The sequence below is a fragment of the Streptomyces nogalater genome (assembly GCF_039532885.1).
Classification (GTDB): domain Bacteria; phylum Actinomycetota; class Actinomycetes; order Streptomycetales; family Streptomycetaceae; genus Streptomyces; species Streptomyces nogalater.
Genome location: NZ_BAAASM010000012.1, coordinates 1 through 102,501, shown reverse-complemented (window position 1 = coordinate 102,501; position 102,501 = coordinate 1). Strand labels below are relative to the sequence as shown.

At 70.2% G+C, this 102,501-nt stretch carries 104 protein-coding genes and 1 pseudogene; 30 read left to right on the top strand and 75 right to left on the bottom strand.

All coding sequences use genetic code 11. The annotated features are described in order from the left end of the window. Positions 1 to 536: 536 nt before the first annotated feature. The 4 genes from ABD350_RS11250 (at position 537) to ABD350_RS11235 (ending at position 5,182) form a co-directional block, all read left to right on the top strand. On the top strand, positions 537 to 2,951 hold the full coding sequence (locus ABD350_RS11250; protein WP_344347766.1) for a DEAD/DEAH box helicase: 2,415 nt from the start codon (positions 537 to 539) through the stop codon (positions 2,949 to 2,951). Then, positions 2,951 to 3,331: a hypothetical protein gene (locus tag ABD350_RS11245; protein ID WP_344347765.1), complete on the top strand. Its 381-nt coding sequence runs from the start codon at positions 2,951 to 2,953 to the stop codon at positions 3,329 to 3,331. Before ABD350_RS11250 ends, ABD350_RS11245 begins: the two co-directional genes overlap by 1 nt. Before the next feature lie 298 nt (positions 3,332 to 3,629). Next, entirely contained in the window at positions 3,630 to 4,541 is a 912-nt protein-coding gene (locus tag ABD350_RS11240; protein ID WP_344347764.1) for a nucleotidyltransferase domain-containing protein, read from the top strand. Positions 4,542 to 4,543: 2 nt separating this feature from the next. After that, positions 4,544 to 5,182 carry a Cap15 family cyclic dinucleotide receptor domain-containing protein gene (locus ABD350_RS11235; RefSeq protein ID WP_344347762.1) on the top strand — a complete coding sequence of 213 codons (639 nt, stop codon included), beginning with the start codon at positions 4,544 to 4,546 and terminating at the stop codon, positions 5,180 to 5,182. A gap of 295 nt (positions 5,183 to 5,477) precedes the next feature. Here the strand turns inward: ABD350_RS11235 and ABD350_RS11230 are convergent, their stop codons facing one another. The 4 genes from ABD350_RS11230 to ABD350_RS11215 form a co-directional block, all read right to left on the bottom strand. Continuing rightward, positions 5,478 to 6,317, bottom strand: a complete 840-nt coding sequence (locus ABD350_RS11230) for a hypothetical protein (RefSeq protein ID WP_344347761.1) — start codon at positions 6,315 to 6,317, stop codon at positions 5,478 to 5,480. 123 nt (positions 6,318 to 6,440) lie between these two features. Then, positions 6,441 to 6,932, bottom strand: a complete 492-nt coding sequence (locus ABD350_RS11225; RefSeq protein WP_344347760.1) for a hypothetical protein — start codon at positions 6,930 to 6,932, stop codon at positions 6,441 to 6,443. A gap of 851 nt (positions 6,933 to 7,783) precedes the next feature. Further along, entirely contained in the window at positions 7,784 to 11,608 is a 3,825-nt protein-coding gene (locus ABD350_RS11220) for a DUF4365 domain-containing protein (RefSeq protein ID WP_344347771.1), read from the bottom strand. 270 nt (positions 11,609 to 11,878) lie between these two features. Beyond that, the gene (locus ABD350_RS11215; RefSeq protein WP_344347759.1) at positions 11,879 to 12,304 is read right to left on the bottom strand and encodes a hypothetical protein; all 426 of its coding nucleotides are present in this window, start codon (positions 12,302 to 12,304) and stop codon (positions 11,879 to 11,881) included. A gap of 211 nt (positions 12,305 to 12,515) precedes the next feature. On the opposite strand from ABD350_RS11215, the gene ABD350_RS11210 reads away from it, so the two are divergent. Further along, positions 12,516 to 12,773, top strand: coding sequence for a hypothetical protein (locus ABD350_RS11210; RefSeq protein WP_344347758.1), 258 nt, complete (start codon positions 12,516 to 12,518; stop codon positions 12,771 to 12,773). 39 nt (positions 12,774 to 12,812) lie between these two features. Next, on the top strand, positions 12,813 to 13,367 hold the full coding sequence (locus ABD350_RS11205) for a DUF6233 domain-containing protein (RefSeq protein WP_382466960.1): 555 nt from the start codon (positions 12,813 to 12,815) through the stop codon (positions 13,365 to 13,367). Between the two features lie 90 nt (positions 13,368 to 13,457). Here the strand turns inward: ABD350_RS11205 and ABD350_RS11200 are convergent, their stop codons facing one another. From ABD350_RS11200 to ABD350_RS11190, 3 genes are all read right to left on the bottom strand, one after another. Beyond that, positions 13,458 to 14,048 carry a hypothetical protein gene (locus tag ABD350_RS11200; protein WP_344347757.1) on the bottom strand — a complete coding sequence of 197 codons (591 nt, stop codon included), beginning with the start codon at positions 14,046 to 14,048 and terminating at the stop codon, positions 13,458 to 13,460. A 142-nt stretch (positions 14,049 to 14,190) separates the two neighbouring features. Continuing rightward, a complete protein-coding gene (locus tag ABD350_RS11195) occupies positions 14,191 to 14,382 on the bottom strand; it encodes a hypothetical protein (RefSeq protein ID WP_344347756.1) in 192 nt (63 codons plus the stop codon). Between the two features lie 11 nt (positions 14,383 to 14,393). Beyond that, entirely contained in the window at positions 14,394 to 15,137 is a 744-nt protein-coding gene (locus ABD350_RS11190; RefSeq protein ID WP_344347755.1) for a hypothetical protein, read from the bottom strand. Between the two features lie 703 nt (positions 15,138 to 15,840). Here ABD350_RS11190 and ABD350_RS11185 point away from each other — a divergent pair. Next, positions 15,841 to 16,050 (top strand): DUF6207 family protein, encoded by a 210-nt coding sequence (locus tag ABD350_RS11185; protein WP_344347754.1) that lies wholly within the window; start codon positions 15,841 to 15,843, stop codon positions 16,048 to 16,050. 56 nt (positions 16,051 to 16,106) lie between these two features. Here ABD350_RS11185 and ABD350_RS11180 read toward each other — a convergent pair whose 3' ends face one another. Both ABD350_RS11180 and ABD350_RS11175 read right to left on the bottom strand, forming a co-directional pair. Beyond that, the gene (locus ABD350_RS11180) at positions 16,107 to 16,403 is read right to left on the bottom strand and encodes a hypothetical protein (RefSeq protein WP_344347753.1); all 297 of its coding nucleotides are present in this window, start codon (positions 16,401 to 16,403) and stop codon (positions 16,107 to 16,109) included. A gap of 79 nt (positions 16,404 to 16,482) precedes the next feature. Beyond that, positions 16,483 to 17,331: a replication-relaxation family protein gene (locus tag ABD350_RS11175; protein WP_344347752.1), complete on the bottom strand. Its 849-nt coding sequence runs from the start codon at positions 17,329 to 17,331 to the stop codon at positions 16,483 to 16,485. Between the two features lie 535 nt (positions 17,332 to 17,866). Here ABD350_RS11175 and ABD350_RS11170 point away from each other — a divergent pair. Continuing rightward, positions 17,867 to 18,292, top strand: coding sequence for a hypothetical protein (locus ABD350_RS11170; RefSeq protein ID WP_344347751.1), 426 nt, complete (start codon positions 17,867 to 17,869; stop codon positions 18,290 to 18,292). Positions 18,293 to 19,172: 880 nt separating this feature from the next. Here ABD350_RS11170 and ABD350_RS11165 read toward each other — a convergent pair. Together ABD350_RS11165 and mobF are read right to left on the bottom strand one after the other, a co-directional pair. After that, positions 19,173 to 19,370 (bottom strand): hypothetical protein, encoded by a 198-nt coding sequence (locus tag ABD350_RS11165; RefSeq protein ID WP_344347750.1) that lies wholly within the window; start codon positions 19,368 to 19,370, stop codon positions 19,173 to 19,175. Positions 19,371 to 19,495: 125 nt separating this feature from the next. Continuing rightward, positions 19,496 to 21,397 (bottom strand): MobF family relaxase, encoded by a 1,902-nt coding sequence (gene mobF / locus ABD350_RS11160; RefSeq protein ID WP_344347749.1) that lies wholly within the window; start codon positions 21,395 to 21,397, stop codon positions 19,496 to 19,498. Positions 21,398 to 21,721: 324 nt separating this feature from the next. Here mobF and ABD350_RS11155 point away from each other — a divergent pair, with 324 nt between their 5' ends. Beyond that, positions 21,722 to 22,027: a hypothetical protein gene (locus ABD350_RS11155; RefSeq protein ID WP_344347748.1), complete on the top strand. Its 306-nt coding sequence runs from the start codon at positions 21,722 to 21,724 to the stop codon at positions 22,025 to 22,027. A 176-nt stretch (positions 22,028 to 22,203) separates the two neighbouring features. Here ABD350_RS11155 and ABD350_RS11150 read toward each other — a convergent pair whose 3' ends face one another. The 4 genes from ABD350_RS11150 to ABD350_RS11135 all read right to left on the bottom strand — a co-directional run bounded on the left by ABD350_RS11150 (position 22,204) and on the right by ABD350_RS11135 (position 26,121). After that, the gene (locus ABD350_RS11150) at positions 22,204 to 23,469 is read right to left on the bottom strand and encodes an MFS transporter (protein ID WP_344347746.1); all 1,266 of its coding nucleotides are present in this window, start codon (positions 23,467 to 23,469) and stop codon (positions 22,204 to 22,206) included. 66 nt (positions 23,470 to 23,535) lie between these two features. Beyond that, on the bottom strand, positions 23,536 to 24,084 hold the full coding sequence (gene ssuE, locus ABD350_RS11145; RefSeq protein ID WP_344347745.1) for an NADPH-dependent FMN reductase: 549 nt from the start codon (positions 24,082 to 24,084) through the stop codon (positions 23,536 to 23,538). A 67-nt stretch (positions 24,085 to 24,151) separates the two neighbouring features. Further along, the gene (locus ABD350_RS11140) at positions 24,152 to 25,237 is read right to left on the bottom strand and encodes an LLM class flavin-dependent oxidoreductase (RefSeq protein WP_344347744.1); all 1,086 of its coding nucleotides are present in this window, start codon (positions 25,235 to 25,237) and stop codon (positions 24,152 to 24,154) included. 107 nt (positions 25,238 to 25,344) lie between these two features. Further along, positions 25,345 to 26,121 (bottom strand): MBL fold metallo-hydrolase, encoded by a 777-nt coding sequence (locus tag ABD350_RS11135; RefSeq protein ID WP_344347743.1) that lies wholly within the window; start codon positions 26,119 to 26,121, stop codon positions 25,345 to 25,347. An 86-nt stretch (positions 26,122 to 26,207) separates the two neighbouring features. On the opposite strand from ABD350_RS11135, the gene ABD350_RS11130 reads away from it, so the two are divergent. From ABD350_RS11130 to ABD350_RS11110, 5 genes are all read left to right on the top strand, one after another. Beyond that, the gene (locus ABD350_RS11130; protein WP_344347742.1) at positions 26,208 to 26,825 is read left to right on the top strand and encodes a CGNR zinc finger domain-containing protein; all 618 of its coding nucleotides are present in this window, start codon (positions 26,208 to 26,210) and stop codon (positions 26,823 to 26,825) included. A 143-nt stretch (positions 26,826 to 26,968) separates the two neighbouring features. Continuing rightward, entirely contained in the window at positions 26,969 to 27,574 is a 606-nt protein-coding gene (locus ABD350_RS11125; protein ID WP_344347741.1) for an MBL fold metallo-hydrolase, read from the top strand. Between the two features lie 15 nt (positions 27,575 to 27,589). After that, on the top strand, positions 27,590 to 28,306 hold the full coding sequence (locus tag ABD350_RS11120) for an LLM class flavin-dependent oxidoreductase (protein ID WP_344347740.1): 717 nt from the start codon (positions 27,590 to 27,592) through the stop codon (positions 28,304 to 28,306). Between the two features lie 50 nt (positions 28,307 to 28,356). Continuing rightward, complete coding sequence (locus ABD350_RS11115; protein ID WP_344347739.1) at positions 28,357 to 28,584, top strand: DNA ligase-like domain-containing protein; 228 nt, start codon at positions 28,357 to 28,359, stop codon at positions 28,582 to 28,584. A 256-nt stretch (positions 28,585 to 28,840) separates the two neighbouring features. Further along, positions 28,841 to 29,146 carry a hypothetical protein gene (locus ABD350_RS11110; protein WP_344347737.1) on the top strand — a complete coding sequence of 102 codons (306 nt, stop codon included), beginning with the start codon at positions 28,841 to 28,843 and terminating at the stop codon, positions 29,144 to 29,146. 16 nt (positions 29,147 to 29,162) lie between these two features. Here the strand turns inward: ABD350_RS11110 and ABD350_RS11105 are convergent. Continuing rightward, positions 29,163 to 29,477 (bottom strand): annotated as a pseudogene (locus ABD350_RS11105) (NF041680 family putative transposase); the annotation flags it as partial. A gap of 178 nt (positions 29,478 to 29,655) precedes the next feature. On the opposite strand from ABD350_RS11105, the gene ABD350_RS11100 reads away from it, so the two are divergent. Beyond that, positions 29,656 to 30,204: an NUDIX hydrolase gene (locus tag ABD350_RS11100; protein WP_344347736.1), complete on the top strand. Its 549-nt coding sequence runs from the start codon at positions 29,656 to 29,658 to the stop codon at positions 30,202 to 30,204. Positions 30,205 to 30,244: 40 nt separating this feature from the next. On the opposite strand, the gene ku is transcribed toward ABD350_RS11100, so the two are convergent. Together ku and ABD350_RS11090 are read right to left on the bottom strand one after the other, a co-directional pair. Further along, positions 30,245 to 31,150 (bottom strand): non-homologous end joining protein Ku, encoded by a 906-nt coding sequence (gene ku / locus ABD350_RS11095; RefSeq protein ID WP_344347735.1) that lies wholly within the window; start codon positions 31,148 to 31,150, stop codon positions 30,245 to 30,247. 88 nt (positions 31,151 to 31,238) lie between these two features. Further along, positions 31,239 to 31,910, bottom strand: a complete 672-nt coding sequence (locus ABD350_RS11090) for an HNH endonuclease family protein (protein ID WP_344347734.1) — start codon at positions 31,908 to 31,910, stop codon at positions 31,239 to 31,241. A 281-nt stretch (positions 31,911 to 32,191) separates the two neighbouring features. Between ABD350_RS11090 and ABD350_RS11085 the strand changes: the two genes are divergently transcribed. Continuing rightward, positions 32,192 to 32,446, top strand: a complete 255-nt coding sequence (locus ABD350_RS11085) for a hypothetical protein (RefSeq protein ID WP_344347733.1) — start codon at positions 32,192 to 32,194, stop codon at positions 32,444 to 32,446. A gap of 20 nt (positions 32,447 to 32,466) precedes the next feature. On the opposite strand, the gene ABD350_RS11080 is transcribed toward ABD350_RS11085, so the two are convergent. Then, positions 32,467 to 32,589 (bottom strand): hypothetical protein, encoded by a 123-nt coding sequence (locus ABD350_RS11080; RefSeq protein ID WP_344347732.1) that lies wholly within the window; start codon positions 32,587 to 32,589, stop codon positions 32,467 to 32,469. A gap of 340 nt (positions 32,590 to 32,929) precedes the next feature. On the opposite strand from ABD350_RS11080, the gene ABD350_RS11075 reads away from it, so the two are divergent. Continuing rightward, positions 32,930 to 33,688 carry a transposase gene (locus ABD350_RS11075; RefSeq protein ID WP_344347731.1) on the top strand — a complete coding sequence of 253 codons (759 nt, stop codon included), beginning with the start codon at positions 32,930 to 32,932 and terminating at the stop codon, positions 33,686 to 33,688. Between the two features lie 87 nt (positions 33,689 to 33,775). On the opposite strand, the gene ABD350_RS11070 is transcribed toward ABD350_RS11075, so the two are convergent. From ABD350_RS11070 to ABD350_RS11040, 7 genes are all read right to left on the bottom strand, one after another. Further along, positions 33,776 to 34,246, bottom strand: coding sequence for an SUKH-4 family immunity protein (locus tag ABD350_RS11070; RefSeq protein WP_344347730.1), 471 nt, complete (start codon positions 34,244 to 34,246; stop codon positions 33,776 to 33,778). Between the two features lie 73 nt (positions 34,247 to 34,319). Further along, positions 34,320 to 40,907 carry an RHS repeat-associated core domain-containing protein gene (locus ABD350_RS11065; RefSeq protein ID WP_344347729.1) on the bottom strand — a complete coding sequence of 2,196 codons (6,588 nt, stop codon included), beginning with the start codon at positions 40,905 to 40,907 and terminating at the stop codon, positions 34,320 to 34,322. Positions 40,908 to 41,073: 166 nt separating this feature from the next. Then, positions 41,074 to 43,803: a laminin G domain-containing protein gene (locus ABD350_RS11060; RefSeq protein ID WP_344347769.1), complete on the bottom strand. Its 2,730-nt coding sequence runs from the start codon at positions 43,801 to 43,803 to the stop codon at positions 41,074 to 41,076. A 1,216-nt stretch (positions 43,804 to 45,019) separates the two neighbouring features. Next, a complete protein-coding gene (locus tag ABD350_RS11055) occupies positions 45,020 to 45,691 on the bottom strand; it encodes an HNH endonuclease family protein (RefSeq protein ID WP_344347728.1) in 672 nt (223 codons plus the stop codon). Positions 45,692 to 46,000: 309 nt separating this feature from the next. Next, on the bottom strand, positions 46,001 to 46,636 hold the full coding sequence (locus ABD350_RS11050) for a hypothetical protein (RefSeq protein ID WP_344347727.1): 636 nt from the start codon (positions 46,634 to 46,636) through the stop codon (positions 46,001 to 46,003). A 2-nt stretch (positions 46,637 to 46,638) separates the two neighbouring features. Next, complete coding sequence (locus ABD350_RS11045) at positions 46,639 to 47,268, bottom strand: RNA polymerase sigma factor (RefSeq protein ID WP_344347725.1); 630 nt, start codon at positions 47,266 to 47,268, stop codon at positions 46,639 to 46,641. A 3-nt stretch (positions 47,269 to 47,271) separates the two neighbouring features. Further along, complete coding sequence (locus ABD350_RS11040; protein ID WP_344347724.1) at positions 47,272 to 47,472, bottom strand: hypothetical protein; 201 nt, start codon at positions 47,470 to 47,472, stop codon at positions 47,272 to 47,274. Between the two features lie 445 nt (positions 47,473 to 47,917). Here ABD350_RS11040 and ABD350_RS11035 point away from each other — a divergent pair, with 445 nt between their 5' ends. Further along, positions 47,918 to 48,172 (top strand): hypothetical protein, encoded by a 255-nt coding sequence (locus tag ABD350_RS11035; protein ID WP_344347723.1) that lies wholly within the window; start codon positions 47,918 to 47,920, stop codon positions 48,170 to 48,172. 19 nt (positions 48,173 to 48,191) lie between these two features. On the opposite strand, the gene ABD350_RS11030 is transcribed toward ABD350_RS11035, so the two are convergent. Continuing rightward, positions 48,192 to 48,368, bottom strand: a complete 177-nt coding sequence (locus ABD350_RS11030; protein ID WP_344347722.1) for a hypothetical protein — start codon at positions 48,366 to 48,368, stop codon at positions 48,192 to 48,194. Positions 48,369 to 48,875: 507 nt separating this feature from the next. Continuing rightward, on the bottom strand, positions 48,876 to 49,109 hold the full coding sequence (locus tag ABD350_RS11025; RefSeq protein WP_344347721.1) for a hypothetical protein: 234 nt from the start codon (positions 49,107 to 49,109) through the stop codon (positions 48,876 to 48,878). Positions 49,110 to 49,539: 430 nt separating this feature from the next. On the opposite strand from ABD350_RS11025, the gene ABD350_RS11020 reads away from it, so the two are divergent. Beyond that, entirely contained in the window at positions 49,540 to 49,911 is a 372-nt protein-coding gene (locus ABD350_RS11020; RefSeq protein ID WP_344347719.1) for a hypothetical protein, read from the top strand. A gap of 212 nt (positions 49,912 to 50,123) precedes the next feature. On the opposite strand, the gene ABD350_RS11015 is transcribed toward ABD350_RS11020, so the two are convergent. Continuing rightward, positions 50,124 to 51,332 (bottom strand): ParB/RepB/Spo0J family partition protein, encoded by a 1,209-nt coding sequence (locus ABD350_RS11015; protein WP_344347718.1) that lies wholly within the window; start codon positions 51,330 to 51,332, stop codon positions 50,124 to 50,126. After that, entirely contained in the window at positions 51,329 to 52,594 is a 1,266-nt protein-coding gene (locus ABD350_RS11010) for a ParA family protein (protein ID WP_344347716.1), read from the bottom strand. Before ABD350_RS11010 ends, ABD350_RS11015 begins: the two co-directional genes overlap by 4 nt. A gap of 1,337 nt (positions 52,595 to 53,931) precedes the next feature. Between ABD350_RS11010 and ABD350_RS11005 the strand changes: the two genes are divergently transcribed. After that, complete coding sequence (locus tag ABD350_RS11005) at positions 53,932 to 54,384, top strand: MarR family transcriptional regulator (RefSeq protein ID WP_344347715.1); 453 nt, start codon at positions 53,932 to 53,934, stop codon at positions 54,382 to 54,384. Further along, on the top strand, positions 54,384 to 54,695 hold the full coding sequence (locus tag ABD350_RS11000) for a replication initiation protein, RepL2 (protein WP_344347768.1): 312 nt from the start codon (positions 54,384 to 54,386) through the stop codon (positions 54,693 to 54,695). The genes ABD350_RS11005 and ABD350_RS11000 overlap by 1 nt, the downstream gene beginning before the upstream one ends. 69 nt (positions 54,696 to 54,764) lie before the next feature. On the opposite strand, the gene ABD350_RS10995 is transcribed toward ABD350_RS11000, so the two are convergent. From ABD350_RS10995 to ABD350_RS10945, 11 genes are all read right to left on the bottom strand, one after another. After that, positions 54,765 to 55,016: a hypothetical protein gene (locus ABD350_RS10995; protein ID WP_344347714.1), complete on the bottom strand. Its 252-nt coding sequence runs from the start codon at positions 55,014 to 55,016 to the stop codon at positions 54,765 to 54,767. A 186-nt stretch (positions 55,017 to 55,202) separates the two neighbouring features. Next, a complete protein-coding gene (locus tag ABD350_RS10990; protein ID WP_344347712.1) occupies positions 55,203 to 55,682 on the bottom strand; it encodes a hypothetical protein in 480 nt (159 codons plus the stop codon). A gap of 1 nt (position 55,683) precedes the next feature. Next, positions 55,684 to 55,893: a hypothetical protein gene (locus ABD350_RS10985; protein ID WP_344347711.1), complete on the bottom strand. Its 210-nt coding sequence runs from the start codon at positions 55,891 to 55,893 to the stop codon at positions 55,684 to 55,686. Next, a complete protein-coding gene (locus ABD350_RS10980; RefSeq protein WP_344347709.1) occupies positions 55,890 to 56,672 on the bottom strand; it encodes a RapZ C-terminal domain-containing protein in 783 nt (260 codons plus the stop codon). The genes ABD350_RS10985 and ABD350_RS10980 overlap by 4 nt, the downstream gene beginning before the upstream one ends. Before the next feature lie 75 nt (positions 56,673 to 56,747). Further along, positions 56,748 to 56,927, bottom strand: a complete 180-nt coding sequence (locus ABD350_RS10975; RefSeq protein ID WP_344347708.1) for a hypothetical protein — start codon at positions 56,925 to 56,927, stop codon at positions 56,748 to 56,750. After that, positions 56,927 to 57,412: a hypothetical protein gene (locus ABD350_RS10970; RefSeq protein WP_344347707.1), complete on the bottom strand. Its 486-nt coding sequence runs from the start codon at positions 57,410 to 57,412 to the stop codon at positions 56,927 to 56,929. The genes ABD350_RS10975 and ABD350_RS10970 overlap by 1 nt, the downstream gene beginning before the upstream one ends. Next, on the bottom strand, positions 57,412 to 58,227 hold the full coding sequence (locus ABD350_RS10965) for an Lsr2 family DNA-binding protein (protein ID WP_344347706.1): 816 nt from the start codon (positions 58,225 to 58,227) through the stop codon (positions 57,412 to 57,414). Before ABD350_RS10965 ends, ABD350_RS10970 begins: the two co-directional genes overlap by 1 nt. Further along, a complete protein-coding gene (locus ABD350_RS10960; RefSeq protein WP_344347705.1) occupies positions 58,212 to 58,409 on the bottom strand; it encodes a hypothetical protein in 198 nt (65 codons plus the stop codon). Before ABD350_RS10960 ends, ABD350_RS10965 begins: the two co-directional genes overlap by 16 nt. Before the next feature lie 23 nt (positions 58,410 to 58,432). Continuing rightward, positions 58,433 to 58,597 carry a hypothetical protein gene (locus ABD350_RS10955; protein WP_344347704.1) on the bottom strand — a complete coding sequence of 55 codons (165 nt, stop codon included), beginning with the start codon at positions 58,595 to 58,597 and terminating at the stop codon, positions 58,433 to 58,435. A gap of 113 nt (positions 58,598 to 58,710) precedes the next feature. Then, a complete protein-coding gene (locus ABD350_RS10950; RefSeq protein ID WP_344347703.1) occupies positions 58,711 to 59,151 on the bottom strand; it encodes an ASCH domain-containing protein in 441 nt (146 codons plus the stop codon). Positions 59,152 to 59,450: 299 nt separating this feature from the next. Beyond that, positions 59,451 to 59,723 (bottom strand): hypothetical protein, encoded by a 273-nt coding sequence (locus ABD350_RS10945; RefSeq protein ID WP_344347702.1) that lies wholly within the window; start codon positions 59,721 to 59,723, stop codon positions 59,451 to 59,453. Between ABD350_RS10945 and ABD350_RS10940 the strand changes: the two genes are divergently transcribed. Further along, positions 59,712 to 60,245 (top strand): GNAT family N-acetyltransferase, encoded by a 534-nt coding sequence (locus tag ABD350_RS10940; RefSeq protein ID WP_344347701.1) that lies wholly within the window; start codon positions 59,712 to 59,714, stop codon positions 60,243 to 60,245. The genes ABD350_RS10945 and ABD350_RS10940 overlap by 12 nt on opposite strands. A gap of 121 nt (positions 60,246 to 60,366) precedes the next feature. On the opposite strand, the gene ABD350_RS10935 is transcribed toward ABD350_RS10940, so the two are convergent. The 31 genes from ABD350_RS10935 to ABD350_RS10780 form a co-directional block, all read right to left on the bottom strand. Beyond that, complete coding sequence (locus ABD350_RS10935; protein ID WP_344347700.1) at positions 60,367 to 60,537, bottom strand: hypothetical protein; 171 nt, start codon at positions 60,535 to 60,537, stop codon at positions 60,367 to 60,369. Positions 60,538 to 60,540: 3 nt separating this feature from the next. Further along, on the bottom strand, positions 60,541 to 60,888 hold the full coding sequence (locus ABD350_RS10930; RefSeq protein ID WP_344347698.1) for a hypothetical protein: 348 nt from the start codon (positions 60,886 to 60,888) through the stop codon (positions 60,541 to 60,543). Between the two features lie 30 nt (positions 60,889 to 60,918). Continuing rightward, positions 60,919 to 61,125, bottom strand: a complete 207-nt coding sequence (locus ABD350_RS10925) for a hypothetical protein (RefSeq protein WP_344347697.1) — start codon at positions 61,123 to 61,125, stop codon at positions 60,919 to 60,921. Continuing rightward, a complete protein-coding gene (locus ABD350_RS10920) occupies positions 61,122 to 62,099 on the bottom strand; it encodes an AAA family ATPase (RefSeq protein ID WP_344347695.1) in 978 nt (325 codons plus the stop codon). Before ABD350_RS10920 ends, ABD350_RS10925 begins: the two co-directional genes overlap by 4 nt. Before the next feature lie 111 nt (positions 62,100 to 62,210). Next, entirely contained in the window at positions 62,211 to 62,624 is a 414-nt protein-coding gene (locus tag ABD350_RS10915) for a hypothetical protein (protein ID WP_344347694.1), read from the bottom strand. Positions 62,625 to 62,706: 82 nt separating this feature from the next. Next, on the bottom strand, positions 62,707 to 63,279 hold the full coding sequence (locus ABD350_RS10910; RefSeq protein ID WP_344347693.1) for a hypothetical protein: 573 nt from the start codon (positions 63,277 to 63,279) through the stop codon (positions 62,707 to 62,709). Positions 63,280 to 63,375: 96 nt separating this feature from the next. After that, a complete protein-coding gene (locus tag ABD350_RS10905; RefSeq protein WP_344347692.1) occupies positions 63,376 to 63,870 on the bottom strand; it encodes a Pycsar system effector family protein in 495 nt (164 codons plus the stop codon). A gap of 114 nt (positions 63,871 to 63,984) precedes the next feature. Further along, entirely contained in the window at positions 63,985 to 64,287 is a 303-nt protein-coding gene (locus tag ABD350_RS10900; protein ID WP_344347691.1) for a hypothetical protein, read from the bottom strand. Beyond that, entirely contained in the window at positions 64,284 to 64,529 is a 246-nt protein-coding gene (locus tag ABD350_RS10895; RefSeq protein WP_344347690.1) for a hypothetical protein, read from the bottom strand. The genes ABD350_RS10900 and ABD350_RS10895 overlap by 4 nt, the downstream gene beginning before the upstream one ends. Positions 64,530 to 64,548: 19 nt before the next feature. Continuing rightward, complete coding sequence (locus tag ABD350_RS10890; RefSeq protein ID WP_344347689.1) at positions 64,549 to 64,965, bottom strand: RRQRL motif-containing zinc-binding protein; 417 nt, start codon at positions 64,963 to 64,965, stop codon at positions 64,549 to 64,551. 270 nt (positions 64,966 to 65,235) lie between these two features. Further along, the gene (locus tag ABD350_RS10885) at positions 65,236 to 66,003 is read right to left on the bottom strand and encodes a hypothetical protein (RefSeq protein ID WP_344347688.1); all 768 of its coding nucleotides are present in this window, start codon (positions 66,001 to 66,003) and stop codon (positions 65,236 to 65,238) included. 105 nt (positions 66,004 to 66,108) lie between these two features. Beyond that, positions 66,109 to 66,870, bottom strand: a complete 762-nt coding sequence (locus ABD350_RS10880; RefSeq protein WP_344347687.1) for a hypothetical protein — start codon at positions 66,868 to 66,870, stop codon at positions 66,109 to 66,111. A gap of 124 nt (positions 66,871 to 66,994) precedes the next feature. Beyond that, positions 66,995 to 67,534, bottom strand: a complete 540-nt coding sequence (locus tag ABD350_RS10875; RefSeq protein ID WP_344347686.1) for a DUF6197 family protein — start codon at positions 67,532 to 67,534, stop codon at positions 66,995 to 66,997. A 69-nt stretch (positions 67,535 to 67,603) separates the two neighbouring features. Continuing rightward, positions 67,604 to 67,792: a hypothetical protein gene (locus ABD350_RS10870; protein ID WP_344347685.1), complete on the bottom strand. Its 189-nt coding sequence runs from the start codon at positions 67,790 to 67,792 to the stop codon at positions 67,604 to 67,606. A gap of 82 nt (positions 67,793 to 67,874) precedes the next feature. Further along, positions 67,875 to 69,992, bottom strand: a complete 2,118-nt coding sequence (locus tag ABD350_RS10865) for a chromosome segregation protein ParM (protein ID WP_344347684.1) — start codon at positions 69,990 to 69,992, stop codon at positions 67,875 to 67,877. A gap of 90 nt (positions 69,993 to 70,082) precedes the next feature. Beyond that, positions 70,083 to 70,496 (bottom strand): conjugal transfer protein TraB, encoded by a 414-nt coding sequence (locus ABD350_RS10860; RefSeq protein ID WP_344347683.1) that lies wholly within the window; start codon positions 70,494 to 70,496, stop codon positions 70,083 to 70,085. A 20-nt stretch (positions 70,497 to 70,516) separates the two neighbouring features. Further along, positions 70,517 to 72,856, bottom strand: coding sequence for an ATP/GTP-binding protein (locus ABD350_RS10855; RefSeq protein WP_344347682.1), 2,340 nt, complete (start codon positions 72,854 to 72,856; stop codon positions 70,517 to 70,519). A 152-nt stretch (positions 72,857 to 73,008) separates the two neighbouring features. After that, the gene (locus ABD350_RS10850; RefSeq protein ID WP_344347681.1) at positions 73,009 to 73,245 is read right to left on the bottom strand and encodes a GrpB family protein; all 237 of its coding nucleotides are present in this window, start codon (positions 73,243 to 73,245) and stop codon (positions 73,009 to 73,011) included. After that, positions 73,242 to 73,733 carry a hypothetical protein gene (locus ABD350_RS10845; protein ID WP_344347680.1) on the bottom strand — a complete coding sequence of 164 codons (492 nt, stop codon included), beginning with the start codon at positions 73,731 to 73,733 and terminating at the stop codon, positions 73,242 to 73,244. The genes ABD350_RS10850 and ABD350_RS10845 overlap by 4 nt, the downstream gene beginning before the upstream one ends. Positions 73,734 to 73,914: 181 nt before the next feature. After that, positions 73,915 to 76,356: a collagen-like domain-containing protein gene (locus tag ABD350_RS10840; RefSeq protein WP_344347679.1), complete on the bottom strand. Its 2,442-nt coding sequence runs from the start codon at positions 76,354 to 76,356 to the stop codon at positions 73,915 to 73,917. Between the two features lie 156 nt (positions 76,357 to 76,512). Further along, entirely contained in the window at positions 76,513 to 76,797 is a 285-nt protein-coding gene (locus tag ABD350_RS37945; protein ID WP_425584186.1) for a DUF6197 family protein, read from the bottom strand. Between the two features lie 390 nt (positions 76,798 to 77,187). After that, complete coding sequence (locus ABD350_RS10825) at positions 77,188 to 77,382, bottom strand: hypothetical protein (protein WP_189757313.1); 195 nt, start codon at positions 77,380 to 77,382, stop codon at positions 77,188 to 77,190. Positions 77,383 to 77,493: 111 nt separating this feature from the next. After that, the gene (locus tag ABD350_RS10820) at positions 77,494 to 77,685 is read right to left on the bottom strand and encodes a DUF5999 family protein (RefSeq protein ID WP_344347767.1); all 192 of its coding nucleotides are present in this window, start codon (positions 77,683 to 77,685) and stop codon (positions 77,494 to 77,496) included. Positions 77,686 to 77,883: 198 nt separating this feature from the next. Next, the gene (locus ABD350_RS10815) at positions 77,884 to 78,408 is read right to left on the bottom strand and encodes a DUF6197 family protein (protein ID WP_344347676.1); all 525 of its coding nucleotides are present in this window, start codon (positions 78,406 to 78,408) and stop codon (positions 77,884 to 77,886) included. Positions 78,409 to 78,420: 12 nt separating this feature from the next. Then, entirely contained in the window at positions 78,421 to 78,594 is a 174-nt protein-coding gene (locus ABD350_RS10810) for a hypothetical protein (protein ID WP_344347675.1), read from the bottom strand. Then, entirely contained in the window at positions 78,587 to 78,793 is a 207-nt protein-coding gene (locus ABD350_RS10805; RefSeq protein WP_344347674.1) for a hypothetical protein, read from the bottom strand. The genes ABD350_RS10810 and ABD350_RS10805 overlap by 8 nt, the downstream gene beginning before the upstream one ends. A 94-nt stretch (positions 78,794 to 78,887) precedes the next feature. Beyond that, on the bottom strand, positions 78,888 to 79,238 hold the full coding sequence (locus tag ABD350_RS10800) for a hypothetical protein (RefSeq protein WP_344347672.1): 351 nt from the start codon (positions 79,236 to 79,238) through the stop codon (positions 78,888 to 78,890). 156 nt (positions 79,239 to 79,394) lie between these two features. Further along, positions 79,395 to 79,676, bottom strand: coding sequence for a WhiB family transcriptional regulator (locus ABD350_RS10795; protein WP_344347670.1), 282 nt, complete (start codon positions 79,674 to 79,676; stop codon positions 79,395 to 79,397). A 5-nt stretch (positions 79,677 to 79,681) separates the two neighbouring features. Further along, entirely contained in the window at positions 79,682 to 79,903 is a 222-nt protein-coding gene (locus ABD350_RS10790; RefSeq protein WP_344347669.1) for a hypothetical protein, read from the bottom strand. Between the two features lie 156 nt (positions 79,904 to 80,059). Continuing rightward, a complete protein-coding gene (locus ABD350_RS10785) occupies positions 80,060 to 80,401 on the bottom strand; it encodes a hypothetical protein (protein WP_344347668.1) in 342 nt (113 codons plus the stop codon). Between the two features lie 179 nt (positions 80,402 to 80,580). Further along, positions 80,581 to 81,441, bottom strand: a complete 861-nt coding sequence (locus tag ABD350_RS10780) for a hypothetical protein (protein ID WP_344347667.1) — start codon at positions 81,439 to 81,441, stop codon at positions 80,581 to 80,583. Positions 81,442 to 81,815: 374 nt separating this feature from the next. On the opposite strand from ABD350_RS10780, the gene ABD350_RS10775 reads away from it, so the two are divergent. From ABD350_RS10775 to ABD350_RS10755, 5 genes are all read left to right on the top strand, one after another. Next, positions 81,816 to 82,730 (top strand): sigma-70 family RNA polymerase sigma factor, encoded by a 915-nt coding sequence (locus ABD350_RS10775; RefSeq protein ID WP_344347666.1) that lies wholly within the window; start codon positions 81,816 to 81,818, stop codon positions 82,728 to 82,730. A gap of 1 nt (position 82,731) precedes the next feature. Beyond that, positions 82,732 to 84,075 carry a UTRA domain-containing protein gene (locus tag ABD350_RS10770; RefSeq protein ID WP_344347665.1) on the top strand — a complete coding sequence of 448 codons (1,344 nt, stop codon included), beginning with the start codon at positions 82,732 to 82,734 and terminating at the stop codon, positions 84,073 to 84,075. Beyond that, positions 84,069 to 84,662 (top strand): P-loop nucleotide/nucleoside kinase family protein, encoded by a 594-nt coding sequence (locus ABD350_RS10765; protein ID WP_344347664.1) that lies wholly within the window; start codon positions 84,069 to 84,071, stop codon positions 84,660 to 84,662. The genes ABD350_RS10770 and ABD350_RS10765 overlap by 7 nt, the downstream gene beginning before the upstream one ends. 210 nt (positions 84,663 to 84,872) lie before the next feature. Further along, positions 84,873 to 85,142: a helix-turn-helix transcriptional regulator gene (locus ABD350_RS10760; protein WP_344347663.1), complete on the top strand. Its 270-nt coding sequence runs from the start codon at positions 84,873 to 84,875 to the stop codon at positions 85,140 to 85,142. Between the two features lie 764 nt (positions 85,143 to 85,906). Beyond that, the gene (locus ABD350_RS10755; protein ID WP_344347662.1) at positions 85,907 to 88,345 is read left to right on the top strand and encodes a hypothetical protein; all 2,439 of its coding nucleotides are present in this window, start codon (positions 85,907 to 85,909) and stop codon (positions 88,343 to 88,345) included. 1,081 nt (positions 88,346 to 89,426) lie between these two features. On the opposite strand, the gene ABD350_RS10750 is transcribed toward ABD350_RS10755, so the two are convergent. The 3 genes from ABD350_RS10750 to ABD350_RS10735 all read right to left on the bottom strand — a co-directional run bounded on the left by ABD350_RS10750 (position 89,427) and on the right by ABD350_RS10735 (position 97,747). After that, positions 89,427 to 89,867, bottom strand: coding sequence for a dienelactone hydrolase family protein (locus ABD350_RS10750; protein WP_382466910.1), 441 nt, complete (start codon positions 89,865 to 89,867; stop codon positions 89,427 to 89,429). 6,052 nt (positions 89,868 to 95,919) lie between these two features. Further along, positions 95,920 to 97,263 (bottom strand): NsdA family TPR-like regulatory protein, encoded by a 1,344-nt coding sequence (locus tag ABD350_RS10740; protein ID WP_344347660.1) that lies wholly within the window; start codon positions 97,261 to 97,263, stop codon positions 95,920 to 95,922. Positions 97,264 to 97,288: 25 nt separating this feature from the next. Beyond that, a complete protein-coding gene (locus tag ABD350_RS10735) occupies positions 97,289 to 97,747 on the bottom strand; it encodes a hypothetical protein (protein ID WP_344347658.1) in 459 nt (152 codons plus the stop codon). Positions 97,748 to 98,223: 476 nt separating this feature from the next. Here ABD350_RS10735 and ABD350_RS10730 point away from each other — a divergent pair, with 476 nt between their 5' ends. Genes ABD350_RS10730 through ABD350_RS10720 form a run of 3 tightly spaced genes read left to right on the top strand, consistent with a single transcriptional unit; the run spans position 98,224 to position 101,491 of the window. Further along, entirely contained in the window at positions 98,224 to 99,438 is a 1,215-nt protein-coding gene (locus tag ABD350_RS10730) for a hypothetical protein (RefSeq protein WP_344347657.1), read from the top strand. Further along, a complete protein-coding gene (locus ABD350_RS10725; protein ID WP_344347655.1) occupies positions 99,435 to 100,361 on the top strand; it encodes a lactate/malate family dehydrogenase in 927 nt (308 codons plus the stop codon). Before ABD350_RS10730 ends, ABD350_RS10725 begins: the two co-directional genes overlap by 4 nt. Continuing rightward, positions 100,358 to 101,491, top strand: coding sequence for a phosphoenolpyruvate carboxykinase (ATP) (locus tag ABD350_RS10720; RefSeq protein ID WP_344347654.1), 1,134 nt, complete (start codon positions 100,358 to 100,360; stop codon positions 101,489 to 101,491). The genes ABD350_RS10725 and ABD350_RS10720 overlap by 4 nt, the downstream gene beginning before the upstream one ends. Positions 101,492 to 102,501: the final 1,010 nt, after the last annotated feature.

Below are 102,501 nucleotides of genomic sequence, written 5' to 3'. Positions count from 1 at the left end.
ATAGAGTACGAATTGCGCAAGCGCAATTCGGATTCCGGCGCAAGCGCCGGAATAGAATTCCGCAAGCGGAATTCAAAAGACAGGGCAATTCGCGCAAGCGCGAATTGTGGGCACCCGCGCAAGCGCGGTTGCCTTGGCTGGCTACGAGGGAAGGTGCATCACGTGCGGGCCTGTGTAGGGTTTGGGGTTCCTGGCCACCACCGCAGCAACGAGGGTGACGGGCCGTCGGCCTGACGGAGTGCCGGCCTCACTGCAGTGAGGGGCTCCGCTGCGCTCCACCCGAACCCCTCCCCCACCCTCGAAACCGGCCGCTCGCGTTCACCAATACCCCGCCAGCATACCCTATGAACCGTGCGTGCGAGGCAAGATTCAGTCAAGCATCAGCCTACAGGGGGAAGCTGTCGCAGGGGTGATGCATCACCCGCACTCACTGTGTAGAGTCTGGGACCAGACACCACCACCCCCGGCCCGCCACTCACCGCGCCGGATCCTCATTCCTATTACGTGCCGCACTCCAGGAAAAGGAGAACACGGGAATGGCCGTGAAACTGCGTGAACACCAGATTGAGGCCGTAGACGCCATCGTGCGCGGCCTCGATATCCCGCCGGGCGGCATTCCCTGGAATGGTCTGCGCGGGCAGGTGCACGCCGCGTGCGGAACCGGAAAGACCATCATCGCTGCAGCCTCCGCAAAGCGGATTGTGCCCAAGGGCCGCATTCTCGTGGTGGTGCCGACCCTGGATCTCCTGGCACAGACCGTGAAGGCGTGGAGCGAGGCCGGGCACAAGGGGCCGGCGGTCATGGTGTGCTCGCCGCTGGACGACCCGGAGCTGTGGCACCTGGGGGTGCGGTCCACCACCAACCCCGTGCAGCTGGCGCTGTGGCACTCCACGGGGCCGGTGACCATCTACGCCACCTACGCGTCGCTGGGCGTGCTCACGGAGGCGTTCGAGGGCGCCTACGGGCAGAGGCTCGCACCGGTGGACCTGGCGGTGGTCGATGAAGCGCACCGGACCAGTGGGTCGATGGGTAAGGCGTGGGCGGACATCCACGACCAGGAGAAGATCCCGGCGCACCGTCGGCTGTATCTGACGGCGACGCCGCGGATCTGGGAGGAGCGGCTGAACCGTGAGGTCGCCGAGGGGGTGCGTGATCCGCTGCCGCGTGAGATGGCGGCCTCGATGGACGATGAGAAGGTCTTCGGGCCGGTCCTGTACAAGCTCAGCTTGGCGTCGGCTGTGTCGCGCGGGTTGCTGGCGCGGTACCAGATCATCGTGCTGGAGCTCCAGGACCCGGTGGTGACGCCGGAGCGGCTGATGGGTGAGGAGCGGCACACGGAGGAGGTCCGCGGGCAGCGCCTGGGGGCGCTGCAGGCCGCGCTCCTGCACACGATGGCGCAGCACAACCTCCAGACCTGCATCACCTTCCACCACCGGACCATAGAGGCCGCGGCGTACGCGGAGGGCCTGGAGCGCGTGGCCAAGCGGCTGCACGCCGACCAGCCCGAGAAGTACCCGGCGGAGATCTGGGCGGACTGGCTGTGCGGCGAGCACGTCCCGGAGCGCCGGCGGGAGGTGCTGGGCAAGTTCGGCTCCACCGCCCGGCGGGCCGTGCTCTCCAACTGCCGTGTTCTGGGGGAGGGCGTGGACATCCGGGCCGTGGACTCCGTGGCCCTGCTGGACCCGAAGGGCGCGCCGCACGACATCGTGCAGGCGATCGGCCGCGCGCTGCGTCAGAAGCCCGGAGAAGGCAAGCTCGCCTCTTTGATCGTGCCGGTATTCCTCCAGCCCGATGAAAGCCCGGAGGATATGTTCACCTCGGGTTCGTACCGGCCTTTGGTGAAGGTATTGGAGGGTTTGCGGGCTCACGATGAGGAGGCCGTGGAGTTGCTGGCGATCCCGCAGGAGCCTCAGAAGGACGTCGTGCAGCCCTCCGAGTACATTGGTGCCGCACCGGGTGATAACGAGGAAGAAACCCGGTTGCTGCTCCGTTTTGCGGCTCCGCGTGATCCGGTGATGGTCGCGAACTGGGTGTCCTTCAACGTGATCGACACGGAGCGGCAGGACTGGGCGCGGGGCTGGGCGAAGCTCAAGGAGTTCACGGAGCGTGAGGGTCACGCTCGGGTTCCGTACGAGCACAAGGAGGGCGCGTTCCCGCTCGGGCAGTGGGTTGCGGAGCAGCGACGGGCGTACGGGGCCGGGCAGATGAGCGGCCGGCGCGCCGCGCGGCTGGAGAAGCTGGGCATGGCCTGGACGGCGGCCGACGCGCGGTTCCAGGAGAACCTGGCGGCGGCCCGGGCGTACTACGCGAAGCACTGGACGCTGTGCGCGCCCCGGTCGGCGGCCGCGCTGGACAAGCCGATCGGGCAGTGGCTGTCCAACCTGCGCCGTCCCGGTGCGCTGGCTGAACACCCGGAGTGGGAGGCCGCGTTGAAGGAGATCGACGAGGACTGGAACCCGTCGTGGTCCCCCGAGTGGCAGCGGCACTACGCCGCGCTGCGCGAGCTGGTGCGTGACGAGGAAGGCCCGGTTCAGGTTCTGCCCGGTTTCACCGTGCACGGCATGGACGTCGGCAAGTGGCTGGCCCGGCAGCGCAAGCCCGAGGTGTGGGCGGCCCTGGCGGAGGGGCAGCGCGAGCGCCTGGAGGCCGTCGGCGTCACCCCGCTCGCCGCCACTCCGACCCCGGTGGAGGCGGAGGTGCCCGCGGAGCCGTCCACGGCGCCCGTGAGCGCCTTCGACAGGGGCGTTGCGGCCCTGGCGCAGTACAAGGCCCGCACGGGCTCTGTGAAGGTCCCCAGGGCCCACGTAGAGGTGTTGCCGGACGGAACGGAGGTCAAGCTCGGGGTGTTCCTCAGCAACAGCAAGAGCCGCCGGACCAAGCTGACCGCCGACAGGCTCGCCGCGCTCGCCGGCCTCGGGCTGGAGTGGGCGGCCACGGAAGGAGCGGCGTGATGACCGAGGAGGAGCGGCGCGTGCAGGAAGCCGTGCGGCGGCACTCCCGCACCAGGGCCTTCGCGGAGGCGGAGGACGTCATCTCGGCTGTGCTGTCCGATCCTGGGGTGCAGGAGGCGCGGGCCCGGGTGGAGGCGGAGACGGAGCTCGGCATGGAGCTGTGCGCCCGCCTCCAGCCGTTTCAGGACCGCTACGACCAGGCCGTGGCGGCTGGCGACGCGGCCCGGCTCATCGAGGCTTGCGCGGGCAAGCACGTCCGCTGGGGACGGATCTGCGTCCTGCCCGACGGGCACGAGACCTCGATGGAGAAGCCGCACTGGGGCCGCAACAGCGAGGGCCGGCCGATCGCGTGGGTGGGCAGCGCACCCGACGACTGGTGAGCGGCGGCGGTGAGAACGGCGGCAGGCCCCGGGGCGCACGAGCGGCCCGGGGCCTGCCGCTGTCCGGGGACAGCGGCACTACTTCCAGTCCCTACACGCACTGGGGTGCGATGCCTGGGGGGTTCTGAGCTGCGGCATCGCACTGGGGTGCGTGTAGGACCTGGGATGTCGAGCTGCTCCCCTGGCGCGGCGGGGCAAGCTCCCCGCCTGGTCGCGGGCGGATTTATCGGTGTGTCGCTGTCAGTGCCCGCTCGTAGGCTGTTGGCTGGCGCAGGCGCGCCGAAGCATGGAGGCGTTCATGACACGGCAGCTGACGTATGAACAGCGGATCGCTCTGATCAACAAATGGAAGAACCCCCCGGGTGCTTCCGAACAGCTCCGGCTGGAGCGCGCCGAGCGCATGGTGAAACAGGCGGTGCTTCGACACGAGCCGTTCCAGGGGCTCGACATCACAGTGGCGTCGAAGGGCTCGTACCCCAACAACACCAACGTCCGCGGTGACAGCGACGTCGACATCATGGTGAAGCTCAACCACCCCGTCCATACGGAGGGGCCGGCGGCTTGGTGGTTTGGGCAGCCGGCCCGTTACACGGGGCCGTGGACCCGGCAGAAGCTCCGCCAGGAGGTGGAGGACGCGCTCACCAACCACTTTGGCTGGGTGGACACGGACCACAACCTCGCCTTGTACGTTCCGGAGGTTGTGGGCAGCCGTCCCAGCATCGACGTGGTGCCGTGCTTCAAGTGGGTGGCCTACGACACCACGGCTCCCGGCGGGGAGTACGTGGGGAGTGTCGTCTACGGGCGCAACGGCAAGCGTGTCATCAACTGGCCCGAGCTCCAGCTGGCCAACGGCCGCACGAAGAACACCAACACCAAGTACCGGTACAAGTTCGTGGTGCGGGTGCTGAAGAACGTCGAGAACGACCTCGCCTCCGAGGGTGTGATCAAGGCCCTTCCGTCGTATTTCTCCGAGTGCCTGATCTACAACGTCCCGGACGACGTCTTTCTCCGCGAGGGCAGCCTGGACGCTGTGGTCCGCGAGAGCCTGCGGGAGGTCTACCGGCAGCTCACGGGAGTCTGGTTCGGCTATCAACGCATGGTGGAGCCGAACGGGATCAAGAAGGTGTTCGGCGAGGGTCAGAAGTGGACGGAGAAGGACGCGCGCGAGCTGATCGAGCGCGCGTGGTATTACCTCAACTACGAGAGCTGACGATGAACACCGCGACCACCATTCGCGCCGGCGCCACCATCGCCGCCACCCTCTACACAGTCGTCTTGGTCGTCCTGGGCTTGTACCCGTCCGAGTTCCGGTACCTGTTCGCGTACATCCCGGCTCTCGTGGGATACGGCACCGTCGTGTTCGACAAGTGGGCCTGGCACTGGCCCGTCATCCACCGTTTCACCGGCCGCTCCTGGGTCACGGGCACCTGGCGGGTAGTGCTTGTCCCGAGCCCGGAGAGCCACATCCCGGAGGGAGGGAACCGGGGTCCGATCACCACGTACATGACGATTGAGCAGACCTTCTGGAGCCTGCACGCCACGCTCCGCACGAAGGAGAGCACCTCGCGGTCGAGCAACGCCACCATCAGCGCCCCCGAGAACTCGGGAACTGCCGAGATCGGCTTCCTGTACGACAACACGCCCCGCGTGGAGCACCAGCATCGAAGCCCGCGGCACGAAGGGGCCTGCCGAATCGCGGTCACCGGCCTCCGGCCCAAGGCCGCGACCGGGCACTACTACACCAGCCGGTTCACCGCCGGCGACATGGACTTCACCCTGCTCGACCGATCCACCGACTACGGCACCTTCGCTGAAGCTCAGGCCGCCGACCCGGCGCACACCAGCAACTGAAGAGCAGCAAGGAGCGGGCCCCGGGAGACTGGTCCCCCGGGGCCCTGGCATGTCCGTCCCAGGGGTCAGCATTCGGAGTCCGTGGGAACGGTTCCCCAGCGAGCTACGTGACGACCGGGGCAGGTTCGGTGAGGCGGTCCAGCCGGTCGTAGAGGGCCTGTGCGAGCCAAGCGCGATTTTGGCGGGAGCGCACCCCAGCCCTCCTGTCCCGTCTCACCCCGACGTCCGGCATCGGATCGTCGCCGCCGAGTGGTACACCCACCTGGGCGTCACGCCTGGCTCGGTCTTCGGTTCATCAGAGGACGCGGGTCACCGCGCCGGAGGTGAACCACTGCACAAGAGTGGCTGCGGCATGAACACCGGCACGAGCAGCTTCCAAGGTCTCCGGCACAGTGCCGCCCTGACCACCGTGTCGGGACGTCTGGCCTTCCCACAAGGCCCGCATCATCACCTCGACCGGCATAGTCGATCCTGTTCCCAGCGAGGTGGTGAACCTGTGCGATGCGTCGCGGAGCACACGCAGCATCGTGCCTAGCGTTGCTTTGCTGTTGTTTGGTTCGACGACGGCGTGGGCAGCGGACTCGACCGCCTTGATCGCCTCGCTGTACGCCCGTACCGGGTCTGGGCGCAGCCCGTAGGCCGCCTGCCAGGAGAGCGCCAGGTGGTCGGCTGCTGATCCTTTGTCCGTGGCGGTCGATGCATCGTCGATGGTCTGACTCACCGCGTCGCGAACGATGGGGACGACACGCTCTTCGAGCCCGTTGCCAGCGTCATTTACTCGGTAGGCCGATCCTGCGGCGTTCAGGATTCGGGCTAGCCTTCCCTCGAAATCCCCTCCGAGTCCTATGGGCTCGCCGTCATCCGGCTGCTCCCATCCGAGAATGAGGTCCACGATGTCGAGCAGGTCCATGCCGTCGGCACCGACCAACGCGTCGTAGGGGCTCAGCCCTGGGAGCGGTGTCATTCGTAGCCGCAGGCAAGCCTCCACCGCGTAGTCGTCGCCCGGCGAGAAGTGCTGTGCTACCCACGCCTGCAGCGCTCCGACGAGGTGGCGAGGTACGCCGTCGTAAGGGGCGTAGTCGAAAGGCTCGTTGTGGCCTGTCCGGACAGAGAAGGGCGGCCGTGCCAGGGTCATGGTCCGTGAGCGTACTGGTGCGTCAGGCCGACCGAGAAGGCAATTTCGGCTCACGGTTTCCGCTGGGCTCGCAAGACCATGCCAGGATTGGCCTGACCGCGTGGACGCGGTTTCGGGGCTCCGTCAGCACTGGCCTTCGAAGATTGCAGTGACCTGATCGCTGAAGAACTGGATCCAGTCGTCCTGGTCGTCACCGAGCAGAGGGTGGTGCACCCGAGGTATGCCCTGTCGGCAGAGATCGCGCAAGTCGACCATGGTGACGTCGTCGCCGTACTGGATCCAGTCGTCCACGGTCGCCCATCGGGGGTTGTCGAAGACGGACTCACCCATGCTCTCGACGTATCCCCGGCCACTGGAGGTCAGTGTCCAGGCGAGGGGCCGGAAGTAGACCTCGGAGAAGATGTCGTAGTGTCGTCGGCTCTTCAGGACCCTGACCGCGTTGAACATGCTGGCCAGACGCGTTCCTCTGAAGGGATACAGGGCCAGGCGCAGAGTGGCTCCGTCTGGCATCGTGATGTGATCGCGCCGCTCGCGCAGGTCTGCGGCGAGTCCGGGGAACATCACCCGCAGATGAGGGGTGGTGGCGAACATGCCGATCAGGATTGACCGTGCCACGCGGCCCGGTGCGAGACGAACGGGCGGAGCAGGGTCCGGCCGGGGGAGGCAGAGAAGCGGCATTGCCCGGGCATAGGTACGCAACGCCGCCACGAAGTCGCCGTAGGCCGCGTCGTAGTGCAATCCCGCGAGACTGTTGCAATCGCCGCACAGGCCCCGTAGCCACATCCCTCCAGCCGCAGGCCGGCCGTTACTGCGCACCTGATTGTGGACACGAACAGTCGCACATGTCACTTTGTCTCGATTGCCCGCCACTTGGGGCGGTACATGAGCTTTTGTCATCTCACGTACCTCGCCACACAGTCCACAAGTACGCAGTCCTGGCTTACGCAGGTCAACACCCAGAGTGCCCGGCGGGCGCTTGTCAGCCATCTGCGGATGGTAATGGACCAACACGTCCACGCTCTGACTTTTTCCGGTCTCATCCCGGCATGATCGACCGATCACCACATGGCGGGGAGAGGGCCTCACCCCCGTCCCGGTTCAGACCTGCGTCAGCGGCGTCCGAGCAGGCTCCAGGAAGTCAGCGGCCACCGGCCGAGGCGCCGAGCCCTGGCCCAGGGTGCAACGCCCGAACCGCGGCTCCGGCCCCGGTGGGACCGGGCGCGTCCGCAGAGCCGTCCACGGCGCCTGTGAGCGCCTTCGACAGGGGGCTGCGGCCCAGACGTAGAGAGCTCGCACGAGGCTCTGTGACGGTCCCCACGGGCACGTAGAGGCGTTGCCGGACGGTCGGAGGTGAAACTCGGGGTGTCCCTGTCCAACAGCGAGAGGCCGCCGGGCCAAGCTGACCATCGAAAAGCTCGTCGCGCTCGCCGACGTCGGGCTGAAATGGGGGCAGTGGTCCTCTGCGGTCATGTCTCCAGCGGTACGGCTTCATCGACGATGGCGGTCGCCAGAGCAGCCGAGAAGCGGCGTACGGTCAACGCCCGTCGCAGTCCCGCGCGCAGAAGTCCTCGGAATTCCTGGTCGGTGGGGTTGGGGAGGACGGGGACCGGCTGCTCGGTCACCTCGTGAATTCGTTGCACGGCCCGGACGGCAGTGCCCAGCGCGTCGAGCGCGGCGCGTTCTACCTCGTGCGCCGACTCCGGACCGATGCCGACAGCGAGAAGGGTTTCGATGCTCAGGAGGAGGACGGCGGGGAGCAGGTGGGCGGGTTGAGCTCGTACCGTCGCCCCGTGGGCCGCGACGCGGACCCAGCCACCGATTTCGCCGGGGGCGTGGGTCCACACCTGCTCGGCGACCGCGGTCCAGAGGGGAAGGCCTCCGGCGGTCTCCCACAGGTGGGGACGGCTGAAGGGGGCGGCGGCGGGACCCGCCTTCCAGCCGTCGGCGGCGGCGATCTCGGCGAGGAGGGCCGGGGTGACGGGCAGATCGACCACCTGGGACGTCAGCAGGACTTGGAGGTCCTCGTCCAGGCGGTCGGCGGTGAACTCGGGGTAGTCGTCGTGCTCGGTGAGGACGTGCAGCAGAGCGAGCGATCCGAACGTGGGGATGCCCTCTGCGATCAGCTGGCTCCGTAGGAACGCGTCATCGCACCACAGTGGTGCGCCTGTGTCCAAGGCGAGCTGGGCGGCGGAGAGCCAGGCGTTATCCGAGTCGTCGGTCGGGCCTGAGATGCTCAACCTGCGGCGGACCTCGGTGAGGTCGGGCACTTCGACCGGCTGGAGGCCGGGGACGGCCGGGAAGAGAGCGGTGGCGAGGCGCCGGATCTCCTGCCGGTCCGGGTCGGTGTACTCGGCGATGAAGGGCCGGCCGTCCCGTACGCCGAGCACGCCGGCCGACCGTTCCGTCTCGCGCAGGCTGTAGCAGGTGTTGAGTACGTCGCCACACACCGCGGTGGGGGACGGTGTGGATGCGAAGGCCGCCCTCATCTCGCCGAGGCGTCCGGGCAGGAAGGCGGTCAGTGCCAAAGCCGTGACGTCGATGACGGTGGTCCGGCCGAGCGCTTCGTGCACGGCCTTCCGCTCGGCTGCGGTGTGCACGGGGTCGGTACTCCCTGCGGGGAAAACGCCAGCCGCGCGCTGGAGAAGGGTGAGGGTGACGGGCTGTTGCGCCACTGCGGCAAGCATGCCGACAGGGAGTTGTCCGGCGCGTACCCCGCTGGCCGTCGCCTCCAGGAGCACTTCGCGGCGCCCCAGGGTCTGTTCGAGGTGTCGTGCCAGTCCGTGCGCGCCGCCTGTGACAGGGGTCAGCACCGCGCTCGGAGGCAGCTCGGTCAGGAGGCGTGTCAGGCGTTCGCGCAGCGGCTCGGGCAGCTCGAGTGCGTGCCGCGTCTCCCCCTCCAGGGCGGAGGCGGATCCGTTGATGTCGCCAACGGGCTGCGGCGGCTCGCCGGTCGCGGCGAGGACTGCCGCGGTGAGGAGCGCGGAGAGTTCGGTGTCCGCCGGCTGGAAGTGTTCGGCCAGGCCGAGTGCTGTTTCGGCGAGCGCCGGGGTCCAACCCGACCAACGGGTCAGCGTGAGCCAGGCCCGCGCGTCCTGTTCGTTGCGGACCTGGGGCGCGAACCGGGTCAGGGTGTCGCGCGCGGTCTCGAGGCTGCTGTTCCTCACCTGGGCGTGGATGGCCGCCCACGCGAAGTCCATAGCCGGGGACGGCAGCGCGCGGCCGACTCCTTCGGCGGCCATCACGTGGTCGATGCCCGCCTCCTCGGCCAGCCCGGCCAGTGCATGGTCCTCCATGTCGCCCCAGTCCGCGCGCTCCCCGGCCCACTGGACGAGGGCGCGCCGCAGACGGCCGCGCATTCGGTCGGGCAGAAGGGGACGGGACAGCAGGGTCAGCGCGGCGATCCGGGCCCGTTCCCGGTCGCCAGCCCGTTCCCACAGGTCGACGGCAAGGGCCCGGAGCGAGGTGTCGCCGAAGCGCCGCCCCGCCCGCTCGGCGGCCTCCGCCGCCAGGGCGTGCTCGCCCTGCTTGTCGTACTGGACGACCAGCCCCGCCGCTGCCACGACACTTCGGGACTCCCAGTGGCGAAGGCGCCGGACGGCAGCTGCGTCGTCACCGCGCGCGGCGTCGGCCGTCGCCCAACGGGTCTGGTAGAGCGCTTCGGCGAGGGTGCCTTCAGCGTGCAGGCGCTCCAGATGGGGAACGGGCCACACCCCGAGACCGGCCAGGGCGTAGGCGGCCATGGCGCGCTGGTCTTCGCTGCCTGCGCCGGCAGCCGCGGCTTCCCAGGCGGCGATGCGCGCCTCCCGGCTGCTGCCCACCGCGGCATCGCACATGTGGGCCAGCAGCTGCAGCCGGTCGCCCTCGCCGGCCACGTTCTCGGCGAGGGCGGCAGCTTGTTCCTCCTGACCGGCCTGGCTGGCCACCCGGACCGCCTCGACCAGAAGTTCCTGGCTGGAGGTCTCCGGATCCTGCGCGTCCCCCTCAGGTTCGGCCAACGCTGTCCCGATGGCGGCGGTGATGTCGCCGGCCATGACACGGGCATTAAGCAGGACGCGTGCCGCCCGGATACTCGGGCCCCGCCAGCGCCGGTACTCGGCGCGCGCGGCCGACGCCAGACGCATGGCCCGGCCGATGTCGAGGAAGGCCTGCCGGGGAGCCCCGACCACGTTGCGGTACAGGAGGCACCGTGCAAGTTCGGCCTGGATGTCAGGATCGCCGGGCGTGAGGCGCAGCGCCCTTTCGAGCACGGCCTCGCCTTCGTCGTGGCGGCCCGCGGTGAGGTGGCAGTGGGCCGTGAATCGCAGGACGTTGGCGTCGGCGGTGGCGGCCGGGTCTCCGGCGGCCAGGGCCTGCTGCACGACGTCGGGTACGTGTTCGGGCATCTGTTGCGGGGAGTCGATCACAGCCCGGACGACAGCGAGGAGAAGGGTGTCGCCTTCTTCCCCGGCCTGGTCGGCCAGTGACGCCGCCTGAGGACTTCCCTGGTAGGCGGCCGCGAGTGCAGCCAGAGTGAGGAGGTGGCCCCGGCTGTCGGCGGATACGGTGGCGGCCCGCTCCAGCGCGCTCACCGTCGGCATGCCCAGTTCGTGGCTGGTGGCGTAAGAGGCGGTGATCCTCCAAACGTCCTCCAGATGCGCGGTGTCGGCTTCCGTCAGCCAGGGAGGGGGTGAGGTGAGCAGTACGCGGACGGCGTGGGCGGGATCGGAGTCGGCGAGGAGCAAGGCCAGCGGCGCCGCGTGAGCCCGCCCGGCACGGTGGGCCTTGAGGAGCCGGAGACGGGTTTCCGCCGGCAGACGATCGGCGGCCTCGGTGACGGGGTCGGCGCCCTGTTTAGAGCGGGCCGGAGCGGCCAGCGCGTCGGCGTTGACCGTATCGAGCTGCTGGGCCGCAGGGACGAAGATCTTGAAGTTCTTGCCCGTGGACACCAACGTCGTGCGATTGACGTGCTGCCAGTAGACGCTGTGGGTTCCCGTGTCGACCAGCATGACGACGACCGGCAGCGAGTGGCTCGTCCAGTACTCGACGTGCGCGGCGTCGCAGGGATACCACCAACCGCCGTCGGCCGCGCCGGCGAACTGGCTAGGCCCGGACTTGATCTGCACGGCCAACAGTCGGCCAGTCGACTTCCCGGAGGTACCCGGGCTCATGCTCGCGCCGAGCACGACCTCCAGATGCGCGTCGATTCCGACGTCGCTGGTCTCCTGCTCGCGAAACAGCCATCCCAGTTCTGACACCACCTGGAGGCTGACCAAGCTAACGCCGACCCGTTCCGTGAGATGCGTGGGGCGCACCGTCGTCAAGTCCCTGTCCCTTCCCCCACGCTGCCTGATGCTGCAGCCATAGCTTGAAGCCTACGGGCCCCCACCGACGTCGAATTCCTCCTACGCCGACCGGTCCAGGATCCCCAGGTCCAGCCCGCCGACCGCAGCGGGCGGTGCCCTTCAGCGGGATGGTGCTGCTGGACGCGGGGGCACCGTGGCCGTCGCTCTTGGGCACGGCGCGGCGCGGGTCCGTCAGCTCCGACATGCCCAGCGGCACGGCCAGCGCCTCGTGCAGAGGGGTCACCCACTCGCGCATGAACTCCCGGCGCTTGCGCGTCGCCAGCCCGTACACGGCGCCGCCCACGGCTGCGGCGGAGACCAGGCCGATGCCACCGGTCTGCGCGGCGGCGATGGCGGGTCCGGGTTCGCCCAGACGTCTCGGACCGTCTGCGCGGTGGTGTCCGGGTGGCTGCCGACCAGGTAGGCGCCGCCACCGGCTGCCCCGAGCCAGCTGAGGCGGAAGACCAGGCACTGCCACCCGGCCCGGTAGGAGGAACGGGACACCTTTCCTTCGACCTTGGGCAGGACGCGGGTGCCCGTACGCCAGAACGTCGCGTCGGTCTTCCGCTCCCCGTCCATGGGGCGCCCGGCCAGGAACCGGCCGATCCCGAACACGAGGGACTCGGCGGACTCCTCCACCTGCTTGTCGAACTTCGTCTGCGCCATCGGCCGTGCCCTTTCGCTGTGCTCCGGGGCACCTCACACCCAGAAGCGGACACCCCCTGTCTAGGCGGATTGGCCTGTGGACAGAGCGCGGCGAAAGGTGGGCCCGGACCGCGATCTGTGGACAACTTTCCGGCCCGAAAACCCGTAGGCGGCCCGCGTGCGCGGCGGGGTCGGTACAACGGTGCGAAGAGATCAACCGGGGAGGGGCTGCATGACCCAGCACGACGACGCGACCGAGTACGAGAGCGCGGTGGAGCGCGCCAGGCGGTACGAGGGAATGGCCGCCAGGTACGTCAAGAAGGCGATGGCGGGCGAGGCAGGCGCGGCACAGCTGGCGCAGACGTTCGCGTCGCTGGCGGCCGCGGCCCGGATGGAACGCATGGACTGGCGCATGCGAGTGCTCGGTAACCAGCTCGAAGACGTGAAGAAGTCGATGGACCTTCTTCGCCGCAAGCTGCCCGAGCGGTGACATCCATCAGCTGGCAGCGAAGGTGCTTACCGTGGGGTTGTGACCACATCCTCCGATGACGCGGCCAGGCCGGTGCCGGTGCGGGTCGTGCTGCCCGCCGACCCGCTGCTCGGGCAGCCGGAGCAGGAGGTCGTCGCCAGGCTGTGGAGGCGGCGGCAGACCGGGACGGGCTGGGTGTACCTGGTGGGGCTGCCGTCGTACCGGGTTCTCGAAAACGGCGGGGTGGAGGCGGCGGAGTACCGGGTGTGGGTCCGGGCTCCCGACCATGTGCGGCCGGTCGACGGCGTCGACTACGACCAGGTCCCCACCGAGCCTCTTCCGCCCGCGCCGCCGACGTCGGTGGTCCGCGAGATCCTCGGGGAGCGCCGGCCTTCGGGCTGGGTGCTGGCGAAGGTGCGCGAGGGTCGGGGCCCGGCCCGGGGGGTGCTGCACGCGCCGGACTGCGAGGAAGCACCGCCGGGCGCGCCGCTGCTCGATCTGGAGCGCGCGCTGAACGTCGCCGAGAACCCGGGAACGCGGCTGTGCACCGTGTGCGGGTGTGCTCAGGAGCTGACGCCGATGCTGAGTGGCTTCGACCGCATCACGGGCTCCTGATCTGCCGGGGTACGGAACGTCGGGCATCTCCGGTGGCCCGGGGGCGCCCCGGCAGGCCCATCGGTGCTCGCGGTGGCAGAGGGCGGCTGGTCAGCGGACGCCGGCTGCGGCCCACCCGGCTCGTACCTGCACCACCGCCTCGTGCACGGCAGCGGCGTCGGGCGGAGGACCGGGGTTGCCGGACGGCAGCCCGAGAGAGTGGAGAGCCGCGGCGGCCAACGTGGGCACGGCCGGGATGTCCAGCATCAGCATGGCCGCGACACGCTGCAGATCCTCGGTGATCTGCTCAACGGTGCGGCCCTGGCCCTCTCCGATACCGTCCAGCAGCTCGCGCAGGTCGGCGGCCTCGGGCTCACCGGCCTGCGCGCGGCGGAATGCGGCCAGGACCTGCCAGAGGTAGTCCAGTTCCCATCCGGGCAGGAACAGCACCCTGATGCCCTCGCGCTCGCTGTCGGCCGGCTCGTCCATCTCGGCGGCCAGGCGGCCGATGACGGAGGCCGCTCCCTCCAGCACGCCGACGGACAGCACGTACCGGGCGGCGTCGAACCGGAAGGCGGCGGCGTTGGCGGCTGCGGCGACGACGCGGAGTACTTTTTCCTCAAGGTACCGAACCTCGTGCAGCCACGACGGGTCACCGGGCAGGACACACGGCCGGTCCGGGTCACGCAGCCGCGACGTCACCACAAGGCCCTCCCCACTTCAGACGTTGTCAGCGCCAGCATTCCGTATCACCCCCGCCCCCAGCACCCGAACCCGGAAATCCGCCACGTTCCACCGCCGCGGTGACGGCGCCGGAGCGTGGCGGCCCTCCAGAGGTCCTGGCTCACGGGGCGGTGCGGTTCAGGAGCTGCGTCATGTCGTCGGCGGCCGCCAGCAGCAGACCGGCCTGCCGGGGGTCGGTGGCCACCTCCCGTCCGGCGGCGAAGCCAAGCAGGGAGATGGCGCGCTGGAGCGCGGCGCGCAGGTCGGTGATGTGCTGGTCGCGGGTGTCGATGGGGGCGGGCGGGGTGTTCATCGGCGGTCTCCTCAGCAGGTGATGCGGGCGACGAGGACGGACGCGTTGTCCGCGTATGGGTCGCTCAGTTCGTGCGCGCGCCGGACGGCGTCGTCGACCAGGCGCTCGGCGGCGGCGTGCGGGTCGCCGGTCAGGTAGCCGGCCAGATCGTGGCCGGCGTCCTCGTGGGGTTCGTAGGCGCCGTCGGAGGCGAGCAGGAGCCAGCCCGGCCGGGCCGGGCCGCGCAGGTACTCGATGGCCGGATGGCCCCAGATCTGTTCGGTCTCCTCGTCGCTGCGGGCTTCCCCGAGGCAGGCGGTGATCAGGTTGCGGTCCCCGTCACACGCTCGGCGGGCGTTGTGGTCCTCGGTCAGCAGGCGCAGGTGGCCGTCGAGGAGGAGGTAGGCGCGGGCGTCGCCGGACCAGGCCACCGAGAACAGGCCGCCGGGGACATGGGCGGCGACGACGGCCGCCGCGCAGGGCAGGCCGTGGCCGGCGGTGCGGGCGGGATCGGCGACGTAGTGGTCGTACTCGGCGCGCAGGCCAGCCTCCGCGTCCGCGTGTTCGGCGGCCGCGCGGGCCAGGCGGCGGGCTGCGGTACGGGTCCAGGAGCGGACGGCCGGGGTGTCGCCGACGCCGTCGAGCAGGACGTAGGCGCGGGTGCCGTCCGGGGTCGTGTATACGGCGGTCGCGTCACACTGGAAGGCCCGGTCACCGGGCCGCTGTGCGGTGGCGTACGACGTCACGGCCAGGTCCTCGTCCACGTCCTCGCGCATGCGGAAAGCCTCCCAGAACGCGGCCTCCGACCGGGGGGCTTCGCGGGAGGACCCGTGCCCGGACGAGTGAATCAGTCGGTCGCGGTCCGCTCCGGCACCAGCCGGGCCGGGGCCGTCGGCGTCGCCCTCTAACCACCGCCTCCGTCGACGCGTTGGTCCCCGACCATCCCGAGGCCAACGGGGAGGAGCTGCGCACGGTGGAGAAAGGCCGGCGCTCCCCGCTCGCCGCGCTGGCGAAGGGGGGTAACCCTGGCCTGGCCCGGCCCGTTGTCCGGTGACGCCGCCTCTCCCCGGTGTGGTGGGTGGGGCGGTGTCACCGTGCCGGAGTCACCCGCGCGGCGAATCGAACAGTCGTGCTGGTTGGTCGATACCCTGTGGGTGAGGTGACAGGAAGGTCACCCGGCCCGGAACAGGAACCACGATGACCACTGCCCCGCCGCCGATCTCGGAGCCCGACCCCTCCGCGCTGACCTGCCCCGGTGAGCGTGTCGGACGGTGCGCCAGCTGCCAGCGCAAGACCCACAAGTACGGCAGTGGCGGATGCCCCCTGTGCCAGTGGTGCATGGCCCCGGTGAGGGAGCGATGGGGCCCGGGCGTGCGCTACGTCAGCACGCGCGTCTAGCCGCGCTTCGCTCGTGTACTCGGCCGGGTGAAGCCGCCCCGGCGGGAGAACCTGCCCGGGCGACGGCGCGTCGTGTGTGGCATGAGGGAGATCAACGAAGCTCATGTGGCGGTGCCAGGCCTGGCCGTGGTGGAGGTCGCGGCCGCCGATGACGAGACCGCCTTCGCGGTCCAGGAGCTGCTCGCCGCGCGGTGCGCGATCGCGCCGGCGGACCGAACGATGCGGGAACCCGGCGAGCCCGGAGTACGGCTGCGTTTCTTCCTGGACCTGCACCAGGAGCCCGGCTCGTAGCACTGCGGGGCGGCGGCCCCGCCCCGCTCGAGGCAACGGCGGCCGCCAGGTGGCCGTCAGGGTGTGTCGCCGGAGTAGTAGAAGCGGCAGCTGACGCCGGGACGGGACGTGCGGGGCTCACCGGGACGTGGGTCGTACAGCGCCCGGCCGCCTGGCCACCGGGAGAGCTCGGTGGCCAGGGCGACACCGTCGTCGACTTCCTCAGCCCGCCAGCCGTGGATGTCCAGCAGCAGACCGTCCAGCGGCCCGCCGACCAGCTCGGCGTAGGTCCGGTGCGGGAGCGGGCCGGGGTGAGGGTCGTCATGATCCGCGCCGTAGACGCGCCGGTTCAGCAGCTGCTCGTCTCCGTTCATGCGATCAGTTTTCCAGCCGCCACCGACAGCCGATCAGAGCCGGCGGGCCCGGCCCGAGTGGAGGCCGGGCCCACTGTGCTCATCGCGGGCTGGGCGCTGCGGTCAGCACCCGCCGGTCCTCACCGTGACCGACGATCCGCCACACCGGCCGGTTGGCCCCGTCACGGATGAGCTGGTGCAGGGTCGTCGTCGCCACGGTGATCCGCCAGTTCGGCCGGGCGCGGTCGTGGAAGGCGGCCTCCCTCGTTTCCGGGGCCGCGCGGCGCTTGGCCGGGGCGAAGACGAACAGCAGCAGCGGGAAGGGCCGCTCCAGCGACGGCCCGGCGTAGGTCTCCTGCCAGTGGTTGCGCGGGGGGCGGGCGGCGTTGCCGTGCCCGGACGCCGGTGCGTTGCGGTAGGCGTCGTAGCGCTCCAGCTTGGCAAGCAGGCCGGCATAGGACGTGGTGCGGTCGATCTCCACAAACGCGCTGGAGCCATCGGCCAGGAGCACCACGCCATCGGGCACCAGGTTCCCGGCCGGGGTGGGGTGGGCGACTTCCACCTGCCAGTCGGCGTGATCGGCCACCTCCGCCTGGTGGAAGGCGATGACGGTGTCGACCAGGGCGAGACCGTGCTCCCGAAGGCCCGTCTTGCTGGCCGCGATGCGCTTACCCGTCGTCCGGCCGACAGGCGACGCGAGCTCACCGGAGGCGGCGGCTTCGGCGAGGCCTGCGGAGGTGCAGTACCAGTAGCTCTGCTGGGCACGGTGGGTCCGTCCGACCAGGGCCGGGGATTCGGCGAGCAGGTTGCGCAGCGCGCGGCGGACGTGGTCGGTGTCCTGCTGATGCGGCAGCAGCAGTGCCTTCAGCTGGCGGGGTGTGGCCAAGCGCAGCCGGGCGAGGGTGAGCAGGACCTCGCCACAGAGGTCCGCGCCGGCCTTCGTCGCCACGGCCTTCCGGGGCCGGGACGCTTCTCCAGGTACATCAGTACCTGGAGAAGAGGAGTTGCAGCCGGCCGGGGCAGGCGAATCGGGGGTCTGATCAGCAACAACCGTCAGACGGCGGCTGGAGGCTGCGGGGCTGGGAGCGGGGCTTGTCGCGGGGCTCGCCGTAGGGCCCACCGTCGCAGCGTTATCCGCCGGGGCCGGCCGGGTGTGCGGGTCGGGTGCGGTGGTCATCGCGTCCTCGGGTTTCTCCGGCCGTACGCGGCCGGGTCGGCAGTCGTCCGGCCCGCGCGCGGATCTGCGCGCGGCCCGGAGCCACCGTGTGAAGCCACCCCTTGACCGCGGTCTGACGGCCACCGACAACAAGCGCCCGATTCCTCCTTGGCCGCCCCTTGCAGTCCAGTTTTGTCCGTGACCGGAGTCACGCCCACACCGCGTCCCGGAGCGCGGCCTTTGTCCACAGGGCCGGGCGCGCACCGTAGGGCAACCGGCCGGGCGCAGCAGGCATCCGGCCAGCGAACAGCAAGGAGCCGTTATGGAGATGACGTCGCCGAAGGTGCCCCAGCTCGCCCCGGAGCGGATCCTGCGGGCCGCCGACTACGTGGAGCTGGTCTGGCGGGAGCAGGGCAGCGAGGAGGAGAAGGCCGCGCTGGAGGAGTTCCACGCCGACGGCCCCGAGCTGGCGCGGCTGATCGGTGAGTTCGGTGCGCTGCTGCTGGCCGACTACCTCACCGCCGTGCCCGATGAGCACGCAGACTGCGAGTCCGCGTACGTCCTCGGGCAGCTGGTGACGGTGGCGAGCCGGTACCTCAAGCGGTGGTGCCTTGCGAGCGGGGCCGGGGCGCACACCGCGTGGATCGCTGCCGGGTTCCTGATCGAGTGTATGCAGGAGGTCGACCAGGTCCACCAGTTCCTCGCCGACGCCCGCGGCGACGCCTACGCCGGGCGGCCGACGGCCGCGGCCTGAGCCGGACCGGCTGGGACGGCGCCCGGGGACGGAGATCTCTCCTCCCCCGGGCGCTGCCCGTTTTCGATGGTGATGCCGTAGGTAGCGGAGGTGGACATGGGGGTGCACGACCGGCCGTGGGCGGTGGAACGGGTGGCGCCCACTCCTCCGCCGTGCCGCCATCCACTTCCACCCGGTGCCGTCGATCGAGTGGAGTCCACCCCGTCCGGCCACCGGGTGCGGTGGAGTCCACCGAGTGGGGTCCACTCCACACGGTGGAATCCACTCCCGGTGCAGTGGTGCGCTCGGTGCGCGCACCGTTCGGGCGGCGGTGCGCACCCGGTGCGGTGGTGCGGTGCGCCGCGCGTTCCTGATGGTGCGCACCGGGCCACGCGGTGCGGGCCGATGCGGTGCGCGGCCCCGTCGCCAAGAGGCCCAGCCGGAGCCGGGTTCCTATATCACACGCCCCCTTGACCGCGACCTCTTCGAAGTCCCGAATGCGCGTTATGTAGACCTACGTTGTGTGGCAGATCACGTACGGAGAGGCTGGCGGCGGGTCAGCGGGTGCCCGCTGCATCGGGCCGGACAGAGGTGCGCACCAGTGCGCCAGGGCTGAGTTCACCGGTGCGTGCGCGTCGCCTCGCGCGCACCACGGTGCGGTGCCCGGCGGTGCGCGACGGCGTCGGTGCGCGCACCGGATGCCTCGATGTCCCGCGCCTCCCACCGGCCGGGTGCGTCGGAGTGGAGTCCACCCGATGTCGCGGTGGAGCCCACTCCCACCCGGTGCGCTCTGGGGTGGACTCCACTCTCCTCGGGTGGATCTCCACGGTGGGCTCCACTCTCCGGGCGTCACACCGTCCACCGTGCCCACCGGGTACGCGGTGGAGTCCACCGTGTCCACTCACCAGAAGTGGCGGCGGCGAAGGCGCGCGGTGCGCCACGGGTTCGGCCGGCCACCGGGGTACCGCCGCAAGCGGCGCCGGATTGGATGCGGCTTCGGCGACGGGTACAGCGCCGTCCGCAGTCGGCTGGCGTCGGCAAGGTGCTCCAGGCGCTCCCGCTGCTCCGGCGAGAGCTGTATCAGGATCAGGTCGACCACGGGGTCCTCCTCGTTCACGGGGGCGGTCCCCGTACTCTCGCCGCGTCCTGATGTCTCCGGGGCCGGAGCGCCGGGTGCGTGCCGGATGCTGGCGCGGTGACTTCGGGCTGCGTCCCGCCGGGCGGTCACGGCCGGGGTCCGGGGCCTTGGCCGTGACCGGGCTGCTGGTTCTGCTGCTCGTGCTCCTGGCGGCGGCCGTCGTCCGGGACGTCGGGCGCCGCCGGGGGCTTGTTGTCCTCGTAGGCGCGGCGGCGGGCGTCGGCGGCGCGGGTGAAGGCGGCGAGCCGCTCCAGGTTCTTCGGCGTGCGCAGCCACGTCGCCGCGTCGGTCGTGCGGCCACCGAGGTACTCCTCGGGCATCGCGGCCTGCTGGTGGGCGTGGATGGCGGCGGCCCGCTGCGTCGGGGTGAGGGCGGCGTCCCGGCCGGGGTGGTCGACGGCGTGCGGCGGGGCTGACGCCGGGTCGTGGTGCTGGTCGTCGGTGTGCGCGGCCGACGTCGCGGCCGGGGCGTCGGCCTGTCCGGCGGCCGCGGTGCGGGCGGCGCGGATCGCGTTGCGTACGGCGAGGCTGGCGACCCGGGCCCGCTCGTAGCGGGACGACTCCCGGGGCGGCTTGCCGTCGGTGCCGGCGATCCACCAGGGGTCGGGCTCGGGGAAGTCTGCGGTGTAGAAGATCTGGTCGGCGGCCGGGGCCCGGCGGCCGGGCTGGGGATCGGTGGTCTGGCGGCCGTGGTCGGACAGGGCGCGGCTGGCGATGTAGTCGTCCAGGCCGCGCGTGAACTCGCGGCCGCGCAGGGTCTCCAGCAGGTGCCGGCGCGCTTCGGCCAGGACGTGGCGGCGGGCGAACCTGCCGCGCACGGTGAAGACGACCGCGGCGACGTCGACGGCGGCGAGCGCGGTGTCGACCACCGGGTCCACCCGGGCCCGGATCGCCGCCCCCGCCGCGCGGCAGCGGTGCAGGAGCCCGTCGACCACCTGCTTGCCGAACTTCAGCAGCGCGGATGCCTTCCACCACGCGAGCAGCTGCTCCAGCGGGCGCGGGGTCTTCTTCTCGCGACGGGTGTCCTGCGCCGCCCACCACCCCAGGCCGTGCCGGGCCTTCTCGCCGGGCAGCCGCCCGTGCTTCTGCGCGTACTTGTAGGTGAGGCCCTCCAGGACGTCCTCGATCTGCTGGCGGCGGGTGGAGGACCAGTCGATGAGCTCGGAGTCGACACCGGCTATTTCCATGACCGGGCGCAGGCCCGGCGTCACCTCCCGGGGCACGGTCGCCAACCCGAGCTCCTCGCACACCTCGGTCGTGATCGCGAGGGTGTAGAGAGTCCCGGCGGCCACCACGTTCTGGTACAGGCGGTAGGTGTCCAAAGCGCCCCACACCGGCTCACCGTTGTCGTCCAGGCGCTGGACGCGGTTGAGGACCAGGCAGTGGTCGTGCAGGAGGGGGAAGCCGTCGCGGTTGTCGTAGTGCCGGAAGGCGGCGACCACGAGGGCCGGCGTCTTCGCGCGGCCACGGCCCGAGGACCACCGGGTCTCGGCGACTTCGTCCTCGAGCCAGCGCAGCGCCCTGGCGACGGCCCGCTCGTGCGCCCGCTCGATGACCCGGCGGGTCTGGTCGTCTCCCAGCGCCCACAGCACGATCAGGGACGCCTGCGGTCGGAAGGTGAAGTCCAGGGCGAGCAGCGGGGTCTGCTTGCGGGCCTCGATCTCCTCGATCGGCTGCCCGAGCACGGTCTCGCGTCGTGCCGTGGCCGCGTCGACGCCGTCGTCCAGGAGGCCGCGCTCGATGCGGTCGGCGTCCGGGTGCCGGCCCTCGCCGAACAACAGCTCCAGCTGACGCTTCAACACCTCCGCGCCCGCGGTAAGCCCCAGCGCACGCAGACCACGTCCCAGCCACCGCCCCGGTGGCAGCCCGGCCAGCTCCTGGGCGGCCTTCAACGACTGTCCGGCCGGGCGGCGGCCGTCCCCGAACGCGACTCCACGCACGTAGTACCGCCACGCGTTACGCCTCTGAACCTTCGCGACACTCAGCATCCCCACAGCACACACCGGCCCTGACCTGCGAAAAAGCGCGATCCCGTGAGGCGGGAGAGTTCACCGGAACTTCACGGCCGATCCCGCCCGGCGGGCGCTCGCGACGCCGTCGTGCCCGCCCGGCGGACACCACCAGGGCCATGTAAATGCTGCGCCGCAGCCAGTCACACAGGCCCCACAAGCCCCGAAACCGCCAGCAGACGCCAGCACCCGTACATGTACGTACCGCTCCCCCACCTGACGGCCAAGGACGCCGCCTGCACCACGTCACTCACTCTCCGCCCCCGGCAACGCCGGGGGCTTCTTGCTGCCTGGAGGACCGACGTGCCCACCTACGAGACCCTGCCCCGCTTCACCACCGACCTGGACCGCCTCACCCCCGCCCAGCGCCGGCGCTTCCACCACGTCGTCCGGAACGCATTCGTCCCCGATCTCCGCACAGGCCGCTTCCGTCCCGGCCTGCGCGTCAAGCGCGTCCGGCAGGCACCCGGCGTCTACGAACTCAGCTGGTCCATGGGCGCCGGCCCCGCAGGACGCGCCACATGGGAATACGGACCCGAGCACTGCCCCGGTGAACAGCACATCGTCTGGCGGCGCGTCGGCGGGCACGACATCCTCAACCAGCCGTGACCACGACACCGTCACCGTCAACCGCGTCGTCGGGTCAGGCGCTGCGCGGCCGACGGCCCGCCGCCTTCTTCGCGCCGGCCTGTTTGGCCGGCGGCTTCCTTGCGGTCGTCTTCTTCTTTCGCGTTGTCGTCTCTTCGAGTCAGCGGAGGTCTTGGCCGCCGATCCGCGCCTGTGACCTACCTGGCCGATCCCGAGGCACGCGCGGAGCTCTTACGGGCCGCGACGATCGCCGCAGGCGCTGCCACGGAGGCGAGGATGCCGCACAGAACGGCGAGGATCGGGTAGCTGGCGAAGGCGACGACGATGCCGGAGGCCAGGCCGCCGACCGCGCCCGCGATGGCGATGGCGACGTCGACCAGACCCTGAGTCTTGGCGCGGGTGGCCAGGGACGTGCTGTTGGTGACGATCGCGGTGCCGGTGACCAGGCCGAAGCTCCAGCCGAGGCCGAGCAGGACGAGGGCGAGGGTGATCAGGGGGAAGGAGTGGCCGGGCGCGAGGGCGGCGGCTACTCCCGCGGCAAGCAGCGTGCCGGCAGTGACCACGCTCATCGCCGTGGCACCGAATCGGTCGACGAGGCGGCCCGCCAGGGGCGACGGCAGGTACATGGAGCCTGTGTGCAGGGCGATGACCAGGCCGGACGCGGCGGTGCCGAAGCCGTGGGCGTGCATGTGGATGGGGGTCATGGTCATCACAGCGACCATGACGAGCTGGCTGAGGACCAGGACCACGACGCCGACGATGAGTCCGGGCCCGGGCCGAGAGGAGGAATTCGCGGGTGCACCCTCAGCAGGGGTGGCGGGCAGAGTGCGGGCGAGCAGCAACGGGTCTGGGCGCAGCCATACGAGCAGGGTGAGTGCGGCCAGCGTGAACGCGACCGTGGAGAGGAGGAACAGGCCGGTCAGTTCGGGCAGTCGGAGGGCGGTCGCGAGGTGCCCGGCGGGGGTGGCGAGCAGAGGTCCGGCGATGCCGCCGGCGGTGGTGGCGACGATGACGGTGGAGGTGGCGCGGGCGCGCTGATGGGGTGCGGCGAGGTCGGCTCCCGCGTACCTGGCCTGGAGGTTGGACGTGGTACCGGCGCCGTAGAGGAACAGGGAGAGGAACAGCAGGGCGGGGCTGGCGAGCGCGGCCGCGACGACGACTCCCGCACCGCCGAGGGCTCCGGTGAGATATCCGGCGGCCAGTCCGGGGCGGCGGCCGAGGCGTTGGGAGACGCGTCCGATGACGACGGCGGCGCCGGCGGAGCCCGCAGTGAGCAGGGCGATGGGCAGTCCGGTCAGCGACGTGTTGTGGAGCATCTGCCCGGCCAGCAGCCCGGCGACGGTGACGCCGGCGGCGAGGCCGACACCACTGAGGATCTGGGAGACGAGCAGTACGGTCAGGGTGCGCTTCTGCACCGCAGGTATGGCTGGGGCGGGAGTGGTGGTGGACAGGGTGCGGGGCATGGGTACGTACTTTCGGGATGCCGGAGGCTGGGGTGTGGGGGCTGCCGGCGGGTCGGTCGGTGGTCGTCAGGCGGCGGTCAGGAGTGTGCGGGAAGGGAGAGCGCGGACGAACTGGTCGGTGACGTTGGCGAGTTGCAGCTCGTCGTCGTGGTCGAGGGTCATCGCGCCGTCCGGGGCGGTCGTGATGTGCCGGTCCAGGACGAACCAGCCCTGGGTGACCTGGGCGCCGAGCACGGTGAGGAACGGGCGCAGGGCGTAGTCGAGGGCCAGGACGTGGGCTGGGCTGCCGCCGGTGGCCAGGGGAAGCACCGGTTTCCCGGTGAACGCATGCTGGGGCAGCAGGTCGAGGAAGGTCTTGAGCAGGCCGGAGTAGGCGGCCTTGTAGATGGGGGTGGCCACGACGAGGGCATCGGCCTCGGCGACCAGGTTCACGGCGCGGACGAGCGAGGTGTCGTGGGTGTTTGCGGAGAGCAGCGGTGCCGCGGGCAAGTCGCGCAGGGCGAGTACGTGGGAGCGGTGACCGCGGCTCCGCAGGCCCGCGGCGGTGTGCTCGGCCGGCAGAGCGGTACGAGAGGTACGGGCGGGATTGCCGGACAGGGTGAGGACGGTGGCCACGGGGACTCCTGGAACTGCAGGGGGATCGGCGGTGAACAGCGGTGGGCGTCGGGTTGCCCGTCCCGCGTCAGTGCAAGTGGTCGGGCATGCCGTAGGCGTCGGCGATCAGCTCGGTGGAGCGCAGCCGGGCCTGGACGGAGTGGCCGACGCTGCCGATCATGAGCTCGTCGGCGCCGGAGTCCCGCTGGACCTGGTTCAGGTGGGCGGTGACCTGTTCGGGGGTGCCGTGCGGGACGTGGTCCAGCCAGCTGTTGACGGCTTGGCGTTCCTGGGCGTCGTAGGTGTAGGCGTCCACTTCCTCGGGGGACGGCAGCAGGTAGGACTTGCGCTGGAACATGCGGAGCATGGCGTGTGCGAGGGTGCCAGCCTGGCGGCGGGCCTCACGCTCGTCGTCGGATGCCGCGATGGTGAAGCTGACCAGCGCGTACGGCTCGGCGAGGGTCTCGGACGGGGTGAACCGCTCGCGGTACAGGCGCAGGGCGGCCACGACATCGCGCGGGTTGAAGTGCGCGGCGAAGGCGAACGGCAGGCCGAGCTGGGCGGCGAGCTGCGCCGAGTAGCCCGAGGAGCCGAGCAGCCACACCGGCAGGCGGCCGGTGGGCGGAGTGACGCCGTTGAGCCGGTCCTGGGCGGGGCCCGGTACGGAGTACACGCGGTCGGCGTAGGGGTGCTGGGCGGGGAAGTCGTCGCCGAGGAAGTGCAGCAGTTCGGCCACCTGCTGGGGGAAGTCCTCGGTGCCGCTCGTGCCGCGGCGCAGGGCGGCGGCCGTGGTGTGGTCGGTGCCCGGGGCGCGGCCCAGGCCCAGGTCGATGCGGCCGGGGGCGAGGGCGTCGAGCATGCCGAACTGTTCGGCGACGACCAGCGGCGGGTGGTTGGGGAGCATGATCCCGCCCGCGCCGAGCCGCAGCCTGCTGGTTTCCGCGGTGAGCCGGGCCAGCAGGACGGGCGGGCTGGAGGTGGAGACGCCGGGCATGGCGTGGTGCTCGTTCATCCAGTAGCGGGTGAAGCCGCGCCGGTCGGCGAGCCGGGCGAGTTCGATGCTGCCGGCCAGGGCCTCCGCGGCTCTCTGGCCGGTGCCGGTCATGGCGGAGTCCAGTATGGACAGGGGGGCGGGGGCGGAGCCGTGGCGGGTGCCGCGGATCGGGTCGGTCATGGTGGTGCGGTCCTTCGGTGGTGCGGGAGGTGGGGCCGGGTGCCGGGCGACAGCAGCGGCGTGTCTGTGTCGGTCGGCGCCCGGCTGTGCGCCAGGCGTGCGTGGGGTCAGCCGCGGACGCCGAAGTCGACGCGGTCGGCGAGACCGGCGGCCGTGAAGGCGGCTTCGAGTTCGTCGCGGCCCTCGGTGAAGTGGGCCCAGCTGTTGTAGTGAACCGGCACGATCCGGCGGGCGCCCAGGATGCGGGCGGCTTCGGCGGCCTGAGCGCTGTCGAGCGTGAGCAGCGCGCGGTCCAAGACGGGAGTGCGGACCGCGCCGGCGAACAGCACCGCGGTGTCCACCGGGCCCAAACGGCTGGCGATCTCGCGGACCAGGGAGAGCTGGGCGTTGTCGCCGCTGACGTAAACGGTGGGCAGGCCGTCACCGCTCAGGACGAAACCGACGACCTCACCGACGACCGGTTCGAGGTCCTCACGCGACCCGGGGCCGTGCAGGGCCGGGACGCCGGTGACGGTGACCGTGCCGCCACCGGGGCGGTCGAGCTCGATGGACTCCCAGTCCTTCAGAGGGCGTGCGGTGCCGCCCAGCCTGCCTGCGCCACTGGGCGTGGTCAGGGTCAGGGGGACATCGGCGAGCAGGGTCCGGCCCGAGGCGTCGAGGTTGTCGTCGTGCTCGTCGTGCGACAGCAGCACCACATCGATGCGGCCCAGATCAGCGGGCGTGGCGGAGGCGGGCGCGGTCTTGGCCAGGCCGGAGGGGTAGGTGCCGGGGGCGTCGAAGGTCGGGTCGGTCAGGAACCGCAGCCCGCCGTACTCGATGAGGGCGGTCGGACCGCCGAAGACACGGATGGGGACCTGCTCGCTGGACGCGACGGTTGCTGCCATGACGAAATCACCTCACGGATAGATTGGCTTACATCCGTGACCATAGGCGTTTGTCACGGATAGAAGCAAGCTGTAGCGTGAGGTGCGTGAGTGAGACCGTTACCGCCACCACCGTTGATGCAGTCGGCCCGGGGTTGCCGCCGGCACCGGGCGCTGAGCACTACCCCGCCCTCGACCTGGCCAACAGCGCCATCGCCCTGCCGGGCGGCCAGTTCCTCGATGCGTTGGGCACGCCCTCCGGCGCCAACCAGTGGCTGGTGGACCACAACCTGGCCCCCGCGGACGCCGGTATGCAGGAGATCTGCGCGGCACGTCTGCGCTCCCTGCGCGAGCAGGTTCGCGCCCTGCTCGCCGCCCAGGTCGGCGGGCATCCGGCTCCCGCCACCGCGCTGGCGGCCGTCAACGACGCCCTCACAAGGGTCCCCACCGCCTCCCCGCTCGGCTGGGACTCGGTCCGCGGCATGCACCGCACCGCCCCGCACCCCATCGACCAGATCGTCGACCAGGCCCTCGGCATCCTCGCCGCCGACGCCGCCGACCTGCTCACCGGACCCGACGCCGAACGGCTGACGGCCTGCCCCTCCACCCCCTGCAACCGCTACCTGCTCCGCGCGGGACGCCGCCACTGGTGCTCGGTGCGCTGCGGCGACCGCGCCCGCGCCGCCCGCGCCTACGCCCGCCGCACGCAGACCACCACCGACTGAGTCGAGCCACCCCCGCCCCGCCGCCGGTTCACCGGACCCGCGCCGGGGCGCGGTTTCGCACGCCCTCAAGCCCCCGGCATGGACGGCCCAACCCGCCCTCCATCCGGTCGTTCCCCACGATCAACGAAGGACCATCGCCTCTCATGACGGCCACATTCACCCTGCTGACCACCGGCTACGACAGCCTCGACGCACGCAACGCGGACCGCGACGGCCGCGAGAAGCCGTGGCACGTCGCCTCGACCGTCTGCCTCCTGCGCGACGGCGACACGATCGTCGTCGTCGACCCCGGCATGGTCGAGGACCGCAAACTCATCCTGGACCCGCTCGCCGCCGCCGGCATAAGCCCCGAACAGGTGACCGACGTGGTCTTCAGCCACCACCACCCAGACCACACCCTCAACGCCGCCCTCTTCCCCAACGCACGCGCCCACGACGTCTGGGCCACCTACCACAACCACCTCTGGTACGACCGTCCCGCCGACGGACACCAGCTCTCCCCCTCGATCCGCCTGATCGAAACGCCCGGCCACACCCCCCAGGACATCTCCACCGTCGCGGAAACCGCCGAAGGGACCGTCGTCCTCACCCACGCCTGGTGGACCGTCGACGGCCCCGCCGAAGACCCCACCTCCGACGACCACGAGGGCCTGCGCACCTCCCGTCGCAAGATCCTCGCCCTCAAGCCCGCCCTGATCGTCCCCGGCCACGGAGACCCCTTCGTCCCCGACGAGAACACCCCCATCTGAACAACAGAGATTGACGTGATCAGCCATGGCCGGGCCGGATGGAACGCCATCGCAACCAACGACCCGGCCGAGTTCGCCAACTACGGCAAGCCCATGCCGCCACACCTGGAGAAGTACGAACGGCTGCACGAGACGATTCAGATCGTGCAAGCGCTCTGGGGCAGCTGGGAGTACCAGGCCGGCGCCCCCGACAAGAACGGCCAGTTCACCGATCCCGCTCACGTCCGGCCCATCGATCTGCAGGGCCGGCACGTCGGCGCGCGAGGCCCCCTCCCCATCCCGCCGTCCGAGCAGGGCCAGCCCGTCATCCTCCAGACGGGCGGAGGCGGACTCGGCTTCCAGGCAGCGGCGCTGCACGCGGACGTCATCGTAGGCATGGCCATGTCGATCGAGGACGGCAAGGCGTACCGGAAAGCGATCCACCAGGCCGTGACCCAAGCCGGCCGGGATCCCCAGACCGCCAAGCTGGTCATGTTCGCCACCTTCAGCCTCGGTGACACCGTTCGAGAGGCCCTCGACCGGCGCCGGGAACTCGACGCGCGCGTGGACGAGCAGCCCCGCAACCGGCGCCTGCTGGGCCGCAGCCCGCAGCGGCCGGTGCCGCCCCGCCCCCGGCAGCAGGCACTCAACGCCCTGCTCCAGCACGTCCCGGCCTGCGGACCACTGTCGGCCCGACACCGCCCTCGGCATCCTCGAATAGGCGCGGTCGCCCCCGGCCGACCCGCCGAGTGACCCAACCCTGCTCACCGTGCTCCTGGCGGCCAGCGGGGAAGGCATCACCCATGACCTGGTCCCTGCCCGAGCCGATGCTGACCGTGGCCGTGGACAGCCCTGCCCTGCTCGCCGGGTGGGCAACGGAGCCGAAGTGGGATGCCTTCCGAACCCAGTTGGCCGTACACACGGGCGGGCGGGTGCTGCCTCGCTCGAGGCAGGGGACGGACATGACCGGCTCGTTCCCCGAGATCCGGGAGGCGGCCCTCGCGCAGCTGCCGGCGGGACTTCACGGCTGATCCCGCCCGGCGAGCGTTCGCGGCGCCACCGTGCCCGCCCGGCGGACACCACCAGGGCCATGTAAATGCTGCGCGGCAGCCAATCACACCCGCCTCACAAACACCGGGAAACCGCCAGTAGACGACTCCACCGTCAACCAGCGCCCATCTACATACCGCTCCCCCACCCGGCGGCCAAGACGCCGCGCCCTGCACTACGTCACCGACTCTCCGCCCCCGGCAGTGCCGGGGGCTTCTCGCTTCCCGGAGGACCGACGTGCCGACCTACGAGACCCGGCCCCGCTTCACCTCCGACTTGGACCGCCTCACCCCCCAGCAGCGCCAACGCTTTCACCACGTCGTCCTACGCGCGTTCGTCCCCGACCTGCGCACCGGGCGCTTCCGCCCCGGCCTGCGCGTCAAGCGCGTCCGGCAGACACCCGGCGTCTACGCACTCACCTGGTCCATGGGCGTCGGCCCCGCAGGACGCGCCACCTGGGAGTACGGGACCGAGCACCGCCGCGGCGACCAGCACATCGTCTGGCGGCGCATCGGCGGCCACGACATCCTGAACCAGCCGTGAGCTTGTTCTTTAACCCTTTCAACCGTCGTAGGGCGATGATTGTCTTCTCGCGTCGGACGGTTTTGCCCACGTCGTAGCGGGCTGCCCGGTGTCTGTTCCTTGTGCCGGGTGGTCGTCCGGGGCCGGGCCGGTGGGGTTTCGGTGCTTGGGCGGGACAGGACATGTGCTGGCGGAGGTTCCGAAACGTCCGGCGGACCCTGGCAGGGGTGAGCCGACCCGGTGTGGCCGGTTTCTCCCACGGGTGCCGCAGGTCCCGGGCCAGCGGGCGGGCGAGCCGGAGCCGGGTGTATGCGGCGATGATCAGCCACGTCCAGCGGTCGGCCGCTTCCGGCGCTTCCCCCACGCCAGCTGCAAGCAGCAGACTCATCCTCACGGCCTTCGTCGTGGTCACGTGCACCTTGGTCGGAGCACATGATCAGACGAAGGCCGCCTCGGCATCCGGCGAACGCCCACCTGAGTGAACCAGTTCGGGAACGCTGTTCGACGACAAAAAGGTATGAGTCAGGATAATGCCGGAGCAGCGTGGGCATCATGTCGAGATGGCTGCCCCTCACCCCCCGCCGCTTGCCGTCGACGACCGCGGCAACGCCTTGGTCTCCTTCGTTCTGGCCGCGGAAGACATGCCACCCGGTGACGCACCCCTGCCCGTGGCGCTGGTAGCCCTGTGGCACGGCAGCCGCGTTCTGATGGTTTTCGACCGGTTCCGGCAGGCCTGGGAACTGCCAGGCGGACAGATCGACCCTGATGAGACCCCTCGCCAGGCGGCCGCGCGCGAGTTACTGGAGGAAACCAACCACGTCCCCCAAGGGCAGTTGCGTTTCGTCGGCTTCGCAAGCTTCACTCTGGCGCCCGACCAGCATGCCGAATACGGTGCCCTATTTACCGGCCTAGCCGCCGACGTCTCACAGCTCTTCCAGCCCAACAACGAGATCGCGGCCATCCGATGGTGGGACCTTCGCGAGTCCTTGCCAGGGCGGCTCCAGCCGCTGGATGCCTACCTCGCAGAGCTCACCCGCAACACGTCATCAATCACCCGCCACGGCACAGCCGGAGGTTAAAGAACAAGCTGAGCACGACTCCGTCAACCGCGTCGTCGGGTCAGGCGCTGCGCGGCCGACGGCCCGCCGTCTTCTTCGCCCCGGCCTGCTTGGCCGGCGGCTTCTTCGCGGCCGTCTTCTTCTTCGGCTGCGGCAGCTCGTGCACCTCGGCCGGCCCGGCGTCGCCGCGCGAGGCCTTCGCCTTGGACACCGACTCCTGCAGCGCGGCCATCAGATCCAGCACCTGGGCCGGCTGCTCCGGCTCCTCCACCACGGGGAGCGGCTTGTCCTCGCGTTTCGCCTCGATGATCTGGGCGATCGCCTCGGTGTAGCGGTCGGTGAACTCGGGGCCTTCCAGCCGGTCGACGGTCATGGTGTCCATCAGGGCGAGCGCGCCGGCGATTTCCTCCTCGGAGACCTGGGTGGGCGGGGGTAGGAGCTCGGTGGGGTCGCGGATCTCGTCGGGCCAGCGCATGGCGTGCAGGACCAGGACGTCGTCGCGTACCCGCAGCAGGCCGAGGCGTTCGCGGCCGGACCAGGCGTACTTCGCGACGGCCACCTTCGACGAGCGGGAGAGGGCTTTGACCAGCAGCTTGTACGGTTTGGCCGCGACCTGGCCGGCGGGCTGGAGGTAGTAGCCCTCGGCGATCCGGATCGGGTCGACCGACTCCAGCGGGACGAAAGCATCGATCTCGATCGCCTTCGCGGTCGGCAGGGGAAGGTTCGCGAGGTCGTCGTCCGTGATCGGGATGACCTGCGTCTTCGTCAGCTCGTACCCCTTGCCGATCTCGTCCTGGGGGACCTCACGGTCCTCCAGCTCGCACACCTTGCGGTAGCGAACCCGGCCCTGGTCGGGCAGGTGGTACTGGTGGAAGTGGATGCTGTGGTCCTCAGACGCGCCGACCACGTTGATGGGCACCGTGACGAGGCCGAAGGTGATCGCGCCGGTCCAGATCGTTCGGGGCATGGCACACCTCTCCCGCTCGCCCCGAGCATTACCAGGCTATGTACCCGGCCGGGGTCCCGCACGCGCGAACGGTGGGCGCCGCTGGGCTCTACCGGGCGAGGGTGACGGTGACCGGTGTGTTGGGGCAGTGGCTGAGGGTCTGCGACAGGGCGGCTTCCTCGCTGGTGTCGATGCTCAGGTTCCAGCGGGTCTTGTCGGCGACCCAGTCGGTGGCGTATTGGCAGTGGTAGCCGGCCGCGGGCGGCAGCCACGTGGTCGGGTCCTGGTCCGCCTTCGCCCGGTTCGACGCGGCCGACACCGCGATCAGCGCCCGCTCGTCGCCCAGGTCGTTGGCGTAGGACTGCCGCTCCGCCGGCGACCAGGCGAAGGCGCCGGAGTCCCAGGCCTCGGCGAGCGGGATCAGGTGGTCGATGTCCAGGCCGCGCGGGCCCTGGAGGTAGCGGTCGTCGTACGGGCTGTACCACTCTCCCCCGGTCAGCGCGCAGCGCGCACCCTGCTCGGGCACGATCACGGCCTCGGCCTTCAGCACCTCGGCCCGGGTGGTGCAGCCGTCCTTGTCGGCGTCGACCCAGTGCTTGAACTTGGTGCGCTCATACCCGGTGCGGTCCTCACTGCGGACGGGCAGAGCGGCCAGGGCGTCGCGCACCGGCAGGGTGACGGCCTGACCCGCGGCGCGCCCGGTGGGATCAGCGGCCGGGACGGCATGGGCGGCGGCTGGGGTGAGCATGGCCGCGAGGGCGGCGGTCCGGGCGAAGCGCACGACGAAGTCCTTTCGGAGATCACTGGTCGTGCTCTTCGTAGCGGCGACTCCGAGCGACGCGCCCGGGAAACCGCAGCCTCTACCCGTTCAGGGGATACGCGCGATGTCCTGCAGACACATCGCGCGGGCCCGGCCCCGCGCAGGCGCGGACGTCGGCGGCATATCTGAGCAGCCCAGCCGGATGCCGGCCCCGGCCACGACCGGCTGATCGCCGGAAGGCGCTGTACCCGATCGGCCGGTGGGGGCAACCGCCGACACAGGGCGCCCGCCGCCTGGGATCCATGAGTGTGCATGAGATCCCCGACGAGCTGATCACCCTGGAACGGGCCGCCGAGCAGGAGCGGGCCCGGCTCGCCGGCCTCACCGGTGACGACTACAACGCCCAGCTGCGCCGCTGGCGCGAGGCCTCCGCCGCCTTCCACACGGCCGTCACCGAACACGCCTCCACTGCCCAGATCAGCCGGTACGAGCTGGAGCAGGCCGTGAAGAAGGCCGTCCGGCACCCCGAGCCCAAGGACGACGCAGCCGACGAGTAACCCCGCGGACGGTGCCGGGGCTACTGGTCGGGCCAGTCGGCCAGCACCCCACCGGTCTCCTCCCGGTCCCACCAGCCGTGCTGCACCGGCCGGACCCCCCCCCCCACGGTGAGCAACAGGTGGTAGCGGCCGGGACCGCTCATGTGAGGCGGATCCCGCGGGAGTGGCCCACGCCACCCCGCCACTCGGCAAGCGCCGTTAGTGACCTGCCGAGTGGCCAACCCGGCTCGCCGCGCTTCTGGCGGGTCAGCGACGTGGGAGACACCACGGCACGACCTGATCCTCATCCGAGCCGATACTGACCGTTCCCCGCCCTGCCTGCCGGGTGTACCACCGAGTCGAAGTGGACGGCTTCCGCACCCAACTCGGCCATGCATACGGACGGAACGGGTGCTGCTTGGCTCGAGACAGGAGACGGACTCGAGCCGTTTGCTCCCTAGTAGTCGTCCCGTAACTGCTGGTCGAAGGTGTGATGATCTTGCCGTGGCTGGTCTGATTACGGCTTCGGAGCCCTCCTGGATAAGCCCGTTCACCGGGCTGAGTCCTCGGCAGTTCAACAAGCTGATCACCGCGCTGCGGCGTGAGGGAGCCGATCCGGTCCGCAAGGGCCGGCCGTGGTCGCTGCCGTTGGGGGACCGGGTGCTGCTGGTGGCCGCGTACTGGCGCACCAACCTCGCCACGCTGTTCGGCGTCTCGAAGTCGGCGGCCGACCGGATCGTCGACCACCTCGGACCGGCTCTCGCCCTCCAGCCCCGGCGGCGGTTCCGCAAGGACACCGTGCTCATCGTGGACGGCACGCTGGTCCCCACCCGCGACCGGACCGTGGCCGCCTCCAGCAAGAACTACCGCTACCCCACCAACCACCAGGTCGTCATCGACGCCGACACCCGCCTGGTCGTCGCCGTCGGCAAACCGCTGCCCGGCAACCGCAACGACTGCAGGGCCTGGCAGGAGTCCGGCGCGAAGACCGCCGTCGGCGCCACCCCCGCGATGATCGCCGACGGTGGCTACCGGGGCACCGGCCTGACCATCCCGCACTACCGCCGGCACAAGAACGAGGAACTGTCGGCCTGGAAGGAGAAGCACAACGCCTCCCACCGCAAGGTCCGCGCCCGCGTCGAGCACACCTTCGCCCATATGAAGAGCTGGAAGATTCTGCGCGACTGCCGCCTCAGAGGGGAAGGCGTCCACCACGCCATGCTTGGCATTGCTCGCCTGCACAACCTCACCCTCGCCGGATGACAGGAAGACGAGCAGGTCAACCGACATGCCATAAGGAATTTACGGGACACCGTCTAAAATCCGCGCGGTCGCCTCAGGGTGGTTACCCTACCAGTCACCCAGGGAAACATCCCATCTAATGTCATACCAGAAGGTGTCTTCCTCATAAGCTCGGGGGTCGATCATTCGAATCCTCTCTTCAAGTCTCCTCGCCATCCGCTCGCCCTCATCCTCATCAGCCTCATCAGCAGGATCACGGTTTTCCGCTCCATCCAAGACCACAGAGGAGAAAGCCTCTAGACATTCGATAAATTTCCCTAGGGACTCATTAACGAAAGTTACGGTAGAGGCATCGTGCGTCTCGAAAACACTGCCAGATCCACTGTCTACCATAAGCCTGCCGGTTGCCCCGCTAGAACCGAACCACACGAAAGAACGTTTGCCAATCTGGACGTGTTGCAGCGGTCGCACAGGCGTAAATACACCATCTACTGTTTCCGTCGGCACACGGAAAGAACCGAATGAAGGCTCTCCAGGAAATTCCACATTTTCGACCTTCAGGTCGCCACTGCCCGACATACCTCTCCCCTTAAAGTTGCGAAGTGGGCGACCAGTTTACCCTGGCCGCCCACTTTTGCGCTATGCGCATGGATCACGGTCTACTGAATAGGTCACCTATGGCGTCCTTCATGGCTGCTCTTGATGCATCCCGGTCGACTCCATTCCAGCGCCAACTCCACGTGACGTTCATATCTTTCACCTTTGCAGCGCATTTTCTTGCACAAGGCTCTAGCTCGCTGTAAAGGTCAACTATCTTCCGGCCATCCGCCTGCCGAATGAGATTTTCTTCAGCATGTTCTCCCGCACTAGACCGACCAACCAGTACCGTTCCATCGTCAAGTCGGGCTGCAGCGTAGTTGTTTTTCTTGCTTTTATCTATCAGGCGCTGCAACTGCACAGACTTGCTCAGTTCCGTATCCCCGTACCCGACCTGACTGGAGGAACCGCTGCCACCACCCTTAGCGGCGCCGTCCGCTTCACGGAAAGCTTGGCCTAGTTTGTCTGAGCCTGAGTCGATCATCTTCTTGCCGAAGACGATGGCTCCGGCGCCGCCGGCGATCGAGGGGACTCCCACTTCGCACAGCACTGCGGTGCCGCACTCGACTACGCCCGAGGCGCCAAGGACGACTCCGCCGCCTGTGCTGAACCCTCCGAGGATGGTTTGCCCGAGACCCGACCAGAAGTCGCCGTTACTCACGACGCTGGATATGTAGTTGCCGAGGTTCGAGTTCGAGTCACCGGGCCCTGGGTCCGATGCGCCGCGGCAATATGTCGCAAGGCCGGTTCCCGTGCATACCAGGTGATTACCACTCGATGTGTGACCGCTGCTGCTGGTGTGCGATGTACCGGTCTTGTTGTATTTGACTGGGCCGCAGCTACCGCGGTGGCAGCTGCCTGAATCGGGGTGGCCGGGGTTGACCGGACCGTCTGTGATGATTTCGCCCGGCTTGTCATCGTCGAATACGACACGGCCCTTGGGTACGCCATAACCGCATGCGTCAGCCATGCACATGCCGGACGGGTCGGACATGGTGACGGGGGTGTTGTTGGCGTAGGCGTAGCCGTTGAGTGACTGGTGCTGGTCGAGGACCAGCATGGGGTCGACGCTGATGAACTGGCCGGTGGTGGGGTCGTATTCGCGGGCGCCGATGTGGGTGAGGCCGGTGGTGTCGTCGGCGGGTTTGCCGAGGAAGGCCTTGTCGTCGGGCCAGGTTGTGGGTTTGGTGCCGCGTGGGGCGCCGAAGGGGGTGCTGTAGCGCTTGGTGAGTGCGTAAGTGCCGGCTTCCAAGGCGATGCTGGAGGTGCCGTGGTGGTCGGCGGCCAGGAAGCTGAGCTTGGTGCCGGTGACGCCGGTGGTGGCGGTGCGGACCGCAATGGTCTGGCCGTTGGCCGTGTAGTAGCGGGTCGCCGAGGTGGTCTTCGTCGTGCCCTTGGTGGTGACGTGGAGTTCTGTGCCGGCGCCCAGGTAGAGGATGGTCTCGCCGTCGCCCTTGGCGCGGCGGATCAGCAACTCGCCGTTCGCATCGTAGAGGTAGCCGGTTTCCTTGGTGCCCTCGGTGAGTTTGGTGAGGTCGCCTTCGGTGTTCCAGGTCAGTGTCTGCTGGGCCGTGGGGCCGGGGCGGGAGGAGGTGTTGCCGGCGGCGTCGTAGGTGTAGGTGGCGGTGCGGGTGCCGGTGGTCTTGTCGAGGGTGTGGGGCTTGGTGTCGGCGGTGTCGTTGTAGGTGTAGGTGGTGGTCTTGTCGCCGGTGGTGGTGTGCTGGGTCTCGGTCTTGCGCTGGCCTGCGTCGGTGTAGGTGTACGACGTCCAGTAGGGGGCCGCGCCGTCGAGGTTGGCGAGGGTGCGGCCCGAGGCGGCACAGTCCGCGGTCTTGGGGGTCCAGGCTTCGGTCAGGCGGCGGTTGCCGTCGTAGGTGAAGCACTGGTTGTCGGGCTTGGCCGTGCCGCCCAGGGTGGTGGCGTCGGTGATGGAGGTGACGTTGTCGGCGTCGTCCTGGGTGAACTTCAGCTCCTGTGGCATGTAGCCGTGCACGTCGTCGGTGACGTAGGAGCGGGTGAGGCGGCGGGTGCCTTCCTCGTAGTCCCAGTTGAGGTAGGCCTTCTTCGCCGAGGATGTCCCGTCCATGCCCAGGGTGAGCTGGCGCAGGTCGCCCTGCGGGGAGAAGGCGGCGCCGTGCAGGTAGCCGGTGGCGCCCTTGGCGGTGAGCTGCTGTCCGAGGGTGTTGAAGGTGTAGGAGACGCCTTCGGAGGGCAGGCCGCCGACGGCCGGGGCGGAGTACTGGCTGATCGAGCCGTCGAGGTTGTAGCCCGTGGTGAACGACAGCGTGTTCTTGACGTAGCCACCGGAGACCAGGGGCTCGCTGTCGGGCAGGAGCAGTTGGTGGGCGGTGACGTGGTACATCGCGTCGTAGGCGGTGACCTTGTCGGTGTAGGCCTTGCCGGTTACGCCGCCGTCGTAGCGGGTGGCGGTGTCCTGCTGGCCCTTGGCGAGCTGGTCGAAGCTCCAGGCGGCGAGTTTGTTGGTGTCGGTCTTGTCCTTCTGCCACATGCCGGTCTTGCGGCCGAGGCGGTCGTACTCGTAGAGGAGTTTCTTCGAGGCGTCGTCGTTGGGGGTGGTGCTGACGACCTGGTCGAGGTCGTTGTACTCCGTCGCGGCCTTGCCCTTGTCGGGGTCGGTGGCCGTGACCTGGCGGCCGAAGAGGTCGTAGGTGTAGGACCACTTGGTCTGGTCGGGGCCGGTGACCGTCTTCTGCTGTCCGGCGGGGGTGTAGGTGTAGTCGGTCGTGGTGAAGTCGGTGCCGGTCGGTGTGGGGCCGGCGTACTCGCGGCGCTGGGTGGTCTGGCCGAGGGCGTTGGTGGTCACGGCGGTGGCCTGGCCACCGGCCGGGGCGGTCGTGGCGACTGTGTCGCCGGTGTAGGTGGTGTCGGTGGTCCAGCGGGTGACGCCGTGGATCTTCGTCTCCGCCTTCTTCGGCCGGGCTGCGCCGTCGTAGGTGGTGTCCGTCTGGAGGGGTGCCTGGCCTCCGGAGACCTCCACGGCGGTGGAGCCGGGCAGGGCGGTGCTGTCCCAGATGTCGGACTGCTGGCTGACCGCGAGACCACGCGCGTCGTACTCGGTCAGGGAGACGAGCCGGCCGCCCTGCGGAGTGGGGGCCTGGACCTGACGGGAGCGCAGCAGGGAGTCGTAGAACTCGTAGACGGTGTTGTATCCGGAGCCGTCGTGTTTGAGGGTGCTGGTGGACACCCATGGCATGTCCGCGCTGGTGACGTGGTAGGCGTAGACGTAGTTGGGGGTCGCGTCAAAGACTCTGAGCCGGTTGGGGAGCCAGAGTTTGGTGATGCGGCCGAGGCTGTCGTATTCGCTCTCGGTGACCTTGCCGTTCGGGTCGGTGATCTTCAGCGCTGCGCCGGTCGCGAAGTCCAGGTTCTGGGTGGTCTTGTAGGTTTTGGCGTCCTCGACCGTTGTCGAGGTCAGCGGGCCGGAGTCGGCCGGGTCGTAGGTGGTCGAGGCGACCGGCAGGTCGTTGGTGTCGGTGACGGCCTTGACACGCCCGAGATCGTCGTACGTCGTCCGGGAGAGTTTCTGCCAGACGGGGATGTCATCGGTGCCGTAGCCCTTGGCGCGTCCGGTCCAGGTGACCTCGCCCTTGCCCGGCTTCTGGGACGCTGACCAGGCGGTTGCCGTGAGGTCGTCGTAGACCGTGGCGGTGTCGGTGATGACATCGCCGGGCCGGGTGGAGTCGGCGGGCAGGTCGAGGGCCGGGTCGGCGGTGGCGCAGGTGGCGGCGACGGTGCGGCTGCGGGAGACGAGGGAGTTGATGCCCTTGTCGTCGTTGCGGGCGTACCAGGTGCGGGTGCACTTCTCGTCGCCGGTGACCGCGTCGTCGCCCTGGTTCTCGACGGTGGTGGCCATGCCGTAGTCGTCGTAGGCGGTTTTGACGGTGGTGACGCGGTCGTAGGGGGTGAGCTTGCTGGTGATGCGGGTGCGGGTGTGGGTGGCGGCGGTGCGTACGTAGTACGCCTCGGTGTCGGCGTAGGACTTGTGCTGGGTCGCCGTCCGCTTGGACCAGGGGTCGTTGACGGTGCCGCCGACTTCGTCGCTGCCGTTGTAGGTGACCGATTCGCGGGTGAAGCCCGCGTACTGCTCGGCGTCGGTGATCTGGCCGGCCTTGATACCGGTGACGGTGATGGTCTTGCGCTTGTCGGGGTCCGGGGTCTTGCCGTCGGAGCCGAGGACGCGGTCGCCGTTCATGCCGCGCAGGTAGATGCTGGTCTCTTTGCTCTGGGTGCGCCCGGACAGGCCGGTGAGGTGGGTGACCTGCTGGTAGCCGCGCCAGATGGACCAGGTGCGCTCCTTGGCGGGCGTCATCGGGTCCTCGTCGTAGTGCCACGCGCCGCCGCCGCTGTACTGGTAGCTGTGCTGCACGGCTTCGGAGCCGCCGTGGGGGTCAGTGGTGGACACGGAGCCGACCGGGTACTTCTGGAACCAGTCGAGCCGGGGGTCCTTCTCGCCGTTGGGCGACCAGTACACGGGGTAGCAGCGCCGGGTGTTCTCGTCCAGCTTGGGCTTGGTGCCGGCCGCGGTGCAGTCGGCGTCCAGGTAGGTGACGATGGTCTGGGCGCCGGTTTCGGAGGTGACGGCCTTCAGGCGGGGCTTGTTCAGGGGCAGGATGTCGTCGGCCGTACCGTCGACCCGGTTGGGCAGCATCACGTGGTCGAACGTGACCGGGTCGAGGGAGAGGTCGGTGCCGCGCTTGCCGGTGTGCTTAATCTCGTCGAGCCAGAGCGACTGGTCGGTGGAGTCACCGGTGTCGCCGGGGTCGAGGTAGAGGTGCTTGAGCGACCAGACGTCCACCGGAACGTAGGCGGGGGTGGCCGCCTTGGCGTTCCAGGCGTAGGTGGTGATCGTCGTCAGCCGCTTGCGGGTGAAGAAGGACGGGCCGACGTTGCCGGTGCACTTGTCGCCGTCCTTGCACAGGGCGTCGAAGGGGACGTCCGGCCAGTTGTCGCGGGTGTCCTTCGTCAGTGAGTCGCAGCCGGTGCCCGTGGCCAGGCATCGCTCGGCGTAGTCGAAGACGACCTTGTCGGAGGCTGCCGGAGAGGCGGAGAACAGCTTGCCGGCACGCTGGCCGTAGCGGATCTCCTTGAGGTAGCCGCCGCGGGTGTAGTCGGTGCCGGTGGTGTCGTCACCGAGTTTGTCGTAGTTGTTGTGCTCGGCGGTATACCAGTAGGACGAGGCGTTGCCGTGGGTGTCCTCGATGTAGTCGAGGTTCCAGCGCCAGGCCTGGTTCTTGGCGCGTGCGGTGAAAGAGTCGCCGGCGCTGAAGCCGGGCTCGCCCTGGTCGTCGCCGAAGACCGGGACCGTCCACACCGAGTTGGTACGGTCACCGGTGCCGGCGCCGTCGAGTTTGTTCAGACCGAAGACGTACTTGGTGCCGTTGCCGGTGACGACCGTCCAGTACTCGCCTTCACCGTCGACGCCCGTGGAGCCCTCGTCGCCGTTGTTGGCGCCGGTGGAATGGGTGACGGTGGAGGCGTCGTCGTCCTTGAGCCGCCAGGTGCCCGTCTGATCGTCCTTGACCAGTTCGGTGGCCTTGCCGTTGAGAACGAGGGAGGCGTTGTCGTACTTCCAGCACAGGTCGTACTTGCCGTCCTGGCCGTCATCGTCGCAGGAGTGGTACTTGCGCTCGATGTAGGAGGAGGTCAGGTCGAAACCGGTGCCGATCTGGCTGCCCTGGTTGTTGGAGCTGGCCGTCTGGCCGTCAACGGCCCCGGAGTCGTAGGAGATGGACAGGTCCGGCTGGGGACCTGCCGCAGCAGGCGGGACCCGCAGGGGGTAGGACCAGGTGAAGGAGCCCGAGGAGCCGCCGGCCTCCCACGTGGAGGACGCGGACAGCGGTGTCGCCTTGTAGCTGCCGGCCCCCGATGTCGCGCCTGCGGTGACGGCCAGCAGCATCGGCTGCCCACCCGGGGCGAGAGTCACCGGCGCGGAGATGCTGTCGACCTCGCGGTTGTTGACCGTGTCCAGGACCTGGCGCTGGTGGCACTTGGCCGCAGCGGGTTCTTTGAGGGCGCAGTCGGCCAGGCGGGCGAGCTGGAGGCGGCCAGCCCAGTCGCCGCCGTAGGCGGAGGCGAACGAGGAGTAGTCGATGCCGAGCCGTGCGGTGCCGCCGGTACCGGGGCTGGTGAGTTTGAGGACCACGCCCTTGACGCCGAGCGTGGCGGCCGTCTTCTGGTCAAGAACCTCGACGGTGACGGAGCCGGCCCGCTTGCCCTTGGCCGGGCTGGTGGCGGTGACCGGAAGCGAGCCAGGAGCGGCCTCGGCCGTGCCTCTGTCCGGGACGGTCAGCGAGGCCTTGCCGGGCTCCGGCCAGGTGACCGTGCGCTGCTGGTCGTGGCGGGCGCGGGCCGCGGCCGTCTGGTCGGCCTCGGCTGCCTTCTTCACCTCGGCGGCGGCCTTCTTGTTCACCTCAGCGGAGAACGGGCTGACCTTGGTGGCGTGTTCGGGCTTCAGGTTCGGGCGGCCCAGGGGCGTGACAGTGTCCGCGGCGAAGGCCACGGGGGTCAGCAAGCCGGGCAGCAGGGCCAGGCCGGTGGCTGCGGCGATACGCCGCGACCAGCGTCTTCTGGTTGCGGCCCCGCGACGGTCCCCGTCAGGGCGGGGTATGCCAAAGGGGTTCATCTGGGTTCTTCCTACGCGGCGCCCGGCCGCATCGGGCCGGGCGGGGTGCCGTTGGAAACAGGAGGCAGAGCAGAGAAAGAGCCGGTGCGAGGCAGGCACCGGGTGCGCCGGGCGGCGAGGGCTGCCCCCGCGTGTGGAGAGGGCAGCCCGGCCGGCGTCGGTGTTCCTAGATGCTGTCCGGGCTCTCCAGGACCTGGGAACGGACCTGGTCGGAGCTCATCGCCCCGGTCCACACCCGCAGGGATTCCAGCGAGCCCGGAAGGTAGTAGCCCGTCGTGCCGCCGGCCGTCCCCCTGCCCGCGGACAGCGTGCCGCTGCCCTGCTGGACAGCGGAGAACCCGGAGGCGTCCCCGCCGACCTGCTCCATCCCACTGACATACAGGTGCAGCTGGCCCATGCGGTCCTCGGTCCTGGCGGGATCGGCGGGATCAATCCACTGCCAGGTCTCCTGCGCGTCGAAGACCCCGGTGACGTCCACCCCGGTGTCCAGCTCGGCAAGGTCCCCGGCTGCCACCTGCGCGCTCTGGCTGACCTTTCCGTCCGCTCCCACAGCGGTCCGGGTGAACTTCCATCGGTAGGCGTCGGCTGCGGGCTTGACCACCCACAGCGCCCAGGAGGACTCGCCACCGATCGCCTGCCCGGCCACCTGGGCCTCGTAGCCGACAGGCTTGGCCGCCAGCTTCTCGGCGTCCAGCCGAACGCGGGCGGAGACGGTGAACGAGCCCGTCTCATCGGTCACCGGACCGGTGGCCGAGGCGTAGCCGGATGTTCCGTCCAGGGCGAGGGCGTTGTTGTCCGCGTCCAGCACCGCACCGGTGGACGACAGCGACAGCGCCGGTACCGGGTAGGGGCTCAGTTCCTTGACCTGAGTGCCGGTCGAGGACGCGGCATCCCAGTAGGCGACGAGTTCGCTTGTCGGCGCGCCGTCCTGCGTCAGCTGGGCTTCCTCGGCGATCTGCTCGGGGCTGAGCGGGTACTGCCACACCGAGACCTCGTCGATACGGCCGCGGAAGTACTCACCCCAGACCCCGCCGACCCGGGACCGGCCGATCTGAAGGCCCTCGGTAGAAGTCCACGGCTGGTACGCGGAGGACACCGCATTCAGCACGACCGGCTTCCCCTGCGGGCGGCCGTTGACGAACAGCTGGATGGTGTCGTTGGTCTTGTCCGTGTCGCCCTTGGTGTCGAAGACGGCTGCCAGGTGCGTCCACACGTTCAGCGGCGGCGGCCCCGCGTCGGCGATCGACCGCAGATAGACCGGGTTGTCCTTGACGTCGGCGGCGACGCGGTTGAACACCCACTTCTTGAGGCTCACGGAGTAGTAGAGGGTGAAGGCCGAGGCGTTGCTACCGGGCGCCGACAGCACCACGCGGGTATGCGAGGCGTCGGTCAGATAGACCCAGGAGGAGACGGTGAAGGAATCCTTGGTGTTCACCGCCGGCGTGGACGTGGCGGCATAGCCGGAGCGCAGGGTGTCGTCCGAGCCGTCGTTGAGCCACAGCGAGTAGTCCGTGTCGCCGCGGCGCCCCAGGGTGGACCAGCCCGCGCCCGCCGTCTGCAGCGTGGCGTCGTGCCGGGTGCCCTCCGTCGCGGTGTCCTTGGCCAGCGTCGCCCCCGAACCGGGAAGTGCGTCGTCGAAGCGCCAGCGTCCCACCGCGCCGGGAGGCGGGGCCACCTTGAAGGTGAACTCGGTAGGCGTGCCCCACCGGTTGTAGACGTCCTTGGCTCGCACCGACAGCACCTGCGTGCCTGACAGCGGCGGCGTGACGTCCTTCACCTGGGCCTTCGTGGTCCCGGACACCGACGCGGCCCGCGTGGTCAGCAGCTTGTATTCATAGGCGGTGATGTCGGTGTGCCCGGTGACGTCGATGTCCGCGGTGTTCGGCTGGAAAGTGAACGCTCCGGGAACGCCCGGGCCGCCCTTGCCCTCGCACAGGTTCGCCGTGCACTCGGTGTAGGGGGAACCGGCTGTGATGCGAGGCGCCTTGGGCGCGGTCGAGTCGATCTTGAAGTAGCACCAGGAGCTGTAGGGCGACCACAGGTCACCGCTCTTGCCGGCGTAGGACCAGTGCGACTGCGTCCGTGCCTTGTAGCGGTACAAGCCCTTGTCGGCACGGTCGTTGGTGCGCAGCTTCTCCAGCGTCTCGTCCGGATGCCAGCCGGGATTGGGCATGTATCCGGTCCATGCCTCATGCCAGGGGGAGTCGTCACCGCGTTCAATCACGAATTCGGCCTGCAGCGAGCCTTCCTCGTCTCCCATGTGGGCCTCGACCAGTGTCTGCACACGGGCCTGGACCATCGGGTCCCTGCGTGTCACTACCAGCGGGTCGGAGGAGGACTTGTTGCAGTACGCCGTGGACCCGTTGCCCGGGATCACCCCGACGCTGGTCGGCACGCCCGGCTTGTAGGCGAAGACCACCTGCAGCTCGGCGCTGTCGTCGAATCGCTTCCACGCCCGGGGATCCCCCTCGTCCTTGGCGCGCAGCATCAGCGTGAGCCTGCTGAGCTTGCCGTCCGCGAAGGAGCGGACGGTGCTGGTGAGGTTCTCGTCCGTCTCTGCGGGGTTGTCGTGGAACTCGATCCACGCGTCCGGCTGGTCGGGGCTGCACAGGTCCCCGCGGCCCGCCGCGACGTCGCGATCGCCCATCCAGTCCAGCTGCTTGGGACCGGGCCAGACCGTGCCCTCGGAGATGTTGTCGGTGCGCACCAGGTCCACCCAGTGCGGGTCGCAGTTGAACGACCATGTCTCATGGGCCCGGAAGGTGGCATCCAGCACGTACTTGCCGGCCAGTTTCGTCGGGGCCAGCTCGAAGTACATGCGGTCGACGTAGCCGCCACCGCAGTAGTAGCCGTCCGCGGTACCGCACTTGCCGACGCCCTTGTCGCCGTCGAACATCCAGAACTTGTCACCGTCGGAGGACAGCTTCGTACGCTCCGAGACGCCCAGGCCCACCGAGGGGTCGATGAAAACGGGGTAGACGGTGTTCTCGCCGCGCAGCAGGTCCAGGTCCGGGTGGACCGTGACCGCGCCGTCATCGACCTTCACCGGCAGTACCGCGGTGGCGTCGCCGTCCCCCGGTTGCGACGGGTCGTCGTCGCCCTGCGCGCCGGCGGGGGCGGGGGCATCGGTGCGCATCAGCTGGGTTTGCGGGCCCCTCTCGTCGTCGCCGGCGGAGTCCCACATCTGTCCTGCCGGGCCGCGGAAGACGGCGTTGCCGTCGTCGTCGACGGCGCGCAGACCGCCACCCGCACCGGGGACGACGGACAGGCCGTCTCCGGACGCGGCGAGGGTGACCTGTTCCAGGGCGGGGTTCTGCGCCGCTTGAGGGGTCTTGACGACCAGGACCTCCCGGTAGCCCTCGGCGGTCGCCGTCAGCTGCAGGTCGACCCCGTCGAAGACGTTCGCGTACGTGGCCGTCGGGCCGTCGAGTACCGGCTGAGGCAGTGTCCCGGCCCAGTCCAGCGTGACCGACCGGCCGCCCTTGCCCAGACGGATCATGCCCGCACCGGGGCCGCCGCCGGAGAACGACAGATCCACCACAGCGCCCCGGGGTGCGACCCGCCCGTCCGCGCGCCGCTCCAGCACCGGATCGACCCCGCCCCAGCCGCCGTCTGCCTCTTTCACCCGCTGAGGAGTGGTGGACTGCGTGAGTGTGAACGAACCGTCCGGGTTCGCATGCGTGGTGGAGTACTCGGTACGGTCCGCCGTCACCTCCACCTGTTCCCCCGAGGCCTGGGCCTGAGCCGACGCCGTGACCTCATCGATCTCCCCTGCCCCGGCGTCAGCGGTGACCGCCGACGCCGGTGACACGGAGACCGGCAACACGGGCAGCGCCGAGACCACCAAGGCTGCCGCCACGCCCCCCAGAAGCACTCCACGCGGTCTTCGACTTCTCCACGACCGCCCCAAAGAACCCCACCAGTTGTCCACGTAACCCCACCCCTGACACAGGACGCACAAAGAATCCCGCAAAGTAAAGGCACCGTTACCCAGAGGCGTCAATCGAGTGTGCCCCGGGTCACAGCAACATGGCTGAAAGCAGCTGAACTGCGCAAATCGCGACGCCGCCCACCCCTGAGGATCAAACCGGGACCCATCCCTACAGCCTGGTTCAGACCAAACACCTCCGGCCAACAGACGCGTACACACACAAACGAACAGCGTCTCGGTAACCGGTGTCGATACTCGCGCCCCAGCGCGTCTTGTCGGCGACCCAGTCGGTGGCGTACCGGCAGCGGTAGCTGGCGGCCGGCGGCAGCCACGTCGCCGGGTCCTGGTCCGCCTTCGACCGGTTCGACGCCGCCGACACCGCGGTCAACGCCCCTTCGTCGCCGAGGTCGTTGGCGTAGGCCTCCCGCTCTGCGACCGACCACGCGGAGGCGCCGGAGTCCCAGGCCTCGGCAAGCGGGACCAGATGGTCGATGTCCAGACCGCTGGGTCCTGCGATGTAGCGGTCGTCATACGGCGAGTACCAGCGGCCGCCACTGAGCCGGCAGTTCGCGCCTTGCTCGGGTGCGGTGACGGCCTCGGCCTTCAGCACCTCGGCGCGGGTGGTGCAGCCTTCCTTGTCGGCGTCGACCCAGTGCTTGAACTTGGTGCGCTCATACCCGGTGCGGTTCTCATCGCGGACGGGCAGAGCGGCCAGGGCGTCGCGCACCGGCAGGGTGACGGCCTGACCCGAGGCGCGCCCGGCGATGGCGGTGGCTGGGGCTGCGATGGCGGTGGCGGGGACGAGCAGGGCTGCGAGGGCGGCGGTGAGGGCAGCGGTCCGGGCGAAGCGCACGACGACGTCCTTCCAAAGGTCACTGGTCGTGCTCTTGGTAGCGAGAGCTCCGTACGACGCGCCCGGAAAACGGTGGCCTCTACTCGATCAGGGGATACAAGCGATGGCCTGCACGTTCATCGAGCGGTTCTTTGGCCCAGCGCAGGTTGTGGAGGCCTGGCGGTGACCAGGGTTTGGGCCTGGTGATCGACGCAGTCATGCCAACCCCTCTCATCAGTTGCGGCGCTCGCTGACCGTCCGGCACGGCCCGGCTCTCTGGTGGGAGGGTCGGGCCAGGCTGTTCACCGTGGTCTTTGGAGCGTGCGGGGGTCAGCGGGTGGCGGCGAGTTCCTCGATCCGGTCGGCCAGTTGCTGGTCGGGATGGTGGAACTCGCCGCACGCCTCGTCGACTTTGAGGCGTTCCACGGCTTCGCGCAGAACGTGGGGCTGGGGTGTGGGTGGCTGGTCGGGGCGGGTGCGAGGGTGAGTGAGGATGTTGTCGTAGTCCGGGTCGAAGTCCAGGTCGAGGGCCTGGCGCATCCAGTGGTCGGCGTCGCGGAGTTCGCCGCGGCGCAGGTGGAACAGGTGCAGGCAGTAGGCGGCGGTGGCGTTGCCGGCACCGGCGGCGTACTGCCACCACCACATGGCGCCTTCCGGTTTCCTGGCGAGGTTGAGCAGGCAGGCGAAGTGCAGGGCTCCGTCGATGTCGACGGGGTCGTCAGCGATGCCGGCCAGGTGCTTGGCGGCCCGGCTGCTGCGCAGCAGCCGGGCGGAGAGTGCCTTCAGGGATTCCTCGGCGCAGTCCATGCGGGTGGGGTGGTGGCCCCGAGGCGCGGGCTGGACGCCGAACATGAGGGCCGCGGTGACGTCCCGGACGATCTCCTGCTTGAGGTCGTCGAGTTCGTCGTCGGTGACCGTGTCGGGAATGGCCGCCTCGTCGAGAATCCTGTCGATGTGGCGCGGCACGTCTACTCCTTCTCCTCGTCGTCACCCGGATCGATCCCGAGCTTGGCGGCGATGCGCTTGCGGGCGACGCGCCGGTGCGTACGCACGGTCCCCTCGTGGATGCCCATGATCTGGGCGATCTTCTTGACGGGGTAGCCCAGGACGAACTGCAGGATGATCACGTCGAACTGGCGCTCCGGCAGGGCGGCTATGGCCGTGTAGAGGCCGATCGGGGATTCCAGCTCCGCCATCTGCGTGCGCATGGCGTCCAGCGTGGCACGCACCGCCTCGTACACGGCGGCGGTTCGGTCATTTGTTGACGCGGTCCGGGAACGCCCGTCGGCGGTCGGAGTAATCGTCAGGCGGGCGTGCGTCTCCACCTGCAGCTTCAGTGCCCGCCACGCGTAGGCCTCGAGACTCTCCTCCCGGAGGACGGCCTCCCAGTTCAGCGCGAGGTGGGTGTAGAGGTTGCGCACGACTGTCTTGGCGGCTTCCTTGCTGCCCAGCATGGTGGTGGCGTAGCGCAGCTGCGGCCGGGCGTACTGGCGGTAGAAGCCGTCCAGGCTGGCGGGCATCTCGTAGTGGATGCCGTGCAAGGCGTCGAGTTCCACGAAGGTGCCGGGCAGGGTGTGTGCGTCGCTGTCCTCGCTCATCGCTCAGGCCTCCGTGTCCCGGGCGGCGGCTGCGGTGAAGGGTTCGCCCGCGGCGGGCAGGGCCTGCTGGGTGTGGAGGAGTTCGGTGACGCCGATCCGGGCGCCGGCACGCAGCGGGCGGCGCGTCCCCGAGTAGAGGTCGGGGAGAAAGACGCGGAGAGCGGTGATCACCGCCAGCAGCGCGAGGGAGTCGCTGTGGGACAAGAGACCTTCTGTCCTTCCTGAACGCAGCAGCGACCGTGTCCAGTGGATAGGGGTGGTCGTGCTGGAGGACACCGCGGTGGGTCCTCGGCCGCAGGATTTCGGATCAGGGGGCCCAAACGCACAGTGCACGCCCGATCAATTTCTGACTCAGGGTGATCGGGTAGGTACGAACAGATATTTACATGTCAGTAAGTTACTATTCAGGCACAACACGTGACCAGGGCGAACATCCTTCAAGCTGCGCCGCGAAGGGCCGCAGGAAGTGCGGTGAACCACCGGTCGAACCATCGAACATGTGGCAGACGTCACATCGCACGAGCGTTTTGCCCGAGCAGCCCGGCCAGTGCCGGGCCCGGCTGGAACTCATCCCTGCCCGCCGGAAGTGCTGTACCCGCCCGGCCGGGGCGAGCAACCGCCGGCACAGCGTGCCCGCCGCATAAAATCTATGGCCGCGCATGAGATCCCCGACGAGCTGATCAACCTGGAGCGGTCCGCCGAGCAGGAACGGACCCGGCTCGCCGGCCTCACCGGTGACGAATACGACGCCCAGCTGCGCCGCTGGCGCGAGGCCTCCGCCGCCTTCCAGGCGGCCGTCACCGAGCACGCCGCCAGTGCCGAGACCAGCCGGTACGAGGTGGAGCAGGCCGTGAAGAAGGCCGTCCGGCACCCGGAGCCGGAGAACGGCGCGGCCGACGAGTAACCCGCAGGAGATGCCAGGACTACCGCGGATCGGGCCAGTCGGCCAGCACAGCATCGGTTTCCTCATCGAGGAGGGTGACGCGGACGCCCTGTCTACCGCCGCGTTCGCCGATCCAGCACCGGAACTTGCCCCGCGCGGTCTCCTCCCGGCCCCACCAGCCGTGCTGCACCGGCCGGCCCTCCACGGTGAGCAGCACGTGGTAGCGGCCGAGGGCCGCTCATGTGAGGCGGATTCCGCGGGTGCGGCCCGGCTCGCGGACGATCGCGGATTTCGCCTCCGGCTCGACCAGCTGTAGTGCACCGAGACCCGGCTGCTCATCCCGACCGCCTGCCCGATCTGCTGCACTGTCGGTGCCTCGCCGTGGTCGGCGATGTGCCGGCGGATGCAGCGCAGGATGCGCTCCTAGGTGTCGGTGAGGTGGTCAAGGCGGTGCATAATCCAATTAGATCTCTTGTTCGAATTTATGGGCAAGCTGGTACACGAGGGACCGGGGGGAGCAGGTGAGCGGTGGTGAGCAGCCGCTCTCGCGTCTGGACGCGCTGCGCTTTACCCGGCGCGTCGTCGAGCAGCAGGCGGCACGGCAGCTGGCCCTCATCTGTGCCGCCGGGACGGCCCGACGGCATAGGTGGCTTGCCCCTGTTGGTGGCTTAATCATTCGTGCGGGTGACGGTGCCAACAGCTCTGTGACGTCCGGTGGGTGGGGTCAGCGGCCGGGGCCGACCTGTGGCCCGTGGCGTGGGTCCCGCTGCTGGGGGTGGTCCGTGGGTTGGTCGTCCTGGCGCACCGGATGGGCTCCATCGGCGTTGTTGTCCCGTTTGGTGTGGCGGTCCGCGCGGACGCGGGAGTCGTCGGCCGCCTTGGTGAACGCGTCCTGGAGGCGGCGCAGCCGGTCGGCCGTGAGATCGAGGGCTTCCACGTCGGTACAGGGCTCACGCAAGGCCAGCAGCACCGTCAGGTCGATCGCCTCCTGCCGTCCGGCCTCCGACTCGTGGTCGTCTTCCTCGACTTCGTCGGCCGGGGGGCGAGCAGTTGCTCGGGCATCGCCGCTTACTGGTGGGTGACGACGTCGTACGTCCGGCCCCGCACTGCGGGGGTGGTGCGCAGCTTCTCCCGCACCACGACACCGGCGAGGACGGCCCGCTCGTACTGGAGCGGGATGCGGGGGTATCACCCACTCCCCCGCGTCCTGGCCCGGGGGCCGGTGCGCGGCCGGCTCGCCGGGATCGGCTGGAGGCTGCCGGTCCGGGTCGGGCACCAGGGTGGGTGGGCGGCGGCGGGCGGGGGGCGAACAGGGTCCACCGGGCGGTGTAGAGGCGGTAGCCGGACTCCAGGCCGCGCACGGTCTTCGGCTCGCTGATGTCCAGACAGTGGGTGGAGATGGGGGCGGCCACGACCTGGTCATCCGGGCCGGGGTCGCGGCGGCGGCCGCGCAGAACGAGGGTGAGGTGGCGGCGGGGTTGGGCGTGCAGGTGCCGTCGTTCATCACGAACACCGTCGCGGCGACGTCGACCACGGCGGCGACCCGCGCCCGGATCGCCGCGGCTGCGGCGGGAGGTCCAGCGGATGAGGTCATGGGGCACCCCGGCAATCTCTGTCACGAGCCGGCGCCTCGGGGTGACGGTGCGCGGCTCGGTCGCCAGCCCCAGTTCCTCGCAGACCTCAGCGGCCACATCCTCGCCCCCGCACGGTTCATCGCGAGCCGTCGGGCCTCCTCACCGCCTTTCTCGATCAGCATCTGAGCGGCCATCACCAGCCGCTGTGGACGGCGCCTCACCGCTCCACCCGGACATGCGGTTCGTCGGCTGAGGCGCCGCGGGAGTGTCCCGGGGCCCGCGCCCTCTCCACTGGCCGACGCCCGTCGGCACAGGGGCTGAGTCCGCTGTGCCATTACTTGCGGGCATAGAGAAGGGCCGCTTCAAGTGGCGGCCCTTCGCTATTGGTGTCGATTCCCTCAGTCGGACTGGACGGCAGCTTGCTCAATGAAGGAGCGTGCCAGTTCACCGAGGCGGATGGGATCGCGTTGCAGTCCCTTCGTGCCTAGGATCCGGAGGAAGTCGAAGAACGTGTCGTCGTTGTCGATGTTCCGGTCCAGGAGCATGGCCAGTGTGCCGGGTTCGTCGTACGGCACTCTGCGTGGCTGCGAGCGATGCTCAGTGCGCTCTTGTGAGTCAGCCGAGGGGGAGGCATCCGCCCGTTGTTCGGGCACGGGCTGGTGCTGGGACGCCCCGCCAGTTGCCACTGTTGAAGGAGCTGCGGGGGAGGGCGCGTCGGCTTGGCTGTCTCCTATTACGCCGTAATAGTTGTCCGGTCGGCTCGGTGCGGAGTTGTCGGCCGGGGCGGCAGTAATTGGTGCGGCGGGGCCGCTCGGTTCGTTGTCCTCGCTTGCTACGCCCCGGTGTGTGACCGGGTGGGCGTCGCTTCGGCGCGCCTTCGCGTGGCTGCGCTTCTCTTCTTCCTCGCGGGCCCGTGTGGCCTTGAGTTCGTCGAGGGCTTCCCGCTGCTGTGCAGGGGGCTTGTTGGCGACCGCTCTGAGCAGGTCGATGGGCTCATGGCCGACCTTGGCCTGTAGTTCTGGCGTGAGTTTGAGGAGTGCGAGGCGTTGTGACACCCAGCCCTGCGATCGGTGGAGGCGCTTGGCCAGCGCGGTCTGGCTGCCGTGGATAGCCAGAAGGCGTTGGAGGGCTCTGGCTTCGTCCAGCTCGCCGAGGTCCTGGCGGTGGATGTTGGCGACGAGGGCGGATTCGAGGAGTTCTTCGGAGTTGGTGCCCTGGTCGTCGCTGACCATGACCTTAACGGTGGGGAGCTGGGCTTCGCGGGCTGCGGCGAGGCGGCTGCTGCCGTCGATGACGACGTGGGTGGTGTCGGGTTCGAGGTCGGCTTCGCGCTCGGGGTTGGCCTTGATGTAGGCGTCACGGTTCATGACCGTGATGGCCTGTTTCTGGCCGTGGGTCCTGAGGCTGCCTGCGAGATCGGTGAGATTGCCGAGGCTGGAGCGGGGGTTGTCGGGGTTGAGGCTGATGCGGTGGGGGGCGAGTTCGGTGGGTGGGGGCACTGCGTCGGTGGGCACGCCGGTGGCGGCGGCGACAGCCTGGCGGCGTGCGCTGACGGGACGCACTCCCCCGCCGAAGCGGCCGGCTCCCAGCTGGTCGGCCTTGCTCATGCGATCTCCCGGGCCAGTGCGCGCATGCCGATTGCCTGCTGTGACTTGGGTGCGTAGGCCAGCAGGGGCCGCTTCATACGGACTGCTTCTTTCTGTTCTTTGAGGTCGCCGATCAGTCCGACGACCCGTGGATCCTTTATGTCGACCCACCCTTGGAGCGAGGAGGTGGCGATGTAGCCGCGGCGGGAGTCGTAGAGGTTGACGACGATGCCGAGGTAGTCGATGTCGACCTGGAGGTCGTTACGCAGGTCGTCAATCTGCGTGGTGAGCAGATCGTAGGCGTCGGCGGAGCTGTCCTCGGCCTGGACGACGATGAGGGCGCCCGACTGTCCGGGCTTCTCGCCGTCGCGGCGGCGGCCGTAGTAGGCGGCGGCGTCCATGCTCAGGCCGAGGCTGGGCGGGCAGTCGACGAGGATAACGTCGTAATCGGCCTCGAGCGGGGCGAGTGCGCGCTCTAGGGCTGCTTCTCTGGCTCGTACGGCGGACAGGCGGACGTCGAGCAGGAAGGCGTCATTGCAGGCCGGCAGGAGGTGGAGCCGTCCTCCGAAGGTTTCTTCCTCGATGGCGACGATGAGGTCGCGGAGGTCTCCCTTGGGGTCGCCTGCCATGTGGTTGGTGAGGCTGTCACCGTTCATGGGCAGGGGAGCCGCGCCGAGTTGGTTGGTGAGGTGACACTGCGGGTCGAAGTCGACCAAGAGGACGCGGAGTCCGAGGCCGGGCAGGTTCTCGACTTCCAGCGGATCGTCGTTGGCCGGTTCCTCGCTGGAGTGGGCTTCGCTCGCACGCAGGGCCTTGGCCAGTGCCTTTGCGACGCGGACGGCATGCAGCTTGTTGGTGTCCTCGGCGAGGGCTTCGCCCAGGCCGGCAGTGATCGCCGTCTTGCCGACGCCGCCCTTCTGGTTGCAGACGATGATGCGGCGGGTGATCTCCGGACGCTTGACGTCAGGTGTGGGGTTGGCGTCGAGCCACAGCTGGACAGACTGGGCCAGTCCCTGAATGAGTGATACACGGCGGTCCGCAGCAATCTCGCGGAACTCCTCCCACTGCCCGAGCGGAAGGAAAGTGGAGAACGACTCGGCGCCCGAAGTGTCGACGGTCGCGGTGGCGGAAGCGAGGCTGCACCAGTCCCGGATGCCCTGCTCGACGGCGGCCTGCATCTCGACGCCGTACTGGGCGGCTCTGATTTTCAGGGTGTGCCGGAGGCCTTCCGGCAGCTTGGATACGACCTTTTCACGGTCGCTGGAGGTGGCTGGCAAGGTCATGGCGACACCTTACTAACGTTCAAGATCATTCAGTGCATCGCCACGTTAGTTAACCATTCATGACGTCACCCCAGGCCACCGCCACCCCTTCCGCCCTATTACGGCGTAATAGGTGCGTGCTGCTGCATGGCAAAGCGGTAGACGTAGGCCGCAGTCCTTGAAGTGGGGTCGGCCCCACGCTCAGCCGATCCACAGGACTCTCCTGGTGAGGGCATCGTCATGCCCCCCCTCCGGAACGGGGGGCTAGTCGGCCTCGCACATCGCAGCGCGGACCGGGATGTCCTGGTCGCATGCGGAGCGTCACCGGCATGTTGGTGCACGTTCCCTTTGTCAGGCCCGGTCAGGCAGTGAACGCTGTCAGTAGGGGATTCCTCTGCAACTCTCGTACCGCGCTCGCCAAACAGAGGCTGGCCGCACACACTCAACTTCTGCGCTCTCCTACCCGGGCGCCCAGGGTCGGTCGCTCCTCAGCCCTGGCGGGCTTGCGGTGCGCCGACGAGGTGGTTGTTGACCATAGGCGGCGAACAGGTCCGCCGGGGCATGTCAAGCAGGAAGGCGTGGCTGAGACCGGGATGGGGTTGCTGCAACATACGCGCGCCTGATCCGTCGGCGTGCCGCATCGCCGTGGCGGACTTTCGCCGGTGCGGGTCGGACGGGCGGGAGGGGCCACAGGGCCGGGTTGAAGAGAAAGCGTCGGTCAGTCAAGGCCCTAGGACCTGGCGACCTTGACAGTTCCGATTTCGTCGTGGCGCCGACCGTGTTGGCTGCCACGCGCGGCCAGGCTCGGGTTGTCGTTCGTGGCCGGAGTCAAGGCTGGGCGGCAGGAGGGGAGAGCTGGGTAACAGTGCGGGTCCGAGATGACGGCTGGTGCCTGGGATGACGAGACGGCGGGCTGCTTGTAAAAGAAGAGAGCCCACCCCTCATAGCGCCTCTGACCTGCGCAAATACCTGTCCCGACCACGACCGTCGAAACTGGGAGGCAGTTCCCCGGACCGTGGAGAGCGACTGGGGGAACCGTGTGCCGAGATCCTGCGGACTGTGACACGGTCGGAGGAACATCGGACCACGGTTCTCGCGACTGCCACAACGCTTGCAGGACCTGCCACCACGGTTGCAGGAACCGGTATCCAGATCCTGAGGCCGTGGCAGATTGACGTGACGTACATGAGTGAGAGGTGAGGAAGAGGCGCGTACCGGGAGGATCTGAGCGGGAAGGCAAGCGACACGGCTGACAGGCGGAGCTGATTGACTTCCTGCTCATGTACGTTAAGTTCATCTGGTCGGCCTCGCCGCCGTCCTTCATGAACCGGTAGTTACCCCCTTGCTCGGAGGGCTCGTTGGGAGCAGTACGCAGGCTGGTCGACGCCGACACAGGCGAGCCGATTCCCTATGCGCCGTATGCCTTCTCCGGCAGGCACACACAGGTCGACAAGGCGCGTGTCGAGGCGATCACCGAATCCAAGGCGTTCACGCCCAGCCAGAAGTTCCTCGTGCTGTGGTGGATCGGAGTGTCGCCGGAGGGCATGGAGCCGCTACGAGCGACCGGCGCGGATATCGCCAAGCGTGTGGGGATGTCCACTGATGCGGTTGGCAAGATCAACAGGAAACTGGCGAAACACCGCATCCTGATCGTCCGGGGGCGCGTCGGTAACTACAACTTCTACCGGATCAGCCCCTACATCGCGTTTCATGGAACGGGGCTTGAGCAGCGTGAAGCTGTGAAGACGTGCAACCCGCCGGACATCCCCGGATTCGATGAGAACATCCCTGCGCGGTGGGAGGCCCAGTGATCAGCAGCGATGACAAGCAGAAGAACCTCGAACTGCTTGAGAAGACAGTCGGCATGACCGCCAACCAGCGGCTCGTCGTCATGCTGTACGCCTTGCACCCCACCGATCGGTCCGGTGCCGTGCTCGAGACGGCCGCCAACCTCGCCAAGCTGGTCGGGATGGCCGCACCCGTCTTCTCCCGCACACGCAAGCAGGTCATCGAAGCCGGCTGGTTGGAGGAGACCGAAAAGATCGGTCACATCAGGTACTACCGGCTCGACCCCAAGCGCATGGGCGAGAACGTCGTCATCCCGCTCCGCCGCGCCACATGACGTCCTGGAGACCGCTCCTCATGTACGTCACGTCAATCAGGAGCGGTCTCCAGGACGTCTTTCTTGACCTCACAGCAATGCGCTGCGCCGCGTCCCCGAAGCGGGAGGCCGGAAAACGGCAGGACGGGGTGCAGCATCAAGGGCGGTGACCGGACGACCCGTCTCCGAGGCCCCGCCATCAGCCATCGCGCGGCACCCCGCCCACAGCCAGGTACCTGTCAGCGTCCTGGTATCCAGCACCAGCACCGCTAAAGGCTGGAAGGGATCGATGGTGTCGGCAGGCCAGTTGACGTGCACGCGGATAAAGGGGCTGATGACCAAGCGCGGAGTCCCTATTACGGCGTAATAGGCACTGGACGACGCGCTCCGGTCCGCAGTGAGTGGGCCAGCTCGCGGCAGAGTTCGCCGCCGCCGGTCAGAACGCGTCCACAGGCGACAGGCGTCGGCGCCCGGCCTGTCCCGACGCCGTCGTCTCCCTCGCTGTCTCGCTCTCGTGCACGGCCAGGGTCACACGCTCATCCCCGCGAATGCGGCGTACAGGAGTGCCACGACGTCGGCCTCGTACGGGTGGGCGAACCGCTGGTGGTCGCGGATGTCGAACGGCGCGTACCGCATGGAGACGCGGTGTCCGGGCACGAGGGTGGCCTCCCGCCCGTCCAGCGCGGCGGTGAGCCGGTTGTAGTCCTGCTGGGCGTGCCGGGTCTGGGTATAGGGGCCGAGGCGCAGCAGGGTGAAGCCGTCGCGGCTGTTGTCGCGCCGGCGGGCCTCGATGTGGAGGGCGTAGTGCGCGGGTTCCATGCCGAGGTTGTCGGGCAGGGGCAGGCCGGCGGCGGCGTGGGTGAGCATTGCGTAGCCGGGCTGCCAGACGCCGAGGATCGTGGTGGTCTGGCAGCGCAGCCAGCCGCGGTCGGTGTAGCCGAGCTGGCGGCCGTGGAGGTAGGCCGCGGCATGCGGGGCGTCGGGGTAGACCAGGGCGACGGCGATCATCTCAGGGTGGTGGTCGTCGCCGGGCCGGGTGCGCGCGCTCGATGCACGGGCCGACGCGTACGGCGATGTCCCCTGCGTGGCCGGGCGTCCAGGGCTGCGGGTTGCGCAGGGCGGTGAGCATCGCGCGGAACTGGTCGACGACGGCCTGGTCCTCGGGGCTGAGGGCGCCGGGTGCGTGGCCGCAGCGGCGGAAGATGGAGGGGCGCTTCATCGGGTGGGCTCCTGTTCACGGGTGGGGCGGGTCTCGGGGAGGGCGAGGTTGTCGCCGGCGCGGCGCGGGACGAGGTGGCCGTGGAGGTGGAAGACGGTTTGGGTGGCGTCGGACCCGCAGCTGGTGAGGTAGTTCCACTGGCCGCTGAGGTCCTGGGCGAGTTCTGCGGCGCGCATCTGGACGGTGGCGGAGACGACTGGGTCGGTCGTGAAGTCGGTGACGTGGCCGCGGGGGAGGACCAGGAGGTGGCCTTCGGTGCAGCCGCCGCTGCGGGGCACGATCGCGAGGGCGTCGGCCCACTCGCGGACGATCTGCGCCGGGGCGCCGTTGTGGATGATCCGGCAGAACGGGCAGTCGGGGCGCGGGTGCTTGCGGGGGACCGGGGGCCGGTCGATGTGGTGGTGGTTGACCTGCACGCGGGCGCCGGCCTCCCGCATCCGCTGGCCGATGGCGTCGGCGATGGCGGGTGCCCTGTGCCTTCCGTACCAGCAGTTCACCAGGAGCTGGACGGGGCGGCCGTGCGCGGCGGCGCGCAGCGCGGTGAGTTCGTGCACGGCGTCGTTGATGATGCGTGCCGCGCCGGGGGTGCTCAGGACGTAGTCGCGTACGCCAGCGTCCCGTCCGGTCTGTTGGGCGACGATGTCGGCGAGGGCGGGGTCGTCCGGTGGGTTCAGCAGTTGGTTGGTGAGGTTGATGCCGAGGACGGCGGCGCGGTAGCGCGGGGGCGGCGGGTCCTGCCAGCGGGCGCCGAAGGAGTCGATGAACACGTCGTACGTCATGGGGGCCTCCAGGCCTCGTCCGAAGGGGTCGAGCACCGCCCCGGCCGGGAAGGGCGGGGCGGTGCTCGATGGGGGTTACTGGGTGGGGGTGTCGGCGACCACGAGGAACTGGTCGCTGGGCAGGTCCATCACGACCTGGGCCTCGATGCCCTGGGTCCGCTGGGCGGCGGCGTACTCTTCGGCCGGCCAGGACCCGCGGGGGCCTCCGGCGGGGAACCGCTCCAGGACGGCTCGGGTCTGTGCGGTGGTGGCCATCAGGTATCACCGCCGTTCACACGCTCATGGATGTCGATGAGGGTGGCGATGGCGTCCGGGTTGTCCGCCAGGCCGACCCATGTCCCGTGCGTGGTGAAGACGGGCACGGCGTCGGTGTCGGCGTCGAAGATGACGACGTAGTCGCCGTACCTGTCGAGCACCGTCTCCTTCAGGACCGGGATGAGTCCGGTGTCCAGGACCTCCAGGGCGTCGACGGTCAGCCGGGCGGGCTCGCCGGGCGTCTGGGGCAGGGCCAGGATGCCGGTGACGCGCAGCAGGTCGCCGGGCTGTATGCCCGTCAGCAGCTCATGGGTGATCCGGGGATCTCCGCTGGTGCAGGTGATGACGGTGTCGGGGGCGTCGTCGGCGACGGCATCGATGTCGGCGGGGCGGACGATCAGGTCGAAGGTGGCGGTCCCCATGCGCGGGCCGGGCGCGGGTATCGCGTCGACCCAGCCGTCGACGGTGCAGTGCTTGGTGCCCATCAGCTCGCCTCCGCCCGGCCGTTGGGGCCGAAGACAGCGTCGTACGCGTCCAGGACCGTCTTGGACGGCGTGCCCCGGTCGGCGACCTGGTAGCCGTGCGCCCGCGCCCAGGTCCGGATCGCGGCCAGGTTCTCCTTGCTGCGTTTGCCGTCTGCCTTCGGGGCGGCGGACACGGTGGCGGAGGGATGGTCCTCGGTGGCGGCGCGACCGCCGGACTTCACCTGGCGCAGGTGTGCCTGCGCGGCCTCCAGTTCGGCCCTGGCCTTGGCGACCCGCTCCTCCGCCGCGCGCTGCGCGGCGTCGGCGGTACGGCGTTCGCTCAGCTCGGTGAGGTCGCTGCGGACGTGGGCGGCCCGGTTGCGGATGGAGGCGGCCGGGTGGCCCTCCGCCCACGCGAGCAGGGCCTCGATCCTTTCGGCGTCCATCGTGCCGTCGGGCGCAGCGGCCTGGGCGGGCAGATCGGTGTGCTGGAGGGCGTCGGCGAGTTCGGCGTCCGACAGGCTGACGGTCTCGCGGACGTGCTCGGGGCTGCCGGCGTTATTCAGCATGGAAACGGCGGTGGCGGTGGCGGTGACGGCGTCGACGGGCATCGGGACTCCAGTCGTCGGGGTGGCGGGGGTGGCGAGGTGGGGGAGAAGGGGCACCAGGTCGTCCTCGCCGCAAGGCAGGCCGAGCGCGCCCAGCAGGTCGGCAAGGTCGTCCTTGTCACGGGCGTGCCGGGCGACCACCACGGAGGCGGCGCTGTACTGGTCGCTGCCAAGCGGAGTGAGCTTGAGGTCCTGGGCCGCGAGAGCCTCTTTCATGTCGGTGAACACGAGCTGGCCCTCCTACGCCCTCGTGCGGGCTTGCGCTGGGCGATGTCCAGCAGCTCGCGATTGCGCCGCTGCTGGGCGGGTGTGAGCGGGCGGGCCTTCGCGCCGTGGCGGTGCCACAGCGGCGAGGCGGGCGGCTCGGGGTAGGCGAGGGTGTGGTCGACGTCGCGCGTGGTGCTGCTCATAAAGGACCTCCAGGCGGAGGGGGTCAGGCGTGGTCGTCGTCGTGGTGCCGGCGTTTGGGCTGGAGGTCGGAGGCGAACCGGCCGTGGCGGGCCTCGATAGGGTTCGCGGCGATCCAGTTCTCCGCGCACGCCTTGTGGACTGGCTCTCCGTAGTGGGAGCGCATCGGCGTGGGCTGGTCGCACAGCACGCAGGGGCGGTCCTGCCAGCCGTCAAAGTGCTGGCTGTTGCGCCATTAGAGAAGTGCGCCGGGAGCCGGAATCAGACCCGGCTCCCACAGCGGCTTTCTGCGGCCGCGGCTGGTCACGGCCGGAAATCGGGCAGCTGCTCAAACACCCGCCGCAGCAACTCCGGGGTCGGCTTCCACGGGCCGAGCTGCCCGGTGGCGGGGACCGGCAGCGGCAGCTCCTGAACGTCGGTGAGGACCAGGTGCCAGGCACCCGGGTGCGCCCACCGCGTACAGGGCGGGGGGCCTTCGGGGTCCTGGTGGCAGTCCGTCAGGCGCGCGATGCCGAGGACGGCCCCGGTGGTCAGCTCCCGGCCGCGGATCGTGTGGGCGACCAGCGGCAGGTGCAGGGCGGCCGCGTCGGTGCGCTGGCCCGCGTGCAAGAGCATCCAGCCCCGCCAGCTCCAGGGCTTGGGGCGGTTCTCGATGCTCTTGGCGCCGGTGAGGATGCAAGTGGCATACGGCTGCTGGACGGTGATGCCACGGATCCAGTCGCCCTCGGGCAAGGTGGCGGTCATACGGCTCGCCCCCGCACCGTCGGGCCCGGCCGTCCGGCCCGGGCGGCAACGGGCTGCTTGTGCAGCGCGACCGCCTGTTCGGCCCGGCCGGTGAAGGGCCCGGCGACGGCGGTCGGTGCGAGTGTGCGTTGCCCGGTTCGGGCCCGGACGCGCAGGACGCAGTCCATACTGAGGATCTCCCTCTCGTCTCGTACGGGGTGGGTGGCCCGGGGCAGGCGGCTTGGTTGTCCGCCGTGCGCCTGTCCCGGGGCGTAGCTACAGCGCGACGTCGCAGTCGCTGGTCCAGCTGACGGGGTAGTTCAGAGGCCGGCCGTCGCGGCCGGCCATTCCAGCTCCCAGACGGGCCGCAGCCCGCGCGCTCCCCACTGGTCCGGCTGTTTGCCGGGGATTTCGCGTCCGGCCGACCGGGCGGCGAGCGCTGTGGCATACACCTCATGCGCGCGGCGCAGGGCCTCGGCGGGGGAGTCGGCGACGCCGGTGAAGACGTGCACACCGTTGTGACTGAGCGCTTCACTTGGCCAGTTGAGTACTTGACCACAAACCAGCGCGATCATTCTGGGATGAATGATCATCTGTCTACTGCAGGACTAACCACCGAACGGCTGAGGCGATACACGAAGGCCGAGCAGGATGAAATCCTCGGCGCCGGCGCCGATCCCTTCGGCGTCGCGGACAGCGGCTTGACATGGTTGCCCAAGGAAGATCATTTCGGCATCAGGCTGAAGGGTCGCCTCGTAGCCCACGCGGGCCTACTAAGACTCCCCTTGTCGATCGGGGGAGCCGGTACGGAGGCAGTAGGTGTCGGCGGGGTCGCCGTCGCGCCCGATCTCCGAGGACAAGGACTCGCGCGACTCGTCGTGACGGCAGCTCTGGACCACGCACGGACGATGGGGCCGCAATACGGGCTTCTCTTCTGCCGACCGCCGCTCGTCCCCTTGTACCAACGGCTCGGCTGGCGAGCGCTAAAGCAGGACGTCCACGTCGAGCAGCCTGAAGGGCCGGTGGTCATGCCGCTGCGGACCATGTGGATGCCCTTGCGAGATGGTGCCGACTGGCCGACCGGAGAAGTACGCCTCCTGTCGTTCCCCATGTAAGTGGGCACCCAAGGTGACAGCTCAGGCCTCTGCCCGGCGCCTGCACGACCGCCTCAGTCAGGACCTCGACGCGGAGCACTCAAATCGGCCAACTCCAACGCTCACTGGCCAACTGAAGCGCTCAGTCACAACCGTGCTGGTCGAGGTTGGTGCTGTCGTGTATGGGGACGTCGACCTCGTAGATCCGCAGGTGCATGACGTCCAGCTCCTCTCGCTGCTCGGTGATGAGGGACCACCGCGACCGCCCCCGGCCCAGGGTCGGCGGGTCCGGGGCGGCACGGAGGACTATCACCCACTACGGCAAGGACAGCTCCTGGGCAGGGACCTCGTACACGTCGATGACGTCCTCGCCGCCGGACCAGGTGCCGGGGGCGTAGCGGATGTAGACGATGTGCAGCGGGGAGCCGTTGCGGGCGGTGATGTCGTACTCGTGCACGGTGTGCTTCTTTAGGGCGGAGCGGACGGCCGGGGCCACGGACCGGGCGGGCACCCGGGACGGGAACGGCAGGAAGTGGGCGCCGTTGACTGTTGTGTACTGCAGAGCCTGGCGCGGCCAGATGCGGGCGGCGTTCATCGCGCCGTGCTCGCGCAGGGACTGCCTGTGGGCGGCGTAGTACGCCTCCGCGGCGGCGGACATGGGCATGAGCAGGTCTCCTTCGGTGTGCCGGTCGGATCAGAAGTCGAAATCGAGCCGGATGGTGATGGGGATGCGCCGGTCGCCGGAGCGGGTGTGGACGGTGCTGCGGTGTGCCGCGAGGCCGGCGGCGCCGCCCTGGATCGGGAGGTGGCAGGTGGGGCAGCCGTGCCACCAGTCGTCCCCGGCCGGGAGGTCGGCCGGGGTGAGCGGGTGCGGGTGCGGGTCGTCGGCGGCCCGGCTCATCCGCGGACCGCCTCGGCGTGCTGCGCCTGCAGGCCGTACTCCGTGTATGTGTCGTCCAGGTCGTGGTCGGCGGCCTCCTGGTCGATGTCGTCGGTGCCGCCGTGGACGGTGCAGGTGATGTCCTCGTCCTGGTCCAGGCCGCCGTTCAGTGCCCGGTACAGCCAGGTGATGTTGTAGACGGGCGCCCAGGCCGGGGCAGTGCATTCGTCGTCGTGCGGGCACGGCACCAGGACGTCGAATCCGTAGTCGCCTTCGCCGTCGACGTCGGTGCGCAGGGCGAGGGTGAGGTGCTGCCGACCGAGGCGGATCTCCGCGACGGGGTCACCGCCGGCGAGGGTCGAGCCGGACTTCCACTGCCACAGCGGCAGGATTTCGGGGCCGAAGACGCGGCGCACGAGGAGCAGGCCACCGAGGCCGTCACCGCCGTCCAGGCCGAGGTCGGCCTGCCGGGCCGTGCTCAGGCGCTCCAGGAAGGGGAGCAGCTGGCCGAGGTCGTCGGAGAAGACGACCTCCGCGAAGCCCTCGGCCTTGAGGGTGCGGTGGGAGTCGATCATGTCCTGGCGCTGCTGGAGGACCGTGGCCTCCGGCACGGTGCGGTTGGCCGGCCGCGGGCCCTGCCGCTCGATGCAGACGCTGCCGGGGGTGGTCACCAGGACGGCGATGGGCAGCATGCCGTGCCGCAGGGCGGCGGCGACCAGCGGCTCCCGGGCGGACCGGCTCACGTTGGTGGCGTCGACCACCGTGAACAGGCGCCGCCGCATCCTCGCTTCCAGGAGCAGGTGCAGGGCGGCGACCGCATCGGCGGTGGCCGCCTGGTCGCCCGCGTCGTTGCTGACCGTCTCGCGCAGCGCGTCCAGGGACAGGACCTGCGAGGCGGGCCAGGTGGCGGCGAGCGTGGACTTCCCGGCGCCGGCCGGTCCGATGAGGACCACCAGGCTGCGCTCCGGCATCGGCGGGTAAATCAGCTGGGTCATACGACTTCTCCTCGGTGAAGGGGCGCGGGCAGCCTGGGAGCAGTGCCCGCGGTCGGGGGTGGGACGGAGCACCCCTGGCAGTCCTCACGTGGACGGAGCCCGGCGTGCGCCTCACGGCCGACCGGGCTCGGTCCGCGCGGTGGCGGTGGCACGGACGGTGTCGGCGAGCAGCACGGTCAGCTCGTGTCCGTGGGCGACGGCGTCCTCCAGACGCTGGATGAGCTCGGGGGCCAGGCCGCGGGTGCGGGCGCCGGCCAGAACACCCTCCAGGTAGAGGACATCGGCAAGGAGGCGGCCTCGGACGTCGAGGACACCGGGCTGCAGCGCCAAGGCGGTGGTGTGCTTCGCGGTGGCCAGGGCTGCGTGGTCGGCGGCCCCGCGGTAGGCGGTCTCGGACTGCTCGGTGAGCAGCGCGTCGACCTCGGTGGTGGTGTCGTAGGCGCGGCGCCAACCGAGGCGCGCGGCGGTGGCATCGATCAGGGAGCGGCGGGTGAAGGGCACAGTGACCTCCGGGGGAGGGCCCATCGCCTGGTCCTGGTGACCGGGCGGACACCGCACGGCCCCGGCCGCCGGGGAAGGTCGGCCAGGGGCGCACGGAGAGCGTCGGTCAGCCCTGCGGAAGGCGGCGTGCGTAGTAGCTGACGCGGTCGCTGTGCTCACTGGTCTGGGTGCGCAGGATTTCCGGCTGATCAACCGCTAGTTGCTGGAGCGTGGCCTCGATCCAGTCGTTGGTGCGCTGAATGGTGAGGCGGAGCAGGTCCAGCGACTCGAGGTGGATCTGCTCGTCCGCCCCCCGGTTGCGGAAGGCGGTCACCCAGGTCCGCAGCTGCTCGCGGACGGTGTCGTCGTCGGGGCGGGCCGGGATGTCGCGGGGGACCGCGCGGCAGCTGGAGGCGTGCTCGTTGGCAGCCGCCGCCGCGTCCTCAAGCTGGAGCCAGTCGTAGCCGGCACGGCGGTTGGCCGACGTGCGGAAGTGGCAGCCGAGGCAGGCGACGGTGTGCCGGTAGCCCTGCGCGGCGGTGTAGACGAGGACGACCGCGTGCACCTGGGTCCAGTACCGCTCGACGACGGTGACACCTTCCGGCGTCCAGGTCTCCCCGGTCTCGAACCACGGCTCGGGCTCGACGGGCGCGGGGGCGGGGGCGGGGGCGGGGCGGCGGGAGAAGAGGGTGAGGGCCACAGGGCTACTCCTTGTCGGTGGTGGTGGGCTGGGCGTGCCGGGTGGCGGTGGCGGCCACGGTGATGCGGAACAGGACGAGCGCGTACGGCCAGCTACTCATCCGGCAACCGCGAGGGCGGCGGCGGTCAGGAGGAGGGCGAGGGCGGCGAGGAGGCAGTCGACCGCGCGGGCCAGGCGCTCGAATTTGGTGACCGCGAGGCCGGATAGCGCCCTGACGCGGGTGAGGCGGGTGTCCTCGCTCATTGCGGCGAGCAGTGCTTCATCGGTCAGCTGCGCCCAGAGGGGGAAACCCTCCCGGACGGTGCGTCGTCGGCCGCCGAGGTCGGGGCGTACGACCAGGAGCAGCAGCACGGCGGCGGCCGCGAGCGCGAGGCCGGCGGCACCGCCGGCCACCTGGGCGGCCAGCGGCAGGTCCTTATCGGCGAGACCGGCGAGACCGGCTAGGACCGCACCGTCGAAGGCTAAGAGCAGCGCCGCCTTAGTGTCGGCGCGGCCGATCGCCGCTTCGAGATCGGCGCAGGCCGCGTTCAAATTCTTGTCCGGGTCACACGGGGTCTGGGGGGTGATCGGGTTGGTGCCGAAGGGTGTCATCGGCTCAAGGTCCCTTCCGGCCGGGCTGTCCGGCTCCCCTTCACCACCCGGCCCGGCAGCGGCCGGGGCGGGTGGATCAGGCAGCCGCCAGATCGGTAGGCGGGCGGGGTGGGTTCAGAATGGGGGTTCGTCCGGCCAGGGGTCAGTGGAGCGCTCGGGCAGGAGCGTGATGCGCAGCGTGCGACGGCCGGCCCAACAGCCGCACGCTTCCATCTCCGGGTTCGCGCCGCCGCCCCACCAACCGCCCGCGCCTCGGCAGTCGGGGCAGGAGCGGCGGGGCCGGGGCATCAGCTCGATGCGGTGCCGGTCGGCGTACAGCCGCCAGTGACCGGCCTTGAGCATGGCGGCGGCCCTCGCCGCGGCGAGCGGGACGGCGGCGGCGAGCATCAGAGCGGCGCGCAGGTGGCGGGTGGTCACGTCAGCGGGATTGCGCGGCAGACGGCGGCGTGGTTGTTGGCCTTCTCGCGGATGCTGAACAGGTAGCCCTCCTCCGGGAACTGCGAGGTGGCCTTGCAGCCGTGGCGCTTCCAACGGTTCTTGAAGTGCTCACCGAGGCCGATGACGTCGACGAACGATCCGCCGATCGTGACGAACCGGATCTGGAGGTTCTTGGGCCGCTCGGGCTCGGTGAAGGCGGATGCGCGGACAGTGGTGCTCATGGGCGGTGGTCCTCTCGGATCAGGCGGCCAGCAGGTGCGTGGGCGGGGGCGCGATGTAGGAAGCTGGGTCGGCTGGCGTGCCGTCGTAGCACTCCAGGCAGGACCCCAAGGTCTTCAGTGGGAGGCAGTGGAAGTAGCGCCGGCCGCAGGCGGGGCACGTCTGGCGCTTGGCCATGGCCTTGTCGAGCGCGGCTTCCTTCGCGAGGGTCATCGGGAGCTTCGGCTTCGCCTGGTCGATCCGGTACAGCCACGCGAAGCGGCGGCCGCCGCGGCATTCGATCCGGGCGACGGGCTCCTGGCCGCCGGGACGCAGGCCCATCTCCCGCAGCTGGCGGCGGGTCGCGAGGGCGTGCCCGGCCTGCTTCCACCGGAAGACCGGTAAGGAGCCGTCGCCGGAGTCGTACGGGTCGACGTCGACCAGGTCCTGGTCGGCCATCACCTGCTCCAAGTGCCGGGGAGCCGGGTGGGACGGTGCGGGTAGCGGGGCCCGGGGCGCTGCGGGCGGGGCCGGCCGATCCGGCGGCGCGGGCGGGGGATGAGCACGAGCTGGTTCTCCTCGATTCACGTGTCGGTGGGCGGCAAGCGCCGCGCCCGCTGGCGGTGTTCGCCAGCGGGCGCGTGCAGAGCGGCCGGCCAGCTGTCCAAGTCCCAGCCCTGGGGGCGGGAGTCAGGCAGAGCGGCCGGGGGGGTGAGGTCGGCCGCCAGGTCAGGTGCGTGCCGCCTGGAGCGCCTTGAGCTCGCGGACCGTGGCGCACGGCCCGCTGGTGGCGCACATCGACTCATACGAAGGGACCGGGCTGTTCCTCCCGCACGCCTCGTTCGCGACCTGTGTGACGATGCGCATCAGGTCCGGGTCGGCCTTGCGGCACTCGCTGCTGGTGCCGCCGACGCCGTGCCGCTTGGCGCTGCGGATGTGCTGCCTGGCCAGCCGCGCGGCCCACCGGCGGTCGTGCGGGCCGCGGTTTTCCTGGACCTTCCCCGAGTCGTGGAAGGTGTCCGTGTGGCAGTGCGTGCAGTGGAACGTGACGAGTTTCTTCTCGGGCCTGCCGGGGAGCCAGGAGCCGTGGAACTCGTAGACGAGGACCACGCCACCCTCGGGGTGCTCAAAGCTGGTCACGACGCCGCGCCCGTCGGGGTTCCACGTGGTGTCCGGGATGAACACGTCCCATCCGTCGGTGTTCGGCCAGTGGTCGTAGGTCTGTCCCTGCGAGACGTCGAGGCGCGAGGACGGGTCGCTGTTGTAGGTGGTGATCTGCTCGATCGAGCCGACGTACAGGCGGGAGTGCTCCTCGCTCTCCAGGAACGCGAGCCCGTACCCCTCCGGGCGGCGGTGCTGGGGCGGGAAGAGCGACTGCATCGCTTCGAAGTTCTCGTGCTGCGGGGTCAGGACCCCGGTCAGCGAGATCCGGTACCACTCGGCGTGCGTGACATGCGTGGGGTTGGTGTCGCTGACGTAGTGGACGTTCGCGGCCACGAGGCCTCCTTCGTCGTCGTCGGGGTGGTGCTGGCGGCCGGTCGGCCTGTCCGGCTCTCGCGCACCCGGGACGGGGTGGGCCAGAGCCAGGCGGGGCGACCGGAGTCAGTCCCGGAAGGGGCAGCCGCTGTGCGGGCGGTCGTCAGCGGGCTGAGCCGGGGCCGGAATGTGGATTTCGGGCCGGACGGTGACCTGGGCCGGACGCCCGACGACGACTCGGCGGCGCAGGGTCAGGCCGCGCAGCGCGAACGCGGACAGCAGCGTCCAAGCGAGGACGACGAGTCCGGCCGCGACAGGACGGCTGGTATCCGGGGTGGCCACCCAGACCATGAACACCGTGGACGCACCCCACACCGCCCACGCCACGCGCACCCCAGTGCGCCGGGTGAGGCAGCCGACGACCAGGCCGGTGATGCCGGTGAGCAGCCACAGCGTGTAGACGGTGGAGGCCGCGACCGGGAGGCCAGCGGAGTGCTGAGCGATGTAGGTGCGGACCGGCTGGTCGACGACGGCGGCCACGCCACTGGAGGTGTCGACGCCGACCTGCACCCTGGGCACGGCGGTGAGCAGCTGGTGCAGCTGCTGGAGGATGACTTCGCCGGCGGCCTTGGCCATCAGCACGACGAAGGACACCCCGACCACCATCAGGACGGCGCGCAGCCAGGGCGCCATGTGCCGAAGGCCGCTCCGGGGGGCGCTGAGGACGTCGTCCCACATCTCGTGCAGGACGCCGCCCTCGTCCCAGGTCTCTTTCCACCAGGCGCGCAGCGCGGCGAACCGGGGCTCCTCGGGCGGCGCCTTCGGGAAGGGCACGGGGAGGTAGACGAGTTCCTGGCGGTCCTGGCGGGTGTTGTCGTTGGACTGCACGGGGCGACTCCTTGGTGTCAACTCGGGTGATCGGGTCATGCAGGAGGGCGTGAAGAGGCCGGGCGGCCTGGCCCGCACCCGGCCGCGAGGGTTCGGGTGCGAGGCAGGTGGTCCGGAGCGGGGGTTAGAGGCCGCGGGCGTCGGCGAGGTGGGCGGCTTGGTCGACCATGCGCAGTGGGGTGCGGCCGGTGGCGAACGCGTCGTTGAAGGAGGGCACGGAGTCCACGTTGTCGCCGAAGCGGCGGCGGATCGCGTCCAGCAGTACGGCGACGGCGCTGGCTTCCAGGCCGCTGTCGCCGCCGGCCTCGGCCCGGATGGCTCCGAGCATGCAGCGGGCGCCGTCCTCGTCGACCAGGACGCCGGAGCACCAGCCGCCGGTGAGCAGCCGGTGGTGGGCGCGCTGCAGAAGGGCCGCAACCGGGGTCGGGTACGGCTCGGGCAGCGGGGCCGGGCGGGTGTCGACGGGGCCGGTGACGACATCGGCCAGGTCGAGCGGCTCGGTGGGGATGTGCGCGGTGTTGACCTCGTAGGCCACAGCCGCTTCGTCCAAGCGCGCGGTCATCACCGTGTTGATGAGCGCCAGGCGTTCCTCGATGGACAGTTCCATCGACGGCGCGGACGCTGCGCTGGTCGCGGTCTTGACGACGGGGTGGGTCTGGGGCATCAGGGGCTCCGTGGGCGTCGAAGGGCGCGGGGGCGGGGATGGCGGCCTTCGACGCCGGCGACCGGGCGGTCAGAGGCTGGCGATCCAGCCGGTGACCGTGCTGATGGCGCTGGTGATGACGGGGGCGGCGCCGGTGGAGGCGAGGAAGAAGCCGAACCCGGTGCAGGCCAGGGCGGGTGCGGGGCGTACGGTGCCGCCGCGGATGAGGACGACGACGATGATGCCGAGCAGGACGACGGCGGAGATCGATACGGCCACGGGCGGTGTGTCCTTTGCGGGTGTGGGCAGAACCCGGCCGGATACGGCCGGGCCCTGCGAGGGGGGCTGGGGCGCGGGTGGGTCAGACGCCGGAGAGGTTCTTGATGGCCTCCAGCGCCTGGCGGGGGGTGGTGACCGCGTCGCGGCGCGCGGCGGACCTGCTGCCGCCGCGTGTGCCGCCGCCCTTCTTGGGCGCGTCGTGGTCACCGTCCTCGTCGCCGGGTTCGGGGCCGAACTCACCGGGCCGGGGCGGCTCGGTCCAGTCGAACCACAGGTCCCGCTTCTCCAACTCCGCGATTTCGTAGTCGGTGAGGGTGGCGACGGTGTCGGGGAAGTAGCGATCGATGCCGCCCTTGAAGTCCATGAACAGGGTGCGCAGGACCTCAGGGTGCTTGCCTTCGACGATCCATCCCGCGCCACCGGTGTTGGAGTTGGAGGGCGGCTCGGGCTCGCCGCGCATGATCCGTTCGATCCGGCCCTTCTCTTCAGGGGAGAAGGAGCGGGGGAGGGGGTCGGGGGTGTTCTCGGGCGCGATGCCGAGGGCCTTGAACATGTCGCTGACCTTCTTCGGCGCAACCTTCAGCACGACGGGGATGCAGTTTTCGCGGAGGTTCTCGCACAGCAGCTGCGTGAACCCGTCCTGCACGTAGATGGACTGGCCGGCCACCTTCAGACCGACGCCGTACTTGCGGCCCTTGACCGACACCATCTCGGCAAGGTCCATGATCTCCGCGCCGTACAGGTCGTCGCGAGCGGCGGAGAGGAACTCGTCCAGGTAGGTGGACAGCATCCGATAGGGGCAGCCCGGGCGGGTCGCGTCCCACTCGTGGACCTCACCGTCCTCCCACGGCATCTCGCCGCGGATCTCCATCAACGCGACCAGGACCCGCAGGAGCCGGACCATGTAGAGCGGGCCAACGCCGTAGCGGGCGGTGTGCCGGCCCAGCGCGGCCGTTTTCTCGTCCGGGGACTCGGTGGCGAGCATGACCACGGCCCCGAACAGGGCGTCGGCCGCGACGTGCAGGCCCATCAGCTGGGTCTTGCCGCCGCCGGAGGGGGCGACGAACAGACCGTGGGCGGCGCCGCGGTCGGTGTAGACGCGGTTGCGAGCGGGCTGACCGTTGCCGAGGTAGCCGGTCACCCACCGGCCGTCCGCGTCGGGGGTGAGCAACTCCCTGGTGGCGGGGAAGACCTGCGCCAGCGGCGAGGTGTCCCACAGGGAGACCAGGATCTGGTTGGCGTCGACGGTGACGAACAGCCGGCCTTCGTCGTACTTGGTCTTCAGCACGGCCGCCAGGGCGTGCTGGTTGACGCGCGGCTCGCCCATCTCGTCGGGGACCTGGGCGATGTAGTGGGTGACCTTCCGTCCCTCGTCGCGGACCTTCTTCACGAACTGTGAGCCGGGCACGGGCCCGCCCGCAGCGCCGATCCGGTCGGCCCACCACTCGTCGGTGGTGGGCGCCTTGCGGCGCCGCTCGTTCGCGTCGGGGGTGACGTCGACCTCTTTCCAGCCGGGTCCGCCCTCGCGCCCGTACTGCCGCAGGACCTCCCTGATGGTCACGTCGGTGACGTCCACGCCGAACGCAGCGGCGATGTCGTCCTCCTTCAGGCCGGAGATGGCCCGGCCGACCTCGGAGGCGCGCAGCAGCAGGGACAGGTCGTTGGGCATGCCCTCGTGCGGGATGGCCTTGACGACGATGGTGCGGCCGGGCATACCGCGGGTCTCCCACAGCCGGCGGACCTGCCGGGTGAAATGGTCGGCGCCGTCGTCGGGCTGAGCTGGGGAGAAGACGGGCTCGGGCGGGGCGGGCTGCAGGTGCGGCACGGGGGCGGGGGCAGCGAGGGCGGGCCGGTGACGGCGGCGGGAGTGCCGGGAGAACGGCATCACCAGCCAGCCCGCCGCCGCCCATCCGGCAGCGAGCCAGGCGTCCAGGCACCAGGGGCCCCAGCCCACGGTGTTCTTCGCGGCGACGTCGACGGCGGCCGCGAGCACGAGCGGCGACCAGCGCAGGATCTTGCGTCCGGCGCCGGGCTTGTCACTCTTGGCGGCCAGGACCCAGCCGCCGATGCCAGCGGCGCCCGCCAGCTGCACGACCGTGTTGACGGGGCTGTCGGGGTAAAGGTTCGGGACCGCGGCGAGGACCGGCGCGGCCAGGGTGTACACGGTGCGTTCCAGGGCGACGCTGCGCGGCACGGACACAGGGGTGCTCCTCAGCAGATACGCGAGGGGCGGCCCACGCCGTGCCGGCGGGGGCCGCCCCTCGAATGGGATGGCAGGGTGGTGGATGGGTCAGTGGGCGAAGAAGCCCGGCTTGGGGGTGCGCTCGCGGCGGCTGGAGCGGATGTCGTCCAGGGCCTGGTACAGCCGCGCGTGCCTGCGCCGCGCGGCGTGCGCCATGCCGGAGACCTCCTCGGCCGCCTGCTGCAGCTTCTGCACCTCCGCGGCCGCGCCGCCCAGAGCAACGGACACCTGGTTGGTCATCTCGATGAACTTGACGTCCAGTTCCGCGTTGGCGATGGCCACGGCCAGATTCTCGGCGCGATAGGCGTTGGTGCGCATGCCGCGCAGCAGCGCCTCCAGCTCGGTGCCAGCCATGTCCATGGACTTGCTCAGCTTCTTGAGCTTGCCCTGGACGGCCTTGTAGCGGTTGTCGCCGTCTGTCGGGGCGGCAGCCCCGCTGGTGCGGGGCGTGAGGCTGCTCATCAGTGCTTTTCTCTCTCCTGCTAGTCGTGGTGGGCGGCGGCGGAGGCGTGGGCCAGGCCCGCGTCGTCCATGGCTCGGATGTCCTCGCCGTAGACCCGGCCGACGTAGATGGCGGTGATCCGGGCGCCCTGCGAGGCGATTTCGCATTCGGTGGCGCACCGTTCGGCGAGCTGCTTCATACGCATCGCGGCGTCGGCCAGGTCGGTGATCTGGTCGACGACCTCGGTGGCGATGTTGTGGTCACCGCCCAGGTCGGTCGCCATGTCCCGCAGGGCGTCGGCGACTTTGCCGAGCGCGGCGGCCAGGTCCTGGGCGCGGTCCTTGTCGGTACCGGCGGCGATCGCGATGTTCACGATCTCCATCAGGTATTCCTCGAAGGTGATGTCGGTGCGGTGCTTCGCGCTGAGACCGGTCTGGGCCGAGCCGGTCTTCCTGACCGTCGATGCCACGGGGTCCTCCTGTGCAGTAGGTCGGGTGGTGCCGGGACGCTGGGTGTGGGGCTCCGGGGCCCGGGGGAGACTCGCCGGGGCCCAGACGGTGGTGCCGAACGGGTCGGACGGGTCATCGACAACAACCGCGTCCTCAATGACTTCCTCAGCCGGTTCCCGCTTCCAGAGCTTGTCCGGGCCGTCGGGGCGGTCGACGGTGACCCCGAGGGTCTCGGGCCGGACCGTCTCAGAGGGGCCCTCCGGCGGAGGGGTGTCCTCGCCCCGGGCACGCCAGCGATCACTTTTCTCTTTGGCCCACGCGCGCAGCGCGGCCATAGTGACCTGGAACCAGGCTTCCGCTGCCTCGTCGTCGTCTTCCGCCCAGGCGAAGCCGCCGGGTGATCCGGGATCGGACTCTCCGGCAGGGCCATCAGAGGCCGGGCCGGCTGCCGTACCGTTACCTGACGGCCGGCCCGCGCTCTCCCCGGAGTCGGCCTTACCTGCCTTGCCTTCCGGCTCTTTCCCCCCACTTCCACCAGACGGCTCCTCACCGTCCTTCGTGTCGGCGCCGGGATCCTTGGCCGCGCCGCCGTCCTTCGGGCCGTCAGCGGCCGTTTCAGGGCCGTCCTTGGGCATCTTCTTGGTGGTGGCCTCGGAGTCCTTCTCGCTCGTGGACTCCTCGCCCTTGCCCTTCTCGGGCTCGTCCTTCCCGGCTGCGCGGCGCTTGTCCCAGCGGTCCTGGATGCCTTCCATCACCGCCGCGCCCAGCGTGGTGCGGTCCTCGGCTGCCTTGGCAGCCTCCCGCTTCGCCTTCCTCGCGGCCTTCCGCTCCGCCTTCGCCCGGCGCCGCTCCTCCCACTCCGCCTGCCGGTTGGCACGGCCCTGGTCGCGGTCCTTGCTGCGGTCGGCGAGGTTGGCGGCCTGGTCGGCGCTACGCCGCTGGTCCCGGGCCGCCTGGCGGGCGGCAGCGCGCTCCTGGCGCCCGCGGGCTCGTTCGGCCCGCGGACTGACGGCCGGCGACTGCTGCTTCGTGCCGCCGTCGCCCTTCGAACCGCTCTTGCCGGATCCGGAGCCGCCCAAGCTGTTCTTGCCCGAGCCACCCGAACGTCCGCTGCCTGAGCCGCCAGAGCCGTTCTGACGGCCTTTGGTGCCCGGGGACGGCTCGTTGGCCTTAGATCCGCCTCCACGGCCGCCAGCAGCGCGCTCAGCGCCCTTACCGGCGCCCTTCGGGGAGTTGCCGCCCCCGGACCCACGCCCGATCCCACCGGACCCGTTCGCCCCCGGGCCCCGGCCACCGCCGGTGCCGCCCCGTCCCGAGCCGCCGGAGCTGCCGCCACCGCCACGCGATGTCCCACCCCCGCCGCCGGCCTTGGAGCGGCCCCCTTTGTCGGCGCCCATCCCGGATCCGGAAGATCGCGAGCGGTCGGCGTCGGCCTTGCCGCGCGCCGCCGCCTTGTCGCCCTTCGCTTTCATCATCGCGGTGTGGAGTTTGGCGCTCTGCTCCATCAACGCCGTTTCCCGCGCGGTACGGGCTTCCAGGAGCGCGACCTTGCGCGCTATTTCCGCCTCACGGAACGGCGCTTCGGCGGCGTTCCGGTCCCGCGCCACCTCGAGCCGGTATTCCAGCCAGTCACCGAGACGGTCGGCAAGAGAACGAGGCTGAACATATTCACCCTCCTCGTATTCTTCATCACCGGAATCCGGGGCGGCAGGCATTCCTGTTTCCCTCAAGGCGGTTTCCGGGGAAATAGGACCCCGAATAGGCGGAGCGGTTGCCGTTTCCGTCAGGGACGAGGAGCCGTCGCCACCGGAATCACTGTCAGACGGTTCCGAATAGAAAAGATCCCCTCCGTCGGGGGCGTCCGGCATTCCTCCGGATTCACCGCCCCGGGTGGGGAGGTTGATCACGTTGCTGTCGGTGTCGTCGGACACGCGACCCCTCCTCCTGGGCTTGACAGTCGGCACCGGCCTCGCGTACGCGCGTGCGCGGCACGCGCGGCACGCGGCACGCGCGGCACGCGTTGGGATCGCCGAAGGGCCGCCCCCGGGGATCGGGAGCGGCCCTTCGTGCGGGACGCGGGGAGCTAGCCGCCGTGACGGATGTAGACGTTGTGCAGGGCGAGCGTCACCTCGCGGATGAAGTCCTTTTTCCCTGCGCGATAAGCCTGCGTGCCCCGGATATTCACAATCCGAAGCCAGGCGTAGAAGGTACCAAGGTCTTCTCCGTGCTGAGCGACCAGTTCTTGCTTGATTTTCCGCTCGTATTCCGCACGGTTAAATTTCTTCCGCTCTGCTTTCGTGAGCGGGCGACCTACACTCACGCCGACTCCCTACGGTCCAGGTTGTAAATCGACGTGGGGTCACCATAGCCCATATTTGAGCTCTGCGCACCCTGCTGCCCCGGGGTTTCCGGGGCAGCCTGGAGCGGCGGATGGTCCTTCCGCGCCTTGAACTGCGCCTTTTCCTTTCGCTGCTTCTTGACCTCCTTCACCTTTTCGTCGTGGGCGTGGCGCTTATGGGCGCTCTTTTCGAGTCCGGACGTGACGCCCTTGAGGTGCTTGATGATGTCATGCAGGGACTTTTCCACCGGGAAAGAGCGCAGGAAAGCCTGGCCCAGTTTGTCGCCCTCCACGCGGGTTCCGCGGCAGTGCACACGGGTCTCGCGCTGGAGGACCTCCAGCTTGGCGGCCATGTCCAGCGCGACCCGGTGGAAGTCCGCGAGGTAGTGCGCGTAGGCGGCGGGATTCTGCGCGATCTCGCGCAGCGCCGCGTTCGGGTCGTCAAAGAGGGGGTTGTCTTCGGTGCTCACGGGTCCTCCGCGGGGGTCGGATCTGCTGTACTCGGGGGCTGCCTGGCCCGTCGCACCCGTGCTTGGGCGCGGAGGCGGGTGAAGTGGCCTGCCGGCCGTGGCCGCCACCGGACCGCGGTCGGTGGGCGAGCGCGGTCCGGTGGCGACTATGGGCGGCAGGGCGGTTGTGCGGGCGGTCCGGTCAGCGGACCGTGTGCTGCTTGAGCGCGACGGCGATCTGTCCGGCGCGGTCCGTGGCGATGGAGCCGCCCTCGTCCCGGACCGCCTTGGCGATGTTGGCCCGGTTCAGCGACTTGTTCTCGGTCCGGAGCCGGTCCAGCGCGGTCCGCTCCAGGTCCGTGAGCGTGATGACCGTGAGGTCCGGACCGCTGTCCTCGGCCCGGTCCGGGCCCAAGGCGCCTTCCGGGGCTTCCTGGTCGGCCGGTCCAGTGCGGTCCGGCTCCTGCGGTCCGGGAGTGACGTCGGAGGTCCGGACCGTCACCTTGCGCGTGCCCGCCGTGCTCTGGGTGGCGGGCACGGTCCGAGGGCCACGGTCCGGACCGGGGCCAGTCAGCTGGTCAGCGTTGTGCGGTCCGCCCGGACCGGCCTCCAGGGCGAGCGCCGGTCCGCCGGTTCGGTCCGTGGCTACTGCGGTCCGGACCGGGCCGTGGACCGCCTTCCGATCGGCCGGACCGGAGCGGACCGCGTATCCGCCGTGCTGGACCGGGCGGACCGGAGCGGGGCTGTCCAGCGGTCCGGTCCGGTCCGTGCGGGTCAGGGTGAGGACGGTGGGGATGGCGGCCGGTCCGTGGTCGTCGGCCCCGACGCGGGGGACGACGACCCGGTGCAGGGCCCGACCGGTCCGGACCGCCTTGCGGTCCGCGAGCTCGGCCCCGGCTGCGGCCCAGGCCCGGTCCAGCGTGGTCAGGCGCGGGTCGGTGATCGCCAGCGACCAGGCGGTGAAACTGTGGACCGGGTAGCGGATCCAGCGGACCGCCCCGATGGACGGGCGGGCCTTGGCGACCTTGCCGTCCTCGCGGAGCTTGCGGCGGTGGATCAGCGAGGCGTACAGCTCCCACAGCACCATGCCCACGATGCTCATGGCGGCGAACGCCACCGCCTTCGGGGTGAAGTGCCAGTAGGTGATCTGCTCCGTCCAGATCTCCTTCTTCGCGTCCCAGACCCGGCTGCCGGCCACGGCCTGCCCGGAGGCGTGCCAGAAGTTCATGACCGCCGCCCCGAGAGCGAAGATCCAGGTGGAGACCCGGTAGAGGGTTCCGGCGTCGCCGCTCTGGCGGGCCTGGTGGTACATCCAGCCCACGAACGCCGTCGACAGCTCCCAGGCGGCGGCGAACAGGATCGTGAACGGCACGACCCAGCCGAGGATGTCCTCGGCGAACCCGGCCTGGCCCGTCCACGCCACGGCCATCGGGGCGGTGATCGGACCGATCACCATCAGGCGTTCCGCGTTGACCTTCACGAACTGCTTCACGCGGTCGGTCACGGTCGGCTTCCCGGCGCGGGACGCGGCCCGCAGCTCGCGGGCCTTGGCCTTGCGGGCCTCCTTCGCGTCCCGGCGCTCCCCCTTGGCCTCGAGCTTGAGGCGCTTGCGCTCCAGGGCCCGCTCGGTGCGGTCGGTGGCGCGCTTCATCCGGGCGGCGGCTTCGGCCACCATGTCGTCGGCGGCCTTCAGCGTGACCTCCGCGTCCGCTTCCCGCACCCGGGCCTGCGCCAGGGCCTCCTCGGCTTCCTTGAGCTGCGCGTCCCGCTTCGTGCGGGCCGCGGCCAGGATGCGGTCGGCTTCCTCGCGGGCCGTGCGGGTCAGCCGCTCGGCGTCCTCGGCCGCCGTCGCCCGCAGCCGGTCGATGTCCTCGTTGGCGAGCGCCCGCGTCCGAGCCGCATCCGCGCGGGACGCCTGCCGCTCGCGGGAGGCGTCCTCACGCAGCTCGGCGGCCGCCTTCTCCGCCTCGATGCGCACCTGCGCGGCCTGGGCGGCCGCGCTCTCGCGCAGCCGGTCGGCCTCGCCCCGCGCCTGCTCAAGGAGCCGTTCGGCATCGGTGGTGGCGCGGGTGCGGGTCTCCTTCGCGGTGCGCTCCGCGTCGGCGAGGGCCTTCGCGGCGGCCTGAGCGGCCTCAGTGCGGATCTGCTCCGCCTGCGCGGCCGCCGTGGTGGCGACCTCGTCCGCCTGGCGGCGCGCGTCGGCGAGCAGCTGCTTGGCCTTCGCGTCGGCGTCGGCCAGGACCTCGTCGGCGTCGGCGGCTGCGGCAGTCGCGGCCTCCGTACGGACCCGGTCCGCGTCGGCCTGCGCGGCGGCCAGAATCCGGGACTGCTCGGTCGCGGCCGCCTCGGTGATCGAGGCGGCCTCGGTGCGCGCACCGTCCAGCAACTCGGCGGCGCGCGCCTCGCCGTCGGCGAGGATCCGCGCGACATCGTCGGCGGCCAGGTCCCGAAGGTCGGCGGCGCGGTCCGCAGCGTCGGCCACGACCGGGTCGGCCTCCTCGAACACCAGCGGCACGGTGTCCTCAAGGGCGGCGGCCTGCGCGGGAACGACGGCCGGCGCCGGTGCCTTGGCGCGCCCGGTGGCGCGGGGCTTCGCGGCCGCGACGTTCTGGCGCCTGCGGCGGGTGGCGGTCCTGGGGGCCACGGTGTTGTCCTCTCTTACTTCCGGCGCCTCCGTGCAAGAGGCCACCGCGGTCGGCATCGGGTCGGTAAGGTCGTCACCAGGCCCTCCGAGGCCCCGGCAGCTGTCATGCCGGGGACTCGGAGGGCCGTTGTGCTGGTGCGGTCAGCGCGGGTCGGGTCAGGCAGCCGCCGCTCCCTGGCTGGGCCCGTAGGTCCGCGCGAACCGGGCGCCCGCGGACAGCAGGGCGGTGATGTCCGCGTGGGTGCGGTGCTGCCGCTCCGACCACGGCGTCGCGCGGGCGGTAGCCGATCCGGTGTGGGCCTGGATCAGCCGGTCCAGGACGTGGCCGGCCACACAGGCGGTGTCCGTGTCACCGTGCTCGCCGTCCTCGCCGACGTGGCGCAGTGCGGTGGACAGGGTCCGCTGCGGGCCGGTACCGCTCTCGTCGCGGACGTACCGCAGCAGCGCCTGGCCATCGCCTTGACCGTCATGGAGTCGTCGTCGACGAGGTCCGCGCCGGCCGACCAGTCCTTGCTGTAGTTGTAGGCGCGGATCCAGCCGTCCTTGTCGAGCAGGGCGACGGTGGCCTCCAGGTGGCGGGCCACGGCGTCGCCGGAGGACTCCTCACCGGACGGGCCGATCCACATCGGCAGGTAGGAGTCGGCCGTGATCTCCTGCGCCTTGCGCAGCGTGGCCTCGGTGAACACGGCAGCGGGGGTGATCGTCGTCTCGGGCATGTGAGCCTCTTTCAGGGGCGTTGGGTCCGGGCTGTCCGGCTCCCCGTCACCGCCCGACCCGACCGCCCGGGATACGGGTGGGCCGGCGCGGGCGGATCAGGCAGCCGTCAGGCCGTCAGCGCTCCAGCTGGCGCTTGAGTCGCTTCAGGTCGGCGGTGGACATGCCGGCCACGGCGCGGCGGACCGCGTCCTCACCGCCGGAGGCAGCGGCGTCGATCACCCTGCGGGTCCGGCTGCTGGTGGTGGCGGCGCGGGTCGCCTGGGCTGTGACCTGCGAGAGGGCGGCGGCGAATTCGTCGAGGTTGCGCATGAGGTGATCCCCTTTTGTTCTCGGGTGTGGTCCGGACTGTCCGGCTCCCCGTCACCGCCCGACCCGACCGCCACGGTGGTGGGCGGTCGGTGCGGGCGGATCAGGCAGCCGTCAGGCCAGCGCGGCGACGGGACGGTGCGGGGCGATGACCCGGCCGTCGGGGAGCAGCTCGCCGGTGTCCTCGAAGAGCACCAGGCCGTTGCAGAGCAGGCTCCAGCCCTTTTCCGGGTGGGCGGCCACGACGTACGCGGCCTCCCGGTCGGAGCTCTCAGCGACCGGGCACTTCGGGGTGTGCGTGCACAAGGAGTCCGGCAGCGTGGCGCCGGTCGTCGCGGTGTCGAGCAGGGTCTTGCTACGCATGGGCTCTCCTACGGGGGAAGCCCGAGACTTTCCCGGGCTGGAGGCGTGCGAAAGGCCGGCCGCCCGTCGTGCGGGCGACTGGCCCGGTGGAGCAGCAGGGTGCGGGAGAGGAAATGGCCTTCCGTCCCTGTAGGCGGGCGGTCAGGCGGGGCCATAGCGGCGGGCGAAAGCGGCCGCCGCGGCGAGGACGTTCAGGACCTGGTCGACGGTGCGGCCGGGGTGGGCGTCCCAGCTCTCGTAGTAGGCGTACGGAGCGCCGGTGGCAGCGCGGACCAGGAGCGCGATGATCCCAGCGACGGCCAAGCGGGTGTCCATGCTGAGCAGGCCGTCGGTATCGATGCGCTCGGCGTAGATGAGCGCGTCCCGCAGGGAGCGGCCGGCGGTGATGTCGGGGTTCCAGCCGGCGGTCCGCAGAATCTGCGCGGCGCTCTCGGCGTGCGCGGCCAGCGCCCGCCCGGTCAGCGGCATCCCGCTGCCGCCCCAGGCCACCCAGTCGATGCCCCGTGCGAGCCGCCGGGCCTGCTCGATCCACACGGCCACCGCCTCCGCGCTGAGCGCCGGCGCGGACACGCCGGACAGGTAGGTCTCCACGTCCTGGGCGAGCGCCATCTCGCCGCGCTCCTGGGCCTGGCGGCGCAGAACGATGTCATGGGCGAAACCGTTCACGGTCAATCTCCTTCAGCGCTGTTGCTGTCGGGTGAGGTAGGCGTCCTGGAGCCGGGCGAACGAGTCGAACAGCCGCTGTCCGTCCCGGCATCGGGGGGTATCGCGGGTGCAGTCGTCGCAGGATGCGGCGTGGGTTTGGTAGGCGCGGTGTGCTGCCTGGTAGCGCTGGTACAGGTCGTCAGGCACGGACCCGTCTCTCGTGGTGATGCCGGCGGGCGGGGTGAAGGTCGGTGACGCGGTGCCCGGCATCCCACGCCGTAGCGGCCGCCAGCGCGGCGGCCGCGAGCAGCAGGCGTGCCAGGGGATGGGCGGGGCCGACCGCGAGCGCGGCCCGGGCGGCGCGGTGCTGCGCCGCCCGGGCCGCATCTATGAGCGGTCGCGTCACCGGGGTCGCTGCTCCGACTCCTTGTTACGCTCACTCACCCTGCGGGCCAGCTCCGCGCGCTCCTCGTCGGTCAAGTGCAGGACGGCGGCGGGCATCAGGCCACCGCCATCCCGGCCGTCTGAACGCTGCCCTGGCTGCCCTGGCAGTTGCCGCGGCACTGCCAGGACCCGCACAGACCGCAGGCGTCCTGCTCCTCCTCGTACAGCCCGTCGAGGCGGGCCCGCATCTCGGCGACCGTGCGGGGGACGCGCCGACTGGCCGGGATCGAGGCGTCCTGGGCGCGGACGACGGCCAGGAGGTGCTCGCCAAGCGCCGCCTCGGGCTCGACGCTGGGCGTGCGGCGAGCCGGACGGGTGCGGTCGGGGCGGTGGGAGTTGACGGCGGTCAGGACCCGGTTGAACATGTCGTCGCCCTGTGGCGCCCGGGAGACCGGGCGTGTGATCATCGTCGTGTTCAAGAGAGTCTCGCTTTCTTGATCACGGACGGCCCTCGGACCTCTACTCCAGGGGTCGTCCACCCTTCGACTGGCCGAGCGGCCAGCCACGACCCGTCTCCCGCCCTGTTCTGCTCTGGTGGGCGGGAGACGGACCGTGGCGGGCCGTCAGGCAGCCGGGACGGACCGTTCGGCGTCCGGCATGTGCAACCTCCTACGGGCGGAGCGGCGCTTCAGCGCGCGTCGCTCGTCCTCGGACAAGCCGCCCCACACGCCCTCGTCCGTGCCGGACTCCAGCGCCCACTGCAAGCAGTGCTCGGTCACCGAGCAGCGGCGGTTGCAGACGGCCTTCGCCTCCGCGATCTGCAAGAGCGCCGGACCGGTAGTACCGATGGGGAAGAAGAGGTCGGGGTCCTCGGTGCGGCACGCGGCCTGGTGACGCCAGTCCATCCCGGTCACCGCCTCTGCCCGACGACGGTCATCTCGGCGAGCGTGCGGCGGGCCTGGTGGCCGGCGCTGGCCGCGCGGCGGTCGCCGTCGACGACGAGGTGGCGGACGAGCTGGTGGAACGCGGTGAGTTCGTCGGGCTCGAAGCCCTTCTTGTTGTCCGCGTCCTCGATGTCGTCGATGATCCCGGCGTTCGGCCGGGGCACCGCACATGTCATGCTGAGCTGCATCAGGTCCTCCGAATCAGGTCCTGGACAAGCCCCGGGGGCGCAATCCCCGGGGCTGTCGTTCGTTTGGCAAGTCGTACGACCGGCCACGACCAGCGGCCACCCCTTGGCGCAGTGGGGGTGGCCGCTGATCGTGAGCGTTCGTCCAGGGCTGGATGGTCAGGCCGCGGCGTACTCGGGGCGGCATCCCGAGCGGACCGTCCTGCGCAGACGGTCGGCGTAGGGGAGAAGGGCGTCGACCAGGCGCTCGCGGACGCGCGCGGTGATGGTCGGGTCGGCGGCGAGGATGTCGCGGCTGGCCTCCACACGGGCGGTGATCTCGGCGCCATGCACGAGGGCGAGCTCCTGGCGGCGGTCAGGCGGAACGGTCAGAACCGCAGCCGCGTACCGGCGCATCTCCCTGGCGGTGCCCGCGGGCTCGTGCATCTCCAGCGGCGTACCGAAGGCGATGTCGAGGTCGACGTCGAAGTCGGCGGAGAACGGGACATCGAGCTCGTCCAAGAGCGCGAGCGTCTCGGCGTCGAACACCTCGTCGTTGGCCGGTGGGACGTCAGGGTCGGAGTGGCGGGCATCAGGACCTCCAGGTTGCAGCGCGTCAGGCTGTACGGGAGCAGAAGGCCCCGACCCCGTCCCCCGCGCGGAGCGGGAGCCGGGGCCGGGGCCGTATGCGGTTGTGCGGGTCAGGCCGCGAGTGCGGACCTGTTGCATCGGGCGGTGTACGCGGCGACGGTCTCGCCCGGGGCCGGGGCGGGCAGTTCGGCCCTGACCGCAGCCACCAGGGCGGTGTGCGCGGGCTGGTCTGCCGGGGTCAAGGGGCGGCGCCAGACCGTGGCCAGGTGCGTGTAGGCGGCGCGGGTGAAATGCTCCGCGAGGACGTCGCTCGCGCAACGGTCCTGGCTGGCGTCGGCCAGGGCGCGAAGGATGCCGGTGGCCAGGGCGCGGACGGAGCGGGGGTCCCCAGCGGTCTGGGGGGTCATGGTCAGCGGGGCGCCGACGGGGCCGTCGACGGCCGCACCGCGAATCGGGGAGACCGCGTCCGCAGGAACCGCACGGGCGGCGTCGGCCCGGCGGGCAGCGGGCATCGCACGCTCCCACTGAGCTCGCCGGTCGGCGGGGCGCTCCTGGGGCCGGCTGACCTTGAGGGTCTGGACGGTGGCGCGGCGGTGGCGGGTGAGGTCGACGGCGAGGCGCTCCTCGCGTGCCCATTCCCTGTACTGGCGGCGCCAGGCGTAGTCGGTGATGTCTACGTCGACGAGGCGGTTGCTGGAGCGGCAGCGGATCGCGTCGGCGACGCCTGCCTTGCCGGTGTGGTGTGGGACCAGCTTGAGCAGGTAGGTGCCGCGGCTGGAGGTCAGGGCCACCCAGGTGCCGCAGTCCGGGCACACCAGCGAGATGCGGCGGGTCTGCGTGGTTTCCACGGTCCGCATGTCGATGTGTCCGGGCGACAGGGTCGAGAGGCTGATCGCGTCGAGGGGGCTGACGCGGGAGGTACGGGTGCGGCCCTTGCGCTTGGCGGCCTTGGGCATGGCGAGCTCAGGCATGGCGACTCCTCGGCAAGGAGAGAAGGAGGGGTGTTCGCGGGGCGGATGCTCTCTCCACCCACCAGGTCCACGAGCCAGCGGCCCACGTCCCGGCGGATAGACAGCGCATCAGCGCTGAGGTCGTACAAGCAGCCCTGCCAGCCGGGGGGTTTGGTTGTGCTACCGCCTCCGACCACCTGCTCGCCTCCGGAGAGACGAGCCCGCAGAAGCTGCGAAGGTGCTGGGGACAAGCAGATATAGCGAACGCAACCAAGCGATTTAGCGCCCTAAACCGCTCGACTACCGAAACCATAGGTCTCGTTCCGGCACGCGTCAACCACCTTGAACCCATGAGGTTTAATGGGGTAAACATGACCTCACGAAGGGAGGCACGTATGGAAGCGCACGATGTAGCTCCAGCCGCGCTGAGAGACCAGCTCGATGCGGCTTTCGACGTCGCCTTGTCCCAGCTGAAGGAGCTCCCTGACCCTCTGGAGCGCGCGAAGGTCGCACATGGTCTTGCTGGCCGTGTACAGGACTTCGGCAACGAGTTTCAGGCGGTCCGCAACGAGGCGATGAACGAGACGCTGCGTGTGGGCCGGTTGAACAGCACTCAGCTGGCGTCCGAACTCGGCATCAGCAAGGGACGCGTAAGCCAGCTCGCCAAGGGAGCTCCACCGGAGAGGCTCTTCCTCGGCTCAGGCAAGGTCATCGTGGCGCTGGCCGAGAAGCTGGAAGACGGCAACGACAAGGATGGCAAGAAGAAGGCCATCCAGGGCCCCGTGATCGCCACCGAGGACGTCCAGACCTACGAACGTCTGCGGGAGCTGGCCGAAGAGGTCGGGCTGGAAGTCAGCTTCGAACGGATTCCGCTCGGCGGCAACGTCCGGCTCAACCGCAACAACCTCGTGGTCATCTGCGGTCCTCGGCTGTCGCCCCTCATCGAACAGATCCTTGAAGGGGATCCCCACCTGCGGTTCGGCAAGGATGATGACGGCTGGTACCTTACGGACCGCAACACCGGCCAGGTCTACCGCTCACCGATGGACCGGGGCGAGAACGCCGACATCGCATACTTCGGCCGGCTCCCACGCCCCGACGGCAAGGGAACCTTCCTGTATGTTGCCGGCATCCACGCGCGTGGCTCCGGTGGCGTCGTCCACTGGCTCAACCAGGAGCTGGCCACCGTGCACCGCGAGCTCAAGGCGCGACGGTTCTCGACCCTCATCTCCAGCCGCTTTGACCCGGAGACCCTCGAGATCGTCGCGAGCGAGCAAATAACGCCGTTCTACCGCCCGGAAGGGGCCTGACGTGCAGGTATCCGTGGCTTCGACCCAAGGTGTGGGCACCGCGAACGAGGACACTGTCCACGTCAGCCCTACCGGGGTCGTCGTGCTGGACGGCCTGTCCGCACCCAAAGACCTGCCCATGGGGTGCATCCACGGCACCCCATGGTACGTGCGGCAGCTCGGTACACGCTTGATCAACCTGATCGGTGACGACGCGGTGTCGCTGCGCGAGGCGCTGCGAAGCGCCATCTCCGAGGTCAATGACCTCCACCGGGGCACCTGCGCGTTGGACCAGGAGGCCGTCCCGGCGTCGACCGTCGTGATGATCCGTGAGCGGGGGGATGTCCTCGACTACCTTGTGCTCTCCGACAACGTGCTGGTGCTTGATCTTAGTGACGAGGGCATCCGGACCATCACCGACAAGCGAGTCGAGGAGGTGGCCGGCGAGGAGATGGAGGCCGCGCTCCAAGGACCGACGGGTACTCCCGAGCACACCGCTCGTGTCTCCGCGCTCGTCACCGTCCAACGACGTCTCCGGAACCGGCCTGGCGGTTACTGGGTCGCGGCAACCGACCCGGCTGCGGCCGACGAGGCGATTACCGGGAGCGTCGACCTTGCCCAGGTCCGCCAGGCCGCTCTGCTCACGGACGGCGCGAGTCGACTCGTTGACAGCTTCGGCGTTCTGAGCTGGGAGCAACTCCTCGATCTGTTGCGCGTCGAGGGGCCGGCGGCCCTGATTGCCCGCACTCGGGAAGTCGAGCTTGCTGACCCGGCAGGCGAGCGCTGGCCGCGCTTTAAGCGATCCGATGACGCGACCGCCGCGTACGCGCGCATCGGTCAGCCCGTGGCTCTGTCCTCTGCAGGTCAGCGGGTGGAGCGCGGGCGCCGTACTGGTTCCTCATGGGGCGCGGGAGAGCGCTCTGACGGACACACCGCCGCTGCCGTTCCTGCCCCGCAGGACGTTGCTGCGGCGCTGGGGGTGGAGACCGGCGACGTCGTCATCCGGCGGACCCGCGTATACCGTGACCGGCACGGCGTCGTTGCGCACTCGACCTCGTGGATCCCACTCGAGTTCGCCCAGGCCGTGCCCGCGCTCCTCCGCAACGAGCGCCTGATCGGCGGCACGTCCCTCGACCTCATCGCCCAGAAAACGGGTCGGCAGGCTGTGAAGCGTAGGGACGAGACCACAGCCCGCATCGCCACCGCCGAGGACGCCCAACTCCTGGAGCTCCAGCCCGGTACGAACGAAGCCATCCTCGTCCTCTCCGCTCGGTTCGTCGACTGCGAAGGCCGGCCTCTGGAGTACGGCGTGGACCTGGGGGCTCCCGGCCGTATGCGCGTCGAAACGGCGGATATGACGTGCTGACTTCGACTCGCACCTCGGCCACGGGCGAAGACGCGCCGCGCAAGTCACGTGTCGTCCTGATGGCGGGGATGCCGGGCGCCGGTAAGACGACATTGGCGAGGGCTCTCGTAGCTGCGGGGTTCACACGGCTGTGTCCTGATGAGGAGATGTTCCGTCGCTACGGCCGGTACGGCGTCGACTTCCCCAGGGGGCAATTTCGCGTTCGGGAAGCTCCCGTACTTGAAGATGTCGCTGGTGAACTCCAAGGACTGGTGGAGGCCGGTGATGACGTCGTGGTCGACCACGGCTTCTGGACACCAGAAGAGCGGGCCGAATGGCAGGCTCTAGTCGTAGGGGCCGGTGGCGTCCCCACTCTGGTGTACCTGCCGGTGCCGCATGAGGTGCGATGGGCACGAATCCGCGAACGGAACCAGCTCGCTGATATCGACGCGAACTCCATCGAGTTCAGCGAGCAAGACTTGTTGCGGTTTGCCACGCGCTTCCATCCTCCGACTGAGGACGAGCCGCATGTTGTATATGACGAGCGACCCGAAGCCCTGCTTGCCCAGTTGCACGGCCTGCCTTCCGTGCGGGAGGACCAGCAGTGACAAGCCCCGGATCGCGTCTCCCGTTCGAGGGACACGGTAATTCGGGCACGCCGCGTTCCCGCGCGCGGAAACTCCACCGTGCAACTAGGCCGTTTACAACCGTGATCGTTTCACCGATGTCTCGCACGGCAACACCCTCGTTCCCCCGATGCCGAAGATCGTCGGGATCATGTATGTTTTCAAGCATGGTTCCCTATCGTGGAGGTTTCGATGTCCGATCCACTGAGGCGGATTGACGCCCTGGTGGAGGAGGACACCCTCCCCGCTCCCCAGGTCCGGCAGCAGCTTCGGCTTGCCGCTGGCCTGACCCAGGCCGAAGTCGCTGAGGCCATCGGCGTCAAGCGTCTCGCGGTCGCACAATGGGAGGCCGGGCGCGCCCAGCCGCACCGGGGGAACCGCCGCGCGTACGCGCATCTTCTTCGAAAGCTCGCCGCGAAGCATCCGGACGCCGCCGTCGAGAAGACGTCCAATGAGGGGTGACCTCACGCTTCGGGCTATTTCCGGGTTCGCCGACGCCGCCTTCGGAATCGAGGGGGTCGGGATGACCTAGGTCATCGGCCGCGCGTGCCAAGAGGCGGACTACCCATCCGCTGGCCCCGCGCGGCCCGTCTCGCCGACCATCAGGTCGGCCGCCCAGTCCCCGGTTGGCGCCGGCCCTGGGCTCCAGCTCATCGAGCTGGATCTTTTTTCACCTTGCGCAAAACCCCGCCTTGGCAGGCGGGCACCCGGTCCGCTTTGGCAAGCGGGCCACCTCGGCTCTCCAGGAGCCCCTTTGGCAGGGGGCCTCTGTTGAGCCACCAGCGTCACCCTGGGTTCCGGTCGGCTTTGGCAGGCCGTTCGGCGCTCGGGGCTCCGTCCGTATAGAGCGCTCGGCCGCGGTCGAGCCCCTTGGCAGGGGGCTTGGTCGCGGTCGGGGCGATCCATATGAAGGTTGGTGTCTTCGCCATAGTGCCCGATCTGGCGTCCCCTGAAAAGTCGAACGCAGTCCGTTTCTGTGCGATTCGCGTGGTTCGCGCGTTTCGCGTGACGGAACAGGCGTCCGTGATCCACCTCTTCACACCTTTTGGCCAGGAAGAGGGTCTTCCTGTAGGAACCCACAACTCGGCCGCGTCTGTCCGGTCGGTGTCCGTCCGCGTCCGCAACAACTTCGTCGGTGGCGTCTTCGAGGGGGTCGTCCCGTGTGGCGGGACGCGATCCGAGGTTTCTGCCCGCCATGCGGGAGCGCTGTACCGGCAGGTGGGCCGGTGAGCGCGGCGCTGGTGGTAGTGGCGACGGCCGAGACCTTTCCGGCATCTCGGCCGGCCAGAGGGAAGACGCCTCTTGGTCCGGTGCGGGGGCCGGGACGTCCGCTGGCGCTGGGACGCAGTGCGCGGGTGCGTCTTCGTGCCGCAGTGCGGGCGCTGCTCGACCTTGATGGCCTGAGGGGTGTGGTGGACGCGGTGCGGTTGGCCGTGCTCGTGCTGGCGTCGCGGACTCCGTCGGAGTCGGGTGTGGTGGAGATCCGTACCTCGGAGCTGGCTCGGTGGCTCGGGCTGTCGGTGTCGTACGTGGCCTCGGTCGTCGTTCCTGCGCTGCGCCGCTCGGGGGTGGTGTCGGTGGAGACGGCGCCAGGCGAGTATGGCCAGGCCGACGGTCTGAAGTGCCGAGTGCTGCCGCTCTGGGCGGCGCAGGACGTGGCCGGGCACCCGCTGAATCTGGCGAAGAAGGAGTACGCGACGCTGCTGCGGCTGATGGAGGCAGTGATGGGGCCGGGCTGGGCGCACCGGGACGGCTCGGTCACTCCGGCCGGGCTGATCGGTACGCGTACCGGTCGGGGCGCGGCAACGGACCGTCTGGCGCTGCTGCTGCTGGTGCTGGAGGCGCGGGAGAACGGACGGGTGCGGCAGTGCGGCGGAACGGTGGACACCAAGCGCGGCCGGGCCGCAGCGACGGTGGCCCGGCTGCTGGGCTGCACGGCGTCGGCGGGGGAGCGGGTGCTGGAGCGCCTGGAGGACCGGGAGCTGGCGCTGCGGGTGCGGCTGAAGACGGCCTCGGGCCTGTCGAACCGGTCGCGGCTGATGGTGCCGGCGGTCGCCGCCGCGCACGGCCGTACAGTCGGCGACGACGTCCAGGAGGACCGCGCGGAGGCCCTGGAGCCCGAGTTTTCAGACCCCGACGTTGCGGCAGGGCCTAGTGAGGCGCCCGACGTGACGACGGAACCGCAAGTCAGCGGTGTGTCGGTGACGGATGTGGCGGATGTTGCAGAGCCCGACGTTGCGGCAGCCCTTCACACTGACCACCCTCACCTGGGTACTCCCGTCGTTCCTCACCAGCTCTCTTGTGGTTTTTCCGGCGAAGGCCGTGGGGGTGAAGGCCGTCGGCCGGAACGGGTGCGCGTGCGCGAGGACCAGGCCGTCGACGGCGAGGACGCCGCTGCCGAGTCGGCGTCGCCAAGGGCTGAGGGCGGCCCGCTTCGCGGGGAAAAGCCGAAGAAGTCCCCGGTCGATGAGCGGGTTGGGCAGCGTGCTGCCGGGGCTGATGCCGGTGGCCGGCCGAAGGCCGTGGGCTGGGACAAGGCGCAGCAGCAGCGGAGGGTGGGCCTTCCGGCTCGTCCTGCTCTGCAGGTGGCGCTGGGGCCGGTGGCGGGGCTGTGGGAGCAGCTTTCCGGCTGGCAGCAGGACCAGGTCCAGGCGGCCGCGGAGGCGGAGATGAAGCGGCTGGAGGGCCTGCTGGGGCACCAGGGCGGCGGGCCGCGGCTGCTGGCCGACCGGCTCACCGACCGACTGGAGGAAGTCGGTGGGCAGGCCCTGGTGCGCGATCCGATGGGCTGGCTCCTCGGGCGTGGCCTGGTCCAGCGGCAGGCCTGCGCGGACCCGCGCTGTGACGACGGGATCCGCCTCGACACCCGCGCCGACTGTCCCACCTGCACCACCGTCATCGCCGACCGGCGCGCCCAGCGTGCCCGGCTGCGGGCCCTGGTCGACGAGCAACTCGCCGGCGCCAGTACAGCCCAGCGGCGCGCGGTCTATGAGCAGCAACTGCGCGAGCACACACACCGTGAAGCGGCGCGGGCTGAGGCCCGTCGTGCCTGGGAGGCCGCCGCGGTCCAGGCGCGGCGGGCGGTGGCAGCCCGCCGCCGTGCACAGCAGGAGGCAGCTGTGCAGGCGCGCCGGTCTGCGCCCTGCGCGGAGTGCGGTCTGCCGGACGCGGCCGGGCTGTGCCCGCAGTGCACCCACCGCCAGCGCATCCAGGATTTGCTGCGGGAAGCGGTCGACCTGGCCGTCGCCGTCCGCGCGGACCTCAACGACCCCGACGACGTCGCCCAGCTCACCGACCGGTGCCAGGCCGACACCCAGGCCCTGCTTACCAAGGCCAGCCGGCACGACGGCAGCCAGCCGCCGTTTCGGTCCCTCACCGAACGGGAGGTGGCCGACCGCATCCTGGCCGAACGCCGCACCAGCGCCCTGAGGCGGCTGCTGCGCAGGGAGGAAGCCGACGCGGAGGCAGAGGCGGTGTACGAGATGGTGCTGCGCCGCCACCCCACCGCACACCAGGCCGCGGAGGAGGCGGCCGAGCAGGCGCGGCACCGTACGGCCCAGTATCTCCTGCAGCAACGACTCGGCCAGCTCCGCGTGCTGCGCATCCGTGCCACGGCAGGCCGACTACCGCAGCGAGCCCTTGAACACCGGCGAAGCTGCCAGTAGCCGCAGCTCGGCCTGCCAGGTGACGTTCGGAGTGCCAGTCCACGGCCGACCTGCCCCAACTCAGGCCCGTTCTGGGCCGAGCAACCCCCGCTCGCGCGGGGACGACAAAAGCCACCTGTCCACAGGCACCACCACCCGGGAGCTACCCCCGCGGACGCGGGGACGACACGCGGTTCGGCTCGACCTTCACCTCGCGGAGGGCAACCCCCGTTCGCGCGGGGACGACGGCGCGTACAGGGCGTGGGTGTCGGCGTCATGCGAGCTACCCCCGCTCGCGCGGGGACGACTGTGGACCGGCATAACCGATCCCAAAGACGGGAGAGCAACCCCCGCTCGCGCGGGGACGACCACCGCTAACCACGACAAACAGTGATCAACTAGGAGCAACCCCCGCTCGCGCGGGGACGACCGCGGCTGTACGCCGAGGGTGACGGCCTCCTCCGAGCAACCCCCGCAGGCGCGAGAACGACGTGTTTGCGGATATCCGCGACCGCTGCAGCCTGCGAGCTAACCCTGTGGGTGCGGAGACGACTGTCCGCTGAAAGGGCGCGGACGCACCACGACGAGCTACCCCCGCGGGCGCGGGGACGACGGACCCGGCCGTGAACCCGCCGGCCTGGAGCGCGAGCTACCCCCGCGGGCGCGGGGACGACCCGTTCCCGGTGAGGCTGAGTCCGTACTGGTAGGAGCTACCCCCGCGGGCGCGGGGACGACACTTGATGAGCTGGGACGATGGTAGCCGGGGGAGCCGTTTTCATTGACGTGCGTTGTGGTGCGGTAAGTGCACGAGCGGAGCATGCGCGGCAGTTACCCGAGTCGGTCGTCAGTTCGCGGGAGGCGCCGCCACCGGGCTGCTGCTGGGAGTGGGCCGACGGCAAGCTCGGCGGTGCGCTCCGGGGCCCCGCTGGCGCGGGGACGACGCCGGCGCCGCCCTCGGTGCCGAGGGGTCGGTGGAGCAACCCCCGCTCGCGCGGGGACGACGAGCGTGATGGCCCCGTCCCGGGGGTCGTACCAGAGCTACCCCCGCTCGCGCGGGGACGACCTTCGTGAGCTGGGACGATGTTAGCGGGAGCGGCTGTTTTCATTGACGTGAGTTCGGATGCCGTCGTGTCGGGCAGCCGGGCCCTGGTGAGGTCGGGCTGGCCGCCGTGGGAGACGACGGCGGCGGGCCGCGCGGCGGGGTCGGCGGCGGCCCACAGGGCGGCCGCGGCGCGGGTGCTGGCGCCGAAGTGGCCGAGGGCGAGCCCCTCGACGTGGGTTCCTCGCGCAGCCAGGCGGTGGCGTCCAGCAGCGGGCCGGCCAGCAGCGCGATGTCGAAGACATTGTGCCGGTCGGCTTCTTCTACGTCGGTGAGCAGGTCGAACAGCAGGGTGCCGAGCCCGGCGCGGTGCAGTCCGTCGGCGACGAACCGGTTGCGCGGGCTGTGCCGGCTGCTGCCGCTGCCGTGGGCGAAGACCACGACGGCGGTGGCGCCGTCGGGCACGGTGAGCCGTCCGCCGAGCCGTACGGCGCCGGCGGTCACCGTGGCCTCCCGGGTGGTGCCGGATGCAGCAAGCGCTTGGAGTGCGGCAGCCAAGTCGGTCGTCAGTTCGCGGGCGGTGTCTCCACCAGGCTGTCGCTGTAGGGGATGGGACGACGGCAAGCTCGGCGGTGAGGCACCGGCACCCTGTCGACATCCCCGCCAACAGAGCAACCCCGCAGGCGCGGGGACGACATCACGAGCGGGGAACTCTCCCCTGGCGACTCGGAGCTACCCCCGCAGGCGCGGGGATGACGACCTACCGTCCTGGGTTGGCTTTAACGGGTGCGAGCTACCCCCGCAGGCGCGGGGACGACGGCGGCGGAGATGCGTGCGATCTCGGATCGTCCGAGCTACCCCCGCAGGCGCGGGGACGACGACTGGCCGTGAGAGCTGATCTCGCCCTCGTAGGAGCTACCCCCGCAGGCGCGGGGACGACACTTCGTGAGCTGGGACGATGCTAGCCGGGGGAGCCGTTTTATTCACGTCGGCCGTGGTGTTGGTCGTGTTCGAGGGCATGCCGCACATCTCTCACGCGGATCCGTAACGGCGGGACCGGTGCGGCGCGTGCGGCAGGTCTGTTGCGGCTGGACGTGCGGATTCGTCGTACTGCGAGCCGCCGTGCCGGCAGAAGGCGTACCGGCGCCGCCACCGCCCGCCGCACGGCACCCGTCCCCCGCGAACGCGAGGACGACCAGATGACCTGCCCGACGCAGCCGCCAGCCGTCGAGTTACCCCCGCGAGCGCGGAGACAACGCCCACCGCGACCGAGCCGAGCAGGACCAGGGCGAGCACCCCCGCTCGCGCGGGGACGGTACTTCGTGAGCTGGGACGATGTTATAGGGAGCGGCCGTTTTCATTGACGTGAGTTCGTGTGCCGCCGTCTCGGACAGTCTGGTCCCGACGAGGTCGGGCCGGCCGCCGCGGCAGACGACGGCGGCGGGCCGCGCGACGGGGGTCGGCGGCGGCCCACAGGGCGGCCGCGGCGCCAGTGCTGGCACCGAAGTAGCCGACGGCGAGCCCCTCAGCATCGGATTCCTCGCGCAACCAGGCAGTGGCGTCCAGCAGCCGGCCGGCCAGCAGCCCGATGTCAAAGACGTTGCCCCGGTCGGCCTCCCCCCCCACGGCATCCAGGAGGTGGTCCTCCGATCTACCCCCGCGCACGCGAGGACGACACGTCGGCCTGGTCGGCGGTGCCCCCCGCTCGCGCGGGGACGACGGGTCCTGCGCTAGAACATCCACCGTTTTGCTGGAGCTACCCCCGCAGGCGCGGGGACGACGTTCACCACGGCGAATGCCGTCGTCCTGATCGTGAGCTACCCCCGCAGGCGCGGGGACGACCTCGGCCCGGCCCTCGGCTTCGATGCGGGCGGCGAGCTACCCCCGCAGGCGCGGGGACGACACTTGATGAGCTGGGACGATGTTAGCGGGAACACCTGTTTTCATTGACGTGCGTTGTAGTGCTGAACGCGGAACGCGCGGCAGTTTCGGTAGTCAGTCCGCGAGGGGTGCCTCCACCAGGCTGCTGCTGGGGGTGAGCCGACGGCAAGCTCAACGCCCCTCGACGGGATGGGGAAGTCCTGCTCGCGCGAGGACGACGGCGACCGTCGCGGTGACGAGGACGTCGACCAGGAGCTACCGCGCTCGCGCGGGTACAACCCGGGTTCCTGGACGGGCAGGTCGTCCGGGTGGAAGAGGGAGCAACCCCCGCTCGCGCGGGGACGACGTGCTGTCGGCGTCGGTTGGCCTCCTCGGCCTCGAACGACCCCCGCTCGCGCGGGGACGACCCACCTCCGCCCGGCCCCCACGCATGATCACGTGAACGACCCCCGCTCGCGCGGGGACGACACTTCGTGAGCTGGGGCGATGCTAGCCGGGGGAGCTGTTTTCATTCACGTCGGTCATGGTGCTGGGATGGCAGCGAGCGCACAACGCCCGGGGGCATGGGAACCCGGGCCTGCTGGAGCAACCCCCGCGGACGCGGGGACGAGCGCGGGGGCGAGGGGAGGTTCACCAGAGCCTGGTCGAGATCGCCGAGCGACCCCGCGAACGCGGGGACGACGGCTTGCCGAGGTGGATGTCACGGGCGAAGCGCGGGCAACCCCGCTCGCGCGGGGACGACGGGTCGAGGTGAGCGGCCACGTACGGGGTCGCGGGGCAACCCCTGCTCGCGCGGGGACGACATGCTGTAGCCGGCGGCGGCCTGCTGCGTCGCGGAGCAACCCCCGCGAGTGCGGGGACGACGGCGCCGCCCAGGGCGACACCCCGACGTACACCGAGCAACCCCCACTCGCGCAGGGACGACAGCGGAGTGGGCCCATGACGAACGGCAGCGGCGCGGAGTTACCCCGCTGGCCCGGGGACGTCTCCTGCCGGGAATGAACGAACAGAGCATCACGCACCAGAAGGCGTCATGATGCTTATCACCAGCTTCGAGGCAGACGTGGCCCTGGATCAAGCAGTGTGGAAAAGCCTGACCTGCAGCTTTCCTCCAGGACCCGCGAGAGGGCAGACCTTGGAACAGAAGGTAACCCACCTTTCAGCGGTCGTTCCCTCGGGTCCCTTCTGAGCCCCCTTTGGCCCGTCTGATCCGGCAACTGACCTGCAGCGAAGCTGCGTTGATCCCAGTACCTTGTGTCACTCAACGACCTGGAAGGGCGGGGAAGCTCGCTGAGAGCCGACCAAGCAACAGCCGCGCCTCCCCGCCACATCACCAGGCCCGTTCCGGTACGAGGATGGGGAGCCCAGCAAGGTGACCAACTTTCACACAGCCGATCGCAGAGGGGAACTTCAGCCTACGAATGTCGCACTGGCATGGGCGCCATACATCATCGCCGCACTTGCACTGTGCGCGGCCGTCACTGTTGCAGCGGTCGGCGGTCCGACGCCGTTGGCCGTTGCGCTTGCGGGAGCGGCGGTCATAGGCGGCGGGGTGCAGATTACCGTGCACATTCGCCGGTAACCCGCGTCCCCCCGGACGCCCCCGCTGCGCGGGGACGACCACGCGGACACGCACCACGCGACATCCAGCTGCTACCGCGCGGCGGGTGCAGGCGCGGAGCACTTGCCCATACTGCTGACGCCCCGTGACTGGCGAGCTACCCCCACGGGCACGGAGACGACATGCTCGCAGCGGCAAGGGTGCTCGTCCCGTTCGAGCAACCCCCGCGGACGCGGGGATGACGTGGACCGCTGCACTAGCTACATCCCGTACGACGAGCAACCCCCGCTCGCGCGGGGACGACTTGAGAGCTGCGGCGGCTTCATCGTAGTCGAGGGGGCAACCCCCGCTGGCGCGGGGACGACGGGGCCCTCGGCGGGGTCCATCTGGTGTCGGGCGGGCAACCCCGCGGATGCGGGGACGACGCGGAGCCAGGTGCGTACATGCCCCGCTCGGCCGAGCATCCCCCGCGGCGCGGGGACGGCACGCCCAGTTCCCACCTCGTGCCCGCCTTGGTGGAGCAACCCCCGAGGGCGGGGACGATAACGCCGTCGCGTTTACCGATGAGCAGAACGACGAACTACCGTCAGAGCGGGGACGCCGCCGCGGGGAGCGCGAGCCGCACGGCGTCCACCGGCCCTCGCTTGCGCGGTGACGCACGGGGTCCGCGCAGGGGATTTTGAAGCAGGGTGAGCTACCCCCGCGGACGGGGACGACCGTTCCCGCGGCCTGCCGACGCAGTAGTGCGTGGAGCTACCCCCGCGGACGCGGGGACGACATGCCCAGCCGGACCACGCAGTTGGTCGAGCACCACCGGCGGAAGGACCCCTGCGGAGGCGGGGACGACTACCTCGGCAGCCAGGACGAACGCCAAGCGCGTGAGCTACCCCCGCTGCGCCGGGACGACACGACGACAGGGAAGGGCGCGGTGAGCGAGATGAGCTACCCCCCGAGGGGCGCGGGGACGACGCTGCGACGGCGCAGCTCGACGAAACCGGCGTGGGACAACCCCCGCAGGCGCGGGGACGACACTTGATGAGCTGGGACGATGTTAGCGGTGGCGGCTGCTTTCATTGACGTACGTTGTGTGCTGGACGCAGCAAGCGCTGAACGTGCGGCAGTTACCCACTCAGGGTGCGGGACTTCACCGTCGAGCACGCCGTCGACCCGTCCCCTACAGCTGCAGTCCCGGCGGGGACACCGCCCGCGGACTGACGACCGACTATGGGGACACGCACCACGCGACGTCCAGATGCTGCCGCGCAGTGGGCACAGACCCAGAGCGCCGGCTCGTACCCCTTTTCCCGGGCCCGGGCCGACACCGCGTTCCAGAGTTCGAGAGGGCCTGGAGCAGCAGGGTGGCGGCGTCGTCGTCGTGGTAGCCGTCGTGGTCGGGCTGGGTCGCGGCGACCAGCATGTCGGCGAGGGCCTGGAGGTCGGTGCCGTGCGTTGGGCACAGATCCTCCCCGCTGTTTCGGCGAGTTCGTCCAGGTCCCGGTCTTCTGCGCCACCCCGCACGGGCCTCACCTCAGACGCGGAAGCGACCAGCCGCCGCTGGCGGCGGACCATGCAGTAGGTGGAGCCAGGCCCGCAGGCGCGGGGACGACCGCACCCCCGGTGACCCGCTCCCGCTCCCCCGCCGAGCAACCCCCGCTCGCACGGGGACGACACTTCTTGAGCTGGGGCGATGCTAGCCAGGAGAGCCGTTCTTATTCACCTCGGCCGTACCCCCGGTGGGCGTGAGGACGACCGGGCTCGCTGGAAAGGGAGCTTCCCGTCCAACGAGCAATCCCCGCGGCCGCGGGGACGACAGCCATGCCGGCTGCTGGTCCGTCGACGGGGCGGAGCTACCCCCGCGGTGCAGGGACGACACGCTCGGGCCGACGTCGGTTTCACCACGGCCGAGTTACCCCTGCCCGCGCAGGGACGAGGCGATGTTCGAAACCCTAGCCGAGAAACCTCCGCGAGCCGACCGAGAACAGCTCGCTCCTGTCGGGGACTGTAAGGAGCACCCTCCGCCCGCGCGGGGACGACCGGCGCAGGGAATGTAGGGAGCGCTCGACGTACGAGCTATCCCCGCTCGCGCGGGGACGACCACCATCGGCGCCGCGTTCCTCACCTACGTGGCGAGCTACCCCCGCAGGCGCGGGGACGATTCGCGAGGGTGCCGTCCCGTGTGGCAGCGGGACAGCGAGCAACCCCCGCTCGCGCGGAAACGAGAGGGCCAGGACCTTCCGCAGCTTCGCCGCGAGCAACCCTCGCCAGCGCGGGGACGATGCCCACCAGGCGGCAACCACCTATCAGAACGCTGAGCTACCCCCGCAGGCGCAGGGACGACTCGACCTCGCCCGTCTTGACAGCGCCCGCCGAAGAGCAACCCCCGCGGGCGCGGGGACGAACCCCGCGCGCGGGGACGAGTCTCCACCGGCTCCGAGGCGTTGGCCACATGCTAAAGAATGCTGATGGGGTCAGCGCTCAGCGTCATGGCGGGGAGCCGTAGTACGACAAGGTTAGTCGGCTGGTGTCCACGGCGGGGGCGGGCTGGTGCTGATGCCGCCACACCACCAACACTCGAAGTCGTCTGGCACTCGATACTTCTGGGTCCACCATGAGACGACAGGCTCGCCCCACACGACGCACTCGGTATCGCACCAGTCGCACACAAAGACGAAGTCCACGATCCTCCCCTGGCCGGCGGACGCTGACACTCCTCAGGATGCCCGCCCAGACCCGTACACCCCCAGAGTGCATGCGGGCAACTGATGGCGAAGGCGAAGGTGGCCGACGACGAGGTACCCCCACTCGCGGAGACGACGTTCTCCAGCATCTCGCCGCCCACCGACAGGGATAGCCCCCGCGGGCGCGGGGACGACCCGGGGCCGACGTACTGGTAGACCTCGATCAGGGAGCAACCCCCGCTCGCACGGGGACGACCTCCCCAGGATCGTCTCGACGCCACCGACCCCGCGGGCAACCCCCGCTCGCGCGGGGACGACGTGGGCGACGACTGCCGCCCACTCGTCTACGGGGAGCTACCCCCGCTCGTGCGGGGACGGCACTTCTTGAGCTGGGGTGATGCTAGCGCGGCCAGGGGCGGTTTCCTGCGTCCTGGTGCTACGCGCCGAGCGAGTCAAACAGGTGATCATCGAGGTCGGCGAACCAGTCCTCGCGGCGCCACGGCCGTAGGTCGCTACGGGCGCGGCGCAGCCGGATCGAGGCGACCCGGCCGCCGGTTGCCGAGGCAGCGTCAATGCAACCGTGCAGCAGCTCGGCCGCCGAGTCGGGCTCATCGAGCCGGATACGGGCAAGGGCTTGATCGGTCGCCACGATTGCCCGCTGCACCTGCTCGCGTGGCGCCTTCAGCGCCTTGACGGACCGGGCGAAATAGTCGTGCGCCTCGGCGGGATCGCCGACGTACAGCGAAGTGACGCCCTCGAACCCGCGCAGGTGCGCGGCCGAGAAGGATGTCGGCGCAGGGTCGCCGTCGCGGTCGCTGTCAATGTCGTACCAGGCGAGGGCGAGCGCCGCCCGCGCGTTCCGCTCGGCACCTGCACGGGCCGCGATCTCCGCCTGCAGGGCGTGTGCTCGGGCCCGGACCGCCACGCTCTCGCCGGCGCGGGCGTCGCGCACTGCGGCGTCGACGAGCTGCTGTGCTGCCTCGATACCGGGCGTCGAGTACAGGGTCACCAGGGCGTGACTCATGTGGACCACGGCGCGGCGCCACGCCGATCCGGTGCCGCCCGCCGCAGTGGTCGCCTCGGCGTACAGCGTTCGCGCCGCAGCGTCGTCGCGTGTTTCGAACGCGGCCCGCCCGGCAATCGTGAATGCCTGAGCTGCCACAGCCCGCAGGTCAGGCAGCAGCGGCTTGGGCGCGGCGGCATCGAGCAGGCGGCGGCACGACTCCACGATCGGCGCGAGCAAGAGCTGCACCCGCACGAACGGCACACTGCCGACTTGCCGGTTCACGTCGCCGACGGCGAGCCGGATGTCGGCGAGCAGCCCCTCGTCAAGGCGGGCGGGGTCAGCGAGGGCGGCGGAGAGGGCGTATTGCGTCGATGGGCCGAGCAGCGCGAGCAACCCGCCGCCGTTGTCGGTCGCCGTCCGCACGAGCAGCGTGCGCAACTCGTCAAGGCGGTACTCACTCTCGCCGAGGTGCGCGAGGGCGTCGAGCAGCTCGCCGAAGTTGGAGCCGGCGCCAAGCAGCACATGCCCATCGGTGTCGCGGGCGTACAGGTGCGCGAGCAGCATCTGATACCGCTCGCCGGGTAGGGTCGGCGCCCTGCTGGACTCCCACCGTGCGACGGACCGCTGCACACTCGTGACAGTCGAGTCGAGTGGCTGCCCGAGTTCAGCAGCCTTAGCGACCAGGGCGCGGGCGAGACCAGCGAGCGACCAGCCGCAGGCGAGCCGTAACCGCTTGAGCATGGCAGCGCCGACGAGTCTGTCGTGCGTGCTCATGTCTTCATGATGCACGCTCCGTCGTTCATGCGGGCACGATCAGTCGCGGTTTCCCCTGCGCGGCTGCATAGCCGATCGTCTGCCACGTTCCCGAGCCCCCCTCGGGCCCACCGAGCGGGAAACCGATCACCATCTGCGCCCGGTCGACCATGTACCGGTTACGAGCGTGGTAAGCGGGCGTGCGCAGCTCGGCGGCACCGAGTTCGATGATCTCGGCGATTCGGTCGCGGCACTGCTCGATCGCCTGCCGCGCCTCGGCCGGTTGCTGCGCGACCGTGCCCGGCACGACGATCGTGATCCGGCTCTGTGAGTGGCGAGCGAGCCACAACAGGGTGAGGCTGTCCATCCCCTTCGCGCCGCCGATGTAGAAGTGGGCGTCATCGGTCGCCCAAGGCGCGAGGTAGGTACGGAATAGGTCACCGAAGCAGACGTGGTCCCGGTGCCCGGTGTCCCGAGTCCCGGTAATCGCCGCAACTAGAGGCATCGATCAACTCCGTGTCATAGGTTGTCAGATCCCGCAGCCGCGCGCCCTGCGATGGGATCAGGGCATGGACGCGATGACCCACTCGGCCATTCTGGTCGACCATCTCCAGCGCGGCGCCTCGGGCGGGGCCATGAGGTCAGGCTCGCCGCGCTCGCTGCGGGTGTCCTATTCAGGCTGACTGCCTGCCCCGCCCTAGACCCCCGTCTCCGTCCGGCATGGCGGTGCACCCTTCTGAACCGCCCGGCCGCCGCCCCTTCACCGCAGCGGCCCCGGCCGGGGGCGGGACCAGAGTCCCGGCTATCTCTCCGAGGAGGCTGACGGCAGCCGGGACAGGGCCCTGGCCGCCCGTGCGGCCGGGACCCGCCCCGTGACGGGCTGAGGGCCCGCCAGGGGGCGGCCCGGCGCGCCCGTTCCATCTACGGCGCGCGCCGGGCGTGTTATCCAGTGCGCAAGATCGAGTGCCCGAGGAGGCGCCCGTGATCAGCGTTCATGCCGAACCGGAACACGACTATCTGCCCGCTCTTGGGGACGTCTTCGGGTACGCCGCCGCGCAGATACACACGGCAGCCGCGGAGCTGTGGCCCGGCGCCCCCGTCGTGCTGGAGCGGCACGTCCCGAGCATCACTGCGTACGTCCACCAGACCCGAGTGGGAAACCGCACGCTCTACGGCAAGGTGTCCATTCTCGGCGTCTCCCTGGTCTCCGTCCTCCGCGGCGCATGCGGAGCCTGGCCCGCGGCGCTCCTGGCGCAAGAGGAGTACATGACCCGGCCTGACGGGCTGGTGCCGCGCGAGGCGGCACAGCTGTCGGTCCTGGCCGGCCTGGACGGCCCGCGCGCCTGCGGCGTGGCCGGCGCACACCGCGGCGTCCTCTTCACGGAGCCCGTGCCCGGGCCGTGCCTCGGGGACCTTCTCCTCCTGGAGCCGCGCCGCACCCGGGACCTCCTCACCAACCTCTACGCCGAGCTGCGCCCGCTCTACCGGCCCGGCGCCGCCCGGCACCTCGGCGCGGGCGGCGCCATCGGTGAGCGCGGAATCGGCGGCACCTTCCTGCGTAAGTTCAACGGCATCTCCGGCACGGCCTACGTGGACCGGCTCGGGGAAGAGCGCTGTGCGCCCGGAGTCCGGGAGGAGTTGGTCCCGCTCATGCGGTCGGCCGTCCAGCGGTTCCAGCGGCTCCGGTCGAGGCTGGCGACGGCGGACGGAACGACGCTCGCGTACGGGGACCTCAAGCCCGAGCACGTGAAGTATCCGGACGGCCCCGGGGAGCGGCCGGTGCTGCTGGACCCGGGCCTCATGCGGATGAGCCCGGCGGTGGACGTCGCCAAGCTGCTGAGCCGGATCGTGCTGTTCCTCAGCGCTCACCACGCCGGGGAGGAGACGGCGCGCCAGGTCCTGCGGGGCGTGGACGAGTTCGCCACCGAAGCGGTCCAGCTCTCTGGGCGGGACCGGGCGGAGTGGCTGGTGACCGTCCTGACGCTCTGGCTCATGGACACGGTCAACATCCTTTCCTCCCACCTCTCCGCCCCGGCCTCGCTCCCCCTCCCAGGCCTCGGCCTGGCGCTCGTGGAGCGCGCCGTGCCGGTGTGCTCGTTCATCGACACCGTGAGCGCGGACGTGGTGGGCCGGCGGGACGACCCGGCTGGCGTGTGGGGCCGGGCCCTGGAGCGCGCCGTGGCGGTGGCGTCATGAGCCCGCGCATCCCGGCAGTCGGCGTGGTCGGAGCCGGGGCGGTCGGCCAGGCCGTAGGCGCCGCCCTGGTCTCCGCACGGCTCTGTGACCAGCTCCTGCTGGCCTCCAGCTCCGTGGACCAGGCCGCCGCCCTGGCGGACGACCTGAACGACATGTGCGCCGGGATCGGCTCCCCGGTTCGTGCGCACGCGGTGGAGGTGGCCGAACTCCGTTCCTGCCCGGCCGTGGTGGTGGCCGTCCGGGCCCGCTTCACGAACACCCGGAGCACGGACGTGCGCATGGGCGGGATGCACGCCAACGCCCCCGCCCTGCTGGCCCTGGCCGAGGAGTTCCGCGGCTACCCCGGGACGCTCCTGGTGGTGACCAACCCGGTGGACCTGATGACAAGGCTCGTAGCGGAGGCCTCCGGGTGCGCGCGGGTGTTCGGCCTCGGGTCGAGCCTGGATACGGCCCGCTACCGCCTGACCCTGGCCCGCCTCCTGGACGTCCCCCTGGACGCCGTCCGCGGCCACGTCATCGGTGAGCACGGGGACGCCGCCGTGGTGTGCGCCTCCACCACCACCGTCAACGGCACGCCCGCCCGGGTCCCCCTTGAGCAGGTTCGGTCCGAGCTCCGGGAGCGGCCCGGCCGGATCAGCGCCGGCATCGGCCGGACCCGTTTCGGGCCGGCTGGCGCCCTGGTCAGCGCGCTCCGCCTGGTCCTCGGCGTGGAGGACGGCGTCACCGAGCTCTCCGCCCTGTATGACGACGTGTGTCTCGGAATCCCGTTGCGGTTCTCGGGGGGCCGTCCTCTACCGTGCGTGCCCCCGCTGGACGAGGCCGAGGCCCGCCAGTGGGAGGCCGCCCGCTCCAAGCTCCGCGCCGCCTACCGCGGCGTGCGCGGTGTCCCATCCCAACCTCTATCGTCTGGGAGGAATTCATGACCGCTCACGCCATCCGCCTGGAGACTGCCGGTGCCCCCGTCACCGTGGTCTGCACGGACAAGGACGTCACGGACTGGACCGTCCGGTACATCGGACCGTGGTGGAACGCGGCCGAGGTCGCGCCAGAGAGCGTCAGCGCCGGCCCTGTCCTCACCGCGGCCGTGGATGAGGGCCGTTACGCCGACGTCGCGTTCGGAGGGGAGATCTCCGCGTTCCAGAGGGTGACCTATGCGCGAGCGGAGCTGCTGCTCGACGCGGACGCCTCTTCCGGCATCATCCGGGCCGTCTCGGCGCGCCCCGCGCTCGCCTACCAGTCCGACCCGGGAGCGGGCTCCCTGGAGGTCGTCGGCTGCCGGACGGAGGACGTCGCCACGGCAACCGCCCGCCTGGCCCGCGAGGTGATGCGCGGGCAGCTGCTCCGCGGCGGGTGGGCCGTGCTGCACGCCTCGGCGGTCGTGGCCGAGGGCGGCCGTACCGTCCTCACGTTCGGCCGGAAGGGCGCGGGGAAGACGACCACGGCCCTCGCCCTCGCGGCCCGGACCGGGTGCGGTCTGCTGGCGAACGACCGTGTGTTCGTCCGGCCCAACGACCGCGGCGGGGTGGACGTCCTGCCCTGGCCGTCAGCCGCCGCACTCGGACTCGGTCTCCTCGACGCCCTCGGCTGGTTCGAGATCTGCCGCGAGCGTCTGGAAGCCGGGGAAGCGCTGCATCCGACGCAGGACGACCGGGTCACGGAGGCGCTGCTCGCCGGCCGCCGCACTCCGTTGTGGGAGGGCGGCAAGGAGCTGAAGGTCCAGGTGTTCCCCGACCAGTTCCCCGGCTGGTTCGGGGTGCCGCTGGCGACCGAGGGGGAGGCCGCGGCGCTGGTGTTCCCCCGGGTGGAGCCGGGCGCTGTCCCGGCCGTGGAGGACCGCGGCCGGCGGTTGGAAGACGGGGACTTCATGAGCGGGGCGACGGAGGACCGCTACCCGGACGTGTTCGCCCTGGCCCGCGTGGACGGCGGCGGCACGAAGGACGCCCGACACGAAGTGGCTCACCGCCTCGCCGAGTTGCCCCACCACTCGGTCGTGCTCGGCCATGACGTGTCGGCCAACGCCGGCTTCCTCGCCAAGACCATCGGGTGCGCGTAGGGGGGAACGCACGTATCCGACCGCTGCCCTCGGCCGGGGCCTCTTGACGTGCGTTCGCCCCCCCGCAACGCGGGAACGACGGCCTCAGCGCGCGCTGCTCGGGCCCACTGTGCAGGCCACCCGCATGCATGGGACGACTCCTTGGCGTCGTCCCCGGAGAGGTCGTACGAGGGGCAACCCCACGCGGGGACGATAAGCCAGCCCCGGGAAACCCTTCGGGGACGACCAACCGGCTAAGAGCTACCCCCGCGGACGTAGGGACGACACCGAGGCGCGGCACGCGCCGAACCGCGCGGCAGTCACCCGAGTCGGTCGTCAGTCCGCGAGAGGCGCTTCCGCCGGAGGTGGGCCGACGGCAAGCTCGGCGGTGCGGCGCCCGCTCGCGCGAGGACGACGGCGACCCTCGCGGTGACGAAGGCATCGACCAAGAGCTACCGCCGCTCGCGCGGGGACGACCTGATCCGGCAGGTGAGCCGGATCGACGTGACCGAGCTACCCCCGCCGGCGCGGGTACGACAAGGTGTACGTCAGGGGCACGAACAAGCCGGGCGGGAGATCGGTGGCTGGAGGAAGCAGGGGTATTTGCTTCTCCAGGGTCTCCCATCCTGCCAGAACGCGGCACACTGAATCCGGAAGGGGGAGATATGAAGAGGTTGATCCGATACGGCGATGTACTCACCGTCGCCGCTGGCGGCGCCACGTTTGCCGCAGCCGACGTACTCGCGCCGGTCCACCCCGCCCTTTGGGCCCTCTGGGGCGCAGCAGCGGCCTCGGTCGCTGCCTCCCAGATGTACCGGCACCGCCTTGCGCGCCGGTAGCGACTGACGGCGTGTGTGGCGGGCCCCGGCGACCAGGTCGACGGGGCCCGCTCGGCCCGGCGGACGCACGTCACCTTGCATGATCTTTTTCGTGCCGGGACCCGCCTGTTTCACCGCAGCTCACCGGAGATGACCACGACGCAAACCTGTCGGAGCGTGGGCCATTCCAGCAGCCCCTGCTGACGCGGGAAC

What these genes read in the sequence shown, in the direction of transcription:
- ABD350_RS11250 (WP_344347766.1), top strand. Translation starts at nt 537, where the DNA reads ATGGCCGTGAAACTGCGTGAACACCAGATTGAGGCCGTAGACGCCATC.
- ABD350_RS11245 (WP_344347765.1), top strand. Translation starts at nt 2,951, where the DNA reads ATGACCGAGGAGGAGCGGCGCGTGCAGGAAGCCGTGCGGCGGCACTCC.
- ABD350_RS11240 (WP_344347764.1), top strand. Translation starts at nt 3,630, where the DNA reads ATGACACGGCAGCTGACGTATGAACAGCGGATCGCTCTGATCAACAAA.
- ABD350_RS11235 (WP_344347762.1), top strand. Translation starts at nt 4,544, where the DNA reads ATGAACACCGCGACCACCATTCGCGCCGGCGCCACCATCGCCGCCACC.
- ABD350_RS11230 (WP_344347761.1), bottom strand. Translation starts at nt 6,317, where the DNA reads ATGACCCTGGCACGGCCGCCCTTCTCTGTCCGGACAGGCCACAACGAG.
- ABD350_RS11215 (WP_344347759.1), bottom strand. Translation starts at nt 12,304, where the DNA reads ATGGCGCAGACGAAGTTCGACAAGCAGGTGGAGGAGTCCGCCGAGTCC.
- ABD350_RS11210 (WP_344347758.1), top strand. Translation starts at nt 12,516, where the DNA reads ATGACCCAGCACGACGACGCGACCGAGTACGAGAGCGCGGTGGAGCGC.
- ABD350_RS11195 (WP_344347756.1), bottom strand. Translation starts at nt 14,382, where the DNA reads ATGAACACCCCGCCCGCCCCCATCGACACCCGCGACCAGCACATCACC.
- ABD350_RS11190 (WP_344347755.1), bottom strand. Translation starts at nt 15,137, where the DNA reads ATGCGCGAGGACGTGGACGAGGACCTGGCCGTGACGTCGTACGCCACC.
- ABD350_RS11185 (WP_344347754.1), top strand. Translation starts at nt 15,841, where the DNA reads ATGAGGGAGATCAACGAAGCTCATGTGGCGGTGCCAGGCCTGGCCGTG.
- ABD350_RS11180 (WP_344347753.1), bottom strand. Translation starts at nt 16,403, where the DNA reads ATGAACGGAGACGAGCAGCTGCTGAACCGGCGCGTCTACGGCGCGGAT.
- ABD350_RS11170 (WP_344347751.1), top strand. Translation starts at nt 17,867, where the DNA reads ATGACGTCGCCGAAGGTGCCCCAGCTCGCCCCGGAGCGGATCCTGCGG.
- mobF (WP_344347749.1), bottom strand. Translation starts at nt 21,397, where the DNA reads ATGCTGAGTGTCGCGAAGGTTCAGAGGCGTAACGCGTGGCGGTACTAC.
- ABD350_RS11150 (WP_344347746.1), bottom strand. Translation starts at nt 23,469, where the DNA reads ATGCCCCGCACCCTGTCCACCACCACTCCCGCCCCAGCCATACCTGCG.
- ABD350_RS11140 (WP_344347744.1), bottom strand. Translation starts at nt 25,237, where the DNA reads ATGACCGACCCGATCCGCGGCACCCGCCACGGCTCCGCCCCCGCCCCC.
- ABD350_RS11135 (WP_344347743.1), bottom strand. Translation starts at nt 26,121, where the DNA reads ATGGCAGCAACCGTCGCGTCCAGCGAGCAGGTCCCCATCCGTGTCTTC.
- ABD350_RS11125 (WP_344347741.1), top strand. Translation starts at nt 26,969, where the DNA reads ATGACGGCCACATTCACCCTGCTGACCACCGGCTACGACAGCCTCGAC.
- ABD350_RS11115 (WP_344347739.1), top strand. Translation starts at nt 28,357, where the DNA reads ATGACCTGGTCCCTGCCCGAGCCGATGCTGACCGTGGCCGTGGACAGC.
- ABD350_RS11100 (WP_344347736.1), top strand. Translation starts at nt 29,656, where the DNA reads ATGCCGGAGCAGCGTGGGCATCATGTCGAGATGGCTGCCCCTCACCCC.
- ku (WP_344347735.1), bottom strand. Translation starts at nt 31,150, where the DNA reads ATGCCCCGAACGATCTGGACCGGCGCGATCACCTTCGGCCTCGTCACG.
- ABD350_RS11085 (WP_344347733.1), top strand. Translation starts at nt 32,192, where the DNA reads ATGAGTGTGCATGAGATCCCCGACGAGCTGATCACCCTGGAACGGGCC.
- ABD350_RS11080 (WP_344347732.1), bottom strand. Translation starts at nt 32,589, where the DNA reads ATGAGCGGTCCCGGCCGCTACCACCTGTTGCTCACCGTGGGGGGGGGG.
- ABD350_RS11070 (WP_344347730.1), bottom strand. Translation starts at nt 34,246, where the DNA reads ATGTCGGGCAGTGGCGACCTGAAGGTCGAAAATGTGGAATTTCCTGGA.
- ABD350_RS11065 (WP_344347729.1), bottom strand. Translation starts at nt 40,907, where the DNA reads ATGAACCCCTTTGGCATACCCCGCCCTGACGGGGACCGTCGCGGGGCC.
- ABD350_RS11060 (WP_344347769.1), bottom strand. Translation starts at nt 43,803, where the DNA reads ATGTTCGACGGCGACAAGGGCGTCGGCAAGTGCGGTACCGCGGACGGC.
- ABD350_RS11045 (WP_344347725.1), bottom strand. Translation starts at nt 47,268, where the DNA reads ATGAGCGAGGACAGCGACGCACACACCCTGCCCGGCACCTTCGTGGAA.
- ABD350_RS11035 (WP_344347723.1), top strand. Translation starts at nt 47,918, where the DNA reads ATGGCCGCGCATGAGATCCCCGACGAGCTGATCAACCTGGAGCGGTCC.
- ABD350_RS11015 (WP_344347718.1), bottom strand. Translation starts at nt 51,332, where the DNA reads ATGAGCAAGGCCGACCAGCTGGGAGCCGGCCGCTTCGGCGGGGGAGTG.
- ABD350_RS11010 (WP_344347716.1), bottom strand. Translation starts at nt 52,594, where the DNA reads ATGACCTTGCCAGCCACCTCCAGCGACCGTGAAAAGGTCGTATCCAAG.
- ABD350_RS10990 (WP_344347712.1), bottom strand. Translation starts at nt 55,682, where the DNA reads ATGATCGCCGTCGCCCTGGTCTACCCCGACGCCCCGCATGCCGCGGCC.
- ABD350_RS10985 (WP_344347711.1), bottom strand. Translation starts at nt 55,893, where the DNA reads ATGAAGCGCCCCTCCATCTTCCGCCGCTGCGGCCACGCACCCGGCGCC.
- ABD350_RS10980 (WP_344347709.1), bottom strand. Translation starts at nt 56,672, where the DNA reads ATGACGTACGACGTGTTCATCGACTCCTTCGGCGCCCGCTGGCAGGAC.
- ABD350_RS10975 (WP_344347708.1), bottom strand. Translation starts at nt 56,927, where the DNA reads ATGGCCACCACCGCACAGACCCGAGCCGTCCTGGAGCGGTTCCCCGCC.
- ABD350_RS10970 (WP_344347707.1), bottom strand. Translation starts at nt 57,412, where the DNA reads ATGGGCACCAAGCACTGCACCGTCGACGGCTGGGTCGACGCGATACCC.
- ABD350_RS10960 (WP_344347705.1), bottom strand. Translation starts at nt 58,409, where the DNA reads ATGAGCAGCACCACGCGCGACGTCGACCACACCCTCGCCTACCCCGAG.
- ABD350_RS10950 (WP_344347703.1), bottom strand. Translation starts at nt 59,151, where the DNA reads ATGACCGCCACCTTGCCCGAGGGCGACTGGATCCGTGGCATCACCGTC.
- ABD350_RS10940 (WP_344347701.1), top strand. Translation starts at nt 59,712, where the DNA reads ATGAATGATCATCTGTCTACTGCAGGACTAACCACCGAACGGCTGAGG.
- ABD350_RS10945 (WP_344347702.1), bottom strand. Translation starts at nt 59,723, where the DNA reads ATGATCATTCATCCCAGAATGATCGCGCTGGTTTGTGGTCAAGTACTC.
- ABD350_RS10930 (WP_344347698.1), bottom strand. Translation starts at nt 60,888, where the DNA reads ATGCCCATGTCCGCCGCCGCGGAGGCGTACTACGCCGCCCACAGGCAG.
- ABD350_RS10925 (WP_344347697.1), bottom strand. Translation starts at nt 61,125, where the DNA reads ATGAGCCGGGCCGCCGACGACCCGCACCCGCACCCGCTCACCCCGGCC.
- ABD350_RS10920 (WP_344347695.1), bottom strand. Translation starts at nt 62,099, where the DNA reads ATGACCCAGCTGATTTACCCGCCGATGCCGGAGCGCAGCCTGGTGGTC.
- ABD350_RS10915 (WP_344347694.1), bottom strand. Translation starts at nt 62,624, where the DNA reads ATGGGCCCTCCCCCGGAGGTCACTGTGCCCTTCACCCGCCGCTCCCTG.
- ABD350_RS10905 (WP_344347692.1), bottom strand. Translation starts at nt 63,870, where the DNA reads ATGACACCCTTCGGCACCAACCCGATCACCCCCCAGACCCCGTGTGAC.
- ABD350_RS10895 (WP_344347690.1), bottom strand. Translation starts at nt 64,529, where the DNA reads ATGAGCACCACTGTCCGCGCATCCGCCTTCACCGAGCCCGAGCGGCCC.
- ABD350_RS10890 (WP_344347689.1), bottom strand. Translation starts at nt 64,965, where the DNA reads ATGGCCGACCAGGACCTGGTCGACGTCGACCCGTACGACTCCGGCGAC.
- ABD350_RS10875 (WP_344347686.1), bottom strand. Translation starts at nt 67,534, where the DNA reads ATGCCCCAGACCCACCCCGTCGTCAAGACCGCGACCAGCGCAGCGTCC.
- ABD350_RS10860 (WP_344347683.1), bottom strand. Translation starts at nt 70,496, where the DNA reads ATGAGCAGCCTCACGCCCCGCACCAGCGGGGCTGCCGCCCCGACAGAC.
- ABD350_RS10825 (WP_189757313.1), bottom strand. Translation starts at nt 77,382, where the DNA reads ATGCGCAACCTCGACGAATTCGCCGCCGCCCTCTCGCAGGTCACAGCC.
- ABD350_RS10800 (WP_344347672.1), bottom strand. Translation starts at nt 79,238, where the DNA reads ATGATCACACGCCCGGTCTCCCGGGCGCCACAGGGCGACGACATGTTC.
- ABD350_RS10795 (WP_344347670.1), bottom strand. Translation starts at nt 79,676, where the DNA reads ATGGACTGGCGTCACCAGGCCGCGTGCCGCACCGAGGACCCCGACCTC.
- ABD350_RS10790 (WP_344347669.1), bottom strand. Translation starts at nt 79,903, where the DNA reads ATGCAGCTCAGCATGACATGTGCGGTGCCCCGGCCGAACGCCGGGATC.
- ABD350_RS10780 (WP_344347667.1), bottom strand. Translation starts at nt 81,441, where the DNA reads ATGCCTGAGCTCGCCATGCCCAAGGCCGCCAAGCGCAAGGGCCGCACC.
- ABD350_RS10775 (WP_344347666.1), top strand. Translation starts at nt 81,816, where the DNA reads ATGGAAGCGCACGATGTAGCTCCAGCCGCGCTGAGAGACCAGCTCGAT.
- ABD350_RS10760 (WP_344347663.1), top strand. Translation starts at nt 84,873, where the DNA reads ATGTCCGATCCACTGAGGCGGATTGACGCCCTGGTGGAGGAGGACACC.
- ABD350_RS10740 (WP_344347660.1), bottom strand. Translation starts at nt 97,263, where the DNA reads ATGAGCACGCACGACAGACTCGTCGGCGCTGCCATGCTCAAGCGGTTA.
- ABD350_RS10735 (WP_344347658.1), bottom strand. Translation starts at nt 97,747, where the DNA reads ATGCCTCTAGTTGCGGCGATTACCGGGACTCGGGACACCGGGCACCGG.
- ABD350_RS10725 (WP_344347655.1), top strand. Translation starts at nt 99,435, where the DNA reads ATGAGCCCGCGCATCCCGGCAGTCGGCGTGGTCGGAGCCGGGGCGGTC.
- ABD350_RS10720 (WP_344347654.1), top strand. Translation starts at nt 100,358, where the DNA reads ATGACCGCTCACGCCATCCGCCTGGAGACTGCCGGTGCCCCCGTCACC.